Source organism: Kitasatospora sp. DSM 101779, assembly GCF_025655475.1.
In the GTDB taxonomy this organism is placed as follows: domain Bacteria; phylum Actinomycetota; class Actinomycetes; order Streptomycetales; family Streptomycetaceae; genus Kitasatospora.
In genome coordinates this window covers 2348578-2432627 of sequence record NZ_JAHTIK010000001.1, presented here as the reverse complement: position 1 = coordinate 2432627, position 84050 = coordinate 2348578, and the positions used below count along the sequence as shown (strand labels likewise).

General features: G+C 71.5%; 78 protein-coding genes, 1 tRNA gene and 1 pseudogene. 38 read left to right on the top strand and 42 right to left on the bottom strand.

All coding sequences use genetic code 11. The annotated features are described in order from the left end of the window. Positions 1-954, bottom strand: a 954-nt coding sequence (locus KSNIM_RS11310; protein WP_263103120.1) for a DUF4139 domain-containing protein, incomplete at its 3' end; no start/stop codon positions are given. A 329-nt stretch (positions 955-1283) separates the two neighbouring features. Between KSNIM_RS11310 and KSNIM_RS11305 the strand changes: the two genes are divergently transcribed. From KSNIM_RS11305 to der, 4 genes are all read left to right on the top strand, one after another. Beyond that, positions 1284-2369 carry a prephenate dehydrogenase gene (locus KSNIM_RS11305; RefSeq protein WP_263107900.1) on the top strand — a complete coding sequence of 362 codons (1086 nt, stop codon included), beginning with the start codon at positions 1284-1286 and terminating at the stop codon, positions 2367-2369. A 241-nt stretch (positions 2370-2610) separates the two neighbouring features. Continuing rightward, on the top strand, positions 2611-3042 hold the full coding sequence (locus KSNIM_RS11300) for a hypothetical protein (protein WP_263103119.1): 432 nt from the start codon (positions 2611-2613) through the stop codon (positions 3040-3042). A 56-nt stretch (positions 3043-3098) separates the two neighbouring features. Continuing rightward, positions 3099-3815, top strand: a complete 717-nt coding sequence (cmk, locus tag KSNIM_RS11295; RefSeq protein WP_263103118.1) for a (d)CMP kinase — start codon at positions 3099-3101, stop codon at positions 3813-3815. 143 nt (positions 3816-3958) lie between these two features. Next, complete coding sequence (gene der, locus KSNIM_RS11290) at positions 3959-5413, top strand: ribosome biogenesis GTPase Der (RefSeq protein WP_263103117.1); 1455 nt, start codon at positions 3959-3961, stop codon at positions 5411-5413. Between the two features lie 22 nt (positions 5414-5435). On the opposite strand, the gene KSNIM_RS11285 is transcribed toward der, so the two are convergent. Both KSNIM_RS11285 and KSNIM_RS11280 read right to left on the bottom strand, forming a co-directional pair. Next, positions 5436-5972, bottom strand: coding sequence for a hypothetical protein (locus tag KSNIM_RS11285; RefSeq protein WP_263108266.1), 537 nt, complete (start codon positions 5970-5972; stop codon positions 5436-5438). A gap of 228 nt (positions 5973-6200) precedes the next feature. Continuing rightward, entirely contained in the window at positions 6201-7106 is a 906-nt protein-coding gene (locus KSNIM_RS11280) for a hypothetical protein (RefSeq protein ID WP_263107899.1), read from the bottom strand. Positions 7107-7684: 578 nt separating this feature from the next. Here KSNIM_RS11280 and KSNIM_RS11275 point away from each other — a divergent pair. Continuing rightward, positions 7685-8422, top strand: coding sequence for a LysM peptidoglycan-binding domain-containing protein (locus KSNIM_RS11275; protein ID WP_263103116.1), 738 nt, complete (start codon positions 7685-7687; stop codon positions 8420-8422). A gap of 279 nt (positions 8423-8701) precedes the next feature. On the opposite strand, the gene KSNIM_RS11270 is transcribed toward KSNIM_RS11275, so the two are convergent. Next, positions 8702-9505 carry an MBL fold metallo-hydrolase gene (locus KSNIM_RS11270; protein ID WP_263103115.1) on the bottom strand — a complete coding sequence of 268 codons (804 nt, stop codon included), beginning with the start codon at positions 9503-9505 and terminating at the stop codon, positions 8702-8704. A 226-nt stretch (positions 9506-9731) separates the two neighbouring features. Here KSNIM_RS11270 and KSNIM_RS11265 point away from each other — a divergent pair, with 226 nt between their 5' ends. The 3 genes from KSNIM_RS11265 (at position 9732) to KSNIM_RS11255 (ending at position 12382) form a co-directional block, all read left to right on the top strand. Next, positions 9732-10409 (top strand): alpha-ketoglutarate-dependent dioxygenase AlkB family protein, encoded by a 678-nt coding sequence (locus KSNIM_RS11265; RefSeq protein ID WP_263103114.1) that lies wholly within the window; start codon positions 9732-9734, stop codon positions 10407-10409. A gap of 189 nt (positions 10410-10598) precedes the next feature. Then, entirely contained in the window at positions 10599-11462 is an 864-nt protein-coding gene (gene tesB, locus KSNIM_RS11260) for an acyl-CoA thioesterase II (RefSeq protein WP_263103113.1), read from the top strand. Between the two features lie 119 nt (positions 11463-11581). Further along, positions 11582-12382, top strand: a complete 801-nt coding sequence (locus KSNIM_RS11255; RefSeq protein WP_263103112.1) for a DUF1684 domain-containing protein — start codon at positions 11582-11584, stop codon at positions 12380-12382. A gap of 55 nt (positions 12383-12437) precedes the next feature. On the opposite strand, the gene KSNIM_RS11250 is transcribed toward KSNIM_RS11255, so the two are convergent. After that, the gene (locus KSNIM_RS11250) at positions 12438-13508 is read right to left on the bottom strand and encodes a DUF2804 domain-containing protein (protein WP_263103111.1); all 1071 of its coding nucleotides are present in this window, start codon (positions 13506-13508) and stop codon (positions 12438-12440) included. Between the two features lie 65 nt (positions 13509-13573). Here KSNIM_RS11250 and KSNIM_RS11245 point away from each other — a divergent pair, with 65 nt between their 5' ends. Then, positions 13574-14953 carry an MFS transporter gene (locus KSNIM_RS11245; RefSeq protein WP_411543690.1) on the top strand — a complete coding sequence of 460 codons (1380 nt, stop codon included), beginning with the start codon at positions 13574-13576 and terminating at the stop codon, positions 14951-14953. Between the two features lie 189 nt (positions 14954-15142). Continuing rightward, positions 15143-15216: transfer RNA gene (locus KSNIM_RS11240), tRNA-Pro, on the top strand. A gap of 71 nt (positions 15217-15287) precedes the next feature. Here the strand turns inward: KSNIM_RS11240 and KSNIM_RS11235 are convergent. From KSNIM_RS11235 to KSNIM_RS11160, 16 genes are all read right to left on the bottom strand, one after another. Then, positions 15288-16586 (bottom strand): tyrosine-type recombinase/integrase, encoded by a 1299-nt coding sequence (locus tag KSNIM_RS11235; RefSeq protein ID WP_263103109.1) that lies wholly within the window; start codon positions 16584-16586, stop codon positions 15288-15290. Next, positions 16586-16774, bottom strand: coding sequence for a helix-turn-helix domain-containing protein (locus KSNIM_RS11230; RefSeq protein WP_263103108.1), 189 nt, complete (start codon positions 16772-16774; stop codon positions 16586-16588). The genes KSNIM_RS11235 and KSNIM_RS11230 overlap by 1 nt, the downstream gene beginning before the upstream one ends. 142 nt (positions 16775-16916) lie before the next feature. Next, complete coding sequence (locus tag KSNIM_RS11225) at positions 16917-18203, bottom strand: DUF3631 domain-containing protein (RefSeq protein ID WP_263103107.1); 1287 nt, start codon at positions 18201-18203, stop codon at positions 16917-16919. Next, positions 18200-19144, bottom strand: coding sequence for a bifunctional DNA primase/polymerase (locus tag KSNIM_RS11220; RefSeq protein WP_263103106.1), 945 nt, complete (start codon positions 19142-19144; stop codon positions 18200-18202). Before KSNIM_RS11220 ends, KSNIM_RS11225 begins: the two co-directional genes overlap by 4 nt. A gap of 67 nt (positions 19145-19211) precedes the next feature. Then, entirely contained in the window at positions 19212-19580 is a 369-nt protein-coding gene (locus tag KSNIM_RS11215; RefSeq protein ID WP_263103105.1) for a hypothetical protein, read from the bottom strand. Beyond that, positions 19577-20173: a hypothetical protein gene (locus tag KSNIM_RS11210; protein ID WP_263103104.1), complete on the bottom strand. Its 597-nt coding sequence runs from the start codon at positions 20171-20173 to the stop codon at positions 19577-19579. Before KSNIM_RS11210 ends, KSNIM_RS11215 begins: the two co-directional genes overlap by 4 nt. Before the next feature lie 117 nt (positions 20174-20290). Continuing rightward, positions 20291-20764 carry a single-stranded DNA-binding protein gene (ssb, locus tag KSNIM_RS11205; RefSeq protein WP_263103103.1) on the bottom strand — a complete coding sequence of 158 codons (474 nt, stop codon included), beginning with the start codon at positions 20762-20764 and terminating at the stop codon, positions 20291-20293. A 124-nt stretch (positions 20765-20888) separates the two neighbouring features. Then, positions 20889-21305, bottom strand: coding sequence for a hypothetical protein (locus KSNIM_RS11200; RefSeq protein WP_263103102.1), 417 nt, complete (start codon positions 21303-21305; stop codon positions 20889-20891). A gap of 26 nt (positions 21306-21331) precedes the next feature. Beyond that, positions 21332-21520: a hypothetical protein gene (locus KSNIM_RS11195; RefSeq protein WP_263103101.1), complete on the bottom strand. Its 189-nt coding sequence runs from the start codon at positions 21518-21520 to the stop codon at positions 21332-21334. 234 nt (positions 21521-21754) lie between these two features. Then, positions 21755-23887 carry a hypothetical protein gene (locus KSNIM_RS11190; protein WP_263103100.1) on the bottom strand — a complete coding sequence of 711 codons (2133 nt, stop codon included), beginning with the start codon at positions 23885-23887 and terminating at the stop codon, positions 21755-21757. Positions 23888-23979: 92 nt separating this feature from the next. Then, entirely contained in the window at positions 23980-25530 is a 1551-nt protein-coding gene (locus tag KSNIM_RS11185) for a hypothetical protein (RefSeq protein ID WP_263103099.1), read from the bottom strand. 17 nt (positions 25531-25547) lie between these two features. Further along, positions 25548-25787 (bottom strand): hypothetical protein, encoded by a 240-nt coding sequence (locus KSNIM_RS11180; RefSeq protein WP_263103098.1) that lies wholly within the window; start codon positions 25785-25787, stop codon positions 25548-25550. A 148-nt stretch (positions 25788-25935) separates the two neighbouring features. Beyond that, positions 25936-26730: a hypothetical protein gene (locus KSNIM_RS11175; RefSeq protein WP_263103097.1), complete on the bottom strand. Its 795-nt coding sequence runs from the start codon at positions 26728-26730 to the stop codon at positions 25936-25938. Further along, positions 26727-26882, bottom strand: a complete 156-nt coding sequence (locus KSNIM_RS11170; RefSeq protein WP_263103096.1) for a hypothetical protein — start codon at positions 26880-26882, stop codon at positions 26727-26729. Before KSNIM_RS11170 ends, KSNIM_RS11175 begins: the two co-directional genes overlap by 4 nt. Beyond that, positions 26882-27250 carry a WhiB family transcriptional regulator gene (locus tag KSNIM_RS11165; RefSeq protein ID WP_263103095.1) on the bottom strand — a complete coding sequence of 123 codons (369 nt, stop codon included), beginning with the start codon at positions 27248-27250 and terminating at the stop codon, positions 26882-26884. Before KSNIM_RS11165 ends, KSNIM_RS11170 begins: the two co-directional genes overlap by 1 nt. After that, positions 27250-27492, bottom strand: coding sequence for a hypothetical protein (locus KSNIM_RS11160; RefSeq protein ID WP_263103094.1), 243 nt, complete (start codon positions 27490-27492; stop codon positions 27250-27252). Before KSNIM_RS11160 ends, KSNIM_RS11165 begins: the two co-directional genes overlap by 1 nt. Before the next feature lie 705 nt (positions 27493-28197). Between KSNIM_RS11160 and KSNIM_RS11155 the strand changes: the two genes are divergently transcribed. Together KSNIM_RS11155 and KSNIM_RS11150 are read left to right on the top strand one after the other, a co-directional pair. After that, entirely contained in the window at positions 28198-28968 is a 771-nt protein-coding gene (locus KSNIM_RS11155; protein ID WP_263103093.1) for a helix-turn-helix domain-containing protein, read from the top strand. After that, the gene (locus KSNIM_RS11150; RefSeq protein WP_263103092.1) at positions 28965-29438 is read left to right on the top strand and encodes an NUDIX domain-containing protein; all 474 of its coding nucleotides are present in this window, start codon (positions 28965-28967) and stop codon (positions 29436-29438) included. The genes KSNIM_RS11155 and KSNIM_RS11150 overlap by 4 nt, the downstream gene beginning before the upstream one ends. Here KSNIM_RS11150 and KSNIM_RS11145 read toward each other — a convergent pair. The 6 genes from KSNIM_RS11145 to KSNIM_RS11120 form a co-directional block, all read right to left on the bottom strand. Continuing rightward, complete coding sequence (locus KSNIM_RS11145) at positions 29435-29983, bottom strand: HD domain-containing protein (RefSeq protein WP_263103091.1); 549 nt, start codon at positions 29981-29983, stop codon at positions 29435-29437. The two genes, KSNIM_RS11150 and KSNIM_RS11145, sit on opposite strands and share 4 nt — an antisense overlap. A gap of 14 nt (positions 29984-29997) precedes the next feature. Continuing rightward, positions 29998-30453 carry a GntR family transcriptional regulator gene (locus KSNIM_RS11140; RefSeq protein ID WP_263103090.1) on the bottom strand — a complete coding sequence of 152 codons (456 nt, stop codon included), beginning with the start codon at positions 30451-30453 and terminating at the stop codon, positions 29998-30000. A 256-nt stretch (positions 30454-30709) separates the two neighbouring features. Beyond that, on the bottom strand, positions 30710-31816 hold the full coding sequence (locus tag KSNIM_RS11135; protein ID WP_263103089.1) for an MBL fold metallo-hydrolase: 1107 nt from the start codon (positions 31814-31816) through the stop codon (positions 30710-30712). Then, positions 31797-32348 (bottom strand): hypothetical protein, encoded by a 552-nt coding sequence (locus KSNIM_RS11130; RefSeq protein ID WP_263103088.1) that lies wholly within the window; start codon positions 32346-32348, stop codon positions 31797-31799. Before KSNIM_RS11130 ends, KSNIM_RS11135 begins: the two co-directional genes overlap by 20 nt. Further along, entirely contained in the window at positions 32345-33073 is a 729-nt protein-coding gene (locus KSNIM_RS11125) for a hypothetical protein (RefSeq protein ID WP_263103087.1), read from the bottom strand. Before KSNIM_RS11125 ends, KSNIM_RS11130 begins: the two co-directional genes overlap by 4 nt. Before the next feature lie 539 nt (positions 33074-33612). Next, positions 33613-34758 (bottom strand): hypothetical protein, encoded by a 1146-nt coding sequence (locus tag KSNIM_RS11120; RefSeq protein WP_263103086.1) that lies wholly within the window; start codon positions 34756-34758, stop codon positions 33613-33615. 1566 nt (positions 34759-36324) lie between these two features. Between KSNIM_RS11120 and KSNIM_RS11110 the strand changes: the two genes are divergently transcribed. After that, complete coding sequence (locus tag KSNIM_RS11110; RefSeq protein WP_263103085.1) at positions 36325-36699, top strand: effector-associated constant component EACC1; 375 nt, start codon at positions 36325-36327, stop codon at positions 36697-36699. A 2-nt stretch (positions 36700-36701) separates the two neighbouring features. Beyond that, positions 36702-38375, top strand: a complete 1674-nt coding sequence (locus KSNIM_RS11105; protein WP_263103084.1) for a caspase domain-containing protein — start codon at positions 36702-36704, stop codon at positions 38373-38375. 235 nt (positions 38376-38610) lie between these two features. On the opposite strand, the gene KSNIM_RS11100 is transcribed toward KSNIM_RS11105, so the two are convergent. Then, the gene (locus KSNIM_RS11100; protein ID WP_263103083.1) at positions 38611-39072 is read right to left on the bottom strand and encodes a tyrosine-type recombinase/integrase; all 462 of its coding nucleotides are present in this window, start codon (positions 39070-39072) and stop codon (positions 38611-38613) included. Positions 39073-40113: 1041 nt separating this feature from the next. On the opposite strand from KSNIM_RS11100, the gene KSNIM_RS11095 reads away from it, so the two are divergent. Further along, a complete protein-coding gene (locus KSNIM_RS11095; protein ID WP_263103082.1) occupies positions 40114-40950 on the top strand; it encodes an ISAs1 family transposase in 837 nt (278 codons plus the stop codon). A 51-nt stretch (positions 40951-41001) separates the two neighbouring features. On the opposite strand, the gene KSNIM_RS11090 is transcribed toward KSNIM_RS11095, so the two are convergent. Both KSNIM_RS11090 and KSNIM_RS11085 read right to left on the bottom strand, forming a co-directional pair. Then, entirely contained in the window at positions 41002-41496 is a 495-nt protein-coding gene (locus KSNIM_RS11090; RefSeq protein WP_263103081.1) for a hypothetical protein, read from the bottom strand. Between the two features lie 386 nt (positions 41497-41882). Beyond that, a complete protein-coding gene (locus KSNIM_RS11085) occupies positions 41883-42758 on the bottom strand; it encodes a LysR family transcriptional regulator (RefSeq protein WP_263103080.1) in 876 nt (291 codons plus the stop codon). 122 nt (positions 42759-42880) lie between these two features. On the opposite strand from KSNIM_RS11085, the pseudogene KSNIM_RS11080 reads away from it, so the two are divergent. Continuing rightward, positions 42881-43879: pseudogene (locus tag KSNIM_RS11080) on the top strand (NADP-dependent oxidoreductase). Next, positions 43876-44049, top strand: a complete 174-nt coding sequence (locus KSNIM_RS11075; protein ID WP_263103079.1) for a hypothetical protein — start codon at positions 43876-43878, stop codon at positions 44047-44049. Before KSNIM_RS11080 ends, KSNIM_RS11075 begins: the two are co-directional and overlap by 4 nt. 819 nt (positions 44050-44868) lie before the next feature. Here the strand turns inward: KSNIM_RS11075 and KSNIM_RS11070 are convergent. Then, positions 44869-45462 (bottom strand): TetR/AcrR family transcriptional regulator, encoded by a 594-nt coding sequence (locus KSNIM_RS11070; RefSeq protein ID WP_263103078.1) that lies wholly within the window; start codon positions 45460-45462, stop codon positions 44869-44871. Between the two features lie 124 nt (positions 45463-45586). Here KSNIM_RS11070 and KSNIM_RS11065 point away from each other — a divergent pair, with 124 nt between their 5' ends. From KSNIM_RS11065 to trhA, 5 genes are all read left to right on the top strand, one after another. Further along, the gene (locus tag KSNIM_RS11065) at positions 45587-46696 is read left to right on the top strand and encodes an FAD-dependent oxidoreductase (RefSeq protein ID WP_263103077.1); all 1110 of its coding nucleotides are present in this window, start codon (positions 45587-45589) and stop codon (positions 46694-46696) included. Positions 46697-47314: 618 nt separating this feature from the next. Then, positions 47315-48658: a flavin-containing monooxygenase gene (locus tag KSNIM_RS11060; RefSeq protein WP_263103076.1), complete on the top strand. Its 1344-nt coding sequence runs from the start codon at positions 47315-47317 to the stop codon at positions 48656-48658. Then, positions 48655-49530 carry an SDR family NAD(P)-dependent oxidoreductase gene (locus KSNIM_RS11055; RefSeq protein WP_263103075.1) on the top strand — a complete coding sequence of 292 codons (876 nt, stop codon included), beginning with the start codon at positions 48655-48657 and terminating at the stop codon, positions 49528-49530. The genes KSNIM_RS11060 and KSNIM_RS11055 overlap by 4 nt, the downstream gene beginning before the upstream one ends. After that, positions 49527-50954, top strand: coding sequence for an aldehyde dehydrogenase family protein (locus tag KSNIM_RS11050; RefSeq protein WP_263103074.1), 1428 nt, complete (start codon positions 49527-49529; stop codon positions 50952-50954). The genes KSNIM_RS11055 and KSNIM_RS11050 overlap by 4 nt, the downstream gene beginning before the upstream one ends. A 9-nt stretch (positions 50955-50963) precedes the next feature. Further along, complete coding sequence (gene trhA, locus KSNIM_RS11045) at positions 50964-51638, top strand: PAQR family membrane homeostasis protein TrhA (RefSeq protein ID WP_263103073.1); 675 nt, start codon at positions 50964-50966, stop codon at positions 51636-51638. Here trhA and KSNIM_RS11040 read toward each other — a convergent pair. Then, positions 51625-52713, bottom strand: coding sequence for an AraC family transcriptional regulator (locus tag KSNIM_RS11040; RefSeq protein WP_263107898.1), 1089 nt, complete (start codon positions 52711-52713; stop codon positions 51625-51627). The two genes, trhA and KSNIM_RS11040, sit on opposite strands and share 14 nt — an antisense overlap. Positions 52714-52917: 204 nt before the next feature. Between KSNIM_RS11040 and KSNIM_RS11035 the strand changes: the two genes are divergently transcribed. Beyond that, the gene (locus KSNIM_RS11035) at positions 52918-54141 is read left to right on the top strand and encodes an MFS transporter (RefSeq protein ID WP_263103072.1); all 1224 of its coding nucleotides are present in this window, start codon (positions 52918-52920) and stop codon (positions 54139-54141) included. 478 nt (positions 54142-54619) lie between these two features. Here KSNIM_RS11035 and KSNIM_RS11030 read toward each other — a convergent pair whose 3' ends face one another. Both KSNIM_RS11030 and KSNIM_RS11025 read right to left on the bottom strand, forming a co-directional pair. Further along, positions 54620-55309, bottom strand: a complete 690-nt coding sequence (locus KSNIM_RS11030) for a hypothetical protein (RefSeq protein ID WP_263103071.1) — start codon at positions 55307-55309, stop codon at positions 54620-54622. 176 nt (positions 55310-55485) lie between these two features. Next, positions 55486-56736: an MFS transporter gene (locus tag KSNIM_RS11025; protein WP_263103070.1), complete on the bottom strand. Its 1251-nt coding sequence runs from the start codon at positions 56734-56736 to the stop codon at positions 55486-55488. A gap of 376 nt (positions 56737-57112) precedes the next feature. Between KSNIM_RS11025 and hemA the strand changes: the two genes are divergently transcribed. From hemA to KSNIM_RS10990, 7 genes are all read left to right on the top strand, one after another. Continuing rightward, positions 57113-58300 carry a 5-aminolevulinate synthase gene (hemA, locus tag KSNIM_RS11020; protein ID WP_263103069.1) on the top strand — a complete coding sequence of 396 codons (1188 nt, stop codon included), beginning with the start codon at positions 57113-57115 and terminating at the stop codon, positions 58298-58300. 35 nt (positions 58301-58335) lie between these two features. Continuing rightward, on the top strand, positions 58336-59211 hold the full coding sequence (locus KSNIM_RS11015; RefSeq protein WP_263103068.1) for a TauD/TfdA dioxygenase family protein: 876 nt from the start codon (positions 58336-58338) through the stop codon (positions 59209-59211). Next, positions 59208-60176 carry a 3-oxoacyl-ACP synthase III family protein gene (locus KSNIM_RS11010; RefSeq protein WP_263103067.1) on the top strand — a complete coding sequence of 323 codons (969 nt, stop codon included), beginning with the start codon at positions 59208-59210 and terminating at the stop codon, positions 60174-60176. The genes KSNIM_RS11015 and KSNIM_RS11010 overlap by 4 nt, the downstream gene beginning before the upstream one ends. Further along, positions 60173-61381, top strand: a complete 1209-nt coding sequence (locus KSNIM_RS11005) for an acetyl-CoA carboxylase biotin carboxylase subunit family protein (protein WP_263103066.1) — start codon at positions 60173-60175, stop codon at positions 61379-61381. Before KSNIM_RS11010 ends, KSNIM_RS11005 begins: the two co-directional genes overlap by 4 nt. Further along, a complete protein-coding gene (locus KSNIM_RS11000) occupies positions 61378-63360 on the top strand; it encodes a phenylacetate--CoA ligase family protein (protein ID WP_263103065.1) in 1983 nt (660 codons plus the stop codon). Before KSNIM_RS11005 ends, KSNIM_RS11000 begins: the two co-directional genes overlap by 4 nt. 65 nt (positions 63361-63425) lie before the next feature. Further along, a complete protein-coding gene (locus KSNIM_RS10995; RefSeq protein ID WP_263103064.1) occupies positions 63426-64772 on the top strand; it encodes a hypothetical protein in 1347 nt (448 codons plus the stop codon). A gap of 3 nt (positions 64773-64775) precedes the next feature. After that, on the top strand, positions 64776-66041 hold the full coding sequence (locus KSNIM_RS10990) for an MFS transporter (protein ID WP_263103063.1): 1266 nt from the start codon (positions 64776-64778) through the stop codon (positions 66039-66041). A gap of 48 nt (positions 66042-66089) precedes the next feature. Here the strand turns inward: KSNIM_RS10990 and KSNIM_RS10985 are convergent, their stop codons facing one another. After that, a complete protein-coding gene (locus KSNIM_RS10985) occupies positions 66090-67067 on the bottom strand; it encodes a helix-turn-helix domain-containing protein (RefSeq protein WP_263103062.1) in 978 nt (325 codons plus the stop codon). Between the two features lie 157 nt (positions 67068-67224). Here KSNIM_RS10985 and KSNIM_RS10980 point away from each other — a divergent pair, with 157 nt between their 5' ends. Next, positions 67225-70272: an AfsR/SARP family transcriptional regulator gene (locus tag KSNIM_RS10980; RefSeq protein WP_263103061.1), complete on the top strand. Its 3048-nt coding sequence runs from the start codon at positions 67225-67227 to the stop codon at positions 70270-70272. A gap of 25 nt (positions 70273-70297) precedes the next feature. Here KSNIM_RS10980 and KSNIM_RS10975 read toward each other — a convergent pair whose 3' ends face one another. From KSNIM_RS10975 to KSNIM_RS10955, 5 genes are all read right to left on the bottom strand, one after another. Next, complete coding sequence (locus KSNIM_RS10975) at positions 70298-70468, bottom strand: hypothetical protein (RefSeq protein WP_263103060.1); 171 nt, start codon at positions 70466-70468, stop codon at positions 70298-70300. Between the two features lie 133 nt (positions 70469-70601). After that, entirely contained in the window at positions 70602-71084 is a 483-nt protein-coding gene (locus KSNIM_RS10970) for a luciferase family protein (RefSeq protein WP_263103059.1), read from the bottom strand. Positions 71085-71193: 109 nt separating this feature from the next. After that, positions 71194-71664 carry a hypothetical protein gene (locus KSNIM_RS10965; RefSeq protein WP_263103058.1) on the bottom strand — a complete coding sequence of 157 codons (471 nt, stop codon included), beginning with the start codon at positions 71662-71664 and terminating at the stop codon, positions 71194-71196. A gap of 669 nt (positions 71665-72333) precedes the next feature. Continuing rightward, entirely contained in the window at positions 72334-73164 is an 831-nt protein-coding gene (locus tag KSNIM_RS10960; RefSeq protein WP_263103057.1) for a CHAP domain-containing protein, read from the bottom strand. 78 nt (positions 73165-73242) lie between these two features. Then, the gene (locus tag KSNIM_RS10955; protein WP_263103056.1) at positions 73243-74130 is read right to left on the bottom strand and encodes a peptidoglycan-binding protein; all 888 of its coding nucleotides are present in this window, start codon (positions 74128-74130) and stop codon (positions 73243-73245) included. A gap of 373 nt (positions 74131-74503) precedes the next feature. Between KSNIM_RS10955 and KSNIM_RS10950 the strand changes: the two genes are divergently transcribed. From KSNIM_RS10950 to KSNIM_RS10930, 5 genes are all read left to right on the top strand, one after another. Continuing rightward, positions 74504-74920, top strand: a complete 417-nt coding sequence (locus KSNIM_RS10950) for a hypothetical protein (protein ID WP_263103055.1) — start codon at positions 74504-74506, stop codon at positions 74918-74920. 124 nt (positions 74921-75044) lie between these two features. Then, positions 75045-76028, top strand: a complete 984-nt coding sequence (locus KSNIM_RS10945) for a hypothetical protein (protein ID WP_263103053.1) — start codon at positions 75045-75047, stop codon at positions 76026-76028. Between the two features lie 583 nt (positions 76029-76611). Continuing rightward, positions 76612-78057 (top strand): glyceraldehyde-3-phosphate dehydrogenase, encoded by a 1446-nt coding sequence (locus KSNIM_RS10940; RefSeq protein WP_263103052.1) that lies wholly within the window; start codon positions 76612-76614, stop codon positions 78055-78057. A 119-nt stretch (positions 78058-78176) separates the two neighbouring features. Then, a complete protein-coding gene (locus tag KSNIM_RS10935; RefSeq protein WP_263103051.1) occupies positions 78177-79709 on the top strand; it encodes a hypothetical protein in 1533 nt (510 codons plus the stop codon). A gap of 339 nt (positions 79710-80048) precedes the next feature. Beyond that, positions 80049-80948: a cysteine/serine endopeptidase inhibitor gene (locus KSNIM_RS10930; RefSeq protein WP_263103050.1), complete on the top strand. Its 900-nt coding sequence runs from the start codon at positions 80049-80051 to the stop codon at positions 80946-80948. 154 nt (positions 80949-81102) lie between these two features. On the opposite strand, the gene KSNIM_RS10925 is transcribed toward KSNIM_RS10930, so the two are convergent. Continuing rightward, complete coding sequence (locus tag KSNIM_RS10925) at positions 81103-81525, bottom strand: DUF5997 family protein (RefSeq protein ID WP_263103049.1); 423 nt, start codon at positions 81523-81525, stop codon at positions 81103-81105. A gap of 67 nt (positions 81526-81592) precedes the next feature. On the opposite strand from KSNIM_RS10925, the gene KSNIM_RS10920 reads away from it, so the two are divergent. Together KSNIM_RS10920 and KSNIM_RS10915 are read left to right on the top strand one after the other, a co-directional pair. Beyond that, positions 81593-82399, top strand: coding sequence for a LysR substrate-binding domain-containing protein (locus tag KSNIM_RS10920; RefSeq protein ID WP_411543856.1), 807 nt, complete (start codon positions 81593-81595; stop codon positions 82397-82399). Between the two features lie 142 nt (positions 82400-82541). Next, on the top strand, positions 82542-82742 hold the full coding sequence (locus tag KSNIM_RS10915; protein ID WP_263103047.1) for a hypothetical protein: 201 nt from the start codon (positions 82542-82544) through the stop codon (positions 82740-82742). A 230-nt stretch (positions 82743-82972) separates the two neighbouring features. On the opposite strand, the gene KSNIM_RS10910 is transcribed toward KSNIM_RS10915, so the two are convergent. Then, positions 82973-84050, bottom strand: a 1078-nt coding sequence (locus tag KSNIM_RS10910; protein WP_263103046.1) for a hypothetical protein, incomplete at its 5' end; no start/stop codon positions are given.

Sequence of the window (84050 nt, the reverse complement as noted above, 5' to 3'; positions counted from 1 at the left end):
CCGGCCCGGGCCGCGCGGCTGCGGCGGCCGGCCCGCCGCGTCGTACCCCGCGAACAGATCGCCCAGCCCCGCCGGGGGCTCCCGCCAGCCCGACGCGGCCGGTACGGGCTGCCGCCGGCCGATCCGCAGCGAACGCAGCTGCGGCAGGTCCGTCCGGCGCTGCAGGTCCGCCGTGGACAGGCCGATCCGCACCCCCGACCAGTCCTCGCCGGTGCGCTGGGCGAGCTGGGCACGCAGCAGCAGCGTCCCGCTCCCCTCGCCCTGGCGGTAGGTCAGCCGGTATGTCGGCACCCAGACCGCACCCGGCACCCCGTACTCCACCTCCAGCTCGACCTCGGCACCCTCCGCCGCACCCTCCAGCGTCACCACGGCCGAGCTGCCCAGCGTCACCGGGCCGACCGCCACCGCGGACGAGGCCCGGGCCAGCGCGTCCTCGGCGAGGACCAGCTCGTGCTCGGCCAGCCGCAGTTCCTCGCCGAGGTCCGCGGCCCGCGCATGCAGCGCGGCCAGCCGCTCGTCCACGAAGTCCGCCAGCTGCAGCCAGGCATCGGCCGGAGTGCGGCGGTGCGGCTCGTCCGCCTGCAGCGGCGGCGGGACCGCCCGCACCGCGGAGATCTCCGCGATCCGCGCCTCCTGCCGCGCGGAGCGCTGCCGCAGGGCCTCCGCGGCGTCCCGGGCCCGCTCCACCCGGCGGCGCAGCTCGGGGAGGTCCGAGCGGCTGCGCACCTCCGCCTCCGGCTCCAGCCGGGCCGCCGTCACCCGTGCCCCGCCGGAGAGCACCGAGGCTCGCAGCGAACCCGCGTCCGCCACCCTCGGCAGGCCGGTCAGCCGGACCCTGCCGTCCGCGGGCACCGAGCCGCGGGCCCGCCTGCGGCACAGCGCCCCGCTCGCGTACACCACCACCGAGTCGAGTACCGACTCCCACCGATCCGTCGCCGTCGTCTCCGCTGCCACCCCGCCCTGCCCTTCGTCCGTCCCCGGTCCGCGCCGCCAGTCTGCCCGGGCCGGCGGCCGTCCGCCGCAGATTTCCGCTGCGCGTCGGCTGAGGGGACGACCCCGCCCTCCGCCCCGGTTGCGGACGGACCTGCGGCGCACGGGGCACACCCGGGGGCGCGGGGGCGGCGGACTTCTCAGGTCCCCCCACCCGCCCCCCACGCGCCCCCCGATGTGGTCGGCCCCGGGTGCAGGGTTCGGTTGGTGGACGGCTTCGACGGGTGGGGTGGGGCTGCGAGAGGATGAGCGGAGCAGAAGACCGCCGCCCGTACCAGGAGACCGACCCCGCCATGCGCACAGCCGCCGTCATCGGCACCGGACTGATCGGCACCTCCGCCGCCCTCGCGCTCACCGGCCGCGGGGTCGCCGTCTATCTGGAGGACGCCGACCCGGACGCGGCCCGCACGGCCGCCGCGCTCGGTGCGGGTTCGACCGAGCTGCCCGAGGGCCCGGTGGACCTGGCGATCGTGGCGGTGCCGCCGGCGCTGGTCGGCAAGGTGCTTGCCGACTGCCAGCGCCGCGGACTGGCCCGTTGCTACACCGACGTGGCCAGCGTGAAGGCCGGCCCGCGGGCCGAGGTGGCCGCGCTCGGCTGCGACACCGTCCACTACATCGGCGGCCACCCGATGGCGGGCCGCGAGCGGTCCGGCCCGCTGGCCGCCCGTGCCGACCTGTTCGAGGGCCGGCCGTGGGTGCTCACCCCGACCGGGGACACCGACACCGACACCCTGAACGCCGCGCTCGAACTGGTGGCGCTGTGCGGGGCGATGCCGATCGTGATGGACGCGACCGCGCACGACCGCGCCGTGGCGCTGATCTCGCACGCCCCCCAGCTGGTCTCGTCGATCGTGGCGGCCCGGCTGGAGCACGCCGACGAGACCGCCGTGCGGCTGTCCGGCCAGGGCGTCCGGGACGTCACCCGGATCGCCGCCTCCAACCCGGCGCTGTGGGTGGACATCCTGTCCGCGAACGCCGGTGTGGTCGCCGACATCCTGCAGGAGGTGGCGGCCGACCTCGACGAGACGGTGACGGCGCTGCGCGCCCTGCAGGGCGCCGACGAGGGCGAGCGGCGGGCCGGTGCGGCCGGCATCGAGGCGGTGATGCGGCGCGGCAACACCGGCCATGCCCGGATCCCCGGCAAGCACGGCGCCCCGCCGACCCGGTACGAGTCGGTCACCGTCGTCCTCGGCGACCAGCCCGGCGAGCTCGGCCGGCTGTTCGGCGAGGTCGGTGCGCTCGGCGTCAACATCGAGGACGTCACCATCGAGCACTCCGACGGCCAGCAGGTCGGCCACGTCCACCTGGACGTCGCCCCGTCCGCCGTCCGGCTGCTCACCGGCGGCCTGCGCGACCGCGGCTGGAGCGTCCGCGACTGACCTCCGCGTCCTTCGGGGAACCGCCTGCCGCACCGACCGCGCCGCTGCACCGGGCCGGACGGTTCCGGGGAGGGGCGATGGACGGACACGACGCCGTGGTGGACGGACCGGAGTGGAGTCCGGGGCCGCGCGAACGGTGACCGCACCGCGGCCCCGGTCGGCGCGGTGGACGCGGGTGCCGCGCTGCTCCTGCTGCTGCTCTGGCCGGCGCTGCGGTGGTGGGGGGTGCGCGATCGGTGCGGTGCTGGTCGCCGGCCAGCTGGTCGGGCTGCGGATGCTGCGGGCCCGGCGGGCGCTGCCGGTGGTGCGGTGCGAGCCGCGGCCGGCGCAGGGCACGGCCCGGTTCGTGCTGCACGGCGGGGCGGAACACGGCGTCCCGTTCACGGCGGTCCGGCGGATCGGTCTGACGCACCGGGGCGAGCGCGGCGCCCGCGGCACCCGGTCGACCGCCGACGTCGCGCTGGAACCGGCTCCCGGTGCCCCCGGCGGGCTGCGAACGGCGCGGACCGCTCTGCCGGAGGAGGAGGTGGACCGGCTGAGGGCCTTCGCCGACCGGCACGGGGTGCGGTTCCACGAGGAGGAGTGGCTGCCGGCCGACCGATCGGCGGGTGCCGCGCGGGCCGCGATCGGGCCCCGGGGGCGACCGGACGGGACGCCTCCGCCGGTCCATTAACCTTGAGATAGTCATCCCGGCCCGAGCGCGCCGGACCGAGAGAGAGGTTCGCCCCAGTGGACACTGCCGACCGAGCGCACGCCCCGGTCGTCGTCGCCATCGACGGACCCTCCGGATCGGGCAAGTCGACCGTCTCCCGCGCGGTCGCCGCCCGTCTCGGGCTCAGCTTCCTGGACACCGGCGCCATGTACCGCGCGATGACCTGGTGGATGCTCTCCAACGACATCGACGTGGACGACGCCGAGGCGGTCGCCATCGCCTGCGGCAAGCCGGTGATCGTCTCCGGGACGGACGCGGCCGGCCCGACCATCACGGTCGACGGCCAGGACGTCTCCGTTCCGATCCGCGGCCCCGAGGTGACCGCCAAGGTCTCCGCGGTCTCCGCCGTCCCGGCCGTCCGGGCCCGGCTGGTGGAGCTGCAGCGCGGCTGCGCCGAGGTCGCGCCGCGCGGCATAGTCGCCGAGGGCCGCGACATGGGCACCGTGGTCTTCCCGGACGCCACCGCGAAGATCTTCCTCACCGCCTCGGGCGCCGCCCGCGCCGCGCGCCGCGCGGCCGAGCTCCGTGCCAAGGGCGTGGACGAGGCCACCATCGCCTCGATGGCGGCCGACCTGGACCGCCGGGACGCCGCCGACTCCTCCCGGGAGACGGCGCCGCTGGCCCAGGCCCCGGACGCCGTCCTGGTGGACACCAGCGAGCTCACCCTCGACCAGGTGATCGACACCGTCGCCGCCCTGGTCGAGGAGCGGGCCCAGGAGCCGTCCGCCGTCTGACCGACCGCACCACCGCAGACCACCCCTCGGGCCGTCCGGCCCGTCCTCCGACTACGGGACACGTAGTTTCGCGCTGCCCGACAGGGCAGGTACGCACGGCACGCCCCTGGGAAGGGCCGTGCCGGGAAACGGAATGAACACACATGAGCAACGACACCGCCGCGCACCACGGTGAGCTCGGCGACGCCGAGTACGCCGAGTTCATGGCGCTGGCCGCCGAAGAGGGCTTCGACACCGACGAGGTGGACGCCGACCTCGACGCCGCCTCGCACGGCCCGCTGCCGGTGCTGGCCGTCGTCGGCCGCCCGAACGTGGGCAAGTCGACCCTGGTCAACCGCGTCATCGGCCGCCGCGAGGCGGTCGTCGAGGACCGCCCCGGCGTCACCCGTGACCGCGTCACCTACGAGGCCACCTGGAACGGCCGCCGCTTCAAGATCGTCGACACCGGCGGCTGGGAGGTCGACGTCCTCGGCATTGACGCCGCCGTCGCCGCCCAGGCCGAGTACGGCATCGAGGCAGCCGACGCGGTGCTCTTCGTCGTCGACGCGACCGTCGGCGCGACCGACACCGACGAGGCGCTGGTCAAGCTGATCCGCCGCGCCGGCAAGCCGGTCGTGCTGTGCGCCAACAAGGTCGACGGCCCGTCCACCGAGGCCGAGGCCGCCTACCTGTGGTCGCTCGGCCTCGGCGAGCCGTACCCCGTCTCCGCGCTGCACGGCCGCGGCTCCGGCGACCTGCTGGACGCCGTCATGGACGCGCTGCCCGAGGCCCCGCCGCAGCTCTTCGGCAACGGCGCCGTCGGCGGCCCCCGTCGGGTCGCGCTGATCGGCCGTCCGAACGTCGGCAAGTCCAGCCTGCTCAACAAGGTCGCCGGCGAGGAGCGGGTGGTCGTCAACGAGCTGGCCGGCACCACCCGCGACCCGGTCGACGAGATGATCGAACTCGGCGGCAAGACCTGGAAGTTCGTCGACACCGCGGGTATCCGCCGCCGCGTCCACCTGACCGCCGGAGCCGACTTCTACGCCTCGCTGCGCACCGCCTCGGCGCTGGAGAAGGCCGAGGTCGCGGTCGTCCTGATCGACGCCAGCGAGACCCTCGCCGAGCAGGACACCCGGATCATCTCGATGGCCGTCGAGGCCGGCCGGGCCGTCGTGATCGCCTACAACAAGTGGGACCAGCTCGACGAGGAGCGCCGCTACTACCTGGAGCGGGAGATCGAGCGGGATCTCGTCCAGGTGCAGTGGGCGCCGCGGGTCAACGTCTCGGCGAAGACCGGCCGCCACATGGAGAAGCTCGTCCCCGCGATCGAGACCGCGCTGGAGGGCTGGGAGACCCGCATCCCGACGGCCCGTCTGAACGCCTTCCTGGGCGAGCTGGTGGCGGCCCACCCGCACCCGATCCGCGGCGGCAAGCAGCCCCGCATCCTGTTCGGCACCCAGGCGGGCACCCGCCCGCCGCGGTTCGTGCTGTTCGCGTCCGGCTTCCTGGAGGCCGGCTACCGCCGCTTCATCGAGCGCCGGCTGCGCGAGGAGTTCGGCTTCGAGGGCACGCCGATCTCGATCTCGGTGCGGGTGCGCGAGAAGCGCCGCAAGAAGTAGCAGACGTACGGGGAACGGCCGCTCAGAACGACTGCTCGGCGGAGCGGCCCGGCGGCAGCGACAGCAGCGACCGGTGCCGGCCGCCCCCGGCCGCGGTGGTCGGCTGCTGCCCCAGGTACCCGGCGGCGACCCAGCCCTGTCCGGTGCCGCCGACCGCGTGTCCGGCGGTGTGCCCGGTGGTCCCGTGCCCTGCGGAGGTGTGGCCGGCCTGGTGGCCGACCGTGACGGCCTGGGTCGCCAGCCGCCCCTGGTGGTGATCGGTGCCGTGCGGCCGGCCGCCGTACCCGGCGGACGCCGCACGGCTCTCCGAGACGAACTGGGGCGTGCCGTGCGCATGCCCCGCGTAGGTCTCGAACACCTGGTGCTGCGGGTAGGACGCGGCCGAGGACGCACCGAACCCGGAGTACCCGCCCGGCCAGCCGAAGCCGCTGAACCGGAGCTGTTCCTCGTCCGACCGGTCGCCCGGCAGGGCCCGGAAGAGTCTCCGGTACTCGGAGTACAGCGCGTCGTAGATCGGAGTCGGTGAGGCGGGCAGGTCCGCGTCGTACGAGGGGCGCATGCCCGGGATGGTGCGGCCGGCTGACGGGCGGGTGGTCGGGGCGACGTCGTAGCTGTACACGTGAGGGCCAACGAGTGAGACCGCCCGGGGATGCGGGGGTCCCGCGGCCCGGCCTATGCCATTCCGTCCAGGTCGGTCGAGGTCCGTCCAGGTCCGGGCCAGGTCCGTCTTGGCCGTTGGAGGCCGTCGGCTGCCGCCGCGTGCCGGGGGAGCGCCGCCGGGACGGGATCAGGTGCCGGCGAGGGGCAGCATGCCGGCCACCAGGACGCCGTGGCCGGTCGCCCGGTCGAGGGCCATCCGCAGCAGGTCCTCGCGGGGCTGGCGGCCGATCGTCCCGGCCGGCACCGCGTACATGATCACCTCGGAGCGGCGGGCGACCGCGGCCCGCCATGCCTCGGTGACCTGCAGCGGCTGGTGGGCCTGCCACCAGGCGGCGCTGCCGCCGCTCGCCGAGGGCTGCAGGATCGCGTGCAGCTGGCCCATCGCCATCAGCACCGACCAGCCGGTCAGCGGCCGGGCCGGTGCCCGGTCCACCGACTGGACCACCTGGAACCCGTGGTCGGTGAGCAGCGAGAGGAACTCGTCCTCGGCCGAGCCGCTGCCGGGGCGGGCGATCGGCCCGGTGGGCTCCACCACGAGGGCCGCGTACGGGGTGTCCCCGCAGAGCACCAGGCCGCAGGTGACGCCGAGCACGGCCGGCTGGGTGCCCGGACCGGCAGGTGCCTGCGGTGCCTGCGGCTGCGGGACGTGCGGTTGCGGGGCGTGCGCGGCCGGGGCGGACCAGGTGCCGTCCGGCATGCCCGCGACGGTGTGGGTGCCGGGGTAGACGTGCGCCGGTGCGGCGGCGGGCGCGCCGGCTCCGCCCTGTGCCTGCGAGATCGACCGGACGGCGCCGAGCAGCTGCTCCTCGTCCACCGGTACCACCTGGGAGGGCACGCACCGGGCGTGGGCGAAGGCCAGGACGGCGGTCTCGTCGCCGATGAACAGGACCGTACTGGTGGGCTCGCGCAGCGAGTCGCCGGGAGCCCGGCACGAGGTGCAGTCGTAGGCGTCCGGGGCGTGGGCGCCGGCGAGGAGACGGTCCGCCTCGTCGTCGCCGATCTCGGTTCGTACTTCGTCGCTGACTTCGAGCATGCGCGGCAAGGGGGGACTCCTCCGGTCTCGGTGTGGCACGGGCGCGCCTGGCCGCCACTTCCAACGGCCGGTTGTGGCCGGGGTCACGGGTGCGTCCGGCTCCGACGGGATTTGCCGCGGATCTGACTGCGATGGGTGGCCGGGTGGTCGCAATCTGTCGACGCTGTGCCCGAGGTCACAGGCGGGAAACGGTGAGCAGCCTCACGATCGCGTGGGGATCGATCATGGAAAACATGGACAAAACGGGCAAATCTCCTTTATTTGCTAGATCGATACTCGCGGTAACGCCACGCTGAGCTGGGACGACCCGAAACTGTTTGGTGCCCGGCCGGACGGCTCGTAGGTTTTTGCCCAGTGCACCGAGCACTTCCCGGGTTCACCCGAGCACCGCCCACCGGCCCCGGCCGGGGGAGCGAGTGCCGCCGGAGCGGCTGACCACCGCCCGGACGGAACGGGTGGCCGGGGCGGCGCGGCACGTACGAACACGTGCAACGGCCGTCTTGCGGACGCGGCGAGCGAAACGAGAGCCATACGGCTCTGGTTCCGCCTGCCCGCCCGGGGCTTTCGAGAGGAATCCCATGCTCTTCCGTAACGAGACTGCCGCTGCCACCACCACCGCCACCAAGCGCAACCGCGTCCGGCTGGCGATCGCGGGCGGCGCCGCTGTGGCCGTCCTGCCGGTGGCGGGCCTCGTCACGGCCACCTCCGCCTCCGCCGCCTCCGTCTCCACCTGGGACGCCGTCGCCCAGTGCGAGAGCACCGGCAACTGGCACATCAACACCGGCAACGGCTTCTACGGCGGCCTGCAGTTCACCAACAGCACCTGGGCGGCCTTCGGCGGCACCGCGTTCGCCCCGCGCGCCGACCTGGCCACCAAGGACCAGCAGATCGCCATCGCCGAGAAGGTCCTCGCCGTGCAGGGCCCGGGCGCCTGGCCCGTCTGCTCCGTCAAGGCCGGCCTGACCAAGGGCGGCGCCGCCCCGCAGGTCGACACCGCCGCCGCTGCCGCCCCGAAGGCCGCCGCCCCGGCCCCCAAGGCCGCCGCCCCGGCCGCCCCGAAGGCCGACGAGCAGAAGGCCAGCCGCAGCGAGGCCCGCGCCACCCTGAACACCACCGCCAAGCAGGACGCCCCGAAGCCGTCCGCCCCGGCGAAGAAGAACACCAACGGCGGCAACTACACCGTCAAGGCCGGCGACACCCTGAGCAAGATCGCCAACGCCAAGGGCCTCGACTGGAAGACCCTGTACAAGAACAACGCCGGTGTCATCGGCGGCAACCCGAACCTGATCTTCCCGGGCCAGGTCCTGTCCGTCTGACACCCCGTGCGGCGCTGACACCCGCGTCGCCGCCCTCGACCGCGGGCGCACCCGCTGCGCCCCCGGCCTCCTGCCGCCGCCCGTCGACGGCCGCCCGTACCCCCCGGACGGGCGGCCGCCGGCGGGCGGCTCGGTTTCGGTGGACGGTCCCCCGGGCCGTCCTGACGGCCAGTCCGGCCCGTCGCGGCAGTTGGTCGGGCCCGTCCCGGTACTCGGTGGGGGACCGTCCCGCTCTTCGGTCGGGCCGTCCCGGTACCCGGTGGGGACCGTCCCCGCCGCTCAGTCCAGGACGAGCTCGCCCTTCGCCACCCTCGTGCCGAGCCGGACGGCGAGCTTCAGGCCGGCGTCCGGGTAGAGGCGCAGTAGCGCATCCTCCGCCTCGGCTGCGTCCTCGGCCTTGCCCACCTCCCGCTCGAAGGCCTTGAGGTAGTCCCGGGTGAAGGTGATCGCGCTCGCGTCCGGAGTGGCCGCGGGCATCCGGTGCCCGGCCACCACCATCATCGGGTCGAGCGCCTCCATGGCGTCCAGCAGATCGATCCAGGCCTCCCGCCGACCGGGGTCGGGGGTGTCCGCCGTCCAGGCGTGCAGCCCCTGGTAGAGCGCGACGCCGCCCAGCAGCACCCGGGTGCGGTGCTCCCACAGGAAGTGCCGGTCGGGCAGCTTCGGTTCGAAGCCGCGCACCTCGAAACGGTGCCCCTCGAACTCGATCACGTCGCCGTCCAGCGGCTGCAGCCGCGGCGGCCGGGTCGGCAGCTCGCTCCCGAGGTGCGCCCAGGTCGACAGCTTCGCCGGGTACGTCTGCGCGATGTGCTCGATCACCAGCGGATGCGCCAGGAACGTCGCCTCGGGGAAGGCGTTCTGCACCTCCTCGGCGCCGAAGTAGAAGTCCGGGTCGCCGTGGCTGATCAGCACGGTGGTGAGCGGCTGTTCCATGGCCCGGACCAGCTGGGCCAGCTTCCGCCCGTCCGAACGGGTGAACCCGGTGTCCACCAGCATCGTCCCGTGCGGGCCGGCGATCAGCACGGCCGTCTTGTGCATGGACGACTCGGGAAGGTCGACGACGGCGAAGTCCAGCCTGCTCATGCCGGCTCCTCGGGTGCACGGAGCGGCGCAGACGGTGCGCCGCGGCGGGGCGGGGCGGGGTCGGCTCCCCGACCAGCGTGGGCCGCCGGCCGGAGCACCGCATGTCGATCCCCGCACCCACCTGTCGCAGCGCACCGTCCGCCCGGCCCCGGACGGGGACGGCCTCGGGAGGGCCCCGGGACGGGTCCGATCCCGGACGGGCCCGGGCAGCTGCGAGGATGGCCGCATGACCGGCGAACCCCTCCCGTTCCCGCGAGAGCCCGCCGAACCCGCCCCCGGCGCCGTCCACCTCCCCGACTGGCTGGACGCCGCCGAGCAGCGCGCGCTCGTCGAGGCCTGCCGCGAGTGGTCCCGGCCGCCCGCCGGGATGCGGACCGTCCTGATGCCCACCGGCGGCCAGATGTCGGTGCGCACCGTCTGCCTCGGCTGGCACTGGTACCCGTACGGCTACGCGCGGACGGTCGTCGACGGCGACGGCGCCCCGGTCAAGCCCTTCCCGCCCGAACTCGGCGACCTCGCCCGCCGCGCCCTCGCCGCCGCCTACGGGACGGACGGCCTCGCCGACGTGCCGGGCGCGGCCCGGTACGAGCCCGACATCGCCGTGGTCAACCACTACCCGCACGGCGCGAAGATGGGCCTGCACAAGGACAAGGAGGAGCGGGTCGACGCCCCCGTGGTGTCCCTCTCGCTCGGCGACAGCTGCGTCTTCCGGCTCGGCAACACCGAGACCCGCACCCGGCCCTGGACCGACCTGGAACTGCGCAGCGGCGACCTGTTCGTCTTCGGCGGACCGGCCCGGTTCGCCTACCACGGCGTGGTGAAGACCCTGCCCGGCACCGCCGACCCCGCGCTCGGCCTGGTCGGCCGGCTGAACATCACCGTCCGGCAGTCCGGGCTCGCCTGAGGCCGCGGTCGCCGGGCCCTCGCACCGCGCTCCCGGTGGTCGAGGGGACCGGATCCCACCGCGGATTCCGATCCGGACGGCGGGAATTCCCCGATCCGGAGGAGACTTCTCGGTAGACGTAGAGCGCCGGGCGGCGCCGCACCGGAGATCCCGGGGCGGGCGTCCGGCGGCCTGGAGAGGACACAGGACATGGGCACGCCCGTCGACCAGCTCGTCGACCTGCTCGATCTGGAACAGATCGAACTCAACATCTTCCGGGGACGCAGCCCGGAGGAGGCCCTCCAGCGGACCTTCGGCGGCCAGGTCGCCGGCCAGGCACTGGTCGCCGCCGGCCGCACGGTCGACGGGGACCGCCCCGTGCACTCGCTGCACGCCTACTTCCTGCGTCCCGGCGTCCCCGGCGTGCCGATCGTCTACCAGGTCGACCGGATCCGCGACGGACGGTCCTTCACCACCCGCCGCGTCCTGGCCATCCAGCAGGGCCGGTCGATCTTCGCGCTGACCGCCGACTTCCACCGCCCCGAGCAGGGCGGCATCGAGCACCAGGACGCCATGCCGGACGTCCCCGCCCCCGAGGAGCTGCCCAGCGCCCTGGACGAGGTCGGCTCCCGGCTCGGCGAACTGCCGCCCTTCATCAGCCGCCGCCAGCCGTTCGACATCCGCTACGTCGACCGGCTGAAGTGGAAGAAGGAGGACCTGGCCGACGTCCAGCCGCGCAGCCGCGTCTGGCTGCGCACCAACGGCGCGCTGCCCGACGACCCGCTGATCCACGTCTGCGCCCTCACCTACGCCAGCGACATGACGCTGCTCGACGCCGTCCGGGCGCCCGTGGAACCGCTGTGGGGCGAGCGGAACTTCGACATGGCCTCGCTCGACCACGCGATGTGGTTCCACCGGCCGTTCCGCGCCGACGACTGGCTGCTCTACCAGCAGGAGTCGCCGATCGCGCACGGCGCCCGCGGGCTCGCCCGCGGCGAGATCTTCGACCGCAGCGGACGGCTCGTGGTGTCCGTCGTCCAGGAGGGACTCTTCAGGCCGCTCACCGCGCGCTGACCCCGACCCGCGGGGCGCGCGCGTGGGCGTTCGGTGGCCCGCTCGTTCCGCTCCTCGTTCGCTCCTCCCGCCCCCGTTCGTCCCGTGACCGCTCAGGCACAGCTCAGGAAGGACCGCCGATGACCGCCGCAGAGACCGCCGCGGAATCCTGGCAGCGCTGGACCGAGGCCCGCGCCGCCGCCGTCAGCGCCCCGCACGGCCCGCTGGCACTGACGGGTACGCACTGGCTCGGGCCGGACCGGGAGCAGATCCCCGGCCTGCCGGGCGAGTGGTGGGCCGCCGACGGAGCCGTCCGCCTCGACGCCAAGGCCGAGTACGGAATCCGGCTGGAGTCGGCGGAGTCGGCCGGCGCCCTGGACGGGGAGGTGTCGCTGCGGCCCGACACCGACCCGGCCCCCGAGCGCGCCACCCTGGGCGCCCTGCGGCTCGTCCCCATCGAGCGCGAGGGCGAACTCGCCCTGCGGGTCTTCGACCCGGACGCCCCGGCCCGCGCCGCCTTCGCGGGCATCGACACCTTCCCGTACGCGCCGGACTGGGCCGTCCCCGCCCTCTTCACCCCGTTCGAGAGCGGCGAGCGGGCACTCACCGTCCCCAACGCGGACGGCAAGGAACGGCCGCTCGCGGTCACCGGGCAGATCGCCTTCACCCTGTGCGGCGAGGAGTACGCCCTGACCGTCAGCCGCTCCGGCGGCCGGCTGAGCGGCGTCATCGCGGACGCCACCAGCGGGCACGAGACCTACCGCTTCCGGTTCATCACCCTGCCCGGGCCGGACGCCGAAGGCCGGACCGTGCTCGACCTCAACCGGGCCCACCTGCCGCCGTGCGCCTTCGCCGACCACTTCATCTGCCCCTTCCCGCCCCCCGGGAACCGGCTGCCGGTCGCCGTCGAGGCGGGGGAGCGGCACGTGGTCACCGGCTGAGCCGCAGGCCTGGTTCGGCGGTCGGGGGTAGCCGGCCGGGTCCGGCGTTACAGGTTCACCAGCGCATCCGGACGTCCTCGGCCCAGCCGAACAGGTCGTGGACGGCGATCCGGCGGCCGTCCTCCGCCCGGACGCTGCCCCGGTAGTGGCCGAAGCACTGGTCGGTGCGGTTGGCGAGCAGGCCCGCCCCGGTCCGGGTGCGCCGGTCGTGGAACGGAGTGAAGACCAGGTCCACCCGGTCCGCACCCGGGGTGCGGACCGTCCACGGCGCGAGCGGGTCGGCGAGGTCGTACGACCAGGTGAGCTCCTCGCCGATCCGGGTGAGGCGGCCGTCCACGCAGAGGGCGTTCTCGGTGGTGCCGGTGCCGACCGTCCAGCGGCCGCCGAACTGCAGGCCCAACGTCCGGCCGCCGGTCCGGCCGGAGGCGGCGCCCCAGTTCCAGTGCACCGACCGCGGCCAGCGCCCCCGGCCGTGGTCCAGCACCGCCCAGGCGTCGCCCGCCTCCCCGAACGCCAGTGTCTCGTCGCCGATCCGCAGCGTGCCGCGGGCGGGACGGGCGGTGTGCTTGGAGGTGTACTGGAAGCGCCGCTCGTCCCAGGGGACGACCACGCCCAGCGTCTCGTGGCCGTCCGGCAGCGCCGCGAACACGTCGACCTCGACCGGCAGGCCGTCCGGTGCCAGGCAGCGGGCCCGCAGGCGGGTGCCGCCCGGCTCGCCGAGGATCTCCACCCGGACCCGGCCGCCGGCTGGCCGCTCCGGGCCGACCACGACGTCCGTTCCGCTCCCGCCCGACCCGGCGACCGCCTCCGGGAGGGCGACCCCGCGGCCGAACGGCACCAGGGCGGTGCGCTCCATCTCCCAGGGGCGGGTACGCCCGGCCGGGCCGTCCCAGCGCAGCACGTGGACGCTGTTCAGCGCCAGGAAGTCCAGATCGCTGACGGTCAGCGCCACCAGGTGCGTCGGCGCGGCCACGCACCAGTACTCCCAGCGCTTGGTACGGCCCCAGCCGCGCAGGTTCGCCCGGTGCAGCGGGCGGCGCGACCAGCCCACGGCCGCCGGATCGAGCCGCCCGTCGGGCCGGCAGAGGTCGACCGGGGCGGTCAGTTCGCGATCGGAGGACGCCACGGCGGCCACCGTAGCCGCAACCCCGGCGGGAGGGGACGAAACGTCGTGGTCGAACATGGTTGACCATGTCGACCGATCAGCCCCAGGCCCCTGAGACCGCCCCGCCCGCCCCCACTGCTTCCCCTGGGCCAGGCGCTGCCGGGGCAGGTGCTGCGGCCCCAGGACGGCTCCGGCGGATCGCCCGCGGCGCGTTGGCCGACATCGGGCCGCTGCGCGACATCCCCGACTACCGGCGGGTCTGGTTCGGCCAGACCGTCTCCTCGGTGGGCCAGCAGATGACCGCCGTGGCCGTCGCCGTACAGGTCTGGGACCTCACCCGGTCCAGCTTCGCCACCGGCCTGGTCGGACTCTTCTCGCTCGTCCCGCTGGTCACCTTCGGCCTGTGGGGCGGCGCGATCGCCGACACCGTCGACCGCCGCCGCCTCGGCCTGATCGGCTCCGCCGGCCTCGCCGCCGTCTCCGTGCTCCTCGCCGGCCAGGCCCTGCTCGGCCTGCACGTCGTCGCCCTGCTGTACGCGGCCGTGGCCCTCCAGGCCGGCTTCTTCGCGCTCTCCTCGCCCGCCCGGTCGTCGATGATCCCGCGCCTGGTGCCGCGCGAACAGCTGCCCGCCGCCAACGCCCTCAACACGGTGAGCATGAACCTCGGCATGACCGTCGGGCCGATGCTCGGAGGTCTGCTGATCGGTGCGTTCGGGGCCCAGTCCGCGTACCTCTTCGACGCGGTCGCCTTCAGTGCGACGCTCTACGCGATGTGGCGGCTGCCGGCGATGAAGCCGCAGAGCGAGGGCGGCGACGGCGGTGACGGCGGTGACGGCGGCGGACGAAAGGGGCGGGCGTCCGTCCTCGACGGGCTGCGCTTCCTCGCCACCCGGCCGAACCTGCGCACCAGCTTCCTCGCCGACCTCGCCGCCATGATCTTCGGCCTGCCCCGGGCGCTCTTCCCGGCCATCGCGGTCGGCTTCTACGGGGGCGGCGCCGGGACGGTCGGCCTGCTCGTCGCCGCCCCGGCCGTCGGCGCGCTGGCCGGAGCGCTGTTCTCGGGGTGGATCGGGCGGGTGCACCGGCACGGCGCGGCCGTCCTCGCCGCCGTCGCCGCCTGGGGGCTCGCCATCGCCGCCTTCGGGGTCGTCCGAGAGCTGTGGCTCGGGCTGGCGCTGCTGGCGGCGGCCGGCTGCGCCGACACCATCAGCATGATCTTCCGCAACACGATCACGCAGGTCGCGGCACCCGACGACATGCGGGGCCGCCTCCAGGGCATCTTCATCGTGGTGGTCGCCGGCGGCCCCCGCCTGGGCGACTTCGAATCCGGCACGGTCGCCGCCCTCGCCTCCTCCGTCACGATCTCCGTCGTCACGGGTGGGCTGGCGTGCGTCGCCGCCGTCCTACTGCTCGCGGCCCGGCGCCCCGCCTTCCTCCGCTACGACTCCCGCAACCCGACACCCTGACCCGCCGTGGTGCCCTACGCGCCGCGCCCGTCTGACCAGCCACGACACCCCCCGGACCCGCCACCCGAAACCTGGCAGCGAGCACCCCTCCACGTGCTGTATTGTTTTCCACGTCGCCGGGAGACCGGGGGCAAGGTCGAGAAGCCGAAGTTCACCGATCAAGATCGGTGAACCGAGGCGCCGAGACCACGGGACGTGGCGCAGCTTGGTAGCGCACTTGACTGGGGGTCAAGGGGTCGCAGGTTCAAATCCTGTCGTCCCGACAGTGGTCAGAGGGCCGGAGACATAGTCTCCGGCCCTTTTGACAACCACAGCTGACCACAACGCGCTTTGATCAGCCCTTCACGGGAACCCCTGCGGCGGCCGGTCCGTCATCCTCTTCCCCGCCGTCGGGCTTGTTGTCGGCCATGCCTAGAGCGTCGTCCATCCGGTTCGCGGCGTCGTGGAGCGTCGTCTGCATGACGTGCGCGTAGGTGTCCAGCGTCATGGTGATGCTGCTGTGTCCCAGGGTTTCCATGATGGTGCGGACGCCGACGCCCTCGGCGAGCATCAGCGAGGCGCAGGTGTGTCGCAGGTCGTGCACCCGGATCGGGCGGAGCTTCGCCTTCGAGCAGAGCGCCGCGAGGCTGCGGTTCAGGTTCCGCGGGTCCAGCGCGGTCCCGGTGAGGGTGGTGAAGACGAGCCCGTCGGGCTGGATGTCGAGCGGCTGCCAGTCGAGGCCGGCCTCCGCGCGCTCCTGCACCTGCTGTTCCTGACGCTCCCGGAGCTGGGCGACGCACGACGCTGGCAGGGCGATGGTGCGGAGCGACCGAGCGGTCTTGGGCGTGCCGAACAGGAGCTGGCCGCCGACCCGCTGAAGGTTGCGCCGCACCCGGAGCTGCCGGGCCTTGAGGTCGACGTCCGACCAGGTGAGGGCCAGCACCTCCCCGCGGCGCAGGCCAGTGGAGACGAGCAGCAACCAGAGCGGGTAGAGCCGGTGTTCCCGTGCGGCCCGCAGCAGGAGCCGGACCTCGGCCGCGTTGAGCGGCTGGACCTCCTTGTGAGGCACGGAGGGACGCTCCACCAGCCGGGCCACGTTCCGGGCCAGCAGCTCCTCGCGGACAGCGCTCTGCAGCGAGGAACGGAGCACGGCATGGGCGTACTGGACCGTGCGCGCCGAGGGACGTCGCTCGCAGCACTTCCCAACCGCGCAGCACTCACGCTTGTCGGCGGCCCGGTTGTGGTCGACGCGACGCAGGCAGCACAGGCAACCGGCGCGGAAGTCAGTGAGGAAGCGGCGCACATCCGCCGGCGTCAGCCTGTTGAGAGGCTTCCGGCCGAGCGCGGGAACGATGTATACCCGCGTGATGGGCTCGTAGCTCGACATGGTCGAGGGCTTGTACCGCTCGGGTGCGACGGTCCGGAGCCAGTAGTCCAGGTACTTGTCGAGCGGCATGCTGGAGGTGATGGCGGGGATACCCTGACGGGTCTTCTCCTGCATCTCCGTCAGCTTGCTGGCGACCTCGGCCCGGGTCTTGCCGTAGACCCACTTGCGGGCGCGGGTGCCGTCGGGCTTGTAGACGTACGCGGCGGCGGCGTACCGCCCGTCTTTGCGGCGGGTGATGGTGCCTTCGCCGTTGGCGCGCCTTGACACTAGTAGTTCTCCTCAACTCGCTTGCGGATGTAGGCGGTCACGTCGGCAGCGTCGAACCGACGCGAACGACCGACGGTGAAGCTTGGGAGTTCACGGGAGCGGAGCAGGTCGTAGACCTTGCTACGGCTCAGCCTGAGGGCGGTCATGACCTCTTCCACAGTCATGGCCGCGGGCACTGCGGACGTCATGGAGCGGCTCCTTGATCACGTGGTTGAGGGCCGGGAGCGGCCCCTTGTTCTCCGGAGGTCCGCTACCGCCGCTACTCCGCTACCGCGCAGGTGGGAGGGGGTGCGGCGGTAGCGGATGGGGTAGCGGTAGCGGATGGGTGGGTTAGCCGACGGTGGTGAGGTCGGCCAGGGCGGGGGTGGTGGAGGGTGGGTCGCTATCCGCTACCGCTACCGGTTCCGCTACCGGAAACAGGGCCCTGACCTGCGCGGTAGCGGCAGTAGCGGCGGTAGCGGACTTCTCGGGAACGCTCTGGCAGTAGCGGCTCCAGGCGTCGGCGAGGTCGTCGGCGTAGTAGCCCTTGGCGACCGCGGTGCCGATCTTGATGTTGCGGGGGCGGATGGGCTGGTTGGTGGCGGTGACGTACTCGCCGAGCATCCTGGAGAGGCTGCGGGTGTTGAGGGGGCGGCCGTCGAGGTCGGCCCAGGGGGCGTCGTCGAGGCCGGTGAGGCGTTCGATGATGGTGGCGCTGGTGAGGCGTTCGGCGCCGTAGAAGATGTCGCGCAGGTCGGCGAGGAGGCGGATGCCGACGGAGCCCTTGTCGTTGGCCTTGGCGGCGTTGACGAGTTCGAGGCAGGCGGCGCGGGCCCGGGCGGGCCAGTGGCCGCCGGCGGCGTCGGCGACGGCGAGCAGGGGCTCCCACACGTCGGCCGGGCGGTCGGTGACGCCGTCGGGCAGCTCGGGCCAGGCGCCTTCGATCCGTTCGCGGACGGTGTCGGCCCATGCGGCGAGCCGGTCGCGCAGGGCGTGGCCCTCGGGCTCGTTGATGCGCTGCCGGAACGGCTCGACCTTCTCGTTGGGGGCCCGTCGGCGCATCCGGACGACGACGGAGCGGCTCATGATGGTGTCGGGCAGGTCGCCGAGGCCGCCCATGGCGAGGGCGGCGTAGACGGGGAACTTCTGCACGACGTGGCTGTCGCCTTCGCGGACGGCGCGGATGACGCCGCCGGTGCGGCGGTAGCCGGCGTTGATGAGGCCGCGCAGTTCCTCGTTGCCGCCGGCGGCGGCGCCGAAGACGGTGTCGATCTCGTCGAACAGCACGGTCGGGCGCTGGTCCCCGTCGGAGACGGAGCGGAACAGCGCGGACTGGCTGATGTCCACGGTGACCAGCGGGCGGGGGACCAAGGTCTCCACGATCTCCAGGGCGCGGGTCTTGCCACTGGCCGGCTCCGGGGACAGGAACGCCAGGCGGGGGGTGGCCTCGAAGCAGTCCATCAGGTGCGCGTGCGCGTCCCACAGGACCACGGCGACGTAGGCGGCCTCCGAGGGGAAGACGTTGAAGCGGCGGTGGTGGGCCTCGACCGCGTCGAGCAGGGCGGCGCCGTCCTCGGCCCCGGCGCCGTCGGGGCCGAGGTTCTGGCTCTTAAGGGGTCGGGTCTGGTGGGCGGTCATGCGGCGTCTCCCGTGGGGTTGTTGGCGATGGACCAGGTGAGGGCGCTGCGGATGGTCGCGTCGACGTCGCGCGGGGGCAGGCCGGCCGTTTCGCCCGCTGCCTTAAGAGCGCTTTCGACCTCGCTGCGGCAGAGCTGGCCGTTGGCGATGAAGCGGCCCAGGGCGCGCGCGGCGCGGGTGAGGGCCCAGTTGCGGGTGCCCTCCGGGGCGGTGGCGACGTTGGCGGCCTCGTTACGCAGGGCCGCCGCCGCGTACCCGCCGGAGCGGCCGGCACGGGGACGGGGCACGGCCCGCAGGGGCCGCGCTGCCGGTGCGAGTGGGGCGAGGAGGGCGGCCAGCCAGGCGGGGAGCGGGGCCGGTTCGGCGTCGTGCTCGACGGTGTACGGCCGGCCGCCGACCACCGAGCCAGGGGCGACGACGTAGCCGCCGGCAGCCCGGGTGTCGATCTTCCAACCGAGTCCGCGGCCCTTGTCACCACTGGTGTTCCGCAGGGCGAAGCCGGGAGGTGCGGCGAAGTACAAGTGCAGCCCGCCGAGCCGAGTACGGACGGTGAACGTATCGACCGGGTACGGCTGGCGGTGCTGCTCGCAGAGGGCGGCGAAGACGTCGGCGCCGTCCCGCACCCCGAGCGCAGCCCAGGGTTCGGGCGGGGTGTCACCGGGGTGCTTGGGCACGTCCAGATCGACCACCACCAACCGCGACGGACCGGTGGCAACACCGATGTTGTACGGCCCGTGGCCCCACGCCCGGCGGATCGCCGCGGGGTCGGTGGTGGCGCGCTGCTCCCAGCGTTGGTGGCCGGTGGTGCAGGGGCCGGTGCGGGGGCAGTGGTCTTCGGCGTGCAGGGCGGGGCGCTTGCTGCCGGGGTGGAGCGGGAAGAGGTGGTGGCCGCGGTCGATGGCGGCCAGGGCCGCGGCGAGCAGGGCGTTGGGTGCGGTCATCCGCGGATGGTCCTTCCAAAGCACGGGGCCGGTGCCGGTTCGAGTCCGGCACCGGGCCCACAGCAGGTCAGAGGTCGAAGAGGGCGTCCGGCTCGGCGGCGGGCGTGGTGGCGTGCTGGTGCCGGCGGGCGAGGGTGCGGGCGCCGTCGTGGCAGGGCGGGCACCAGGCGGCGAGGTGGCGCTTGGGCAGGGCCGCCGTGCGGTGCGGGGGCAGCAGCAGGTCGGCCGGGTTGGCGGGGGCGACGATGAGGCGGACGGTGCCGCCGCCGTGGTGCTGCTGGTAGCCGCCGTGTTCGCGCTGGCAGCGGCCGCCGTCCTTGGCGTGGGACTTGCCGCAGGCGCCGCGGCACTGGCAGCGGCCGGCCGCCGCGGCGAGCACGCCGAGCCACAGGCTGTCGGTGGTGCCGCCCAGCGGCGGCACCCGGTCGGGGCTCACCGGACGGCTCCCGCGGTGAGGTCGTTGACCAGGTAGGCGTGCGCGTTCGCGTGGCCGACCAGGGCGGCGATGACCTGCTTGGCCTGCCGGGTCATGTCCGGGTTCAGCTGGGTACCGGTCGGGGCGACCAACAGGTCGGCGGGGACCGGGACGAGGACGGTGGCGGTCAGGAGCAGGGCGGTGCGGTCGGCGCGGTCGGGCCGGGCAAGGGCGGTGAAGCTGCCACGACCGGTGGCCCACGGGTCCGGCTGCCAGTCGGCGACCATGCGGGCCGGCCAGGCGGCGAGGGCCCGGTGCCGCAGCGGCACCTCGATGCGCAGCGCCAGGTCGTCGGTGTCCTCGTCCGGCGCCACCAGGGTGAGGGCGTGGAGGTCGGGGCGGATGTGGACGTAGCCGGGGGCCATGACCGGGGAGGTGGCGATTCGCCAGGCGGCGCGGGCGAAGTCGGCCGGGGTGAGCGGGTCGCCGAAGTCGTTGAGCAGGTGGGCGTTGTTGGCGAGGTAGGCGCCGAAGCGGGAGCGGCCGTCGGACGCCTGGGCCTTGTCGGTCTTGTCGTCGGTGAGGGCGAGTGTGCGGGTGGTGAACTCGGGCATGCTGGAGTCCTGGTTCGTCTCGTACGGACTGGATGGGCCCCGCAGCAGCCGCCGTCGCCCGGCAAGGTTGGACGGCTGCTGCGGGGCTTTGCACTGATCGAGCTGCGCGAGGGCTGCCTAGAACGGGGGCTCCGCGGTCGGCGCGGCGCCGGCCGCCGCCGGGGCGGTCCTGGCTGCGGTCCACGGGTCGTCGGTGACCGGCGCCGGGCCCGGGGCGTTGGTGCGCTGGGCCTTGGTGACCTTGGCGGTGGCGAACTTGAGGCTGGGGCCGATGTCGTCGAGGTCGAGGCCGAGCATGGAGCGGTTCTCGCCCTCCGGGGTCTGCCAGTTGTGCTGGACGAGGCGGCCGGTGGCGACCACGCGCATGCCCTCGGTCAGGGTGTCGGCGGCGTGTTCGGCGATCTCGCGCCAGGCGGTGGTGCGCAGGAACAGCGCGGTGCCGTCCTTCCACTGCCCGGTGGTCTTGTCCCAGGTGCGCGGGGTGGAGGCGATGGTGAAGCGGGCCATCGCCACCCCGGCGGGGGTGAAGCGCAGTTCGGGGTCGTCGGTGAGGTTGCCGACGACGGTGATCGGGGTCTCTCCCACGGACACGGGGCCCTCCCAGGGGCGCTCGGTGGTGTCGGGAGCGGGTCTGCCCGTCCCCCGCACCGCCCGCGCGCCGGCCGCTGGTGGCGGCGGTGGCGCGGGCGGCACGGCCGGTCGGTACAGGCCGGAGTCAGCGGTTGCGGTTGGAGACGTTGACCGACAGGTTCACGCCGCTGCGTCCGCCCCCGCCGCTCCCGGTGTTCTTGAGGAGCCAGACCAGGGCGAGGACGGCGGCGAGCAGGCCAAGCCCGGTGGTGGCGGCGGCTACCGCCTGGAACAGGAAGCCGAGTCCGACCCCGGCGGCGCCGGCGCCGATCCCTCCGGCGAGCAGCCGGGCGGGCCACACGTCCCGGCCCGACTCCGCGGCCGGGGCGGGCAGGTAGACCGAGGTCGGGTCGATCGGCGCGGCGGCCTGCTGATGGGTCAGGTGCGCCATCGGTGCTGGCCGGTAGACGGCGATCGGGGCTGCCTGCGGCGGTGCGGTGTAGAGGGGTTGGCCGTCGGCGGTGTAGAGCACCGGCGTGGGCGCATACGGCTGGTGGTCCATGGCGGTGCTCTCCTTCGAGGCTGGAATCAGTGGTGGGTGATGAGGGCGACCAGGGCGGTCAGGAAGGTGTTGACGGGTCCGGCGACGCCGGTGGAGGCGAGGGTGAAGCCGGACAGCCAGAGCGCTCCGGCGGTCGGCAGGGAGACGCGCCGGCCGCGGATCAGCAAGACGCTGATGATGGAGAACAGGACGGTCAGGCTGATGGAGACGATCACGAGCTGGGTCCCTTTCCGGGCGTCGGTGTGGGGTGCGGTCGGCCCCGCCCGGACGGTCCGGGCGGGGCCGTGGTGCCTGTTGGCTGCCTGTCGTGTGGCCTGTCTGTCGTCTGTTGCCTGTCGCCTGTCTGTCGCCTGTAGTCCCGCAGGTCAGACAGGGGGATGACAGGTTTGGGAGCGTCCGTCCCCCTCCATCTCGGAGGGGGACGACAGGCGACAGACAGGTGCCGTGGGTCAGCCCTCGGCGGGCGGCTGCGGGGCGTGCCGGTGGTGGACGTAGCGGGCCTTGCTGCCCTCGCCGACCCGGACGACCTCGCCCGACTCGGCCCACGCCTTGAGCCAGCCGACGATCGTCGGCCGGGTGGTGCCGAACTCGGGCCGCAGGACCTTCTCCATCGCGGACGCGCCGGTGCCGTTCGGCCCGGCGGCCAGCAGCAGGGCGAGGGCGGCGTCCTTGGCGCCGGGCTCCTCCGAGGTCTGCTCGCGTCCGCTGGTCCAGGTGGAGGGGTCGGACCAGTCCGTCGCGCTGGCACCGCCGGTGCCGGGCTCGTCCGCGGGCGGCAGGAGCCAGATGGACTCCAGGTCGTCCGGGTCGGCCGCGGGCGGGTTGTCCCAATGCGCGGTGTGCTTCCACCCGCCGGGCAGCGGGCCGGTGTTCAGCCCCCGCTCGGCGTCACCCGGCGCCGTGCCGGCGGTGGGTGCCGGGCCACCGGCCGGGACCGGGGTCGGCTCGCTCCAGAGGTGGCCGCAGCGTTCCAGCAGCCACCGGTTCACGTAGTCCGGTCCGGCGGCCTCCAGCGACGGGCCGTCGAGCTGGGGGCGGCGGTGGGCGGTGCGGGCGCAGACGTCCTCGATCTGGGCGGGGGTGATGCGCCACTGGCGGCCCTTGGCGGGCTGCTTGCCCTCGGTGCCGACCAGCAGCGAGCCGGGTCCGTCGAAGCTGTCCTCGGCCCGCAGGGCGCGCCAGCCGAAGAGGTGGCCGAGCTCGGAGTCCTCGAACGCCCCCGTCGCGACCCGGTTCGAGGCCATCTTCCGCACCAGCGGGTCCGGCATCACGTCCTGCGTCACCCGCAGCACGGAGACGACGGCCCGGATGGCCATCGCGCGGGCGATCCGGATCACCTCCGAGATACCAGCCAGGACGGCGCGGGCTTCGCGGGTGGCGGCGACCTCGGCGCCCTCGTCCATGACGATCACGATCTCCGGGATGTCGGGGCCGACGGGCAGCTTGTCGTCGTTCGCGTCGCGCATAGCGTCCTGGTAGGCGACCTTGCGGCGCTTGGCGATCCGCACCGCCGCGTCCAGCATCCGCTTGGCCTCCGCGGGGGTGGAGGCGACCCAGTCGACGCCCGGCACCGGGATGTCGGCGTCGGCCCAGCGGGAGCCCGGGCGGTGGATTTGGGCGTCGCGCCAGGCGTTGAGCCAGGGCAGGCCGATCGATCCGGCGTTGAGGTCGATCACCCAGACCAGGGTGTCGTTGGTCTGATTCAGCAGGGCGATCAGGGTGTGCAGCCAGTTCGTCTTGCCGGAGCCGGTGGGGCCGGTGACGATCGTGGACGCCTGCCGCAGGTCCAACTCGGCCCGCGCCCCGTCGGACAGTAGACCGACCGGGATCGGGTTGTTGACCGTGGTGACCTCGGCCAGCTCGTCCACCGGGAAGGGCAGCTCGATGCCGGCCAGGGACTTGGTGGTCACCATGACCAGGACCCGGCGGCGCGAGATGCCGGGCGAGGTGGTCAGGCCGCAGCCCTCGGGCAGGTCGAGGTCGGAGCCGAGTGCTTCGGTGCGGTCGGTGATGGCCCGGCGGGTGGTGCCGCCCTCGGGTAGCTCCAGCTCCAGGGTGTAGCCGGTGCCGGAGGGCCAGTACTCGATGCCGAGCACGGTCACGTCGACGTTGCACACCCGGCGGATGCGGTCGGTCCAGTCGGCGGCCATCTGCCGGCGGGCGCCGATCAGCAGCAGGTGGCGGCGGGCCTCCTGCTCGACCTGCTCGTGTCCGGCGAGGACCGGGGCGAGCGTGCCGGCCGCGATCCCGGCCACGGCCAGGCTCCCGAGGTGGGGCCAAGTGAACGGGCCGCCGTGGGCGATCGCCCACGAGGTCCAGCCGCCCGCGGTGAGCCAGCAGGTGGCGCGGAACGTCGTAGTGGCGGCGGTCAGCCGCCGGCGGGTCGCGGCGAACGTCGCGCCGAGCGCGCCGGCCGCACCCGCGGCCAGGGCCCAGCCGGCGGGCATGCCGGTGGCGTGGCCGAGGGAGGCGGTGGTCAGGGCACCGAGGGCGCCATTCACGGTGCCGGACAGCACCCCGTGGCCGGCCTTCCAGTCGATCGTGAACGGGGGCGGGTTCTTCCTGGTGGTGCGGGTGGTCATGGGGCGGTTCCTCCGCGGGAAGCGGCCGGGCCGCCCACACGGTGATGTGGGCGGCCCGGCCGGGGCGTTGGTAGTGCGGGGAAGGGTTGGGGTTACTGGACGTTCCACTTGCGCTCGGCGTCCAGGCCGTTGCGCGGGTTCTCGTTGCGCTCCAGGTCGTCCGCGTGGGCCTGCCGGAAGACCGGGGCGACGTTCTCCAGCGCGGAGACCACGCGGCCCATGGCCTGGTAGCCCTGCGCGATCTCCTCGGAGACGACGGGGTCGAGCGGCAGGCTCTCGCGGCCCTGCTCCGCGAGGACGCGCAGGACCTCCTGGATGGTGGCGAACGCGACCGGGAGGTCGTCGGCGAGGACGCCGAACTCGGTCATGTGCTCGGGGTCGAACGTGGACGCGGCCTGGAGCATCACGTCCGCCGCGGACGACAGGGAGAAGGTGGGGACGGACTGCTGGTCGGACACGGTGGCCTCCTGGACGGTGGGCTTGCCGATGCTGATCCGGGCCGCCAACCGCCCGGCCAGGGCGGGGGCGGTCCTGCTCTTAAGAGCCGAAGCGGCCGAAGCGGTGCCGGGCTGCTGGACGCTCTCCGCCGGGACCGGCACCGCGGAGGCGTCCGGGGTCCCGGCGGCGCCGCCAAGGATGGCGGCGTCACGCGCCTCGCGGACCGCGCGGGCGCGGGTTGCGAGGCGCTGCCAGGTGCGGCGCATGTGCGAGGACACGCGGCCGGGGTGGCGCCAGTTGAACGCCGCGACCGAGGCGGCGCCGACCAGGCCGGTGGCCAGCCCGGCGGCGGTCATCCGAGCCCGGTACCGCCACGCGGAGCGCCGCAGCTTCTTCGCCTGCTCCGGCGTCGCCGCCCGCGCCTCGGCCGAGCCCTTGCCGGGCCTGGCGGGGCGGGTGGCGGCGCCGGTGGCGGGGTCGATCCCGGCCCTGCGCATCGCCTTCGCGTGGCCCTTGGCCAGGTTCCGGGCCGTCCTCGCCTCGGTCTTCGCGGTGCGCTGCGGGGATGGAAGAGGCCACCGCCCCGTCGCACCGGCCCCGGTGCCGCCGCGGGTGGCGGTCCGGGCGGCCTTGGCCAGGGTGAACGCCGGACCCGACGACCCCCGACCCGTGCTGGCCGGAGCCGGACGGTGCCGAGAGGCCGTCACGCCCGGCGTGGCGGTGGCGCGGTGGGCGCGGGCCCTGGTCTGACTCCGTGCCGGGGCCGCCCCGCCGCCGACAGCGGCACGGCCGCTCCGGGCGCCACTGGTCCCGCTAGCGGCACTGCCGGTGCGGCGGGCCTGCGGGACGGAGCCGAGCGGCGCTGGCCGGGACGCCGTGCGGTGTCCGGCGGCCTGCCGCGGGGTGTGGTGCAGGGTGGCGGCCTGCCGGGTGCGGGCCCGGTTGGCGCGGGCGCGCCGGGCCAGGGCGCCGACCGCCGCCGCTCCGGCGACGACACCGGTGGTGGCGAGGGTGGCGGGGCCGCCGAGGGCGAGGGCCCCGGCGGTGAGGCCGCCCGCGGTATTTACGGCGGCCACCGCCAGCGGCAGCCCCGGCACCGCCGCGGCCGGGGCTGCGGTGGTTTTGGTGGGCTTGTCGGCGGCGGTGGGTGTGGTGGTCGGGGGCGCCGGGGCGACCTCGACCACGGTCGTGGTGGTGTCGGACACGTCGGTCTCCCTCAAGGTCAGAGCCGGTCGGGGTCGAGCGAGAAGAACAGGACGTTGGCCTGCTCCAGGTCGGGGTTCTGCCGGGTGAGCTCGGCGCGGATGTTGCGGTAGGCGCCGGTGCGGCTGGCTCCGGGGCCGAGGGGGATGGTGCCCTCGGTGGTGAGGACGCCGAAGCCCCCGCCGATCCTGAACTGAAGGGTGATCAGCCAGGAGTGGAGAACGGGCTGCGCGGCGGCGGGGGTGGTGTTCTCGGGCACGGTGGATGCTCCGTCGGGTCGAAGAGGGAAGCCGGGAAGTGCGGCCGCGGGTACGGGCCGGGCGGGCGTACCCGCCGTACGCGGGTCGGGCAGGTACGCAGGCCATGCGGCGTACCGCGGCCGGGCGAAGGTCGGGGCCGCGGCCAGGTCAGGCGGGGACGCGGTCGACGGCGGTGAGGGAGCGGAGGGCGGCCTGTACCCGCTGGGCGCGGGTCTGGCCGATGCCGTACTCGGCACGCAGGGTGCGCACCGACGGCACGTCGCCGCGGGCGAGCAGGCTGGCGAACTCGGCGGCCGCGGCCGGCGCCAGCTCGTCCCACCCGGACGGGCCGTCCCGCAGGTCATCGGCCCCATCGGCGGTGTACTCGGCAGGGTCGGGGGTCTGCTCGTCCACACCCTGTGGACGCACTTCCGACTCTGCGAACGGGAGGGTGGGGCGGGTCGGGAGCGGCATGAACGCCAACTCCCGCACCGGCTCAACCGCCGCCGCGGGCTCCGGCTCCGATTCCGCCGCCGGCGCGGATACGGGCGCCGGGTACGCCTCGGGTACGGCGGGTACGGCCGCGGGTACGGACGGCTCGACCGGGGCCGGGGCGGGTTGCCGGGTCGTGGTGTCGGCGGCGTGGAGGACGTGGACGCGCCACAGCACCAGGGGTGCGATGGCGGACACCAGGACGATCAGTTGCCAGCCGGGGTGGAGCACCTGGGCGCCGAGCAGGTGTGCGGCGGCGTTGGTGGCGATCATCCCGAGGACGGGCAGGAACACCTCCCGTCCGGCTCGCAGGGCGCGGATGGCGTAGGTGTCCAGGGCGAGCGGCAGGCCGGCCGCGACCAGCGGGTGGAAGCCGCACTGGACGGCCAGCACCCACTCGCCGTGCGCGGAGACGACCACGGCGGCGCCCATGGCCAGCCAGGCCAGGAAGTCCATCCGCGTGTGCCTCACCGCGCACCCCCGGCTGCCGCGGTGGCGGCGGTGCGGTCTCGGTTGTGCTCGGCCTCCAGCCGGGCGGCGTGGCGGTCGATCCGGGCGGTGAGCCGAGCGGCGTGTTCGCGGACCCGGCGCAGGGCCTCGTCTGCGTGGAAGTCGCTGTCCATCACGCCACCACCGTCCTCGCGCGCTGGGCGCGCTTGGCCAGGGTGGCGGCGTGGCGGGCGCGCTGGGCGGGGTTGAGGCCGCCGAAGATGCCGTGCCGCTCCTTGCGGGCGATCGCCGTGTCCAGGCAGGCCGCGCGCACCGAGCAGGCGGCGCAGATGTCCTTGGTGCGGCGCTCGGCGAACGCGGCGCCGTCCGGGTCGGTGTCGTGGTCGGGGAAGAATAGGTCCGGGTCCGCGGTGGTGCACGCGGCGCCGGGCAGGTTGCCCGCGGTCGGCGCCACCACCACGACCGGCGCGGGGCCGGTCGGACGGGCGGTCAGGTGCGGTCGGGCGGTGCCGCGGATGCCGCGGCGCACGAAACGGGTCATCACGCGGCCGCCTTCCACACCTGGACCCGGCGGCGCTCCGCGGTGCGCATCAGCGCCTTCGCGTAGCGGGCCGGCTCCGGGGCCAGGTCGCGCAGCACGTCCCGGGCCACGTCGAGGCGGATCGCCGAGTCGGCGGGCGTCTCGTCGGTGGCGCCGGTGAACAGCTCCACGTCGATGCCGAAGGCCAGCTCGGCGAACTCGGAGGCCGTGACGGCCTCCTGGCCTGCAACAATCAATCGCACGGGTCGTGTTCCTTCACTCGGGACGGCCCTGAGCGGCCCCGGTGTGTCAGCACCGGGGTCGCAGCCGTAGTGAGGTGCGGATCGGACGCTCGACGAGCGACCGCGGAACCCGAGGTGCCACCGCTGAAGCGATGCACGCCGGGCACCGTGAGCGCTGGTCGATATCTCACCGGCCAACGGCACAGCGAGCGACCTACGGTGACTCGCGGATGATCCGGTCCATCTGGAGCTCCTCTGTCGGATGAGCAAGGAATTCGCACTGCAAGGGGGGCCACGCCCCCACCCTCCGGCCGTTGCTCGCGGTCACCGGGCCACCTCGCCAGTCGGGGCCAACACCCCTGTTACCTGGCCTTTACGGGGATTGCAGCGTCCCCCGCCTCAGCTCTCGCCAGACCCGTTCAGGCGACTGGCGCGCACCCCGTATGGGGCGTTGACGCAGTTCAGAGCAGCCCAAAGAAGGGCTGTCAGTTCGCCAGCCTCGCCATGCGAGACATGTTGAACATGCCTCTTACGATGGCGATGGACAGACGCTCCGTCAAGTCCTTCGTTGTTCTTGTCGGAGGGCCGCCCCGACTGCGCATCACTAGATTCGTACGTAGGGACATGTCGAGATACGGCGCCAGTGGACGGCCTCAGGCTGGCTTCGCTACGGTCAAGTCGTCCCGCATCGTCCAAGTGCCACCGCATCGTCCAGGGGAGGGCGACATGGCCAATGAGCGGCTCCGAGGAGCGATCCTGGCAAGCGGCCTGACGGCCGAGCAGATCGCAGAGCGTCTCGGCGTCAGCGCGCGAACAGTAGAGCGATGGGTCGAGGCCAAGGACCAGCGCAGGCCGTACCGGCGCTTTCAGTACGCCCTCGCGAACCTCCTACAACGTGACCTGTCGGACCTCTGGTCGGACGAGCAGACCACCAGCCAGACGGCTGAGGCAGGTCGCGCCGAGCTGGTCAGGCTCTACCCACACCGTGCCGTGGTGCCAAAGGAGTTGTGGACCACGCTCTACTCGGGCGCCTCCCAGAACTTCGACCTGGTCGTCTATGCGAGCTTCTGGCTCTCCGAAGACCCGATCTTCTTCCGCCTGATCAGGGAGAAGGCGAACGCAGGCGTGCCTATCCGGATGATGCTTGGCGAGCCGGACTCACCCCAGGTCGCGCAGCGCGGTGAGGACGAAGGGATCGGCCCGGCAATGGCCGGGAAGATTCGCAACGCGCTGGCAAACTACGCGCCGATCTTCAACGTGCCCGGAGTGGAGTTCCGTCTCCACTCGACCACGCTCTACAACTCGCTCTACCGAGCCGATGACGAGATGCTCGTCAACGGCCACGTCCACGGCGTTGGGGCGTACCTGGCGCCCGTGTTGCACCTCTCCCAGGTGCCCGGCGGCGAGCTGTTCAGCACGTACGCGGAGAGCATCGAGCGGATCTGGGAGAGTTCCCGGAGGATTACTTCCCCGAGGCTGGAAGGCGAGGCGGCATGAGCCGGATCGACTACATCAACGACCCCAACGCGCCGGCCGCAAACTCGGTGGTCCCGTCGGTTGTCGCCGTCGTCCAAGACGATGCCGGACGGGTGCTGCTGATCCACAAGACGGACAATGGGCTGTGGGCGCTCCCCGGTGGTGGCCACGACATCGGCGAGTTCGTCGCCGACACGGTGGTGCGCGAGGTACGTGAGGAGACTGGCGTCGACGTCGAAGTCGTGACGGTCACCGGGCTCTACACCGATCCGGGGCACCTCATGGCATACGACGACGGTGAGGTCCGGCAGCAGTTCTCCATTTGCTTCCGGGCAAGGCTGATCGGCGGGCACCTTCGGACGAGCGAGGAGTCGAAAGAGGTCCGCTGGGTGGACCCGGCGAACCTCGACGACCTCGACATTCATCCGTCCATGCGGCTCCGGATCCAGCACGCGCTCGACCCGGATCGCGTTCAGCCGTACATCGGCTAGGCCGCGGGGTCAGCCAGCGTCAGCCTGCGCTCCACACGCTGAGCCGCCGCGTGGATCTCCGGTTCCGCCCGGCGGATGAACCGCCCGACGATGCTGTCTGGCCCGTACCGGCCCACGATTTCGGCGATCCTTGCCGGCGTCGTGGTGGACGTGCCGTCCGGGGTGGTGGTCATGTCGCAGTAGATCAGCGCATCGACCAGCCCGGGCTCCTCCATCGGGAACTCGGTTTCCAGCTCCTCGCGCAGGCCTCGTTCCTCCGCCTCCAACAACGCGCAGGAATGGTGAGCGACGAGCCGTACGATCCGCTCGTCTACCCGCTCCACGTTGCGAAGGAACCGAGCGCCGTCGAGAGGGTGAAAGCCGGTGTTGGTGATGCGAGGGGAGTACCCGACATCGTGCAGTACGGCGGCGGCTTCGAGTAGCTCGGCGTCCGGTCCGAGGATCGGCGCCAGCGCGCGAGCCCGGCCGGCCACTCCCTGGGAGTGGGCCCAGCGGCGGGGAAGGTCGTTGGAGAGAAGTGCTTCAGCGAGGTTGTAGGCCCACACCGTGGCGTCCGTTCCTAGGAGGTGGTTGGTGCGATGGCTCGGTCGGGCATCGCGCGGACAAAGCGCCCCTTGCCTTGCCGCACCTCCAGCACGCCGGCGCCTTCAAGCTGTGCCAGCGCACGGCGTACGGTGCCCCGCGACGCACCGGTCAGGCTGCAGAGGTCGCTCTCCGAGGGGAATCCATCGCCCGGCGCCAGGCCTTCCTCGGCGATAACGCCCGCAATCCGGTCGTAGACAGTGGGCATCGCTTCCGTGGCTGCGACGGTCCGGCGGGCACCCTGCCGAGAGCGGATCAGACCCTCGTCCGTCAGAACCTTGAGCGCACGCCCGACGGTGCTGCGGGCCACGCCGTACCGGGCCATCAGCTCAGCTTCGGATGGCAGCGCGATCGCTCCGGAACCGTCGCCGATCTCGGCACGCAGTGCTTCGGCGATCTGTAGGTATGTACCGCGCGGACTGCGCTCGCTCACTGGCCACCTCTCCTCGTCCTGTGCCTTCAGCCACGATGAAGGATGCCTTAGAACAGAGCCACCATCGAGGCCTGGTCAGTATGGCCGACGTGTGGTGATCACGATGGCACTGCAGATTAGGGGCCTGGCCAGCAGATCATCCACGCACCGCGGCGTACTTGTCAGTACTGCAGAAGCGATGCCCACATCGGTTGGCTGAGCGCTTCAGAGCCGGTTCTTTCGTGTTCGTGAAATCCGGCGCCAGTGGTGAAACACATTAAAGCCGTATGGCCGGCGGAAAGGTATCGATCTTCCAGGTGCCTCCACTTGCGGGGATGCGTGCTCGAAGGTGCCCGACCATACCGGACAGGTCGCGCGGGTTTTGAGCAAGTCTGCCAAGCTTTGCAGCCTGCTTCTTGAACGAGGTGCTGGGGGTTGGCGGGCGCGGCGAGGTAGTCCAGACGCTATCTGTGTGGGACTTGAAGTAGTCGACATCGCTATCCTTCGGCAGGATCACGTTGCCTCGCCGAAAAGGAGCAATGAGCACGACTGGATCTTTCGCCAAGAGAGTGGTCCACAAGCCATCGTGATGCGATGTGCTGGAACCATGATGCGCCGCCTTGTAGAGCGTCGCAGACTCTGCCTGGCTGAAATAATGCAGAACACCCCCCCATCCGCAGCCTGATGGGCCAGAGAGCAAGTCTGCGCCGAGAAGGATATTAATGGCGCCCGAGTTTACCCAGAGCGCAATGGATGCTTCATTTGGGTCAAATTCCGAACGATGCGTTCGCTCCCCCATTGCGTGCAAATGATTCTTTGCGAGGATTTCGTTCGCTTTTGTCACAGCTTCGTCGGATGGAGACAGGGCTGTGACGGTAGCCAGCGAGACTCCAGGCGAGGCCGGTAGGGTTAGGAGCGACTTTCCCTCGCCGGCGAGACGCAGAGGCTTTCTCCCGCTCGCCTGGTCCCTGCGCGCCTCGGCAAGTTCAAAGATGCGCCTGTATTCGCGATATGCAGACGTATTGGTGAGTCCCGCAATCTCGCGATCGGCTTCAACGAGAGCGAGAAACTCCCGACTCATCAAAGCCTGGGATGTCACTATAACGGCCGAAGTGCAAGCTTCAACTATCTCTGCAATCCCGGCAAAGTGATCGTCGTGGGCGTGAGTCGCCACAACCGCGTAAACTTCGCTAACAAGATCTACACCTACGCCTCGAAGATACGTAAGGGCCGCTACTTCTTTTGTTCGTTGGTCGCGACAGGAGTCTACGACCAACCATCTACGGGCGCCCAGATGTACCACAATTGACTCGCCCTTGCCGGGGCCAAAAAGTGATACCTCGATAACATCATCGGCGGGGTGCTCAGTCGAAAAGGTGCTCAAGGCGCTCCATCAGGGCGTCAGCTTTGGCATAGGCGACCTGAATTTCATCAGGCGTGATCCGGCCTAGACGTCGCAGTCGAAGGCTCTCAGTGCGGTGCGGTCGCATTCCTGGCGCCTTGACTGTACGCACTGAGAGATAAAAGACGTCGCCTGGGATTACTCCATCCGCATCATCGCCGAGTAGTTCAAGGTCGAAATCGGCGGTAATGGGCATGCCTTCGCGATCGAGAGGGTAGAGTTCGGCAGTGAATAGCCCGTCATCAATTTCAACAATTTTACCCTCCCACTTCTCAAGCCCTGTTATACGCCCCGGAGCGGGGGATTCGGGCCTCGCGGGTTGGCGCCCCATCGTGGTGGGCCGGGCTTCCCATTGCTCACCCTGAGTGAATGAAATGTCGGGCTGCGTAGTCACTACCTCGGGCTGCATAGTCACTGCAGAGTGTGCGGTGACACTCTGGGCCGCTTTAAGGATGTCTGGACTTGTGGAAGATTGCGATACGTTGCCCTGACTTGCAGTGGTGGCAGTGATCATTCCGTCGTTCCTCCCCTGCGTCCCAGCGTGACCACATGTTCAACGATTGACTGTGCCCGAAGGCGCGACGCCCCGAAGTCATTAATAAGAATGTCCCTAGCGACTGCTACCTTCTCGGGTGACCGCTGAGGTTTGTTCTGTTCTGGGTCGAAAACGCTATCTCGATCCGTAGGGGTAGGTGCCCGTGTCAGGTTGTAGTGGTCATTTACCGACACGAATACTCCGGAAGGAATAATCACGGAAGGTTGAACCTGAACATTCACTGCCCCGCCGTACCCGTCATCGCGGGCGCCGCGGATATTCAAGTTCTGCAATCCGGCAAGTGGCAGGACCTCGCTCCACATGTCCTTTGGGGCGAGACTGTCGCCGATGATATGGTTTCGGCCGCTGTCGGCCGAGAAATGAACCATCCGGTTGATTCCCAGAGCCGCTACCTCGGTAGCGCCGCCAGACAGCAGAATTCCTACAGCAAGGTCTCGAACCGCTTCTGCATCGGCGGACGTATCACTGCCAACCTGAAGGGTGTCGGGTAGTGCCTTCACCTGGATAGTGTCGAAGGTCACAATCGTTGCACTACTGCTAATGATCTCGACTTCGAAGGACTCGTAGTCCTCTGGGCCGATTAGGTTCTCTTGTCGTAGCCAGCGAGGCGTGATCTTGATCGGCTCAAAGCCGCCCAGGACGACCACCGCCATGGAATCGCGGGCTAGGTCCGGCTTGTGCACCTCTGCTCCATCTCACGGGGTCTTAGGCGCGGCTGCGTGACTACCCGGCATGTTAGCCAAGGTCAGTCACATCTCCTAGCGCCTCACCTCATCTGGGACATCTTTCGGGCACTCCCTTCGATGATCACGCGCTCTAACCCCATCCCAGATCTCACGGATCGATGCGCGCGTGGCTGAGCACGCGAGATGGCGGGGCATGCGTGACCTGGTGGGCACGGTATCCATCCGGACCGACTGCCGTAATGCTCATGAGCGCCCCCAGTCTCAGGGCCCATCATGGGGGAGGACCGCGTATGCGGCGCAGGCTTCGTGCAACCGCCGGGACGGCCTCAGGAGCGAAAGACATGGGGGGCAGTTCACTTCGGACCGCGGGACCAGGGCGGGACCACACGCCGTGCGCGCGCCGGAACGGGCGCAAGGCAGACGGGCGACTCGGCGTGCGCCGGGACAGCCCTGACCAGCGTAAACAGATTCCGGCGCGATCTGGGGTCAAGGGGTGAAGCCTCTGAGACGGCAGGATCTGGGCTAGATCCACAGGCTCAGAGGGCGAGCAGCGGCCGTAGGAACGGCGGCGCCAGCAGGGCAGCGCGCTCCCGGCCATCCGCGTCCGCCGCTGCCAGGGCCTCGTTCACGCCGCGCGCCTGGAACAGCAGGCCGAGCGCGGAGGCGGCCTGCTGGCTCGGTGTCGGATCCGGTTCCAGTAGCCCTTCCCGCAGCAGCAGCGTGGTAAAGCCCACGAGTACTCCCATCGTCCACTCGCGGGCGGCCTCTCCCGGCTCGCCTATCGCGATCTCCGCCTCCACCGCGGTGCACAGGCGGTCAGCCCATGGAGCGATGGAGCCGGCCGCTGTCCAGGCCGCATGGAGGTCATCGAGCGGAGCGTCGAGGGCGAGCGAATAGATGTGGTTGAGAATGCTGGATTCGGGCAGTCCGGGCAGCTGGTGCGTCGGCTGGTGGCGTAGTGCTGCGAGTGGGTCGTCCTCGTTGTTCTCGATGAGGTAGGCGCCGGGGTTGGGCATGTTGGAGCCGAGATGGCTCCGGGCGGCCCGTCCGATTGTCTCTCTGCTGACGCCGTCCGCCCCCTGTGCGATCCCCATCGCGGCGTGGAACATAACCCCGGCACTGTCCAGGTGCTCGGCGCCGGCGCCGGCGTCGAACCCCTGCGCGTACTCCCACAGTGGGGCCAGGGCAGGCATCGCGCGCAGCGCCTTGTTGATCTTCTGGATTCGGCGGACCACCACAGTGACCCTATGAGCGCCACGGCTGGCGAACCGGTCAGCGCCGTCTCCGATCCAGTCGTCCAGCTCTTGGCCGTCGCGCAGTGGGCCCAGGTCCGTCATGAGACCGCGGCCGAGGCCGGATACCTGGCGTGCGAGCACCGCCCGCACGGTGGTCTCAGGTACTGGCAGGCCGGCACCGAACGCCCCTAGGGCCAGGTTTTCCCGGCTGCCACCGGGCCGCTGGTTCCGGCCGAGCCACACGACCAGGTCACCGACTGACGGGTCCGCAGCCGATGCGCTGCCCCCGCCGGCAACCCGGCCAGGGTAGGAACGGGGGTTGCCGGGAAGCAGCGGGTCGGGCCGGCTACGCCAGCGCTCCAACTGCCGAGGGCGGACTTCGACGCCCAGATCGGCGGCGTAGGCGATCAACTGGAGGTCGGCGGTGCTGGGCGGAGTGCGGGACATGCCGGGCACCGTAGCGCCCCAGCCTGCTCTGAAGAACCCCCCGAGGTCATCTGGAAACTGAGTGCGCCTCGACTGCTCACATGGGATCAGCGGGCGATCCGTCCCGCCAGATCTCGAACAGAAGTGAGGACACCCGTGCACACACTCAAGAGGCTGCTCCGATTGATCAAGGGGGCCAACCGTGGACAGGAACTGTCGGGCCAGCCGATGGCGGACCGGTGGCTGAACCGTAGCGCCAATGTTCTTCAGGTAACCGCCGCAGTAGCGAGGATTCTGCTCACCTTGCACGACTGGTGAGCAGTGTTGGCGGCATGGCCTTCCTGCCCGACAACAACCGCCGACATCAACAGCCACGGGCAGAGGCGCTACGTCGCGCTCATCGAGGTCTTGCTGCGCCAGCCACTCGATGGCACTGTCAGGACTCGTTGGCAGTGGGTGGCCCTGGCGATGCGCCTGGGGGTCAAGGGGTCGCAGGTTCAAATCCTGTCGTCCCGACAGGAATGTCGGAGCCCCGCTGACTGGACGTAAGTCCAGGCCAGCGGGGCTTTTGCCGTTTCTGCGGCCAGTTCAGCGGACGAGCCGCAGGTGTCGGCCGGGGGAGTCCGGCGGGACCACTTCGGGACCAGGCGCCCTGCGCGGGCCGCTCAGGTGCGCGCTCAACACCTCGCCGGCCCGCTCGATGGCCCGCCGGTCGGGGTGCAGGTAGCGCTGTGTCGTTGTCAGCGACCTGTGCCCGGCGATCTTCCGCAGGACGTGCAGCGGGACCCCGGCGTCGGCATCCACGTCAGCCCGGTGTGCCGGAGGTCGTGTCGGCGCAGGTGCTCGAAGCCGAGCTCCACCACCACCTCGTCCCCGTGCGTCGCGTCCCGCAGGACGGCAGACGTGATCCGTCCGCCCCGCGGCCCAGTGAGCTTGGCCATCGGATCGGGACTGATTACGTCGAGGCGTCGGGCGACCAGATCCCGGATCTCCGGCATCAGGGGCGGGTCCGACGGCGCCTGCCCTTGGCGCCCTTGCCCACGAGATCGCCGGGCGCAGCGGTGGTCTGCCGACACGGGTCCGCAGGCCGAGTGCTGAAACTGCTTGGGCGAGGGGCCACTGGTGAGCGCTCTATGAAGCACATGCGGAACGGTTGCCATCGTTGTCTCTGAGCCGGGTCGCTGGCAGATCGGCGGCGCTGCGCGCTTGATAGCTGTTGTGGCTTTGCATCACCATCGGTCTTGTCTGTGGGAACTTCCGGCTACTGTGTCTGGTCGCGAACCGTCAGATCTCCGACAGATGCCGACGCGCAGTGTGCGTGTTCCGCTCTGGCCTGAGGTTAGCGGATCTTACTACGCCGGCTTGCCGTGGTTGATGACGACAGTAACCGATCCTCGGCCTCGGGCGTCCACACGGTCACAGTGAGAGCGTCGACCTGAGGCCCGGATGCGCCGCCGGACTCCCGGCGTGACGCTAGACGTACGGGCTCCACAGTCAGCATCCAGATGCTCCTACGAACCATCCATAGCAGCATCTCGCTGAAATTCAACGGAGCCTAAAAAGAGACACCTGAGAGGTTAGAAACCTATGCTGGCCAACCTAGTTGTCGAGAATGATGAAAGTGGACTCGAGCTCAAATCTCTTAGTCGCTGGCTTAACAGTGATCCAGATGTGCAGGAACGAATTACCCTGACTCATAAGTCCGATTCGAACCTCCCCGGGGAGATGGGGTTGGGTTTGGATCTAATCGAGGCCGTATTCAATGGCGTGGTCGACCTATCCTCCCTGGCGCTAGCCATCGTCAACTGGCGAGAGACGCGGCCATCTGGTGTTTCAGTGCGTATCAAATCCGGCAACTATTCTGCAGTAGTCGATGGGGCCGATGATCAAGACATCCAGAGGCTTACTAGGTTACTGAATATGGCGCAGGAGGACACGGGCGCCGATGAGCAGCAGGACTAGCCGTGCGCGAGCTGTCCGATCCATTAGCCTCTGGGGCAGTTCTGATCGGTGTGCACAACTATGCTCATCTTGAGGACCTGCCAGCAGTTGAGCGTAGCGTGACTCGTCTCACAAGGAATCTGAGGGACGGCCGAATATGGGGATTGCCTGTTGAGAGGTGCACTGAACTCCTTCAACCCTCGCGAGACCAGATATTTGACGCCCTCCATAGTGCGGTTGACGAAGCAACTGACACGTTGTTGTTCTACTTTCTCGGGCACGGCCTAACCCATGACACTACGGGAGAACTATATTTGGCTCTCCAGGATTCCAGTGCCTCTAGGCTTGACCGGGCGGTTCGCTACGAAGACCTAAGGAGTCTGGTGCTTAGGCGGGGAAGTGGAGGAAACGCCCGGGCGAAGCGCAGGGTCGTTATCTTGGATTGCTGTTGGAGTGGTCTCGCCCTGGATGGCGGCATGTCTGCGCAGAAAGTAGGCAATAGTACGAACATTGCTGGGACATTTGTGTTAACCGCGACAGCGGAGACTAGGAAGGCGATATCGCCGCCCGGAGAGATCTACACAGCCTTCACTGGGGCCTTGATAGATATACTCGAGAATGGGATACCAGGGGAGCCGGCCCTGCTGACCATGAGTAGCGTCTATGATCAACTATGTGAATCGCTTGGTGCGAGGTCCTTCCCGGAGCCGCAGCAGCGAAACAGGAACAACTCGGGAGGCATTTGCATCTTCAAGAATGTCGGATGCCGGTCCATTGCGCCGGAGGGGCGGAGGGCAGCTGTCGAGTTGACCGCAGAGAACGATCAGACAACTATGCTGCGTAGCGGCGCGAGTTTCACTAGTCGTCCCGACCTTCTTCGTGATGGAGGCAAAGTCTTTACGGGCACCCTTGATGTCTTTGAAGGCCCCGATGTGAAGCCTGCTCAACCTGAAAGGAGGGGGGATGGGCATCTGCATCCCTCGCCCGAGGAAGTGGCCGACTTCATCACTGTTATTGAATCTAAAAGTGCAGAGAATATTGTAAGCTATATTCGACTGCTCTTTGGTTTGGGTCGCACTGCGGAATATACTCAAGTAGCGGACGGTGCTGGGCGGTACCAGTCGGTGTCGAGCATAATTGAGATTATCGCCGCTCTTGGCCTCTCGGACTCTCACCAAGCTGTAAAGCAGGTGATTATTTCGTTCTCAAGGGTTCGGCCAATTCCCGAAATAATCGACCTGGTGATAGGGCTTCGTGAGGTAGATCGCGGCAATGATGCGGTTAGGGTCCTGATAGGGGCCGCAAGCTTGCGTCCGGCGTCGGACGTGTTGGACCTTATTCTCGCTTGCGCAAAGGCGGGAAACCGGACTGATGCTGCTAGAGTCATAAAGGCTGTTGGGCTGTGGGCGTCATCGAAAGAGACTATCGCAATTATCCATTCTCTGCGAGCCACGGGAAATAGTGGTAGCGCTCACGACATTCTCCAAACCGCCGGAAGGTCTGACGCTCCAGGTCGAGTCAGAGAACTCTTGCAAGACCTCCGGAAGGCGGGGCGCGTGGCCGACATGGTGGTCGTGATGGACTCCGCTGCGGCAGGCCTATCTACTGATCCCCAGATTGAAGAGGCGCTGAAGAAGGCGGCAGAGCTTGCGGAGGAGCGGGAGGCTTGGGAGGCGAGGTCGAAAAGGGTAGACTAAGGAGCGTCGGCGCATCCGTCCTTTGTTTTAAGTGGAAGGATTATTTCTCTTGTGTCCTTTCTGTCGCTGCTGGTTCTGAACACCGGGAGATTCGGTGCAGGTGGCCCGACGTGGCCTCTGTCCCGGGGACAAGGGGCCGCGGTTTCAAATCCTGCCGTCCCGACAGTAATGTCGGAGCCCTGCTGACTGGATGAAAATCCAAGCCAGCGGGGCTTTTGTTGTTTCCGAGGGTGGATCAGCGGACGAGCCGCAGGTGTCGGCCGGGGGAGTCCGGCGGGACCACTTCGGGACCAGGCGCCCTGCGCGGGCCGCTCAGGTGCGCACTCAGCGCCTCGCCAGCCCGCTCGATGGCCCGCCGGTCAGGGTGCAGATAGCGCTGTGTCGTCGTCAGCGACCCGTGCCCGGCGATCTTCCGCAGAACGTGCAGCGGCACCCCGGCGTCGGCCATCCACGTCAGCCCGGTGTGGCGGAGGTCGTGCCGGCGCAGGTGCTCGTAGCCGAGCTCCACGACCACCTCGTCCCAGTGCGTGGCGTCCCGCAGGACCGCCGTGGTGATCCGACCGTCCCGGGGCCCGCTGAACAGCCGGGCCATCGGGTCGGGGCCGATCACGTCGAGCCGCCGGGCGACCAGCTCCCGGATCTCCGGGATCAGCGGCACCGTCCGGCGGCGCTTGCCCTTGGTTCCCTTGTCGACCAACCCCGCCCGGCGCGGTGGTGGTCTGCCGACACAGGTCCCACGTCCACCGCACGCGGTCGATGTCTTTGCGCCGCACGCCGGAGACCTCGCCGATCCGGGCCGCGGTGCAGGCCGCGAAGCGCACCACGTCGCCCCAGCCGCCGTACTGGCCATGCGAGCGCAGCACCAGGGCGCTCGCCAGGTCGTCCAGCGTCTGCCAGTCCGGCAGGGCCGGCGCCCGCGGGTCGTCCAGCTCGTCCTCCGCCTGCTGGTACTCGCGCTGCCAGCCGCTGACCTTGGCGGGGTTGGTGTCGATGACGCCGTCACGGACTGCCTGTTCCATGACCCGCACCAGCACGGCGAGGGTGTTTTTCACGGTCGAGCGGCCGTGCTCGTCGGCGATCCAGCCGTAGACGGCGCGGTCGATCACACCGTTCGTGATTGTGCGCAGGGGCAGGTGGCCGAGCGTGGGAACGATCCGCAGCCGCCAGCCGCCAGCCGCCAGCCGCCAGCCGCCAGCCGCCACCCTGCGCGGTAGGGGTCCAGCGTCTTGGACTCCGGGCCGCGCAGGGCGAGTTCATCACCGAGTCTCCGTACTCGGCCAGCGGCATGGTCGCCGTGGCCGGAGTGACGCCGCCGCTGGCCAGCCGCAGCATTCCCGCGATCCAGTCCTCGGCGGCGTCCTCGGTCGTGAACATCTCGGAGCGGGACGGCCGCCGGCCGGTCGTCGGGTCGGACCACCGGACGCGGGCGCGGCACGGGCTCGGGTACTGTGGCCGGTACTCGATGTCCGTCGAGAGCTTCACACCGATTGGGGGGTTCTGCTGGGGCATCAGGCCGCCTCTCCGGGAACGATGCGACGCGACGCCGGCCAGGCCTCGACGTCGGGGATGCTGTACATGGACACCGCGAGGTGAGGCGGACGAACGGCGGGCCCTGGACGGGGTTGGAGGTGCGCCAGCGTCTCAGTGTCGACGGGTCGACGTCGATCAGCTCTGCGACTTCCTCGGTGGAGTACCAGCCGTTGTGTAGCAGCCCGCCGCGCGCGGGACGGCCAGCACCGTGCTGGTTCATCGACTCGATCAGCTGGGCTGCCTGATCGATCGTCAACATGATCTCGGGCAAGGGGCGAGACTGGATGAGCAGACGCCGGTCGCGCACCTGCTGTCCGCGATGACCGGCAGCGGCCAGGCGGTGGGCCAGCTGCGGGTGCCGGACCGCACCAACGAGATCACCTGTTTCGCGGCCCTGCTGAAGCCCTACGACCTGACCGGCGTGACGGTGACCGCCGACGCCCTGCACACCCAGCGCGGCCATGCCCGCTTCCTCGTCGAGGAGAAGAAGGCGCACTGCCTGCTGATCGTCAAGGCCAACCAGCCCGTCCTGCACGCCCGGCTCCGGTCGCTGCCATGGAGCCAGGTCACCGCCCGCCGCTACGAGCGGGGCACTGGGCACGGCCGCCGCGAGACCCGAGTGACCAGGGCCTTGACCGTCACCGACCTGGGCCTGGACTTCCCCCACGCCGCCCAGGCCGCGCGCATCACCCGCCACCGCACCGACCTGAAGAACGGGCGGCTCACCCGCCAGGCCGTCTACGCGATCACCGACCTGACCCACCAGCAGGCCTCGCCCCAGCGGATCGGAGAGATCCTCCGGTCGCAGTGGACCATCGAGAACCGGCTCCACCTTGTCCGGGACACCACCTTCCGCGAGGACGCGTCCAAGGTCCGCACCGGACGCGGCCCCGGAGAACACGGCCGCCCTGCGGAACCTGGCGATCAACACGCTTCGTCGTCACGGTCTCCCCGGCATCGCGGCCGGCCTTCGCCACGTCTCATACGAGCCGTTCACCCGGCCGCTGGACCTCCTGGACATCCCCTGACCAGCACGTCTACTTGATCACGGTGACTTTGCATCAGCCCTGCCTCCGCACCGCCGGGAGCTGCAGACTCACGTGATCACTGGGACTTCGAAACGCCCCTGCGGCAGTGATGGCGATGGTCGCGGCGAGGCGGCGCAGATCATGGACGATGGTGCGGGGGACTCAGAACTCGCGGCACAGGTGGTGGAAGTGGTTGAGGACATAGGCGGGGTGGAGGGGGCGGCGGTCGGGGCGGTGGGAGACGTATCCGTCGTGGGGCGCCCGGAGCTGTGAGGGGCCACTGCCGGCCACGCGGTGGCGCAGGGCGGTGGCGACGCGCGGGGAATGGCGACCCAGCCCTTGCTGGAGCGGGTCTTCGGCGGGGTGAGAACCAGCCGGTTGTTGTCGACAGCGGACAGCGTGTGGCGGATGTAGCGGACGCGGTCGGGCAGGTGAACGTCGGTCCAGTGCAGGGCGAGGGCTTCGCCTTTGCGTATGCCGGTGTCGATGAGGACCTCGATGAGGTCGGCGAAGGCCGGGTCGGTGGCTTGGCAGCGGTCCAGGAAGCGGACGGCGTCCTGCACGGTCCAGATCTGACGTTCGGCAGCGGCCGGGCCCCGAGGCGATCCCGGAGCTGACCAGCCTCCTCGCGCCAGGCGATACGCGGCGCCGACTCATCTGTCTGGTCGAACGAGCGAGCCGGCCCGGTGGCCGCGTCGTCTTGGGGGTGGTGCGAGCCTGCTTCTTCGACCAAGCGGGCCACTCCGTCGACAGCGCCACCTTGGCGATGATCACGCCATCGGCTCTGGGCCGGAAAGCCGTGAAGTCCCAGCGCGGGGCGTCCTGGGCGATGTCGGCGATGGTCTGCTCCAGCGACGGCATCCACGGCACCGGGTGGACCAGGCCCTTGGCAGGATGCGTACCTCCTGGCCCTCGCGCATCGCCTTGCTGTAGGAGAAGGCGAGCCCGGTCAGGCCGCGGGGGCGGTCAGGACGGCCTTGGCGACCAGCCGGAGATTCCTGATCATCGGATTCGGGTCGTCCTTGCGGCTGACCAGGACGACCTGGTTGGAAGGAGCGCCCTCGATCGGGACGGTGACGAGGTTGGGGCGCAGTGAGCTACGCCGATCGCCGACCGGTAGCACCGCGATCGCCCTGCCACTCGCGACGAGTTCGATCTTGTCCTCGTAGCTCTCGATCGGCGGCACGTCGGCCCCGAGGATCCGGTAGGAAGTCCAGTCCGGGGTCTCGAACGGGCACGGCGCCGCCTCCTCGCCGGCCAGTTCTTCCGCGGTCACCGACGGGCGGTCGGCCAGGGGGTGGCCGCGCGGGACCACGAGCATCCGGGGCTCCTCGTACAGCGGGGTGGTGAAGACGTCGTCGGCGGTGAGCGGCAGCGGGGCCCGCGCGATCAGGGCGTCGACGCGCTTGTCGGACAGCGCCCCGAGGTCGCGGCAACTCAGGTACCGGGTGGTGACCTCAGCATCCGGGTAGCGGCGGCGCAGTTCCCGTACGGCGGCGGTGATCACCAGGTCTTCGACGTAACCGATGGCGATGCGATCGGTCTCGGCTTGTTCACGCACGGCCAGTTCGGCCTGGCGGGCGGCCTGCAGCAGGGCTTGGGCCCGGGGGAGGAACCTCTGGCCGGCCTGAGTGAGCCGGGCGCCCCGGGGCACGCGGTCCAGCAGTCGTGCGCCGAGATACCTTTCGAGCCGTTGGATCTGGCGGCTCAGCGCAGGCTGGGCCACGTGCAGGTCGGCGGCGGCCCGGCCGAAGTGCTGGTGGGCCGCCACCACGGTGAAGTAGCGCACCAGCCGCAGTTCCAGGTCCTGTCCGAGATCGTTCACCCTTGCAGCGTACGCGTCATGCCCTTTCGGAATGATCAGGTTGCCGAACCGGTCTTGGACGGCCATGCCGTCCTGGCCATTGACTGAAGGAGCAACGTTTCCCCGAGCAAGAGGTAGGCGCGATGAAGGCGATCCAGTTCCACGAAGCGGGCGGGCCGGAGGTTTTGCAGTATGACGAGGTGCCGGTTCCCGCGATCGGCCCGGGCGAGGTGCTCGTCCGGGTGCACGCGGCGGGCATCAACCCGCCGGACTGGTACCTGCGGGAGGGGATGAGGGTCATGCCGGCCGAGATGAGGCCGACCCTGGAGTTCCCTCTGGTCCCCGGAACGGACATGTCGGGAGTGGTCCAGGCGGTCGCTCCGGACGTGCTGGGGTTCGCCGTCGGTGACGAGGTCTTCGGCATGCTGCGGTTCCCCGGATTCGACGGCCGGACGTACGCCGACTACGTGGCCGCGCCGGCTTCGGACCTGGCTCACAAGCCGGCCGGTATCGACCATGTGCAGGCGGCCGGGGCGCCGATGGCGGTGCTTACGGCCTGGCAGTACCTGGTCGATCTCGGCCACGACGTGCCGTCTGTTTTCACCGGGTAGGTGCACCAGCCGGTGCCGATCACGCCAGGGATGACCGTGCTGGTCAACGGGGCCGCCGGTGGAGTGGGGCACTTCGCGGTGCAGCTGGCGAAATGGAAGGGGGCACACGTCATCGCGGTGGCCTCTGGGCGGCACGAGCAGTTCCTGCGCAAGCTCGGCGCCGATGAGTTCATCGACTACACCAGGACGCAGGCTGCGGACGTGGTCAGCGGTGTCGACCTGGTGATCGACACCGTCGGTGGCCCGGACAGCTCACGCTTCCTGACTGTGCTCAAGCGCGGCGGCACCATGCTTCCGGTGTTCTTCGCCCAGTACGACCCGGAAGAGACGGCGAGTCTGGGCATCACGGTCTCGAACATTCAGGTGCGGTCCAACGGCCGCCAGCTCGCCGAGATCGGGCGCCTGTTCGACGAGGGCACGCTGCAGGTCGGGGTGGACAGCACCTACCCGCTGTCCGAGGCGGGCAGCGCACACACGCGAGCCGCGCAGGGCCACATCCAAGGCAAGATCGTGCTGACGGTGGTCTCGTGATCGCCGAACTCCAGCAGGCGGTGGCGCACTACGCCCACGCCCTGGACGAGGTGAATGTGCCCGAGCCGGAAGCGGTACTGAGCGAAGACACCACCTGGACCTTCACGATGCCCGGACAGGGAGTGCTCGGCCCGGGCCGGACGCGCGGTGGTGCTCGACTTCATCCGTGACGGGCACACGGCCCAGACCGGAAGGGTGTGGTACCACCTGGGCAATGCCGTGGTCACGACGGCGGCCGCCGTCACCGCTGAGGTGCGGGCCCATCTGATGCAGACGAGGAACACCGGCGAGAGCATCCAGATGATCCCGAGCGGGGTCTACAAGTTCTGCCTGCGCCGCTCCGCGGTGAGTAGCGGCTCGCCGAGCTCACCTCGGCGCCGGCGACGCCGTTCAGGGCGGGGCCAGGCAGTGTGTCCGGCGGATCGTCGGGTGCCTGCCGGCGGCGCCCGGGTGCCGATTGGGCCGACGACGAACGGTACGGGCCTCTGTAGGGGGATAGCCGGCCGGTCGACGCATTGTTGAACGCAAGCAGTGATGTCCACCGCCCAGTGGACCTCGGCTCCATCGGTATGCCGGTGGCCCCGAAGAACACCCCGCTGTCGTCTCCGTCATCAGTGACCGCACAAGGCGCGCACATCTCAATCAGCAGTCAGGGCGTCGAGAGCCGGACGGCCACTCCTGAGAAGCGAGGGCGGTGTCGGTCAGAGCTCCTGCCCGGCTTGACACCGGTTCAGGTAGCTTGCGTGTCCGCGTAGTTTGCCGTGGCAGTGGAACGCAGCCGGCACGGTCTCGGGTGATCACGAGGTGTCGAGTCCCTGATCGCCGTGACGGATGAGCGTGCCTGCCCGCTCATCGCCGGTTCCTGCTGCCCCACGGCCCCTGCCGGCCGGCGAGCGCGGAGCCATGGTCGGCGGCCCGTCCGGACGGCGTGTCAGCTGCCCGGGTGGGAGGCCGCTCAGCCGTGTTCGGCGGCCCGTCCGGAGGGCGGGTCAGTTGCCCGGGTGGGAGGCCGCCCAGCCGTGTTCGAGCAACGCGAAGGCCTCGTCGGCGGCGCGGCGCGGCTCGGGGTGCCGCAGGATGAGGCCCCGGGCCTCCAGGGCGAAACGGGCCAGGGCGGCGCAGCTGACGTCGTCCTCGGGGGCGCCGACAGCCTCGGCGATGGCCCGCGCCAGGGCCGCTTCGTGGCGGGTCCACATGCGGTGGGCGTAGTCGCGCAGCGCGGGGGTCTCCTGCACCATGCGCGTGAACTCGGTGAACCGGGCGTCCGTGGCGTGGACGGCGAGCTGGGTCTGCTTCAGCAGGATGTGCTCGCGCAGCGCCTGCGGGATCGACTTGCCGGGGGTGCGGTCGTGCACGGCGGCGACGAGTGCTGCTTCCAGGTCGTCGTCCTGGTCGAAGACCAGGGCTTCCTTGCCGGAGAAGTGCTTGAACAGGGTGGTCACCGAGACGTCGGCGGCGTCGGCGACGTCCTTGACGCCGACCTGGTCGTAGCCGCGATCGAGGAAGAGCTCGAGTGCGGCGTCGGCCAGGGACTGGCGGGTCTGGGCCTTCTTGCGCTCGCGGCGCCCCGTCGGTTCGGTCACCCGCACACCCTACCCCGAAGTGAATCCGGTATGGAAGTTTAGTCATTGCACTTATTTAGCGAGTGTGCTTTCTTGGTGGTGCCGGGCCTTCCGGCGGCTCATCCACCTCCCGAGGGAGACCCCCATGAACTCTGCTCGTGATCCCCGCATCGCGATTGTCGGCGCCGGCCTCGGTGGCCTCACCTGCGCCCGAGTCCTGCAGCAACACGGCCGCTCCGTCACCGTTTTCGAACGAGAGGCTTCCGCCGACGCCCGCCCGCAGGGAGGCACCCTCGACCTGCACGCCGACACCGGTCAGGCCGCCCTGCGTGCGGCGGGGCTCCTCGGCCGATTCCAAGCCCTCTCCCGTCCCGAAGGGGAGGAGTGGCGTGTGCTCGACTGCGCCGACGCCGCACTCCTGGCGCATCAGGGGCCGTCCACCGGCGGCGGCCGCCCGGAGATCGACCGAGGCCAACTGCGCGGACTGCTCCTGGACTCGCTCACAGAGGGCACGGTGCGGTGGGACCGCGCCGTCACCGGGGTCACCCCGTTGCCGGACGGCACCTGCCGGCTGCTCTTCGGTGACGGCACCGCCGAGGACTTCGACCTGGTGGTCGGCGCCGACGGCGCCTGGTCACGCGTCCGCCCGGCCCTGTCGCACGCGACACCCCGCTACACCGGTGTCACCTTCGTCGAGACCGGATTCGACCACTGCGACACCCGCCATCCCGACCTCGCGCGGCTGGTCGGCAACGGATCCATGCTGGCGAAGGGCGCCGGCAGGTCCCTGGTCGCCCAGCGCAACAGCAACGGCCACATCCGCGCCTACATCGCGCTCCGCGCGCCGGAGGACTGGCACATGGCTGCCGGTATCGACCTCGGCGACCAGCGGGCCGTGCGGACGCACCTGCTGGGGATGTTTGACGGCTGGGACGAGAGCCTGCGCTACATCCTGCGCAACAGCGACAGCGGGTTCATCAACCGGCCCCTGTTCGTCCTGCCCGCCCCGCACACCTGGGAGCACATTCCCGGCGTCACGCTGCTCGGCGATGCCGCGCACCTGATGCCCCCGGTCGGGCAGGGTGCCAATCTCGCCATGCTCGACGGCTCCGACCTCGCCCAAACCCTCGTCACCGAACCCAGCGTCGACGACGCCGTCCGCGCCTACGAGAGCATCATGCTGCCGCGCTCGATCGAAGCCGCGACGGGCAGTGCGCAGGGACTCGACCACCTCGTTCCCGCAACGACCTCCTGAGCCGACTCCACCGCCCCGGCCGCGCGGCCCTTCCCGCGTCGATCACGCGAACTCCCACGCGCCGGCTCCGGCTGCCTCCAGCCGGCGCAGCTCGACAGTTCGCCGCGGCGCATCCCGGTGCCCGGCAGGACCTGGAAGGCGTCCGCCCGCCGGTCGCCGTAGGTGTCGTGGTTGTGCCCGCACCGACCCGAAGTGGGCGACCGCGCTGGTGCGGGCCCTGCCGGTCCTGACGAACCGCGAAGTCGCCCGCTGACCGACGATCTCTGCCGAGCCATGCGCCCACGACCAGTCCGAGCATGCCGACATCCGCGTACACCGGACCCGTGACCTGCAACCTCACGATGCACACACCGCGCAGTGAACTGGAGCGAGGAACGCGCGCCTCTAGGTGTCCCCAGGCCCTCGGCAGCCGGCCCGATGCCCGTCGGCCCTGCAGGCCGGCGACGCATGGCCGGCTTCGACCTCACGCGGAGGCGGCCGGCGGCGAGGGCAAGCCCCGGGACGCCAACCGCATGGCCGCTACGGTCCCCCCGGTGGCCGCGCGGGCCAGTTCGCGCCGACCGGCAGGTACGTAGGTTTCCCTCATCGGCGGCGGATCGCGACAGAGGAGGCGGACCCGTGGAAGACACCCAGTACGACACGTGTGTGATCGGAGCTGGACCTGCTGGACTGGCGGTCGCGCGGGCGCTGGCGGAGCGGAATATCCCCTACACGCATATCGAGCGGCACACGGGTCCAGGGGGTCTGTGGGACATCGACAACCCCGGTGGTCCGATGTACGAGTCGGCCCACTTCATCTCCAGTAAGACCCTTTCGGGCTTCGGCGGGTGGCCGATGCCGGACCACTTCGCCGACTACCCGTCGCACCGTCAGATCTTCTCCTATCTCACGTCGTTCGCCGACGCGTACGGACTGACGGACCGGATCGAGTTCGGCACCGAGGTCCGCAGCATCGGGAAGAACGCGGACGGCAGCTGGACGGTGATGCGGGCCGACGGGCGGCAGAGCGTCCACGGGCAGGTCGTGGTGTGTACGGGCTCGCAGTGGCATCCCAACGTCCCCGACCTGCCCGGTCACTTCACCGGTGAGGTACGGCACACGGTCGGTTACCGCAGCGCGGACGAGCTGCGAGGCAAGCGCGTGTTGGTCGTCGGGGCCGGGAACTCGGGCTGCGACATCGCCTGCGACGCGGCCCGGGCCGCCGACCACGCGGTGATCAGCATGCGGCGCGGCTACTGGTTCATCCCCAAGCACCTGTTCGGCCGGCCCGTGGACACGATCGCCCAGAGCGGGCCGAAACTGCCGATGTGGTTGGAACAGCGGATCTTCGGTGCTCTCCTTCGCGTCATCAACGGCGACCCGCGCCGGCTGGGCCTGCAGAAGCCCGACCACAAGCTGTTCGAGACGCACCCCGCGATCAACTCGATGCTGATCCATCACCTCCAGCACGGGGACATCACGGCCAAGCCGGGGATCGCCCGTACCGAGGGCAGGACGGTGCACTTCACCGACGGCACCCGCGACGACTTCGACCTCATCCTGCTGGCGACCGGGTATGTGCACAAGGTGCCGGTCGCACAGCAGTACTTCGGCAGTGAGCAGCACCCCGATCTCTACCTGTCGTCGTTCTCCCGCGAGCACCGAGGGCTGTTCGGCGTCGGCTTCGTGGAGACGAACTCCGGGGCGTACCACCTCTTCGACACCCAGGCGCAGCTGATCGCCGGATTCATCCAGGACACGCAGCGCAAGCTGCCGAGCGCGCAGCGCTTCGCCGACCTGATCCGAAACGACCGTCCGGATCTGTCCGGCGGACTCAAGTTCGTCGCCTCGCCCCGGCACACCGGCTATGTGGACGGCGGGGCCATCGTGAAGCACCTGGCCAAGGTGGCCGGTCAGATGGGCTGGCGCACCCACGGCAACCCGCCCTCGGCCTCGGCCCGCCAGCCGGTGGGGCAGTCATGAGCTACGACTTCAGCGACAAAGTCATTCTGGTCACGGGCGGTGCGGGCGGGATCGGCAGCGCCCTGTGCCGCCGGTTCGCCGTCGGCGGCGCGCGGTGCATCGTGGTCGACATCGACGCGGCCCGCGCCAAGCAGGTCGCCGGCGACCTCCCCGGCCCCGGGCACACCGGGCTGGCCTGCGACCTGCTGGACCGCGCCGCGGTTCAGCGGCTGTTCGACCAGGTCACCGCCACCTACGGACACCTGGACGTCCTGGTCAACAACGTCGGCATGACCAGCGCCGAACGCTTCGACGTGCGCAGCATCGAGAGCATCGAACGGGAGATCAACCTGAACCTGCTCTCCCCGCTGATCACGACAAGGATCGCCATCCCGCTGCTGCGTTCGTCGAGCGACGCCCGGGTGGTCACCACGGTCTCCCTCGGGGGCATCTTCCCGCTGGGCGAGACGCCGATCTACACCGCCTCGAAGTTCGGGCTGCGCGGCGCGATGCTCTCCATCGCTCTCGACCTGCGGGACAAGGGCATTTTGGCCGGGTCGGTGCTGCCGTCCGCCACCGACACCCGGATGCTCCGCCAGGAGGCCGTGGACGGCGGCAACGCCATGCAGTTCCAGGACCCGCCCCAGCAGCCCGCCGACGTCGTGGCCGCAGTGGTGAGTCTGCTGAACAGGCCCCGCCTGGAGGTCTATCCCAAGCCGAGGGAGTCTCTTCTGGTGCGGCTGGCGATGCTGGCCCCGAACCTGCTGCCCAAGGTCTTCCCGCTCTTCCGTGGGCGGGGCGAGCGCGGCATGGCCCGTTACCTGGAGGACCTGCGAAGCCGAGGGCTGGCGCGTCAGGTCGACGGCCACTGGGAACTCGTGGAGGAAGCATGACCGTGACGGATGCGACCGGCCGGTCGGTGCTGCGGGTGACCAACCCGGCGACCGGAGAGCTGATCACCGCACTGCCCGCTGCGAACACCCGCCAGGTCGCCGAGGCGGCCGAGCGAGCCCAGCGGGTCTTCGAGAGCGGGTCGTGGTCCCGACGGCCGCCGAGGGAACGGGCATCGGTGCTGCTGCGGCTCGCCGACCTGATGGAACGAGACGCCGAGACGCTGGCCCGCCTGGACAGCGCGGACGCGGGCAAGCCGATCACCGAGTGCCGCACGGGCGACGTGCCCGGTGCGATCGAGTCGATCCGCTGGTTCGCCGAGGCGGCCGACAAACTCTTCGGCCGTCTCGCACCCACCGGCCGGGACCACCTCGGGTTGATCAGCCGAGAGCCGGTCGGGGTGGTCGCGGCGATCCTGCCGTGGAACTACCCGCTGGCCATGGCCGCCTGGAAGGTCGGGCCCGCCCTCGCCGCCGGCAACTGCCTTCTGATCAAGCCGGCCGAGGCGACACCGCGCTCGGCGCTGCATCTGGCGCGCCTCGCCGCTGAGGCCGGTCTGCCGGAAGGGGTGCTGACGGTGCTGCCCGGTCACGGGCCGGTCGCCGGCACGGCTCTGGCCCGCGATCCACTGGTGGGGGCGCTGTCCTTCACCGGCTCCAGTGCCGTCGGGCGCCGTATCCTGACCGACGCCGCGCAGACCAATTTCAAACGCGTCTCGTTGGAGATGGGCGGAAAGAGCCCCCAGATCCTCATGGCCGACGCGCTCGGCTTCGGCGACGAGCTCATCGACGACATGATCGAAGCAGCATTTTTGACGATGGGTCAGAACTGTACGGCCGGCTCGCGCGTCCTGATCCACCAGGACATCGCCGAAGAGGTCCTGGCCCGGTTCGTCGCCGCCGCCGAGTCGCTGGTCATCGGCGACCCCTCCGAACCGGAGACCCGCATCGGTCCCCTGATCAGCCACGCTGCGCGTGACCGCGTCGCCGGCGCCGTGGACGCCGCCGCCGCGGCCGGCGCGCACATCCACACCGCGGGCCTTCCCGGCGGTCTGCCCGGCGCCGGCGCCTACTATCCGCCCACCATCGTCACCGGAGCCCCCGTCGCCAGCGACGTGCTGACGCAGGAACTCTTCGGACCGGTCGTCACAGTCCAGACCTTCACCACCGAAGCCGAGGCGATCCGCCTGGCCAATGCCACCGAGTACGGGCTCGCAGCCTCCGTGTGGACCCGCGACCTCGATACCGCACTGCGCCTGTCGCGAGACGTCCAGGCCGGCGTGGTCTCCGTGAACGCCTACAGCGAAGGGGACCTCAGCACTCCGTTCGGCGGCTGGAAGCAGTCCGGATTCGGCGGTGCGGAGAAGTCCACCGCGGCCTTCGCCCAGTGGACCAGGGAGAAGACCATCTGGATCCGCACCCACTGAAAGCCGACCATGACCCACCACCTTGCCCATCCCGTACAGCTGGATGCGCCAGTCGAGGAGCGGCCGAGGCTTCGCGGCGTCCTGCATGCCGCGACCGCCCCGCTCGCCCTGGCCGCCGGCCTCACCCTCACCGCCACCGCTCCCGACGGCCGGGGCCGAGCGGCCTGCGCGGTCTTCACCCTCACCGCCACGCTTCTGTTCACCACCAGCGCCGCGTACCACACCGGCCGATGGACCCGCGCCACAGAAGAGGCACTGCGCCGCCTCGACCACGCCAACATCTTCCTGGTCATCGCCGGGACCTACACCCCGCTGGCGGTCCTGCTGCTGCCACCACCGGCAGACAGGGACCTGCTCTGGACGGTCTGGGGCGCGGCGGCGGTGGGCACCGCACTCCAGTGGCTGTGGCCCGCCGCCCCCCGGTGGCTCTCCGCACCCGTCTACCTCGCGGTCGGCTGGACCGTGCTGTTGTTCATCCCGGACTTCGCCCACAGCGGTCGGCCCGTTGTGCTCGCCCTCGTCCTGGCCGGGGGCCTGCTCTACAGTGCGGGCGGCATCGTGTACGCCCGCAAACGCCCCAACCTGTCACCGGCCTGGTTCGGCTTCCACGAGGTGTTCCACGCCCTGACAACCGCCGCGTTCGCGGCGCACGCCGCCGCCATCGGCCTGCTCACCTCCCGCTGACGCCGCCGGGCCCCTCGGACCGCTCGAACCGCCTGCGCAACTCCAGCGGGGCCACCCCGTGCCAGCGGCGCACGGCGCGACGAAGGGCGCGTTCGTCGGAGAAACCGGCCTGGTGCGCGACATCGCGCAAGGTCGGTTCCGAACGCCGCAGCAGCTGTTCGACCCGTTCGCGTCGTACCCCGTCGACGATCGCCTCGTAGGTGGTGCCGCAGTCGGCCAGGCGCCGGCGCAGGGTGCGCTCGCTGGCCGCGTGCCGACGCGCCTGCTCGGCGAAGGACGGCACCGACGGGAGGCCCTGCGCGATCGAGACCTCCAGTACTTCGAGCAACTCCTGCTGGTCGCGACGGGCAGCCACCTGAGCGTCCAACAGTTCGAGCACCGAGGCGAGGATGACCGGGTCGCGGCCCGGCATCACGGTGCGAGCCCACGCCGGATGGACGACGTAGCGGTTGTCCTGCGCCCCGAAGCCCACTGGGCAGGCGAACAGGTCGCTGAAAGGGGTGATGTCACGCGGGGCGTGATAGACGAACGCGACCCGGCTCGGCGCGAAGGCCGGGCCGACGATCAGGCGGGTCAGCGTGACGACACTGGAGAACGCCTCCTCGGTCAGGAAGACACCCACTCCCGGGTCGAGAGCGGGGTCGGGCAGCCTCGCTCGCAGCACGAAGCCGTCCTCCTCCGCCCCCGCTGACCAGGCCATCATCGCCCCGGACAGATTCTGGTACTTCACTCCGGTCCTGATCGCGTGCTCCAGGGTGTCGCAGGCCATCAGCGCGAAGCCGAGCAGTCCCCACGCGGTCAGGTGCTGCGCCGAGCCCACCCGCAGGCCCAGACGTTCGTCCCCGGTCAGCTCCAGTGCGCGGCGGATGACAGTGCTGCCCTGGCGGTAGGAGACCCGCAGGGCGGCGGACCGCATCACAGCCTCCTCCAGGCCGACCCGGGCCAGTTCGGGCCGCAGGTCGACACCGTCCTCGCCGGCGACCACCGAGAGGGAGCGCAGGATGTTCGGCGGAATGGTCGCCGAGGTGCTGCGGCTGTTTCCCGGAGGACTCGCCGGGCCGGGGATATCGGGCATCGCGGTCTCTCTCACCAGGGCCTGGACAGGGCCAGTAGGACCACTGTAGACGGGCGGACACTGCCGGTTCGCGTGGTGGCCGCTGGAGTCCGCCACCTGGCCCCCGGCGCCCTGACTCCGGCCCGATCCGCTCCGTACGGTTGCGGCAATCCGATCCATCGAGATGCGCCGGTGCCCATCGAGCGCCCGGCAGTCAGGCGCGCCATGACTCTCTTCCTGCAGGCTGCGGTGCCGGCGGACGACCGACGAAGAGGCCCGCTCGCGGGCGCCCGACGAGTCACGGCAACCGCGTTCGCCGCCCAGGGCGCCGCCGTGGCGGCGGTGTTCACCACTGTGCCGGGCATCCAGCAGCATCTCGGGCTGTCGTCGCTGGTGACCACTGTGCTGATGGTCACCGTCGCACTTGCCGCAGGCGCCGGCAGTTTCGCCGGGTTGGCTGCGATCCGCCGTGTGGGCGCGGTCGCCGCCATGCGCTGCGCCGCTGCGGCGACTGCCACCGCCCTGCTGCTGATCGGATGGGCGCCCGGTCAGGCAAGCGTCACCGTCGCCTACCTGCTGTTCGGAATGGCCCTGGGCGGCATCGACGTCTCCGTGAACACCCGGGCCGCGGCGGTGGAGCGTGCGTACGGGCGCAGCATCTTCTCGTCGTTCTACGCCCTCTGGAGCGTGGGGGGCGTTGCCGCGGCCCTCCTGACGGCGGGCATGGCTCGCCTCGGCAGGCCGCCCGAGCAGATCCTGACCGCTCAGGCTGCCCTCGTTCTCGCTCTCGCCCTGACCATCCGCTCCCACCCGATTGCGGACACGGCGGCACCCGGCACACCGTCCGCGATCGCCGCAGTGCCGCTCGGCCGGAGGATGTGGGCCAAGCTCGTCCCGTTCGGCCTGGTCCTCCTCGTCGCGTACGTCATCGACTCCACGGTCTCGGCCTGGTCGACCGTCTACCTCCACCAGGTCCTCGCCGCCTCCTTGCCGACGGCTCCCCTGGCCTACGCGGCGTACCAGGCGGGCACCATCACCGGACGAGCCTGCGCTGACCACCTGATCCGCAGGACGGGGCCGGCCGCGGTGATCCGCGCCGCCGCGCTGGTCGCCGCCACCGCCCTGGCCGCGCTGGCCGGGGCCCCCGGCTGGCCGTACGCGATTGCGGCAGCCTGGTTCGTGGGCCTGGGCGTCTCCGCGTTCACCCCGCTGTGTCTCGCCACCGCCGGGCGGCTGCAACCGGATGCCGCCGAAGCCATCCTCGCCCGCCTGAACCTCTTCAACTACCTGGGCGTCATCAGCGGGGCGGCCGCAAGCGGGCTCATCGGCTCCAGCGGCCACTTCCGTCTCGCATTCGCGATTCCCGCAGTCCTGGCCCTCCTACCGCTGGTGATCGCTCGTCCTTTCGCCCATGACGCCCGACTCCAGCCAGGGGTGCACCACTCCTGAGGTGCGGAGGGCCGACGTGCGGTGCTACCCGGCGTCCTGGGAAGTGCTCGCCCAGGCTTGCGGAGCAACTCAGCGCGCAGGCGTCGCTGGTACGGGGTGTTGTGGCTGGAGCGGGCACCTTCGGAGAGCCGTTGGCCGGGTATCTGTGCGCGGGTTGGTGTGTTTCTCGCGTGGCCGGAGTTGGCGCCGAGGTCTGGGGGTGGTCCGGAGGGAGACCGCGGCTGAGCCCCACTCTTGGGGACCGCCTGGGGGCCACACGCTCCGCGCGCGGATGAACATCTCAACCTCAGCGACGCGGCGACGTGTGCGGCGTTCGACAACCACGGCTGACTGCAACGCGCCTTGCTCGGCTCTCGACGGGGACCCGGCGTATCTGTTCCGTCACCGTCTTCGGGCGACCGGACGTCGGACGCGGACCGCAGGCCTGGCCCCGGGCCTCCGCGTTTGGGGCCGGCCGGGGACGCACCGGGGCGGATGGTCAGGAGAGCTCCGGGTCCGTGTGGGCCGGGGTGCGGTCGGCGGCCTTGAGGCAGGCGATGATCCGCTCGTGGGTGTCGCCGACCCGGTCGACGACGCGGACGCGGATGTAGACCTCGTCGACGGTGCGCATGGCCTTCTCGGTGAACCATCCCAGGAACTTCATCCCCTGGGCCGGGAGTGCGCTGCCCGCCGTGATGACCGTGAGCATGAAGTCCTTCCGCATCTCCAGGCCCTCGGCGACGATCGCGTCGACCGCTTGCAGGGCGGTGCCCCAGGTGCCGGGCGCGCGGGGCGGGGCATCGGGGGCGGCAGGCAGGAACGTGACCAGGTAGCTGATGTCGGAGAGGACCGCGACGTCCTGGCCCGCGTTCGTCAGGCTGCAGGCCCAGGCCCGCTGGTCGAACGGCGCCATGCCGTCCACGGCCCGTCCGGAGTGCCCGAGCACGGGCTTGACGGTCCTGGCGTACTGGGCGCGGGCCAGGGACGCCCCCAGCGCGGCCAGGGCGGCCGTGGTCGCGCTCTGGACGTCCAGGAGCCGCAGCTTCCACGGCCAGGTGTCCTGGAGGTGGGCCGACAGGTTGTCGCGGATCACGCTGTAGGCCAGCAGCGCCAGGGCCACCCCGGCCGACGCGTTCAGCAGTCTGGACAGCAGCATGTTCCTTCGGACGACCCGCTGCTTGCTCTCCATCCGGTTCCCCCCAGTCCCGGCCGACGGCCCGAGCATCCGACCCGACGGCAGTCACGATTCTAGGTGCCGGTCCGGGAGTCGGAAAGAAGCCAACTGGTCGACGAGGCGGCGCACTTGGAGCACTCGAAGGACGGCGCCGCGGATTGGCGCCGGCCTCCCCCCGAGGGATTCCCCTCTCAGGTGCCCGGTACTCGCCGCAGCTCCCGGATGGGACGGCTCAGCAGCAGGGCCGCAGCGACCAGCAGGGCGGCCACTCCCACGGTGGCGAGCACGGCGCGCGGGCCGAACGAGTCGGCTGCCGGGCCCGCGAGTGCGCTGCCGACCGGGAGCATGCAGACCGATCCGGCGACCTCGTACGCGTGGATGCGGTTGAGCACTCGGCCGGGGACCTGGGTCTGCACACTGGTCGCCCACATGACGCCCCAGAAGGTGACGCCCGTGCCGACCAGCACCTGGGCCGCGGCGAGCGCCGGCACGTGCCAGCCGAGGACGATCCCGAACGGATAGAGCGGGAAGGCCAGCAGCGCCACCGCGCCCGCGGCGAGCGGTCGGGGCGGCTTGAGCCGGATCCCGAGCAGCCCTCCGCACACCGTCCCGACGGCGAAGGCGCAGCTGAGCAGCCCGAACAGGGTCGCCCCGTACGCGGGGACGAGTACGCCGGCGGCGACGGGCAGCAGCGGCCCGGTCGAGGCGACGGTGTAGAACATCCAGACCACGATGGTGCCCCACAGCCACGTTCGGGACCGGAATTCGTGCCAGCCGGTGACCAGGTTCCGCCAGAGGCCGTCGTCGGACTCCGGGGTGGGCGTCGGGGCGAGCCGCAGCGCGAACAGGCCGCAGGCGCTGACGCCGTAGGTGGCGGCGGCGATGACCATCACCCAGCCGGTGGCGGCGGCGCCCGCCAGCAGGCCGGCGAGGGCCGGGCCGAGCAGGGCGGTGAGCGCCTCGGAGGTGCGCAGCACGCCGTTGGCGCCCTGCACGTCGCGGGCGACCAGCGGGACGGTCGAGGCGGCGCCGGGCTGGAACATCGCGGCTGCGCTGCCGGCCACCGCCATGAGCGCGTACAACTGCCAGAGCTGGTCGATGCCCCGGAAGAACAGGACGGCCATCAGGGCGCGGGCGACCAGGTTGGTGAGATCGGCGCCGATCATCATCCGGCGGGCGGTGAACCGGTCGGAGAGCACCCCGCCGAAGAGCACCAGGCCGGCGAACGGCGCGGTCAGGCAGGCCAGTGCGAGGCCGACGCTGCCGAGCCCGTGGCCGGAGCCGATCAGCCCGGCGGAGACGGCGACCGGCAGCATGGTGTGGCCGAGCAGCCCGGCGGTGCGCGCGGTGAAGTAGTAGCGGAAGTTGCGGGACCAGATCGCCGGCCCGGCGGCCGCGGGGGGGCCGTAGAGCGGGGGCTGCTGCAGGCCGGAGTGCGTCACGTGGAGCCATTCTGCCGCCACAGGCCCCGGATCGAGTCGCGACGCGAGCGCCGGTCGGCAGTGGACGGAAGTCGACCACGACTGCTCCGGGACGGGCCGCATCCGGGGGGCGTGAATGCCCGGTCCTGCGCGCGGGCTCCGAGCGTCGCGCGACCCGATGGCGGCAGGCCCGGCCGACTCCGTCGCTCCCGCTGGCACGGGGTCGCCAGGCGAGGTCATGCCAGGTGAATCGCTAGGTCGGGGGCCTGGCGGTGGAGCAGGATGGGTGTCGGAAAGAGGGGGCCGGACGGCTTCCGGGGGCCGTCATCCACACCGTCGAATCGCCTTGCGGCCCGGCACGTCCCAGAGGAGTGTCATGTCTATATCAACATTTGCCGTGCGTCAGGACGCCGTGCTCGACGTCTTCGAGCAGCGGATCGCCGATCTCAAGGAGAGCCGGCTGTACCGGGAGTTCTTCCCGGTCGGCCACCTGGCGAACGACCGGGGGCACACCCGGCACGGGGACCGTACGGTGCAGGTCTGGTGCAGCAACGACTACCTGGGGATGAGTCAGCACCCCGAGGTGATCGCGGCCCAGATCGACGCGACCCTCAAGCACGGCACCGGCACCGGCGGCTCGCGCAACATCGCGGGTACCAGCACCGCGCACGTCGAGCTGGAGCGCAGACTGGCCGGCTGGCACCGCAAGGAGCGGGCGCTGATCTTCTCCAGCGGCTACGTCGCCAACTTCGAGACGCTGAGCACCCTGATCGCGGCGCTCGACGACGTGGTGGTGTTCTCCGACTCGCTGAACCACCGCTCGCTGATCGAGGGCATCGTCCGCTCGGGGGCCCGCAAGCACGTCTTCGCCCACAACGACCTGGCGGACCTGGAGGCGAAGCTCGCGCAGTACGACCTCGACCGCCCCAAGCTGATCGTCTTCGAGTCGGTGTACTCGATGGACGGCGACACCTCGCCGGCGAGCGCGATCTTCGACCTCGCGGAGAAGTACAACGCGCTGACGTTCCTGGACGAGACGCACTCCATCGGCGTGCGCGGCACCACCGGCGCGGGCCTGTGCGAGGAGCTCGGCGACCACCGGGCCACCTTCGTGCAGGGCGTGTTCGGCAAGGCGATCGGCACCGTCGGCGGTTACGTGGCCGGTCCGGACGCGGTGCTCGACTACGTCCGCTCGCACGCGCCCGGTTTCATCTTCACCACCTCCCTGCCGCAGGCGGCCATGGAGGCCACCCTGAAGAGCCTGTCGATCGTCCAGCAGGGCCAGGGGATGCGCGCGGAGCTGTACCGCAAGGTCGCGCTGATGAAGGCCGAACTGCGCGCCAGGAACATCGACTTCCTCGACGCGGACAGCCACCTGGTGCCGGTCATGGTGCCCGGCGGCGAGCGGGTGAAGCGAGTCTCCGAGCTGCTGCGCGAGCGCTACGACATCTACGTCCAGCCGATCAACTTCCCGTCGGTCGCCCGTGGTGGCGAGCGCTTCCGGGTGACGGTCGCGCCGTTCCGCACCGCGGAGCAGATCGCGGACTTCGCCGAGGCCATGCAGCGCTGCCTCGAGATCGCCTGACGGCCGGCCACCAAGAGAGAAAGAGGAACAGGAAAGTGCAGGTCAAGCAGATCACGCCGTTCATCGGTGTGGAGATCAGCGGTGTCGGCTACGAGGACCTGGAGCGTCCCGAGGTCTGGCAGGAGGTCGTCAACGGCGTCCAGCTGCACGAGCTGGTGGTGGTGCGGGGCATCGAGCTGACGCCGCAGCAGCAGATCGAGCTCGCGGGGCGGCTGGGCCGTCCGGTGCCGTTCGTGATCAGCAAGTACCGCCACCCGGAGTTCGAGGAGATCATGATCTCCTCCAACGAGCTCAAGGACGGCAAGCCGATCGGTGTCGCCCGGGTGGGCAACTTCTGGCACCAGGACTCGTCGTTCACGGCCGCGCCGCCGCCGTACACCATGCTGCACGGCCTCAACGTGCCGTCGACCAGCGGGCACACCAAGTTCGCCAACGCGGCGGACGTCTACGACCGGCTGCCCGAGGAGTGGAAGGCGCGCCTGGCCGACCGGATCGGTGTGCACACGGTGGCCAAGCGGCTGCGGATCCGACCGGAGCACGTGGGCCTGTCGGTCGCGGAGTTCAAGGCGGTGATCGACATCGAGCACCCCAAGGTGGAGCACCCGCTGATCTGCAAGGACGAGTTCACCGGGCGCGAGTACGTGTACGGCTCGCGCGAGTACATGGACTCGGTGGTGGGCTTCGACCTCAACGAGAACGAGGAGTTCTTCGCGCTGCTCGACAGCCTGATCCACGACGAGGAGCACGTCTACACCCACGTGTGGACGCCCAACGACCTGGTGATCTGGAAGACCCGTACGGCCTACCACGTCGCCACCGAGGTCGAGCCGGGCGTCGGGCGGACGGTGTACCGGGTCAGCATCGAGACGGCGGACGCCGAGGTCGGGCCGGTCGAAGAGAAGGTGCAGTGAGCGGCGTCCTCGACTTCGCCGTGAGCTTCCCCCGGGGGCGGGCCGACGTGCACGAGATGCACGCCGCCTCCGGGGTGCCCCTGGCCGACATCCTCGCCATCACCCACGCCGAGGGGTTCCCGGTGCTGGGGGAGGGCGAGACGGCCTGGGAGCTGGCCGCGCGGGCCGCGGCCGAGCTGCTGGAGCGCACCCCCGTGGCGCGGGAGGAGATCCGGTACGTCATCTACGCCGGCTCGGGCCAGTGGGACCGCCCGTTCTGGTCGCCGGCCGCGAAGGTCGCGCACCACCTGGGCATCGAGCGGGCGCACTGCTTCGAGGTGGCCAACTTCTGCAACGCCGGCATGGCCGCGCTGAAGGTCGCCACCGACCGGCTCGACTCGGCGCCCGCGGAGAGCGGCGGGTACGCACTGGTGCTGGTCGGCGACCGGCTCAGCCGGATGGTGGACTACACCGACCCGGCGTCCAAGGCACTGTTCAACTTCGGCGACGCGGCGGCCGCCATGCTGGTCGCCCGCGGGCACGCGCCCTTCCGGCTGCTGCACACCGCGATGCGCACCGACCCCAGCTGGTCGGACTACTACGCCGGGGAGCTGCGCGACGGGAAGGTGGCGATCCGGCGGGCCGCGCACCGCACGGGGCTGGCCGCCGCCTACGTGGAGAACTTCACGGCGCTGATCGGCGAGACCCTGGACGCGATCGGCGCGAAGCCCGGCGACATCGACCACCTGCTCATCAACCAGGGCGACCGGGACATGCACCGGCGGCTGCTGGCGGAGCTCGGACTCCCGGCGGACAAGAGCGTCTTCAACTACCACCGGCTCGGCCACATGGGCGGAGCCGACACCCTGATCGCCCTCGACGGGCTGCGCGAACAGCACCGGCTGCGCGGCGGCGAACTGATCCTCCTGGCCACCAGCGCCATGGGCTTCAGCTGGGGCATCACTGCTTTGGAGTATCACCGATGAAGATTCTGATCATGAATCAGGTGCCGTACCGGAAGATCCAGTACCACCTGGGCATCGACCACGAGAAGCACGACGTGACGTACGTCTGCGGGCCGATCGGCAACGCCCAGCTGCCCGAGGGGCTGCGCTGCGAGCGGCTGCTGATCGACCCGGCGCTGGACCTCACCGAGCAGGTCATCGCCCGCACCTCGCGGGCGGACGGCTACGAGCAGGTGCTCGCGCTGTCGGAGTCCGGGATCCTCGGCGCGCACCGCATCCGCGAGCACCTCGGGGTGCCCGGCCCCTCGCTGGAGCAGCTGGAGAAGGTCCGCGACAAGGTGGCCATGAAGCGCGCGCTGCTGGAGTCCGGGGTGCGCCACCCGCGCTTCGTCGCCGCGCCGCCGGTCTGCGGGCCGCTGCCCTGGACCGGGAAGACCGTGGTGAAGCCCCGCCAGGGCGCCTCCAGCGAGGGCGTGTCCGTCCACGACACGGCCCGCGAGGCGGTCGAGCACTACCGCACCCTCGCGGAGCCGGGCGACTACCAGCTGGAGGAGTACATCGAGGGCGAGCTGTTCCACGCGGACGCGCTAGTGGCCGCGGGCCGGCTCTCCGACCTGGTGGTCAGCAGGTACGCCGGCAAGCCGGTGGACTTCGCGGCCGGCCTGCCGATCGGCTCCGGCCAACTCCCCTACGAGGAGCGGTACCACCGCTTCGCCGCGCAGGCGGTGACGGCGCTGGGCATCGAGGAGGGCTGCCTGCACCTGGAGTTCTTCGAGACCGCCGAGGGCGAGCTGGTCTTCCTGGAGGTGGCCAACCGGCTGGGCGGCGGCGGCATCGTCGACTCCCACCTGCGGCACACCGGCGTGCACCTCCCCTCGCACGAGATCGCCATCCGGCTGGGCTTCGACCGGCCGGAGCCGCAGCGGCCGAGCGGTCGCTACCATGGCTTCCTGATCTTCCCCGGGCACCACCTGGAGCCGGGCGCCCGGATGGCCGTCGACATCCCGGACGAGCTGCGCGAGCACCCCTGCGTGGACCGGATGCACCTGCTGGAGCAGGACGGCGCGGCCGCGCCGGGCAGCGGCTCGGTCACCTACCAGGAGTGGGAGGTCCCGCTGTTCGTCGAGGCCTCGCACCAGGACGCGGCCGTGCTGCGGGAGTTCCTGGAGCGCTGCCTGCGCGAGATCACCGTCGAGCAGCGCGTCCTGGCCGGAGCCGCCGCATGAACGCCGCCCGTACGGAGCACACGGACCGCGCGGAGCACACGGACCGCGCGGAGAACGTGACCCGTTTCCACCCGACCGACCTGGTGCTGGCCGTCCGGTACGTCGAGCGGCAGCTCACCGAGCGGCCCGGATCGGCCGCGGCCGAGCTGATCGGCTCGGCCGGGCTGGCCGGGCTGTGGGACTCGGCGGAGCTCGCCGAGGGTCTGGACGAGCTGTTCGACGGCCTCGCCCAGTACCCGTGGCACCACCTGGTCGACTCCGACGAGGTGGTGGAGTACGCACCGGTGGGCACCGTGGTGCTCGACGACCTGCGGCCCGGGAACACCCTGCGCGGCCTGCTGCTCGCCTGGGCGACCGGCAACGAGGTGGTGATCCGCACCGTCCGCGAGCCGTTCTGGGCGGCGCTCGTCGAGGAGATGCGGGCGGCCGGCGTCCCGCTGCCGCCCGCCCGGACGGCGCCCCGGGGCGCGGCCGTGGACGGACGCCCGGTCACCGTGCCCGACCTGCTCGTCCCCGCCGACCTGGCCGACGGGATCGTCACCACCGCGGCCGCGCGGCCCGGAGTGCCCGCACTGCGGGTGCGGGCGGGCGCCGGCCGCGGCACGGAGGCCGCCGCCCGGCTGGCCGCCGGCGCCCTGCGGCTGGACTGCCGCTCCGCCTGGGTCGGCGACCTGTACCGGTGCGACTACCTGATGGGCACGCGCCTCGCCGACGCCCGCAGCGCGGACGCCGCGCAGGAGGACGAGCGCCTCGCCGCCAAGCTGCGCTACCTGGTCGAACTGGCCCGCCGCGCACCGTACTACCGCGAACTGCCGCCGATCGCCGAGCGCGCCGACCTGGCGGAGCTGCCGGTGCTGGAGAAGGCCGACCTGGAGCGGAACTCGCTGCCGGCCTCCCGTGGCCTGAGCAGCGGCGCCCGGCCGAGCGGCGAGGTGCTGCGCAGCGGCGCCACCACCGGCGCGCCGCGCTACATCGTCTACTCGCGCGGCGACTGGAACAACATGATGCGCGAGGCGGTGCCGCTGTTCTACGCGCTCGGCCTGCGGCCCGGCGACCGGGTGATCAACTCGCTGTTCGGCGGCGGCCTGTACGGCGGCCTGATCACCAGTGCGATGGAGCTGTCCCGGATGCCGGTGGAGGCGTACAGCACCGCGCAGATGATCACCCCGGACGACGTGCTGATGCTGACCCGCAGCTTCGACGCCAACGTGATCCTCGGCCAGCCGGCCCTGCTGCTGCCGGTGCTGCGCGAGGCCAAGCTGCTCGACCCCGGGCTGCGGATCCAGAAGGTGGTCTACGGCGGTACGCCGATGCAGGAGTCCGACAAGCGCTGGCTGCGCGAGGAACTCGGCACCGAGGTGATCGCCAGCGTGCTGGCGGCCAACGACGGCGCCCAACTCGGCTACCAGTGCGGCGAGCTGGGCGGTACCCTGCACCACCTCTGCGAGGACTACAACCTGATCGAGGTGGTCGACGAGCAGGGCCGTCCGGTGCCCGACGGCACCGCGGGCGAGCTGCTGGTGACCAGCATGCAGAAGTTCGAGGGCCCGCTGATCCGCTACCGGATCGGCGATCTCGGCCGGATCGTCCGCCACGCCTGCGGCTGCGGGGTGACCGGCCGGGTGCTGGAGTACCTGGGGCGTTCGGACGGCCAGATCAAGGTCAAGGGCCGCACCGTGCTGTACGGCGAGATCATGGCCGAGCTGGGCCGCTTCCGGGTCTCCCAGCTCCAGGTCGAGATCAACTCCTCGGACGCCCGGGAGACCGTGACCGTCCGCACCGAGTCGCCCGTCCCGCTCGACCCGCAGGAGGTGCGGGCGCACCTGGCGGCCCGCTTCGAGGTGCTGAGCGAGTACCACTCCTTCGACGCCTCGCTGACCCCCTTCGAGCTGGTCGTGGAGTGCCACGCCGAGGGCGCGCTGCCCCGCAACGCCGTCAGCGGCAAGATCAAGACCGTCATCGACCGGCGCCTGACCTGACCGACCGCCGGACCCGCACCGCCGACGACAGATCCGCGCACCGGCCGGACGCAGAACGGAAACCCATGACTGATCAGATGACCCGGCGCTACAACCGGGAACTCGCCCGGCCGGGCAGCAGGCTTGCGGCCGTCGACCTGAACTCTGGCACCGACCCGGCGCTCGCCGCCCTCGGCTACTGCTACCTGGACCGGCCGATGTTCTTCGGCGAGAACGAGATCCGCCGCTTCGAGGCGGACCTGCTCGACACCGTCGACCTGCTCACCTCGCTGCCGGAGCGGCTCTTCGACGGCGACGTGGCCCGGGTCTGCGAGGCCCTCGGGCTGAGCCCCGCCAAGGCCGCGCTGGTCGGCGCCCTCCAGAAGTCGAAGCCGCCGCGCTTCGGCCGGATCGACGCCTACCACGACGGCGAGTCGCTGAGGATCCTGGAGTTCAACGCCTCCAGCCAGACCGGCGGGCAGGAGTGGGTCGGTGCCGTGGCCGGCGCCCTGCTGGAGCGCGACGCCTTCCGCGAGTTCGCGGCCGCCCACGGCCTGCACCACGTCGACACCACGGCCGAACTCGCCCGTTCGCTCCGCGAGGCCGCCGCCCCGGTCACCTCCGGGCGGGACCCGGTGGTCGCCCTGATCGAGGGGCCCGGCGGCATGGCCAGCTACGGCCACGCCTGGCGGCCGCTGCAGCGGATCCTCCAGGGCCACGGACTGGAGTGCCGGCTCGGCGAGATCGGCGACCTCACCGTCGACGGCGGCCGGGTCCGCTTCGACGGGACGCCGGTCGACCTGGTCTACCGGGTCTTCGACCTCGACCAGGTCGTCGACCACCCGGAGGGCCGGGCGCTGACCGAGCGGCTGCGCGACGCCCACCGGGACGGCCGGGTGGTGCTGTGGAGCCCCCTGGAGACCGACCTGCACGCCAACAAGCGGTGGATGGCGTACCTCTCCGACCCCCGCCTGCGCGGCCACCTCACCGCCGAGGAGCAGGCCACCGTCGACCGGGTGCTGCCCTGGACCAGGATGCTGACGCCGGGCCGCGGCGCCGACCGTTCGACGGTCGAGGAGTGCCGCGAGCGCCGCGCCGACCTGATCCTCAAGCTCAACGAGGGCTTCGCCGGCTCCGGCATCACCTGCGGCTGGCTGGTCGACGACCGGCGGTGGGAGCAGGCGCTGCAGCAGGCGGCCGAGGTCGGCGCGGTCGTCCAGCAGCGCGTCGTCCCGCGCCGCGAGCCGGTGTACGACCCGGCCACCGGCCGCACCGAGGACTGGGACTCCTGCCTCGGCCTGTACTGGATGCCCGGCGGGTTCGCCGGCGGCGGCAGCCGCCTGGTGCCTTCCGGCGAACCGTTCACCCTGGAGGCGGCGCGCAAGAAGCTGGCCGGCATCTACCTGTACCCCGACGCGAACGAGGAGAACTGACGCATGGCGACCACCGTTCTGCCCCCGCCCGCGGCCACCGCCGCCCGCACCGGACCCGGCCGCGACTTCCGGTACCTGCTGTCCGCCTACTCGCTGCAGACCCTCGGCGAGGGCGTGCTGCTCGCCACCCTGCCGCTGCTGGCCAGCCGGATCACCAGCGACCCCCGGCTGGTGTCCGGCGTGGTCCTCGCCGAGGGCCTGCCGTGGCTGCTGCTCGCCCTGCCCGGCGGCGTGATCGTCGACCGCTTCGACCGGCGCCGGCTGATGATCGGCACCCAGGCCGTCCAGGCCGTCCTGCTCATGGCCGTCGCCGTCCTCGCCACCTTCGACCTCACCCGGATCTGGATGCTCTACCTGCTCGCCTTCGGGCTCAGCACCGGAGACGTCCTGTTCATCGGCGCCAACCGGGCGGTCATCCCCGCCGTGGTGCCCAGTGCCGCCCTGGAGACCGCCAACGGGCGCAGCGTCACCGCCGAGACCCTCGGCCGCCAGTTCGTCGGCCCGCCGCTCGGCTCCGCGCTGTTCGCCCTCCTGCTGCCGCTGCCGTTCTGGGTGGACGCCCTGACCTACCTCGGCTCGCTGCTGCTGATCTCCCGCATCCGCGGCACCGGCGACCGCTTCCGCCCCGAACGCACCGCCGCACCCGCCGGGGCGCGCGGCATGCTCGCCGAGGCCACCGAGGGCCTGAAGCTGCTGTTCCGCAACCCGGTGCTGCGCACCATCGTGGTGCTCGCCGCCGCCAGCAACTTCTGCGTCACCATGGCCCAGTCCGTGCTGGTGCTGTTCGCCGAGCAGACCCTGCACGTCGGCAAGGGCGGCTACGGCCTGCTGGTGGCCGCCATGGCCGTCGGCGGTGTGGTCGGGGCGCTCGCCAGCAGCCGGGTCGTCGAGCGGTGCGGCGCCCGCGCCGTGGCCGTCACGGTGTCCACGGCCGGGGCCGCCAGTCTGCTCGTCATCGGCCTGATCGGCCGTCAAGCCGTGGTGGTCGCGGCGCTGTTCTGCGTCTGGTCGGCCGGTCTGTCGCTGTGGAACGTGATGGCCCAGTCGGTCAGCCAGCGCCTCGTCCCCGACGAACTGCGCGGGCGGGTCTCCACCGGCACCCGGATGGTCTGCTTCGGCGCCATTCCGCTCGGCGCACTGGTCGGCGGCCTGGTCGCCGCCTCGTACGGGCTGCGCGCCCCCTGGCTGGTCGGCGGTGCGCTCAACCTGCTGATCGTGCTGGCCTTCGTGCCCGCGATGCGGCACTGGCCGACCCGGGAGCGGGCATGAGGCAGATCCTCAGCCTGGCCGGCCGCCGCGCCCTGCTGCTGGCCGGGCTCAGGCCAGCCAGCCGAGCGAGGCGGCCCGCACCCCGGCCTGGAAGCGGCCCGCGGCCTGCAGCCGCTCCATGAGCGAGGCCACGATCCGGCTGATCGAGCGGGCCGAGATGCCCAGCTGGCGGGCGATCACCTCGTCCTTCTTGCCCGCCGCCATCAGCCGCAGCACCGCCCGCTCCAGGTCGCTCGGACCGGCCACCGGATCCGGCTCCGCCGCCCCGAAGTCCCCGGCCTGCTCCCAGTGCCGCTCGAACAGCGTCACCAGCACCTGGAGCACCGCCTGGTCGCTGATCACCACTGCGTCCGCACCCGCCGGCCCCGGCTCCAGCGGCAGCACCGCGGTCTTCCCGTCGTACACCAGCAGGCAGGCCGGCAGCAGCGACATGCTCTTCACCTGCGCGCCCGCCGTGGAGATCGTCCGGGCGTAGCTGACGGTGGCCCGGTGGCCCGAGCCGACCTGCTGGAACAGGGTGCGGATGACCACCCCGCGCTCCAGCAGGGCGAGCCCGAGCGGGATCTCCGGCAGCAGCGGCCGGTCGCCGCCGATCGGTACCATCGCGTCCACCGAGGAGCGGCAGGAACGGCCCAACTCGTCCAGGACGGCCCGCAGCCGGGCCTCGCCCTCCACCCGCTCCAGGCCGCCCGTGCCGGGCCGGCGGCTGCGCGCGTCCAGGTACTCGGCGGTCAGTGCCGTGAGCGTGGCCCGGGTGCCGGCCACCGCGGCGCGCTGCGCCAGCAGTTCCTGCTCGGCCTCGGCCAGCAGCAGGTCGGACGCCGTCTCCGGGCTGACCGCCACCCAGCCGTCGTTCGGCGCGGGGCTGAGCAGCCGCAGCGAGGTGAGCGCCCGGTCGGCCCGCTCCAGCTCGGCGGAGCCGAGACCGAGCAGTTCGGAGAGCTCGGCGGCGGTGGCCGCCGGGTGAGCGACGCGCGTGCGGTACACGGTGACGGTCGTCTCGTCCAGGTTTGCGAAGTCGAGCATGGTCGGGTCTCCTCCCCAACGGCTTCCGGCGTTGTCATGGAGCAGCATCCGCGTCGCCGTTACCCGTCCGGTCCTGTTCCGTTCCCGTCCGACCTAACGGGTTATGATCTGCCGCCAGGTCGATGACCTGCGGATTTCGGACGGGGGTTGTTGGCACATGCGGGAGGGTCCCCAGCGGCGCCGGATCGGCTTCAAGATCCTCGGATCGCTCGAGTGCTGGGAGGGCGAGGAGCGGATCCGCCTCGGCGGGCCCCTGCAGGAGCGGGTCCTGGCGACCCTGCTGCTGGAGGCCGGCCGGCTCGTCCCGGTCGCCCGCCTCGTGGAGGCCGCCTGGGAGGACGAACCGCCCGGCACCGCGCCCCACCAGGTCCGCAAAATCGTCGCCGATCTGCGCCGCCGCCTTCCCGCCGGCGCCGAACTGATCCTCACCGACGGTCCCGGCTACCGGATCGCCCTCGAACCCGACCAGCTCGACCTCGGCCTGTTCGGCATCCGCCTCGACCGCGCCCGCGAAGCGGTGGCCGCCGGGCTGCGCGCCAACGCCGTCGACCAACTGCGGGCCGCCCTCGACCTGTGGCGCGGCCCGGTCGTCTCCGGCCTCGCCACCCCCGTGCTCCAGGCCGCCGCCACCGCGCTCGAGGAGCGCCGCCTCACCGCCACCGAACAGCTCTTCGACCTGCGGCTCGACCTCGGCGAGGCCGCCGAACTCGTCGGCGACCTGCGCGAGGCAGCCCGGCAGCACCCGCTCAGAGAGACCCTGCGCGGCCGGCTGATCCTCGCCCTGTACCGCTCCGGACGGCAGGCCGAGGCGCTCGAGGAGTACGGCAGGGTCCGCGAACTGCTCGCCGAGGAACTCGGTATCGACCCCGGCCCGGAACTCGCCGCCCTCCACCAGGCGATCCTGCGCGGCAGCCCCGAACTCGCCGCCCCGCCCAGACCCGCGGCCGAGGAACCGACGCAGCGGGGCCCGCACCCGCTCGGCCCCGCGCCCAGCGCCATCCCCTACGACCTGGCCGACTTCACCGGCCGGGACGGCGAACTCGAGCGGCTGCTCGCACTCGCCGCCGCACCCGCCGACCGGGGCACCCGGATCATCGCCATCGACGGCATGGGCGGCAGCGGCAAGACCGCCCTCGCCGTCCACGCCGCCCACCGCCTCGCCGAGCAGTACCCCGACGGCCGGCTCCACATCGACCTGCACGGCTTCACCCCGCAGCAGCCGCCGCTCGCCCCCGCCGAGGCCCTCGACGTGCTGCTGCGCATCCTCGGCCTGCCCGGCGACCAGATCCCCGACGACCTGCCCAGCCGCGTCGCCCTCTGGCGGGTCGTGACCGCCGGCCGCCGACTGCTGATCCTGCTCGACAACGCCTCCGACGCCGAGCAGGTCCGCGCCCTGCTCCCCGCCTCCGCTGACTGCCTGGTGCTGGTCACCAGCCGCGTCCGGCTGGTCGACCTGGACGGCGTCGAGTCGATGTCGCTCGGCCTGATGTCCGTCGCCGACTCCACCGCCCTGGTGGAGCGCACCCTCGACGGCGGCCGCGCCGCCGCCGACCCCGCCGCCACCGCGGAACTCGTCCGGCTGTGCGGCCGGCTCCCGCTAGCGCTGCGGATCAGCACCGCCCGGCTGCGCAAACGCCCGCTGTGGACGGTCCGCCACCTCGTCGACCGGCTCGCCGACCAGACCCGCACCCTCACCGAACTCAGCGCCGGCGAGCGCAGCGTCGCCGCCAGCCTCCGGCTGTCCTACCTGAACATGGAACCGGAGTGCCGCACCGCGCTCCGGCTGCTCGGCCAGCACCCCGGCAACGACCTGGACGTCCACTCCGCCGCGGCCCTGCTCGGCGTCGGCACCGCCGACGCGGAGGACCTGCTGGAGCAGCTGCTCGACGCCCACCTGCTGGAGCAGCAGGAGTTCGGCCGGTACTCCTTCCACGACCTGGTGCGCAGCTTCGCCCACGGCCTGCGCGGCGCCGACACGGAAGAGCCCGACGCGAGCTCGCTCACCCGGCTGCTCGACTACTACGTGCTCGCCGTCGAGGCCGCCTGCGAAAAGCTCTTCCCCGGCCGCCTCAGCTACGGCGTCGACCTGCCCACCGCGGTCGTCGACCTGCCGCCGTTGCCCGACACCGACAGCGCGCTCGGCTGGTTCCGCCGGGAGCACCGCACCCTGCTCGCCGCCGTCCGCCTCGCCGCCCGCTCCGGACGGCACTGGCACGCCGCCTACCTGCCGCGGGGCCTGACCTCCTACCTCCGGCTGCAGGGCTGCCCGGACGAGAACCAGGAGGTCGGGCGGATCGCCGTCGACTCCGCGCGTGCCGCCGGCGACCGGCAGCTGCTGAGGCTCGGCCTCACCAACCTCGCCGTCGCGCTGTGGCCGCTCGGCCGGATCCAGGAAGGCGTGGTCTGCCTCAACGAGGCGCGCGAACTCGCCGTCCGGCTCGGCGACCAGGCGGCCGAGGCCGCCTGCCTGAGCCGCCTCGGCATCTTCCACAACAGCCTCGGCTCGTACACCGAGGGCCTGGACCTGCTGCACCGGGCGCTGCCGCTGCACCGGACCTCGGCCAGCCACCGCGAGGAGGCGGCCACGCTGGTCAGCATCAGCTCCGCCAGCGTCCAGCTCGGACGCTACGCGGAGGCCGCCGAAGCCGCCCGCGGTGCGGTCGAACTGCACCGCGGGCTCGGCGAGCCCGACGACGGCGCACTCGGGCTGATCAACCTGGCCGCCGCCCAGCTCGGCCTCGGTGAGGTCGACTCCGCCATGGCGGCCTTCGGCGAGGCCTACGAGATCCAGCTGCGCCTCGGCCGGTCCGCCAACACCGGCCTGGTCCTGGCCCGCCTCGCCGAGGCGCACCACCGGCTCGGCCGGCTCGACGAGGCCCGCGAGAACGGACTGCGCGCCCTCGACCTGATCTGGAGCAGCGGCATCATCGGCTGGACGGCCACCGCCGAGAACATCCTCGGCCGCATCCAGTACGACCTGGACGAACACCTGCTCGCCCAGGAACGGCACGGGCACGCCCTGCGCCTCGCCGAGCAGATCGGCTCCCGGATCGAGGCGGCCTACGCCCTCGACGGGCTGGCCCTGACCGCGCTCGCCCTCGGCGACCCGGACCGCGCCCGGGAACACCGGCGGCGGGCGGACGGCCTCTTCGACCGGATGGGCGTCCCCGAGCAGTACCACCGACCGGCCGCGCTGCGCCGCTGACCGGCCCCCGGCGTCCGCCGGAGGCTCAGTGCGAGCCGATGACGTTCCCGGCCGGGTTGTCGCTCGCCAGGGTGATCGTCGCCGTCCCCCCGCGGCCCCGGCCGGTGTCGGCCGCGCCGTGCGCGGGGCCCGTCAGACCCAGCGCCAGCGCGGCGAGGACACCGGCCGAGACCAGGCCGATCAGCTTCTTCATCATGGTTCCCCCAGCAATTCGTTGTGGTGTCTGGCTCCGACACCCCGAATGCTCGCGACGGCCGTTCCCGCTCCGTTCCCGTTGCGATACCCCCGCCCGGGTATCGCGGGAGCGGGCCCGGCCGGCTCGGGGGTTTCTATCGGCTGCGAACGCCCTCGGCGCCGCCGTGCTCACCGGCGGTGTCCCGGCCGCACGCCCAGTGGTACGAGGCGAGCAGCAGCTGCCGGGCCACCTCCGCCTCCCGCTCGTCCCGGGGCCCGTAGACCAGCACCGAGCCGGTCGGTGCACCGGGCGTGCCCCAGCCGCTGCCGACCACCTCCGCCGCCAGCGCCGGCGGCAGCATGAGGTGCAGGCTCCCGTCGTACGGCGGGTGCAGGTGGCCGAACTCGGTGACCGCCAGGAACGCCTCCGCCGGTCCGTGCGCCAGCGTCGGTGACACGTGTCCGGCCGCGCTGCCGGGCACGCAGTCGAACGACGGGCCGAGCCGCACCCCGGGCAGCGCCCCGAGCAACTGCTCCAGCGCCGCCCGCAAGGGGGCGGGACCGCACTGGGTGATCTGTTCCACCGGCGGTTCGACGGAGACGAGCGGGCGCGGGCCGGTGCGCACGGGCAGAGGCATGGGGGCTCTCCTGTTCGGTCAGGGCTTTCCCCGCAGCCTCCCGCCGGCCGTTCCCGTCCCGTTCCCGATCGGCTCCGGGGGCGCCTGCCGCAGACTATCTGACTGGCCGTCACCCACAGTGGGTGGCCAGGGTGCTCTTCTCGGCGACCTTGGTGTTGTTGGGGTCGTCGACCCGGCCGTAGACCATGATGCAGCGGTCGGCGGTGCCGGTGATCCTTGCGGGGCCGGCGTACCAGGAGAAGGTGCCGGAGTCGTCGTCGGACTGGTCGTAGTTGCAGTACTCGCCGGCCTTGGTGCCGGCCGCGCAGCGCCAGATGTAGACGGCCTGGTACTTGGTGACTCCCGAGGCGAAGTGGGTGTCGACGGCGGCCGCGCAGTTCGTGCCGCCGTTGGCGCTGCTGTAGTAGAGGTACAGCTCGCCGTACTTGGTGCCGGTGCCGCCGTCGGTCCTGAGGTCGTAGGTGTCGACCAGGCTGCCGCTGCAGCCGTAGGTGCTCGCGGCGCTCGCCTCCGGGGCGAGGGTGATGCCGCCGACGAGCATCAGGCCTGCGGCGGCGAGCGCGGAGAGTGTCGTACGCATGGGGGTGCTCCCTGGGTCGGTGCGCCTCGGGTGTTCCGAGCCCGTCTCTTCTACCGGTCCCGTGTAGCGCCGCCGTAGCCGGTAAGCCCAACGCGCCAGTACAGCAGTGAATGTGACGGATCAATGGTTTCCGCCGGGCGGGCTGGCGGGCGGCGGCCGGCGTGATACGCGGCAGGTGCAGGGCTCCCCTCGCCCGGTGGTGCCGGACCGCCCGCGAGGCCGACTCCCGGCCGTGGCGCCACGCCCCGGTTCACGCCGCTACTGGGCCGCACCGTGCCCGTCGCACGGCAGGCACGCGGCGAGGGTGCGTACGGCTCGGCTGTCCGGGGCAAGACCACCGACGGCGTCCGGGTGCCGGACTTCCACGTCGGGACCGGCTCGGACGGCTTCGCGCCGGGCGTGCCCCGCTGCAGCGACACCTCGCTGGACTCCTCCTCCTTCCCGGCCACCGCCGACCGTGACGGGGCGGCGCCGGCAGCCCGGCGGCACGTCGAAGCCCCGCCGGGCGAAGGCGACGTGGAAAGGTCACCTGCCCGACGGGGCTTTCGATGCTTGTCGCTGCGGCTCCGGCGCACACCGTCACGCCGCCGTCACCTGCACGCCCACTGGATCACCCCGGCTGCGAGGTTGCCCTTGGCACGGGTGTGCCGGTGTCCTGCTGGTGGTTGCTCAGAAGTGGAGCATGTGCTGGAAGGAGTTCTCCGCGCTGCTGACGCGGAGGTTCTTGCGGGTGCCGTAGGCGAGGCGGTTGTTCCAGTTGTACTCCTCCACGTCGAAGGAGCCGTCGGCGTGGACCGCGTTGACGTAGGCGACGTGGCCGTAGTCCCCGTGGGTGTCGTTGACGGCGATGGCACCGACGCTGGGGGTGGTGTTGACGGTGACGCCGATGCGGCGGGCGGCGTCGTCCCAGGTGTTGGCGTTGCCCCAGGTGGTGCCGCCGTAGGAGTTGCTGAAGTTCGGGACGCCGAGACGGCTGGCGATGCGGTATGCCGCGAAGGCGGTGCAGTTGTTGGCGGCGAAGCCCCGGGTGCCGTGGTCGAAGTCGTTGGTGGGGCTCTCGTTGCTGCCGCCGCCGGTGCTTCCGAGGAACTGGTGGGAGGCCTCGTTGTTCTTCAGCGTGGAGTTGAGGTTGCCCTTGGCGCCGGGGGCGAAGTCCTGGCTGGCGCCTGCGTAGCCGCTGTTGAAGTAGACGCGGACGGTCTTGTCGGAGCGGTTCCACACCGATGCGGCGTTGTTCTTGACGCAGACGCCCTGGCCGTTGCCGGCGCCCTTGAACTCGTAGCAGGACGGCTGGGTGGCTCCGTAGTCGCTGATGGAGCCGGTGAAGTCGGAGACCGAGCCGGCCTGGTCGCTGTTGTAGTAGAGGCAGAACTCTCCGGAGTCGCAGGATCCGTCGCGGGAGGCGGCGAAGGCGGGGGCGGAGGTGGCGCCGATGAGGGGGACGGCCATGGCCAGAGCGGTGCCGGCGATGGTCAGCGTGGTGCGTATGTTCTTCTTCAAAGCCTTCTCTTTCGCGGCGTGTGATCTAGGGGTTCTGACGGGGACTATCGGGTCGTGCTCGGGTGGTGCCGTGCGCCGTCAGTGGGTGCGCTGGTACTCCTCCCAGGTCTGGATGGGGATGCGGGGGCCGTCGTCGGCGGCCTGGTTGGCCAGGCCGTTGAGACCGAGGTAGTAGTCGCCGGTCTGGTGCTGGGCCTGGGTGGACAGGTCGGTGTCGCTGATCGCCGCGGCGTGGATGTGCCACGGCCAGTCACCCTGGTTGGGGTTGCGGACCCAGGCGGCGAATCCGACCTGGCGCAGTGCCTTGGCGACGGCGGTGCGGGTGCTGCTGGACATGCCGTCGACGCTGATGTCCACGACGCCGCCGCCGTCGTGGGTGCCGGCGGAGGTGGGGTCGCCGCCGGGGTTGTAGGAGCCCTGGGACAGGGTGAGCTTGAAGCCCAGGAGGCGCTCGGCCTCGGTGAGCATGTCCTGGGTACGGGTGTTGACGGTGTATCCGTTGCGCTGCAGCTTCGCGCCGGGGCCGATCTTGTGGGAGATGGTGAACCGGCCCTGCCCGAGGGTGGTGAGGGAGGTGGCGCCGGGCAGTCCGTTGGCGTCCAGGCCGGTGTAGCCGAGGGAGCGCTGGAAGGCGGCGTAGGCGGTGATGGTGGTGGTGCCGAAGTACCCGTCCACCCAGCGGGCGTCGAGGAGACCACGGGCCTGCAGAGCCCGCTCGACGGCCAGGACCGAGTCCTTGGCCCCCGGGGTCAGCGTGCTGTCGGGGCGCCGGGGGTCGATCTGGGCAGCCTTGACCGTGGCTTCCATGTCCACCACGGGCAGCGCGGCAGCGGTGGCGGCCGGTGCCTCGGTGTGGGGCGACGGGGTTGCCGCGTGGGCCTGCGCGACGCTCATCACCAGGCCGCTCAGGACGGCGACGGCCGCGAGCAGTCGGGTGGCGTTCCGGGTCTTGATGACGGATGCCATGCGGAGGTTCCTTCTGGTTCGGTGGAGGATCGGCCGACCCCAGTCCCGGTGCCGGGCAATGGGGTTGCGTCGTCGGGCCCGCGTCGGGGCCGAGATCCGTTCGAGACGCTAGGAGGTGCCGATAGCGCGCGCGTATCGCCTCGGGGCGCGCGCGACCAGGCCCGCAGGGCCGCAACTACGGCCGTGTGCAGGGGAGTCGGGGTCCGGACGGGCCGCGCGATCAAGCGGATACGGCCGCGATACCGCCCTTCGCCAGCATGAATCCGCCACCGGCCGCCGCGATCACCACGGCGGCCGGCATCACGCGGCGGGGACCGGACGGTCGCCCGCGCAGGGCACCGGACACCCCGGCGCCCCGTACGGAAGGATCACCATGGCGATCAGGAAGTTCATCTCGGCCGCACTCGTGGCCGGCACCGTCGTGACGGCCGGACTTGCGTCCGCCGGGAGCGCCTCCGCCTTCACTGCCGACTGCCAGGGCGGCCAGGTCTGCCTCTACTACAACTCCAGCGCCCACGGCTACGGCGCGGTGTACGTCGAGAACACCAGCATCGAGAACTACGCGGGCCTGACGTTCAAGGCCGGCAAGAACGGCAGCTCCGGCGCCGGTGTTGCGGTCAAGAACAACGCCGCGGCAGTGGACAACCACTGGTACGGCACGTTCAACGTCTTCTACAACAGCGGCTGGGACTGCAGCGTCGCCTGTCAGGCGATCCCGATGAACAGCCGCCGGGACCTCAACTCCCAGCTGAAGAACAACAACGCCTCGGGCGAGTTCGTCGGTCCGTGATCTGACGGCACCCGTCGTACCGAGCACCCGCACCGGTCCTCGACCGCCCCGCTGCGGCCGGGGACCGGTGCACGGCTACCCGCCCCCGTCCCGCCGGCCGCGCCGTTCCGAAAGAGACCCGCCTGTGTCCAGCCGACCCGCCCGCTCCGCCGTGATGCTCACCCTGCTGCCGCTGCTCCTCGCGGGCTGCGCGAGTGCGGCGGGTCCCGCCGGCGCAGACGCCGCGCCGCCGAGCCCGAGGGAGAGCGTGCGGACCGCCGCGGCGCCGCCGGCCGTCGCCGCGACGCCGCAGCTGGACTCGGCGAACGACCGGCCGCTGCCGCTCGACCCCTACCTGCTCAACGCGGAGCAGCAGGCGGCGGTCGAGAAGGCGCAGCAGAAGCTGATCGTCCGCTGCATGGCCTCCTTCGGGCTGACGTACACCCCGCCGTCCGGCAGCGGCGGCCGGCGCGACAGCGACGCCCCCACCACCCGGGTGGACTCGCGCTACGGACACCAGAGCGCGGCGCTGATGGCGAAGTGGGGCTACCACCCCGAGGGCGGAGTGCCTGCGGGGGCGGGCGCGAAGCCGAGCGGTCCGTCGGTGTCGCCCGAGATGGAGCTCGTGCTGCGGGGCACCGCGGACGCGGCGGCGAGGGCCGGGTCGGGCGGGCGCGAGGTCAACGGGCGGAAGGTGCCGGAGCGCGGCTGCATCGGCGAGGCGGTCAAGGAGCTGACCGGGGCCGCGGAGGGCGGGATCGGCGACACCCAGTTCGCGGACGACGCGAAGTTCACGACGCTGGAGCAGTCCCGGAACGACGCGCGGACGCAGGCGGTGTTCCGCCGGTGGTCGCAGTGCATGAAGGACGCGGGCTTCGACTACCCGGACCCGCTGGCGGCCCTGGGCGACCCGCAGTGGCGGAAGGCGCCGTTGCCGACGCCGCAGGAGCTGAAGGTGGCGACCGCGGACGCCGCCTGCCGGCACGCGCACAACGTGGTCGGCGTCTGGTACGCCGTGGATGCCGGCTACCAGCAGCAGGTGATCGCGGCCAACGCCGCAGCGATGGCCGAGGCGAGGACCGCCGTGGAGACTCAGGTGCGCGCGGCGGCCCGGGTGGCGGCCGGCTGAGTCGGCCGGGCGGCGGGGGCCGTTCGGCCTGTGAGGTTTGCCACGGTGGCCGCCGGCCGAGCCGCGGTCGGCGCGGGCACGGCCGCTGGAATCTACGCGCGTCTACTCCAGGTGGGGTGAATCCGCTGCAAGGGCTTCGGTCACGTGCGCGGCAGGCGTCGCGCGCGGCAGTGGATCGCTTCGTGTCCCACCGGAGTGCGTCCGTGAAATGAACACAGGTGCTGTTCGGGGCTGGTGGTCGGACGCCGTGACGCCCCGCCGATCCGCCGTGCCTGAGGCGCATCGGGGCCCGATCGCACCCGGCTCTGATGTCACATATTGAACGAAAATTTCCCAGGCCCTGTGGTTTGACGTTCAAGTCATGTCGTCTGGCGGTGAGTGGCAACGACCCCGGTGTGCTCGGCTCCAGCCCCGTCGGGGACGGGCCGGGCGCCTCGGCCGGGGCGGCGGTGCGGGCGGGGCGGCACGGTGCGCGACCTGCCCGCGGGGGCGGCCGAGGGCCGGTCGGGCGCGGGACCGCCAAAAGATCAACAACTTTCGAAAGCTAGCATGGAGGCACCCTCCTAGCTCGAAAGATGGACTTGTGACTGTCAACGACGACGTGTTCACGGACTGGATGAACCGCGAGGAGATCGCGGAGTCGATGATCCCGATCATCGGCCGACTGCACCGGGAGAGGGACGTCACTGTCCTGCTGCACAGCCGCTCCCTGGTGAACAAGTCGGTTGTCAGCATCCTCAAGACGCACCGGTTCGCCCGCCAGATCGCCGGCGAGGAGCTCTCGGTCACCGAGACGATGCCGTTCCTCCAGGCCCTCACCGCGCTCGACCTGGGCCCCTCCCAGATCGACATCGGCATGCTCGCGGCCACCTACCGGGCCGACGACCGCGGCCTGTCGATCGCGGAGTTCACCGCCGAGGCGGTCGCCGGTGCCACCGGCGCCAACAAGATCGAGCGCTCCGGGTCGCGCGACGTGGTCCTCTACGGCTTCGGCCGGATCGGCCGCCTCGTCGCCCGCCTGCTCATCGAGAAGGCCGGTTCCGGCAACGGCCTGCGGCTGCGCGCCATCGTCGTGCGCCAGGGCGGCGACCAGGACATCGTGAAGCGCGCCTCGCTGCTGCGCCGCGACTCCATCCACGGCCAGTTCCAGGGCACCATCACCGTTGACGAGGCGAACAGCACCATCGTCGCCAACGGCAACGAGATCAAGGTGATCTACGCCAACGACCCGTCGGAGATCGACTACACGGCGTACGGCATCAATGACGCCATCCTGATCGACAACACCGGCAAGTGGCGCGACCGCGAGGGCCTGTCGAAGCACCTCCGCCCCGGCATCGACAAGGTCGTGCTGACCGCGCCGGGCAAGGGCGACGTCCCGAACATCGTGCACGGCGTCAACCACGACACCATCAAGCCGGAGGAGCGGATCCTCTCCTGCGCCTCCTGCACCACCAACGCGATCGTCCCGCCGCTGAAGGCGATGGAGGACGAGTACGGCGTGCTCCGCGGCCACGTGGAGACCGTCCACTCGTTCACCAACGACCAGAACCTGCTGGACAACTACCACAAGGCCGACCGTCGTGGCCGCTCCGCGCCGCTGAACATGGTCATCACCGAGACCGGCGCCGCCTCCGCCGTCGCCAAGGCGCTGCCGGACCTCAAGGCGAAGATCACCGGCAGCTCGATCCGCGTCCCGGTGCCGGACGTCTCGATCGCGATCCTCAACCTGCAGCTCGCCCGCGAGACCACCCGCGAGGACGTCCTCGAGTACCTCCGCGAGGTGTCGCTGACCTCGCCGCTGAAGCGCCAGATCGACTTCACCACCGCGCCCGACGCCGTCTCCAACGACTTCATCGGCTCGCGCCACGCCTCGATCGTCGACGCCGGCGCCACCAAGGTCGAGGGCGACAACGCGATCCTCTACCTCTGGTACGACAACGAGTTCGGCTACTCGTGCCAGGTCATCCGGGTCGTCCAGCACGTCTCCGGCGTCGAGTACCCGACCTACCCGGCTCCGGCGGTCTGATCCGCAGCGGATGCTTCGACCGTCGTGACGACGGTCACCGGAAGGGCCGGAGGCAGCAGCCTCCGGCCCTTCCGGCATCGGCGGGCGACCCACACCGGTGCTGGGTAGGGTCCGTGACCATGCGCAGAAATCCTTACGACCAGCGGGTGCTGACGCTCGTTCAGGTCTGTGGCGGTGAACGGGACTGGGCGGGGGCCGAGCAGGTCTTCGAGCAGCACGGTTGGCCGGTGCTCGGGCACCACCCCTGCGGCGGGGGGCCGTTGCTCGGGGTCCTGGAGCCCGATCCGACCTCGCGGGTGTACGAGGTGGAGGTGCGGCTGCCCGGCTCGCTGCACAACTGCGACCGCGGAGCCGCTCGGCGGGTGGCGAAAGCCCTGCGAAGGGCCCGCCTGGAGGCGTACGTGCGCCGTACCGAGCCTCTGGTGCGGGACCGGGAGATGTTCACCGAGTGGCAGGTGTTCGACGCCGCCGACCACCCGAGGGGCCGCGGGGCGAGGCTCGGGCGGCGCATCCACCGGCTGCTGACCGGCCTGGGCCGCCACGACACCGGTGTGCGGGTGACCGGGACGCCGAGGGAGGCACTGCGGCTGGCCCGGATGACTCCGCCGGGGGAGGGCGCGCCCGTCCCGGCCCGGGCCGCGGCCCGGCCGCTCGACGGGCGGTGGCGCGTCAGTGGACGGTTCTGGCCGGAGGAGGAGTTCGAACGGCGCAGGAACCAGGTGCTCGGCTGGAGTCTCGCGGCGGGTACGGCGGCGGCCCTCGCGTCCGGCGGCTCCGGCGGCAGCCGTCCGCTGTGGGTGGTGGCTGCCGTCCTGGCGGGTGCGGCGGCCATGTGGTCGGGGTCGCGGCTCTTCCGGCAGGGCCGTGTCGCCGGGGCGGCCATGGCGGCGGTGCCCGTGGCGATGCTGGCGCTGCTCGGCCTCGGCGGGTTCGGCGCGGTCGGCCCGCACTGGACGCGACAGCAGGCCCTGCTGTCCCTGGTCGTCGCAGGGGTGGTGGCAGGGCTCTGGCTGCTGGTGCGGCAGTGGAGTTGGAGCGAGTGGGCGGCGTGGGTGGTGCCCCTCGCGGTCTCGCTCGCCGGTTCCACCTTCCTGGCCGCCGGGTCCGTGCTGCACGCCCTCTACGCCGACGGCTTCTCGCTCGACCCGGGCGACCTGGACGTGCCGCCGATGTGGCAGGTCATCGCGGCCGTGCGGCTGCTGGCCTTCCTGAGCCTGGTGCTCGTCCTGCCGGCCTGGTGGGGCTTCGCCAGGCACCGGCACCACGCGTACGCGGGTACGGGGGACGGGTTCAACGCCGCGGTCTACGTCATGCTGCTGGTGCTCATCCTGACCGGGGTCGCCAGCCTGGCGATGCGCTCCGCGCAGCGGGCCGTCGACCGGACGATCGCCGCCGCGAGCCGCGGCGAGGATCCGCCGCCGTACTTCGGTGTGAAGCCGGACTGGGTCTGCGTGGAGCTTGCCGTGCCCGCCGAGCAGCTGTCGGGCGAGGGGCCCCGGCTCGATCCGACGCGGCCGTACCTCTCGTTCGGGGTCGCCGGGGAGACCGCTGTGCTGTGGGACCGTGCGGCCGAGGAACCGGTGAAGCTGTCGGCGGCCCAGGTGCGCCTGATACCGGCAAAGGCGGGGGGCGTGTGCCGCAGTGGCGGCTGACCGGGCTGCCGCCACGCCGGTGTGCACCCGGGCTGTCCCGAGTGCTCCGGGCCCGGAGAGAGGTCGGGACCACGACCTTTTGGCGAACTTAACGGCTGCATAAGGCTGTTCCGGCCGGGCAGGGAGCCGTCGCGCTGCGGCGCGCGCCGTGCGGCGGCCATGACCTGCGGCGATGCCCGGGAAGCGGGCCGCAGAAGGGTCGGAGTGGTCAACCCGGCGGTGGTGGACGGCCGTTGACCGGGTGGGTCCGGGTTGGTTATTGATGGTGACCAGTCAGTCGGGGCTGTGTGCGGACCTGCCGGCACGACGAGAAACCATCCCATCCCTCCAGGAGGACGCGTGCACTCCGCTCCCAAACGGATCCGCCGGCGGTGGATCGCCGGCCTGGTCGGTGCGCTGATGCTCACGGTGTTCGGCATCGGCTCGGCGCTGGCCTCGATACCGGTCGGCGAGTCCAGGACCGGCACGATGACCTGGTACGACGACGCCGGTTACGGGGCCTGCGGGACGGCGATCAACGCGTCCGCCGAGGACCTGGTCGCCGTCTCCACCTCGTGGTGGACCTCGGCCAACCCGAACAACGACGACCTCTGCAAGGGGATCTCCGTCCAGGTCAGCTACAACGGCAGGACGATCACCGTCCCGGTCAAGGACAAGTGCCCGTCCTGCAGCGCCGAGCACATCGACCTCAGCAAGACCGCCTTCCAGAAGCTCGCCGACCTGAACGTCGGCGTGGTCTCCGGGATCACCTGGAAGTTCGTCGGCTCCGGCGGCGGCACCGGCGGTGGCGGCGGGACGACCACCCTGCCCGCCCCCACCGGGCTGCGCGCCACCGCCACCACCACGAGCAGCGTCTCGCTCTCCTGGACGGCCGTCTCGGGCGCGTCCTCCTACACCGTCTACCGTGCCGGGACGAAGGTCGGTACGGCCTCCGGCGCCTCGTACACCGACACCGGCCTCGCCGCCGGCACCGGGTACCGCTACACGGTCGCCGCCGTCGACTCCGGGGGGAAGGCGGGCAGCCAGTCCGCCGCGGTCACCGCGACCACCACCGCCACCGGCGGCGGGGGAGGCGGCGGCACCGCCTGCCCGGCCGCCTGGAGCTCCACCAGGTCCTACGTGCCCGGCGACACCGTCGCCCACGCGGGCCACAAGTACACCGCCACCTACTACTCCACCGGCGCGGCGCCGAACGACCCCGGCTCCTGGGCCGTCTGGCGGGACAACGGCACCTGCTGACGGAGTGCCGCGCCGCGGTGCCGCCGCCGTCCTCCCTCCCCGGGGCGGCGGCGGCCCCGCGGCGCGCGGTGCCGGTCCAGTCCGCGGCCCGCACCCCACGGGCCCGTCCGGCGGCTGCCGGACGGGCCCGTGGGGTGCGGTGCTGCGTGCGGCCTCAGCGGTCCTTGCGGGCAGTGGCCTGCTGGGCCTGCTTCGCCTCCTTGGCCTGCTTCTCCTTGATCCGCACGCTCTCGCGCCGGACCTCGGCCTGGATGGTGCGCTCCTTCTGCAGCCACTCCGGGTTCTCCGACCGGAGCGCCTCGATCTGCTCGGTGGTGAGCGCCTCGCTCACGCCGCCCCGGGCCAGGCCGGAGACGGAGATACCGAGCCGGGCCGCGACCACCTGGCGGGGGTGCGGGCCGTTGCGGCGCAGCTCCTCCAGCCACGCGGGGGGCTCGGCCTGCAGCGCGTTCAGCTCGTCACGGGAGACCACGCCCTCCCGGAACTCGTCGGGGGTGGCCTCGAGGTAGACGCCCAGCTTCTTCGCCGCCGTGGCGGGCTTCATCGTCTGGATCGTCCGGGGCTTGCGCGATGTCATGGAGACAAGGGTAAGCGAGCGGAGGCCCGCCCCGATCACGGTGGGTAGCCTGGGCTGCGTGACTGAGATGCAGGCGACCCCCTCCTCCTTCCGGCTGGCGTACGTTCCGGGCGTGACACCCACCAAGTGGGTGCGTGTCTGGGGAGAGAGGCTGCCCGATGTTCCGCTCGCGCTGGTGGCCGTTCCCGCCGAGGGCGGCACCGAGACGCTGGTCTCCGGCGGCGCGGACGCCGGGCTGGTGCGGCTGCCGGTCGACCGGACGGTGCTCAGTGCGATCCCGCTCTACACCGAGACCACGGTCGTGGTGATCCCCAAGGACCACTGGCTGGCCGCGGCCGAGGAGGTCGCGGTGGCGGACCTGGCCGAGGAGGTCGTGCTGCACCCGCTGGACGACACCCTCGGCTGGGAGAGCCTGCCGGGCCTGCCCGCCTTCGAGCGGCCCGCGACCACCGCCGACGCGATCGAGCTGGTGGCGGCCGGCATCGGGGTGCTCGCGGTGCCGCAGTCGCTCGCCCGGCTGCACCACCGCCGCGACCTCACCTACCGGACCCTCGCCGACGTGCCGCAGTCGCAGGTCGTGCTCTCCTGGCGCGAGGACCGGACCACCGACCTGGTGGAGGAGCTCATCGGCATCGTCCGCGGGCGGACGGTCAACAGCTCGCGCGGACGCGGGGCCCAGAGCCAGGAGAAGCCCGCCGCCCAGCAGAAGGCCGATGCGAAGCAGAAGCCGGCGCCGCAGCAGCGCCAGAAGCAGCAGAAGACGCAGCAGCAGAAGCCGAAGCGGCCCGCGTCGGCGGGCGGCCGTGGACGGGGCGGTGCCGGGGCCTCCGGCGGATCGGGCGGCGCGCGGCGCGGCAAGCCCCGCGGCCGCTGACCGCGTCCCGACCGCCGGGCTGCGGAGGCTCGGGCGGGGTGGGCCTGACGGGCGGGGCCTCCGGGATGCGCCGGAAGGTCTGCTGGAGGATTTTGGGCGCGGCGACGCCGATGGCCAGGGCTGCCGCGGGGCCCGCCACCTGGTGGGAGGCGGCGCACAGGCCAAGGGCCGGACGGCCGCCGGGGCGCTGCTCGCCGCGATCCGCGGCGAGCAGCAGCCGGTGCGCCGGCTGCTGCCCACCCGGTTGGTCGTCCGGGCCTCGACCGCGCCGCCCCCGCCGCCCGGACGGCGGGCCGAGGCGGCGGCGCGGAACCGCGGTGACGGTCCGTCGGGCACGCCGTAGGAACCGTCTTCCAAGGGCACTCGGGGGGTCGATCCAGGGGCGCGGGGAACTGCGCAGTCCGGGAGTGGTGCTCCTGACAGATCCGGGTCGCCCCTGGTCTGTACGGTGGCCCGCATCCGAATTGCGCAGTTCCCCGCGGCCCTATGTGGTATCCGTACGCCTTGTGAAGGCGCGCCCGTAGGGCCTGTCGTCGAGGGCGGGCGGCCCGGGTGCGCGTGGGACGGCGGCTCCTAGTCGTTGCCCGGCCAGCCGTCGAGCATCCGGTGCACCGTCACCCCGGGCCGTGCGGCGAGGCTGCGGTTCGACGGGCCGGCCGGGGCGGCGGGTTGGGCGGCCACGGCGGCCTGCAGGATGTCGGTGATCTCGGAGACCTTCGCGTCGACGGTGGCCTTCAGCTGCTCCGGGGCCTGAGTGCGAGCGGCCGACCGCACGGCCTTCTCCACCGCGGCGAGCCGGCGCAGCGCGTTCTGGCCGAGCCGGACGGGCTCCGGGGTGTTGATGACGAACTGGTAGGCGCCGGCGACGGCCTGGCAGCCGGCGCAGTGCACGGTGGTCGCCTTGCTGTTGTTGTCGGCGTCGACGTGCACGTCGCTGCCGCCGGTGGTGACGATCTGGAAGGAGAGGGCGACGGCGCGGCAGTGCTGCCCCTCGCTGCAGTACCGGGCGGTGGCGACCGCCCGGTTGTCGACGGCGAGCCCGACCGTCCGGCCGAACTGGCGGATCTCGAAGGCGACGTCGGTGTCGTGGGTCCGCACCGGGCTGGCCACGCTGACGGCGTGGGTCCGCTCGTAGCGGACCTGGCTGGCGTCGGCGGTGGCGGCGGCCGGCCCGACCAGCAGGACGGCGGCGGCCACCGCGGGCACCAGCGGGCCCGAACGGAGGAGGCGGCCGAGCCGGCGGGACGGGGTGCTGCGGTGCGATCGGTTCACGAGGTGCTCCAGGCGGTTCAGGAAGTGGCTTCGGTGGTGGGGGAGGGTGCGGGGGGTGTCGTCGATGCGGTGGCCGACGCCGGGGTGGTCGACGCCGGGGTGGTCGACGCCGGGGTGGTCGAGTCGGGCGCGCGCGGTTCCGGCGCGGTCGAGGCGGCGGTCGCTGAGGAGGCGGTGGGGGAGGCGGCCCGGGCGGTGTCCGTGGCAGGGGCCGCCGACGGCCCGCCGGATGCCTGCCCGCCGCTCGGTGTGCCGGACGGTGCGGCGGTGGTGCCGCCGTCGGCCGACGCCGTCGGGTTCGGCGAGGGGGCCCCGGGTGTGGTGCCGGGGGCCGGGGCCGTGCTGCTCGCCGTGGCCGTACCGCTTGCCGTGGCGGGGC

Excerpts from the sequence above, each read along its gene's own strand:
- KSNIM_RS11305 (WP_263107900.1), top strand. The coding sequence starts at position 1,284 with ATGCGCACAGCCGCCGTCATCGGCACCGGACTGATCGGCACCTCCGCC.
- der (WP_263103117.1), top strand. The coding sequence starts at position 3,959 with ATGAGCAACGACACCGCCGCGCACCACGGTGAGCTCGGCGACGCCGAG.
- KSNIM_RS11285 (WP_263108266.1), bottom strand. The coding sequence starts at position 5,972 with ATGCGCCCCTCGTACGACGCGGACCTGCCCGCCTCACCGACTCCGATC.
- KSNIM_RS11280 (WP_263107899.1), bottom strand. The coding sequence starts at position 7,106 with ATGCTCGAAGTCAGCGACGAAGTACGAACCGAGATCGGCGACGACGAG.
- KSNIM_RS11275 (WP_263103116.1), top strand. The coding sequence starts at position 7,685 with ATGCTCTTCCGTAACGAGACTGCCGCTGCCACCACCACCGCCACCAAG.
- KSNIM_RS11270 (WP_263103115.1), bottom strand. The coding sequence starts at position 9,505 with ATGAGCAGGCTGGACTTCGCCGTCGTCGACCTTCCCGAGTCGTCCATG.
- KSNIM_RS11265 (WP_263103114.1), top strand. The coding sequence starts at position 9,732 with ATGACCGGCGAACCCCTCCCGTTCCCGCGAGAGCCCGCCGAACCCGCC.
- tesB (WP_263103113.1), top strand. The coding sequence starts at position 10,599 with ATGGGCACGCCCGTCGACCAGCTCGTCGACCTGCTCGATCTGGAACAG.
- KSNIM_RS11255 (WP_263103112.1), top strand. The coding sequence starts at position 11,582 with ATGACCGCCGCAGAGACCGCCGCGGAATCCTGGCAGCGCTGGACCGAG.
- KSNIM_RS11245 (WP_411543690.1), top strand. The coding sequence starts at position 13,574 with ATGTCGACCGATCAGCCCCAGGCCCCTGAGACCGCCCCGCCCGCCCCC.
- KSNIM_RS11230 (WP_263103108.1), bottom strand. The coding sequence starts at position 16,774 with ATGACGTCCGCAGTGCCCGCGGCCATGACTGTGGAAGAGGTCATGACC.
- KSNIM_RS11225 (WP_263103107.1), bottom strand. The coding sequence starts at position 18,203 with ATGACCGCCCACCAGACCCGACCCCTTAAGAGCCAGAACCTCGGCCCC.
- KSNIM_RS11220 (WP_263103106.1), bottom strand. The coding sequence starts at position 19,144 with ATGACCGCACCCAACGCCCTGCTCGCCGCGGCCCTGGCCGCCATCGAC.
- KSNIM_RS11210 (WP_263103104.1), bottom strand. The coding sequence starts at position 20,173 with ATGCCCGAGTTCACCACCCGCACACTCGCCCTCACCGACGACAAGACC.
- KSNIM_RS11200 (WP_263103102.1), bottom strand. The coding sequence starts at position 21,305 with ATGGACCACCAGCCGTATGCGCCCACGCCGGTGCTCTACACCGCCGAC.
- KSNIM_RS11190 (WP_263103100.1), bottom strand. The coding sequence starts at position 23,887 with ATGACCACCCGCACCACCAGGAAGAACCCGCCCCCGTTCACGATCGAC.
- KSNIM_RS11170 (WP_263103096.1), bottom strand. The coding sequence starts at position 26,882 with ATGGACAGCGACTTCCACGCAGACGAGGCCCTGCGCCGGGTCCGCGAA.
- KSNIM_RS11165 (WP_263103095.1), bottom strand. The coding sequence starts at position 27,250 with ATGACCCGTTTCGTGCGCCGCGGCATCCGCGGCACCGCCCGACCGCAC.
- KSNIM_RS11155 (WP_263103093.1), top strand. The coding sequence starts at position 28,198 with ATGGCCAATGAGCGGCTCCGAGGAGCGATCCTGGCAAGCGGCCTGACG.
- KSNIM_RS11150 (WP_263103092.1), top strand. The coding sequence starts at position 28,965 with ATGAGCCGGATCGACTACATCAACGACCCCAACGCGCCGGCCGCAAAC.
- KSNIM_RS11130 (WP_263103088.1), bottom strand. The coding sequence starts at position 32,348 with ATGATCACTGCCACCACTGCAAGTCAGGGCAACGTATCGCAATCTTCC.
- KSNIM_RS11120 (WP_263103086.1), bottom strand. The coding sequence starts at position 34,758 with ATGTCCCGCACTCCGCCCAGCACCGCCGACCTCCAGTTGATCGCCTAC.
- KSNIM_RS11110 (WP_263103085.1), top strand. The coding sequence starts at position 36,325 with ATGCTGGCCAACCTAGTTGTCGAGAATGATGAAAGTGGACTCGAGCTC.
- KSNIM_RS11065 (WP_263103077.1), top strand. The coding sequence starts at position 45,587 with ATGAACTCTGCTCGTGATCCCCGCATCGCGATTGTCGGCGCCGGCCTC.
- KSNIM_RS11055 (WP_263103075.1), top strand. The coding sequence starts at position 48,655 with ATGAGCTACGACTTCAGCGACAAAGTCATTCTGGTCACGGGCGGTGCG.
- KSNIM_RS11050 (WP_263103074.1), top strand. The coding sequence starts at position 49,527 with ATGACCGTGACGGATGCGACCGGCCGGTCGGTGCTGCGGGTGACCAAC.
- trhA (WP_263103073.1), top strand. The coding sequence starts at position 50,964 with ATGACCCACCACCTTGCCCATCCCGTACAGCTGGATGCGCCAGTCGAG.
- KSNIM_RS11040 (WP_263107898.1), bottom strand. The coding sequence starts at position 52,713 with ATGCCCGATATCCCCGGCCCGGCGAGTCCTCCGGGAAACAGCCGCAGC.
- KSNIM_RS11035 (WP_263103072.1), top strand. The coding sequence starts at position 52,918 with ATGACTCTCTTCCTGCAGGCTGCGGTGCCGGCGGACGACCGACGAAGA.
- KSNIM_RS11030 (WP_263103071.1), bottom strand. The coding sequence starts at position 55,309 with ATGGAGAGCAAGCAGCGGGTCGTCCGAAGGAACATGCTGCTGTCCAGA.
- KSNIM_RS11005 (WP_263103066.1), top strand. The coding sequence starts at position 60,173 with ATGAAGATTCTGATCATGAATCAGGTGCCGTACCGGAAGATCCAGTAC.
- KSNIM_RS11000 (WP_263103065.1), top strand. The coding sequence starts at position 61,378 with ATGAACGCCGCCCGTACGGAGCACACGGACCGCGCGGAGCACACGGAC.
- KSNIM_RS10995 (WP_263103064.1), top strand. The coding sequence starts at position 63,426 with ATGACTGATCAGATGACCCGGCGCTACAACCGGGAACTCGCCCGGCCG.
- KSNIM_RS10990 (WP_263103063.1), top strand. The coding sequence starts at position 64,776 with ATGGCGACCACCGTTCTGCCCCCGCCCGCGGCCACCGCCGCCCGCACC.
- KSNIM_RS10985 (WP_263103062.1), bottom strand. The coding sequence starts at position 67,067 with ATGCTCGACTTCGCAAACCTGGACGAGACGACCGTCACCGTGTACCGC.
- KSNIM_RS10980 (WP_263103061.1), top strand. The coding sequence starts at position 67,225 with ATGCGGGAGGGTCCCCAGCGGCGCCGGATCGGCTTCAAGATCCTCGGA.
- KSNIM_RS10975 (WP_263103060.1), bottom strand. The coding sequence starts at position 70,468 with ATGATGAAGAAGCTGATCGGCCTGGTCTCGGCCGGTGTCCTCGCCGCG.
- KSNIM_RS10970 (WP_263103059.1), bottom strand. The coding sequence starts at position 71,084 with ATGCCTCTGCCCGTGCGCACCGGCCCGCGCCCGCTCGTCTCCGTCGAA.
- KSNIM_RS10965 (WP_263103058.1), bottom strand. The coding sequence starts at position 71,664 with ATGCGTACGACACTCTCCGCGCTCGCCGCCGCAGGCCTGATGCTCGTC.
- KSNIM_RS10955 (WP_263103056.1), bottom strand. The coding sequence starts at position 74,130 with ATGGCATCCGTCATCAAGACCCGGAACGCCACCCGACTGCTCGCGGCC.
- KSNIM_RS10950 (WP_263103055.1), top strand. The coding sequence starts at position 74,504 with ATGGCGATCAGGAAGTTCATCTCGGCCGCACTCGTGGCCGGCACCGTC.
- KSNIM_RS10935 (WP_263103051.1), top strand. The coding sequence starts at position 78,177 with ATGCGCAGAAATCCTTACGACCAGCGGGTGCTGACGCTCGTTCAGGTC.
- KSNIM_RS10925 (WP_263103049.1), bottom strand. The coding sequence starts at position 81,525 with ATGACATCGCGCAAGCCCCGGACGATCCAGACGATGAAGCCCGCCACG.
- KSNIM_RS10920 (WP_411543856.1), top strand. The coding sequence starts at position 81,593 with ATGCAGGCGACCCCCTCCTCCTTCCGGCTGGCGTACGTTCCGGGCGTG.